This is a genomic window from Achromobacter ruhlandii, from assembly GCF_902859695.1.
Taxonomy (GTDB): Bacteria; Pseudomonadota; Gammaproteobacteria; order Burkholderiales; family Burkholderiaceae_B; genus Achromobacter; species Achromobacter ruhlandii.
On record NZ_CADIJL010000003.1, the window covers coordinates 1 to 112,089 of the forward strand.

The following is a 112,089-nucleotide window of genomic DNA, read 5'->3' on the forward strand; positions in this document are numbered from 1 at the left end:
CCGCCTGACAAGTATCGTCTGACTGCCTTGAGTTTGAATTGCTCATCGTACTTCGTCATGAAAAACACCCCAAAGATTGGATTGATGTCCAACTTTTGGGGTGCAGTTCACAAGGCAGCCCCTTTTTCATGCATGCCGCGAAGCCCGGTAGGGCTTGCGGGCAACCCTGCGCGATCAAACGTCGATATTCCCCGCCGACAGCGCATGCGCCTCGATGAAGTTGCGGCGCGGCTCCACGTCGTCGCCCATCAGCGTGGTGAAGACCTCGTCGGCCGCGATGGCGTCCTCGATCTGCACGCGCAGCAGGCGGCGCACCTTCGGGTCCATGGTGGTTTCCCACAACTGATCGGGGTTCATTTCGCCCAGGCCCTTGTAGCGCTGCTTGGAGATGCCGCGTTCGGCTTCGCCGCGCAGCCACTGCATGGCCTCGCGGAAGTCGGAGACGCTTTGCTCCTTGCGCTTGTCGCCTTCGCCCCGGGCGACCAGCGACTGCGGGCCGACCTTGCCGGAGAAACTCTTGGCGGCCTTGGACAGGATGGCGTAATCCGAACCGCCAATGAAGTCGGCGTCGATGATGCTGACGCGCACGTTGCCGTGATGCATGCGCTGGATCGACAGGCGATGGCGTTCGGTGGCCGCATCGAATTCGGGCACGACTTCGACGCCATTGCCGCTGATCGGATCGCGCATGGCATCGGCCAGGCGCTTGGCCGAATCGGCGGCGGCCTCGGCCGTGTCCAGATTGATCTCGACGCCCTCGGCCATGGCCGACAGCGCGGCCACGTCGAACACGCGCGACAGGCGCGCGATGACGCCGTCGGCGGCCACGTACTGGCGCGCCAGTTCGTTGAGCTCATCGCCGCGGATGATGTTGCCGCCCGCGATGATCTCGGCATCCTTCAGGGCCAGCTGCAGCATGAACTGCGCTTCTTCCTGGTCATCCTTCAGGTAGCGCTCTTCGCGGCCGACCTTGACCTTGTAGAGCGGCGGCTGGGCGATGTACACATAGCCGCGCTGCACCAGCTCGGGCATCTGGCGGTACAGCAGCGTCAGCAGCAGCGTGCGGATGTGCGCGCCGTCCACGTCCGCGTCGGTCATGATGATCAGGCGGTGGTAGCGCAGCTTGTCGACGTTGAAGTCCGGGCCGATGCTGGTGCCCAGCGCGGTGATCAGCGTGGCGATCTGCTCGCTGGCGATCAAGCGGTCAAAGCGCGCCTTCTCGACGTTCAGCACCTTGCCGCGCAGCGGCAGGATGGCCTGGAACTTGCGGTCGCGGCCCTGCTTGGCCGAGCCGCCTGCCGAGTCGCCCTCGACGATGTACAGCTCGCACAGCGCCGGATCCTTTTCCTGGCAGTCGGCCAGCTTGCCGGGCAGGCCGGCGCCTTCCAGCACGCTCTTGCGGCGCGTCATTTCGCGCGCCTTGCGGGCCGCTTCGCGCGCGCGGGCGGCTTCGACGATCTTGCCGCACAGGGCCTTGGCGTCGTTCGGATGCTCCAGCAGCCAGGTTTCCAGCGTGCGGGCCACGGCCTCTTCGACCGCCGGACGCACTTCGCTCGAGACCAGCTTGTCCTTGGTCTGGCTGCTGAACTTGGGCTCGGGCACCTTCACCGACAGCACGCAGGCCAGGCCTTCGCGCATGTCGTCGCCGGAGGTCTCGACCTTGGCCTTCTTGGCCAGTTCGTTGTCGGTGATGTACTTGTTGATGATGCGGGTCATCGCCGCGCGCAGGCCGGTCAGGTGCGAGCCGCCGTCGCGCTGCGGGATGTTGTTGGTGAAGCACAGCACGCTTTCGCTGTAGCTGTCGTTCCACTGCATCGCCACTTCCACGCCCACTGGCACGCCGCCCGCCGACGACTCGGTGGTGACCGAGAACACGTTCGGGTGCAGCACCGTCTTGGCGCGGTTGATGTATTCGACAAAGCCCTTCACGCCGCCGGAGAAGGCGAAGTTCTCTTCCTTGCCCTGGCGCTGGTCGATCAGGCGGATCTTGACGCCGTTGTTCAGGAACGAGAGCTCGCGCAGGCGCTTGGAGAGGATCTCGTAGTGGTATTCGACGTTGGTGAAGATGATCGGGTCGGCCAGGAAGCGCACTTCGGTGCCGCGCTTGTCGGTCGTGCCGGTCACGGCCAGGGGCGCGACGCGCTCGCCCTGGCGGAATTCCATCTGGTGCACTTCGCCGTTGCGGCGGATGGTCAGGCGCAGCCACTCGGACAGCGCGTTCACGCACGACACGCCCACGCCGTGCAGGCCGCCGGACACCTTGTACGAGTTCTGGTCGAACTTGCCGCCGGCGTGCAGTTCGGTCATGACGATTTCCGCCGCGCTGCGGTGGAATTCGTCGTCCTTGTGGATATCCGTGGGAATGCCGCGGCCGTTGTCGGTGACCGAGATCGAGTTGTCGGTGTGGATGGTGACGACGATGTCGTCGCAATAGCCAGCCAGCGCTTCGTCAATGGCGTTGTCGACGACTTCGAACACCATGTGGTGCAGACCGGTGCCGTCCGATGTGTCGCCGATGTACATGCCGGGGCGCTTGCGCACGGCCTCCAGCCCCTTGAGCATTTTGATCGAGTCGGCGCCGTAGCCGCCGTTCTCGGGAGTGGTGTTCTGCTGATCTGACATGTCTGTATCGATAACGCTTTAAAGAACGGCCTGGCGGCCGGACCGCCGGCGGACCATCGGGCCCGCGGGCGGCACAAACCCACAGCTGCGCGGACTCAGATCCGCATGGGCATGACGACGTACTTGAACTGGTCGTCTTCGGGCAGGGTGATGAGCGCCGACGCGTTCGCATCGGGCATGACCGACCACTGGATGTTGTCCACCTTGACGTTGGACAGCACGTCGAGCAGATAGCCGACGTTGAAGCCCACGTCCAGCGGCTCGTGGCCGTAGTCGATGTCGATTTCTTCCTGCGCCTCTTCCTGCTCGGCGTTGGAAGAAGAAATCTTCATCTGGTTCTGCGCCAGTTGCAGGCGCACGCCCTTGAACTTGTCGGTGGTCAGGATGGCGGCGCGCTGCAGGCTGCCCTGCAGGGCTTCGCGGTTCACCAGGAAGTGGCGCGTGTAGTTGGTCGGGATGACGCGGGTGAAGTCGGGGAACTTGCCTTCGACCAGCTTGGACACCAGCTCGACGTCGCCGAAGCGGAAACGGATCTGGCCCGGCGCCACGTCGATCGAGACGGGTTCGTCGGAGTCTTCCAGCAGGCGCTGCATTTCCAGCACGGTCTTGCGCGGCACGATCACTTCGTGGCGCTCGCTGATGCCGTCGGCTTCGGTGGAGCAGTGCGCCAGGCGGTGGCCGTCGGTGGCGACCGCGCGCACGCGGCCCGGTTCGAACACCAGCAGCATGCCGTTCAGGTAGTAGCGGATGTCCTGTTGCGCCATGGCGAAGTGCACCATGTTGAACAGGTGGCGCAGCGTGCGTTGCGGCATGGTCAGCGACACGTCCCACTGCTCGGGCTGGGCCACGGTGGGGAATTCGCTGGCGGCCAGCGTCTGCAGCGCGAAGCGGCTCTTGGCCGACTGCACCGACAGCTTGTTGCTGGCCAGCGCCAGGCGCACGTCGCCGGTGTCCGGCAGGGCTTTCAGGATGTCCAGCAGCTTGCGCGCCGCCACCGTGGTGGACTCGTTGTCGTGACCCACGCCGAAGTCGGCGTGCGTGGTGATCTGCACTTCCAGGTCGGTCGCAATGAAGGCAACCTTGTTGCCTTCCTTGCGCATCAGGATGTTCGCCAGGATGGGCAGGGTATGGCGTCTTTCGACGATGCCCGCCACGGTCGACAGCGGTTTCAGCAATGCATCGCGTGTGGTTTGTACGAGTTGCATGGTCATCCTTTTAGAGTTTGTTCCAACACGTGCAGGGTATGGTTGAGCTCCGCTTGCTTGGCGCGGGCGTCGGAAATCTTGCGTACGGCGTGCAGCACGGTGGTGTGGTCACGGCCACCGAACAGATCGCCGATTTCCGGCAGGCTTTTCTGGGTCAGCTCCTTGGCCAGGTACATGGCGACCTGGCGCGGCAAAGCGATATTGGCCGGCCGGCGTTTCGAATACATGTCGGCCACCTTGATCTTGTAGAAATCCGCCACCGTCTTCTGGATGTTCTCGACGGTGATCTGGCCGTTGGACACGGACAGCAGATCCTTCAAGGCTTCCTTGCAGACGTCCACGGTGAGCACGTCGCGGCCGTGGAATCGGGCATAGGCCAGCACCTTGCGCAACGCGCCTTCGAGCTCGCGCACGTTGCTGCGCAGGTGCTTGGCGATGAAGAACGCCACTTCCTCGGGCATGGGCACGCCCTCGGACTCGGCCTTGCGCAGCAGGATCGCCACGCGCATTTCGAGTTCGGGCGGCTCGATCGCGACCGTCAGGCCGGAATCGAAGCGCGAGATCAGGCGGCTGTCGATGCCCGACAGTTCCTTCGGATACGTATCGCTGGTGATGATGATCTGCTTGCGCTGCGCCACCATCGCTTCGAACGCATAGAAGAATTCTTCCTGCGTGCGGTTCTTGCCGGAGAAGAACTGGATATCGTCGATCAGCAGCAGATCGAGCGAATGGTAGTAGCGCTTGAAGTCATCGAATGCCTTGCGCTGGTACGCCTTGACCACGTCGGACACGTACTGGTCGGCATGCACGTAGCGCACGCGCACCCCGGTGCCCGCCGCCACCATGGCGTTGCCGATGGCGTGGATCAGGTGGGTCTTGCCCAGGCCCACGCCGCCGTACAGGAACAGCGGGTTGTACGACGTGCCCGGGTTCTCGGCCACCTGCAGCGCGGCGGCGCGCGCCAGCTGGTTGGCCTTACCCGTCACGAAGTTCTCGAACGTCAGGTCGGTGTTCAGGCGCGAGCGCTCGTACACGATGTTGGCGGCGTCCGCGTTCACGGCCGCGGCCGCCGCGGTGGTCGCGACGGGGGCGGGCGCGGCGGGCTGCGCCGGCATGCCTGGCGGTGGCGCGCCGCCCAGGGGCGCGGCGGCCGAAGGCGCGGTCTGCACGGGCGGCTGCGCGCGCACCGGCGCCACCGGCATGCGCGGGGTGGCGCCTTGCGTGGGCAATTCGAACAGGACCTGTACCGGACGCTCGAACCACTCCGCGGCCAACGCTTCGATCTGGTGGGAGAAGTTCTTGCGCACCCAGTCCAGCTTGAACCGGTTGGGGGCGGCAACGCGCAGCACCGCCTGCGTTTCGTCATACGCAAGCGGGACCAGCGGTCGTATCCACGCGCTGATTTGTTGGGGGGGGAGTTCCTGCTCAAGACGACTGACGCAGGTCTGCCAGAATTCTTTCATGTCGCTCTTATTCAAACCTCGATTCTACCTTGCCTGGGCACGGGTTATCCACAGGGTAGGGCATGGGCTTGCACAATCTGCCCCCTTAACTGTTTGACAAGACAGGGAAAACTTGCTGAAATGGTGGGCTTTTCCGAATTCTGTCTGTCAGAAGGTTTCGCAGAAGGCCCAGGTTCACACGGGTAATAGGGTAATGGTTACACTTACCCCGCCCCCGGAACTGTGCCTTGCTGAATAGGTCGCCCGGGTATTGCCCGGACCAGAGCCCCGTCTACAAGCCTGTCTTTGCCAGCGAATCCGCATGTGCATGTCAATGTCACATACGGATTCGCAGCGAAACGCTTACTAGATACCCGCTACCGGATTTGCGACCAGGAACCCTCCGGGCAGGTCCCTTCTGACTTTTGTTCTTTTTGTGGATCGTCCATGAAACGCACCTACCAACCTTCCGTTACCCGCCGCAAGCGCACCCATGGTTTCCGCGTGCGCATGAAGACCCGCGCTGGCCGCGCCATCCTGAACGCCCGCCGCGCCAAGGGCCGCAAGCGTCTGGCCGTCTAAGTCTCGCTGTCGCGCAGACACTTGACCCACGCCTGACCCGCAGTCCATGCCGCGCGCCACGCTTCCGCCGGAGGCGCGGCTGCATCGCCCCTCCGAGTTCGCCGCCGCCCTCAAAGGCCGGCGTCTGGCCCGAGGGGCGTTTTTCGTTGTGAGCGCCGCTTCCAACGATCTGCCCCCCGGCCAGGCTCCCTGTGCCCGGCTGGGCCTGGTGATCGCCAAGCGCTTCGCCGCCCACGCCACCACGCGCAACGCCCTCAAGCGGGTCATCCGCGAGGCGTTCCGCCACCGGCGGCTGGGGTTGCCGGCGAAAGACTACGTCGTCCGGCTGCACAGCAAGGTAACGCCCGCCACGCTCACCGCGCTGAAACAGGCGGCCCGGGCCGAAGCGGACGCTCACTTCGAGCGGATCGCGCGATGAACGGCCCATCCCCCCGGCAGGCAGGCCGCGCGCAGCGCGGGCGTTCCGTGGGGGCCGCAATCCTCATTGCCCCGATCCGGTTCTACAGGTTTTTCCTGAGTCCCTGGATCGGCCGGCAATGCCGCTTCACCCCGACCTGCTCGGCGTACGCGATCGAGGCGATCGAGCGCCACGGACCCTGGCGCGGCTTCTGGCTGATGCTGCGACGCATTGGCCGCTGCCACCCCTGGTCGCCCGGCGGCTGGGACCCGGTTCCCGCCGACAAGGGAACCAAGCGCGGGGCCTGCTGCTCCCATGGCCACCGCACTGAGCATGATTGACGCTAAACTGGCGGGCTTTGCTGGCCCGTATTCACTTCAGTAGGCACCATGGATATCCGACGAACCGTCCTCTGGATGATTTTCTCCTTCTCGCTGTTGCTCCTTTGGAACAACTGGCAGATCCATAACGGCAAACCGTCGTTGTTCGGGGCGCCCACGCCCACGGCCAGCACGACCGCCAACGGCACGCCGGCCGCCGCGAACAACGCGACGCCCTCGGTGCCCAATGCGCCGCCCGCGACCGCCGCCGCCGCGCCTTCGGCCGTGCCTGGCGCCGCCGCGCCGGTGCCGACGCGCTCGGAAGAAGTGGTCGTCACCACCGACGTGCTGCGCCTGACCTTCGACACGCTGGGCGCCCAACTGGTGCGCGCCGAGCTGCTGAAGTACCCGGCCACCGGCCAGCCCGACAAGCCCACCGTGCTGCTGGACCGCTCCGCGGGCCTGAACTACGTTGCCCAGACCGGCGTGGTCGGCGCCGCCAACGGCCAGAATTTCCCCACCCACCAGACGCCGTTCCGCGTGGTCTCGACCGACCGCCAGCTGACCGGCGACAGCCTGGTGGTGGCGTTCGAAGCCGAATCGGGTGGCGTCAAGGTCACCAAGACCTTCACGCTGCATCGCGGCCGCTATGACATCGACGTGCGCCACGACCTGGCCAACGTCGGCGCCGCCCCCGTGACGCCGGCGCTGTACCTGCAGCTCGAGCGCGACGGCAACGATCCGGCCGATACCTCCAGCTTCTATCACACGTTCACCGGCATTGCCGTCTACTCGGAACAGGACAAGTTCCAGAAGATGACCTTCGCCGACATCGAGAAGAAGAAGGCCAACTACATCAAGCAGGCGGACAACGGCTGGATCGCCGTGGTGCAGCACTACTTCGCCACCGCCTGGGTGCCGCCGCAAGGCAAGCCGCGCAACAACGAAGTGCTGGAAGTGCAGAAGAACCTGTACGCCGCCCGCACCATCGAAGCCGTCGGCGAGATCGCCCCGGGCGCCGCCGCCCGCGTCGATTCGCACCTGTGGGTCGGCCCGCAGGACCAGAAGGCCATGGCGGCGCTCGCCCCCGGCCTGGAACTGGTGGTCGACTACGGCTGGCTGACCATCATCGCCAAGCCGCTGTTCACGCTGATGACCTGGCTGCACTCCATCCTGGGCAACTGGGGCTGGACCATCGTCGCCCTGACCGTGCTGATCAAGGCGCTGTTCTACCCCCTGGCCGCCGCCAGCTACCGCTCCATGGCCCGCATGAAGCAGGTCGCCCCGCGCCTGCAGGCCCTGAAGGAAAAGTACGGCGACGACAAGCAGAAGCTCAACGCGGCCATGATGGAGATGTACCGCACCGAGAAGATCAATCCGCTGGGCGGCTGCCTGCCGATGGTGGTGCAGATCCCGGTGTTCATCTCGCTGTACTGGGTGCTGCTGGCCAGCGTGGAAATGCGCGGCGCGCCGTGGATCCTGTGGGTGCACGACCTGTCGATCCGCGACCCGTACTTCATTCTGCCCGCCATCATGATGGCCACCATGTTCCTGCAGATCAAGCTGAACCCGACGCCCCCGGACCCCGTCCAGGCCAAGGTCATGATGATCATGCCGCTGGTGTTCGGCGGGATGATGTTCTTCTTCCCGGCCGGCCTGGTGCTCTACTGGTGCGTCAACAACACCTTGTCGATCGCGCAGCAGTGGTCCATCACCCGCGCCATGCAGCGCAAGACGGAAGCCGCGGCCAACCGCTGATTCCCGTTCGCGCCATGAAAAGCCGGCCCCCAGGGGCCGGTTTTTTTTCGTCCCCGTTGCAAGGGGTTTGGCGCCGATGCGCCTGAAGTCGCGCGTGTGATAGTTATTTTCAATCAAATTTTATAGATCAATCAACTTCACACTGCAAACATTGACCCCTATGATGTGTCGGAGATATCCCCCGGCCGGCAATGTCCCGGGCGGTATCCGATCACGCTGCGCGGCCCCGGCGCCGCGCATTCCAGGAATTACGTAGGGAGTGTGTCCATGACCGACAAGAAGCATCTGACCACCGCCTCGGGCGCCCCGGTGGCCGACAACACCAACACCCTGACCGCCGGTCCGCGCGGCCCGGCGCTGTTGCAGGACTTCTGGCTGATAGAAAAGCTCGCCCATTTCGACCGTGAACGCATCCCCGAACGCGTGGTGCACGCCAAGGGCTCGGGCGCCTACGGCACCTTCACCGTCACCCACGACATCACCAAGTACACCCGCGCCAGCATCTTCTCCAAGGTCGGCAAGCAGACTCCGTTGTTCCTGCGTTTTTCGACCGTGGCCGGCGAACGCGGCGCCGCCGACGCCGAGCGCGACGTGCGCGGCTTCGCCATCAAGTTCTACACCGACGAAGGCAACTGGGACCTGGTCGGCAACAACACCCCGGTGTTCTTCATCCGCGACCCGCTCAAGTTCCCCGACTTCATCCACACCCAGAAGCGCGATCCCAAGACCAACCTGCGCAGCGCCACGGCGGCCTGGGATTTCTGGTCGCTCAGCCCCGAATCGCTGCACCAGGTCACCATCCTGATGAGCGACCGCGGCATTCCGGCCAACCTGCGCCAGCAGCATGGCTTCGGCTCGCACACCTTCAGCTTCGTCAATGCCGAAGGGGAACGCTTCTACGTGAAATTCCACTTCAAGTCGCAGCAGGGCATCGCCTGTCTGACTGACGAGGAAGCCGCGCAGGTCGTGGCCCACGATCGCGAGAGCTCGCAGCGCGACCTGTTCGACAACATCGAGCAGGGCAACTTCCCGAAGTGGACGCTGAAGGTGCAGATCATGCCCGCGGCCGAAGCCGAGACCTATCACATCAATCCGTTCGATCTGACCAAGGTGTGGCCGCACGGCGATTACCCGCTGATCGAAGTGGGCGTGCTGGAACTGAACAAGAACCCGGAGAACTACTTCGCCGAGGTCGAGCAGGCCGCCTTCACGCCCGCCAACGTGGTGCCCGGCATCGACTTCTCGCCGGACAAGATGCTGCAGGGCCGCCTGTTCTCCTACGGTGACACGCACCGCTACCGCCTGGGCATCAACCATCACCAGATCCCGGTGAACGCCCCGCGCTGCCCGTTCCACAGCTATCACCGCGACGGCGCGGGCCGGGTCGACGGCAATGCCGGCGGCACGCTCAACTACGAACCCAACAGCGCCGGTGAATGGAAGGAAACCCCGTCGGCCGGCGAACCGCCGCTGCCGCTGGACGGCCAGGCCGCCGCGCGCTGGAACCACCGCGTCGATGACGACTACTACTCGCAGCCGGGCGCGCTGTTCCGCCTGATGACGCCGGCGCAGCAGGAACTGCTGTTCGGCAACATCGGCCGCCACATGGCCGGCGTGCCCGAGGAAATCCAGCGCCGCCAGCTGGAACACTTCCGCAAGGCCGATCCGGCCTACGCGGCGGGCGTGGCCAAGGCGCTGGGGCTGAAGCTGTAAGGCGGTAAGGGCCGCGTCCACGCGCGGCCGACACGCCGTGCAATACACATCGGGCGGCCCGCGGGTCGCCCGTTTTCTTTGTCTGTCGAGCGCTTTTCGCCGGCCTTCACGGCTTGTTCCCGTGGCCGCGTCCGCATTCTTCGCCTGCGCTTTGCTCCGGAAACCGCCGCAAGCGACTTTTCCACAGCAGGGCCGAAAAAAGTTATCCCCATTTGTCCACAGCCAATTCACAGGCAATCCACAGGATTTTCACAGGCGCTGTGGATAGTCTTGCCCGGGCATGCTGTGGAAAACCCGCTTGCTAGTATTTCAGGCCCGTATCGCACAGCACCGTGGCCACCGTCGCGTCCGCACGCAGCCGGCCCGAGCGCAACAGCCTGGCGGCCGCGCATACATTGGCGGCGGCGGAATAACCCACGTACAGGCCCTCGCGCACGGCCAGCAGGCGCCGCCATTCCTGCGCCTCGTCGTCGGTGACCGCAATGCTCAGGTCCATCAGGGACGGATCCCAGTGCGGCGGCACCGCGCCATAGCTGGTGCCCTGGATCAAGTGGCGCGCCTTGGTCACCGGCGCGCCGGCCAGCACTTCGCAGCCCAGCGGCTCGACCGCCGCGCAAACGGTGGCGGCGCTGGCCGCCTTGAGCGCGCGCGCCACGCCCATGAAGGTGCAGCCGGTGCCGACGGCCGCGACCCAGCCATCCACGGGCGCGCCAAGCTGTTGCAGGATTTCGCGGCCGGTGCCGCTTTCGTGCGCGGCCATGCATTCGACGGCGTTGAACTGGTCGACGTAGAAGCCGCCGCGTTCGCGCGCCAAAGCCGCCGCCACCTCGGCCGCCGCCTGGACGTCGGCGCCGGTGACCTGCCCGGGGGCGCCATCGACCTGCGGCACCAGCACCACCTCGGCGCCCAGTCCTTCCAGCATGCGGGCGCGGGCCGGGCTGTTGCCCGCCGACATGGTGACCACCAGCGGATGCCCCAGCGCGGCGCAGGCCACGGCCAGGCCCGCCCCCATGTTGCCGCTGGTCATCTCCACCACCGGCATGCCGGGCGCCAGGCGGCCGTCGGCGCGCGCGGCCAGCAGGATGGCCTTGGCGGCGCGATCCTTGACGCTGCCGCCCGGTTGCAGGAATTCGGCCTTGGCCACGATTCGGCCGGGACCGTCGTGCGCCCGGCTCAACGTGATCAGGGGGGTGTTGCCGATGAGTTCAATGGAAGAGGTTGCCAGCATGTCGAGTCCGATAGGCGCAACCGCGCGCATCCGTGGGATGCCGAAGGCGCGGTCGATGCGTACCGGACTATTTTAGGGATGCTGGGATATCCACAGGTCCGCGCGGACGCTGTCGATGGACGGGGCGGCCAGCGCGGGCGTGGGCGAGGCCAGGGCCACCACGGCCAGTGCCAATGCCACGCCCGCCGCCGTGACGGTGCGGATCAATCGTTCGCGCAGTTGAGAAGACAGACGCATGGCGTTCCTTGTGGATAAGTCGCGGGCCGGCCTAGAACGGCACGTCGCCTTCGATGGTCGTGCGGTACAGCTTGCGGCGCAGATGATCCGGCGTACCGCCGGCCAGGTGGATCAGCGAGCGGTTGTCCCAGAACACCAGATCGTGCGGCTGCCAGCGGTGACGGTAGATGTGTTCGGGCCGCACGCTGTGCGCGAACAGTTCGTCCAGCAATTGCCGGCTCTCGTCTTCCGGCAGGCCTTCGATGTGGGTGGTGAAGCCTTCGCTCACGAACAGGGCGCGGCGGCCATTCTCGGGATGGGTGCGCACCACCGGATGCGATACCGCCTGCACCTGCGCCACCTGTTGCGCGCTCAGGTTGGGCCGCCAGTTGCCTTCCTTCTGCAGCTGGCCGTACTTGGCCAGGTACGAATGCACCGCGCGCTTGCCCTCGACGGCGTTGCGCAATGCGGCGGGCAGGGTGTCATAGGCCAGGTGCATGTTGGCGAACAGCGTGTCGCCGCCTTGCGCCGGCAATTCCTGCGCGTGCAGCAGCGAGCCCAGGCTGGGCAGTTCCTTGTACGAGATGTCCGAATGCCAGTACTTGCCCGCATCGCCCAGGCCGACCGGCTGGCCGTTCTCGACGATGTTGGAGACGATCAGGATCTCGGGATGATTGGCCAGGTGGAACTGGTGCAGCACGTGGATCATCAGCGGCCCGAAGCGGCGGCTGAAGTCGATGTGCTGCCGCGGCGTGATGCGCTGGTCGCGGAACACCAGCAGATGGTGGTCCAGGTGCGCCTGGTGCACGCGCTTGAAGTCGGCAGGCGACAGCTCGCGGCCCAGGTCCAGGCCGATCAGTTCGGCGCCCACCGGGCCCGGCAGCGGCCGCAGCTCGAACGCCTGCGCGGCCGGGGGCGGCGGGACAGGGGCGGCCTCTTCGCGCTGCACGGCGTTGCTCTGGGACATCGGTCACTCCGGTTGGCGTGGCGGCGTTGCCGCCGGCGCTGCGGTCCATCCGCGGATGGATCAGGAATGACCGATTATGGAAAGCGCGCCTTGTATCTCAAACGAAGTTATCGGCGTTTGAACAAAGCCTGGCGTCATATAGAAAAACCGCCCGGAGAACCGGGCGGCTTGGGGTGGCATCGCGCATAAGCAAATAACCGCAATGCCTGAAGCGCGGCGGCGCCCTTAATTGTGCTTGGGCAGATAGGCCTCGACCAGCTTGACCCAATACGTCGCCCCCACCGGCAGCAGCGCGTCGTTGAAGTCGTAGTTCGGATTGTGCAGCTGGCACGGCCCCATGCCGTGATAGCTCTCCATGCGATGGTCGCCGTCGCCGTTGCCCAGGAACAGATAGGTGCCGGGCAGGGCTTCCAGGAAGAACGAGAAGTCCTCTGCGCCCATGAAGGGCGGCATGTCGCGCACCACGTTCTCGGCGCCGAAGGTGTCCTCGGCCACCTGCGCGGCAAACGCGGTTTCCTTGTCCCAGTTCACCAGCGGCGGGTAGGCGCGCACGAAGTCCAGCGTGCCGGTGCCGCCATACACCTGCGGCAGCGTGGTGGCGATGCGGCGCATGTCTTCCTCGATCTTGTCGAGCACTTCGACCGAATAGGTGCGCACCGTGCCCCGCAGCACCGCTTCGCCGGGAATCACGTTGTAGGCGTCGCCGGCGTGGATCTGCGTGATCGACAGCACCGCCTGCTCCAGCGGATTCTTGCTGCGCGAGATGACCGTCTGCAGCGCGTGCACCATGTCGGCCGCGACAATGATCGGGTCGACCGACGCATGCGGCTGCGCGGCGTGGCCGCCCACGCCCTTGATGACGATGTCCCAGCGGTTGCTCGACGCCATGGTGGGACCGGCGCGAAAGCCGAACTGGTTGACCGGCATGCCGGGCATGTTGTGAATGCCGAACACCGCGTCACAGGGGAATTTGTCGAACAGGCCGTCCTGCATCATGGCGCGCGCGCCGGCGTTGCCGCCTTCCTCGGCCGGCTGGAAGATGAACACCACGGTGCCGTCGAAATCGCGATGCGTGGACAGGTATTGCGCCGCACCCAGCAGCATCGTGGTGTGGCCATCGTGGCCACAGCCGTGCATGCGGCCGCTGATGGTGGACTTGTGCGCGAAGCGGTTGTGCTCGGGCATGGGCAGCGCGTCCATGTCGGCGCGCAGGCCGATGGTCTTGCCGCCGCTGCCGCCGCGCAGGACGCCGACCACGCCGGTTTTCCCCAGCCCGGTGTGGACTTCCAGCCCCCATTGCCGCAGGCGCTCGGCCACCAGGTTGGAGGTGCGCGTTTCCTGGAAGGCCAGTTCGGGATGGGCGTGGATGTCACGGCGCAGTTCGGTCAGTTCACCGTGGGCGCGTTCGATTTCGGCTAAGGTTTTCATGGCGGTGGATAGGCGGAAGAGAATAGGGCGGAAAGGACAGGACGCAAACGAGAGAAAGGATGTCGTATGACAGCGTATCGGAAAATTCTCGCGCCCGTCGCCGACCGCGTCCAGCGTTGTTACGGATTGGCGTCAGGCCGCGTCGTTCAGGTGACAGGCGCTGAACTGCATCGGCGCCACCTCGCGCAGCAGCGGCCGTTCGGTCTTGCAGCGCGGCATCGCCTGGGGACAACGCGGATGGAAGGCGCAGCCGCCCGGCGGATCCAGCGGCGACGGCAGCTCGCCCTTGATCGGCTGGTAGCTGCGGCGCCCCGGCGTGAGCGTCGGCAACTCCTTGAGCAGCGCCTGCGTGTACGGATGGTTGGCACGCTGGAACACGGTGTCGGTCGGCGCCAGCTCGACCACGCGGCCCAGGTACATGATGGCCACGCGATCCGAGATGTGGCTGACCACGCTCAGGTTGTGGCTGATGAACAGATACGTCAGATCCAGCTCGTCGCGCAGTTGCTCGAACAGGTTCAGCACCTGCGCCTGGATCGACACGTCCAGCGCCGCCACGGCCTCGTCGCACACGATCACCGAGGGTTTCAGCGCCAGGGCCCGCGCGATGCCGATGCGCTGGCGCTGGCCGCCCGAGAACTGGTGCGGATAGCGCTGCGCGAAGGCCGGGTCGAGCCCCACCTGGCGCATCAGGCCGGCGACATACTCGGCCTTGTCGCGCGCGCGGATCAGGCCGTGCGCCACCGGCGCCTCGCCGATGATCTCGCGCACCCGCATGCGCGGATTTAGTGAGGCGTAAGGGTCCTGGAAGATCATCTGCACGCCCAGCTCGTAGGCGCGCCGCTGCGGGCCCGCCATGGCCTTCACCGCCTGGCCCTGGTAGTGCACCTCACCGGAAGAGGGCGGCAGGATGCCCGAGACGATGCGACCCAGCGTCGATTTGCCGCAGCCGGATTCGCCGACAATGCCGATGACCTCGCCCGGCTGCACGTCCAGGTCCACGCCGGCCACGGCGTGCACCACCTGCGTCTTCAAACCCGCGCCCAGCAGGTTGGCGATGCGGCCGGCCAGGTCCACGTGTTGCGTGAAGCGCAGCTCCACGCCGCGCAGCGACAGGATGGGGGCGGCGTTGCGATCGGCGGCGTTCATTGGACCTCCGGCGCGCCGGCATGCCAGCAACGCACCCATTGCGACGGGCGCACTTCCACGGGCTGCGGTTCGGTCAGACAGGCCTCGCTGGCACGCGGGCAACGCCCGCGGAACGCACAGCCCTGCGGCAGGTTCAGCAACGACGGCGTCATGCCGGGAATCGGCACCAGCGGCCGGCCGCGCGATTCCGGCGTCGGAATCGAGGCGATCAGGCCGTGCGTGTAGGGATGCATCGGATGGCTGATGACGTCGCGCGTGCTGCCGGTCTCGACCACGCGGCCGGCGTACATCACCGACACGCGGTCGGCCAGGCCCGCCACCACCGCCAGGTCGTGCGTGATCCACACCAGGCCGGTGCCGGTCTCGCGGCACAGCTTCTGCACTTCGAACAGGATCTGCCCCTGGATGGTCACGTCCAGCGCCGTGGTGGGCTCGTCGGCAATGATGACGCGCGGTGAATTCAGCAGCGCGATCGCGATCGCCACGCGTTGCCGCATGCCGCCGGACAACTGGTGCGGATAGGTGCGCAGGCGTTCCTGCGGCGACGGAATGCCGACCATCGTCAGCGTCTGCAGGGCGCGCTCACGCGCCTGTTCGCGCGATACCTTGTGGTGCGCCTGCACCGCTTCGATCATCTGCGTATCGACGCGCAGCACCGGGTTCAGCGTCATCATCGGGTCCTGGAAGATCATAGCGATCTCCTGGCCCCGCAGTTGCCGCCAGCGCGCCGGCGACGCGCCGCGCAGGTCCTCGCCGTTCAGGCGCAGTTCGCCCTCGACGATGCGGCCGGGCTCGTCCAGCAGGCCCATCAGCGAGAAGCCGGTGATGCTCTTGCCCGACCCGGATTCACCCACCAGCCCCAGGATCTCGCCCTCGGCCAGCGTCAGGTCGACGCCATCGACCGCCTTGACCACGCCGTTACGGGTGAAGAAATGCGTCTTCAGTCCGCGCACATCGAGGACCGGCGACTTTTCCACAGCTTGTATCTGCATCGCGTCCGCCCTCAATTCGCGTGGCGCGGGTTGAGCACATCGCGCAGGTGGTCGCCCACCAGGTTGATGGCGATGATGGCCAGCGCCAGCGCGATGCCGGGGAAGAACGAGATCCAGTACTGGCCCGACAGCAGGTACTCGAAGCCGTTGTAGATCAGCATGCCCAGCGACGGCTCGGTCACCGGCACGCCCACGCCCAGGAACGACAGCGTGGCTTCCAGCGCGATGGCGTGTGCCAGGTCGATGGTGGCGATCACGATCAGCGGCGGCATGCAGTTGGGCAGCACGTGGCGGAACAGTACCCGCCCCCACGACAGCGACATGCAGCGCGCCGCCTCGACGTATTCCTTGCCGCGTTCGACCAATGCGGCGCCGCGCGCGGCGCGGGCGAAATAGGCCCACTGCACCACGATCAGCGCGATGATCACCTTATCCACACCCTTGCCCAGGATCGCCAGCAGCATCAACGCCACCAGGATCGCCGGGAACGACAACTGGATATCCACAATGCGCATCAGCAGCGCGTCGATGCGCCCGCCGAAGTACGCCGCGATCAGCCCCACCGTGGCGCCGATGCCGAAGGCGGCCAGCACCGACACGGTGGCCACCAGCAGGCTGGTGCGCATGCCGTACAGGATCGCCGACAACAGGTCGCGCGCCTGGCCATCGGTGCCCAGCCAGTAATGCATGCTGCCGTCGCCGCTTTCGCTGCCGGGCTTGAGCTTGGAATCCATGATGTCCAGCGTCGCCAGGTCATACGGATTCTGCGGCGCGATCCACGGCGCCAGCAAGGCGGCGCCCACGATCAGCACCAGCATCACCAGGCCCAGCGTGGCCAGCTTGCTGGCGAAGAAATCGCCCACGAAACGGCGCCACGGCGTCTGTTCCCTGGCGGCGGCGGGTACGGCAGCAGTCACGGGGGCGGTCATCGGCGGCTATCCAGGCGTACGCGGGGATCCAGCACCGTATAGATGATGTCCACCACGAGGTTCAGCATCACAAGGAAGAACACGATCAGCAGCAGGTACGCCACCACCACCGGCCGGTCCAGGTTGATGATGGAGTCGATCAGCAGCTTGCCCATGCCGGGCCACGAGAACACCGTCTCGGTCACCACCGCGAAGGCCATCACCTGGCCGAACTCCAGGCCCGCCACGGTGACCACCGGGATCAGGATGTTCTTGAGCAGGTGCACGCCCAGCACGCGCTTTTCCGAAAGCCCCTTGGCGCGCGCGAACTTGATGTAGTCCATCGGCAGCGCCTCGCGCGTGGCGGCGCGCGTCACGCGGATGATCATGGCGCACTTGGCGAAGGCGATGGTGGCGGCCGGCAGCGCCAGGCTCAGCCAGCCATCCAGCGTCAGCACGCTCAGCTGCAGCGAACCGATGCTGACGGTCTGGCCGCGGCCGCCGGCCGGCACCCAGCCCAGCATCACCGCGAACACCATGATGAGCATCAGGCCCACCCAGAAATTGGGCAGCGAGAAGCCCAGCACCGATCCGGTCATGATGGCGCGCGAGCCGGCCGCCTTGGGCTTGAGGCCCGCGATGATGCCCAGCGGCACCCCGATCAGCACCGACAGCAGCATGGCCACACAGGCCAGCTCGACGGTGGCCGGCATGCGCTCCAGGATCAGGCGCATGGCCGGCTCGCCGGTCAGGAAGCTGTTGCCGAAATCGCCGCGCACCGCCTGGCCCATGAAGATCAGGTACTGCCGCCACAGCGGCAGGTCCAGGCCAAGCGAGGCGCGGATGGCGGCGCGCTGCGCCTCGGTGGCCTCCGGACTGGCCAGCATCGATACCGGATCGCCGACCATGTAGATGCCGGCGAAGACCAGCGCCGACATGACCAGCATGACGACGATGGTTTGCAGCAGTCTTCGTACGATTGTCGCTAGCACGTCATACCGCCCGCTGCGCGCATTACTTCTTCAGCGTTGCGAACTGCGCCAGCGTGACCTGGTCGGGACGGCCCTGGTAGCGGATGTCGTTCTTCATCGCCCACACCGACAGCTCGAAGTGCACCGGCAGCATCGCGAAGTCGTCCATGGCGATGTTGCTGGCCTTGGACAGCAGCTCGGCGCGCTTGGCGTCATCCATGGTGGACGAGGCTTCCTTGACCAACTCGTCCATCTTGGGATTCGAGTAGCGGCTGCGGTTGGTGGTGCCCAGGCCGGCTTCCGGATTGCGCGTCACCAGGAGCGAAGTCAGCGCGTTCGACATCTCGCCGCTGGTCACCGACCAGCCGGCCAGATAGGCCGAGAATGCATAGCTGTCGCGGTTCTTGAAGAACACCGGCGGCGCCATGGCGTCGACGCTGGTCTTCACGCCCACGCGGGTCCACATCGAGGCGATCGCCTGCGCCACCTTGGAGTCGTTGACGTAGCGGCCCGAGGGCGAGCCCAGCGTGATCGAGAAACCGTTGGGATAGCCGGCTTCCTTCAGCAGCGCCTTGGCCTTTTCGACATCGGCCTTGGGCGCCTTGGAATGTTCCTTGCTGGAACCGAACATGGGGTAGGGCAGCAGATTGCCGGCGGGCAGCGCCACGCCCCCCATCACGCGCTCGACCAGCGCATCGCGGTTGATCGCCAGCGACAGCGCTTCGCGCACGCGCTTGTCTTTCAACGGATTCTTGTCGGTGCCCTGGATGCCGGGCGAGGGCTCGGCGTACTGGTCCAGCGCCACGTACACCACGCGCACCGACGGCGTCTCTTCGACGTACAGCTTCTTGTCGCCCTTGAGCTTGGGCAGGTCATCGGTCGGGGGATCCTCGATCATGTCGACATCGCCGGCCAGCAGGGCGGCCACACGCGCCGCGGCATTGCTGATCGGGCGATAGATCACCTTGTCCCACACGGGCTTCTTGCCCCAGTAGTTTTCATTGCGCGCCAGCACGAATTCGGCGCCGCGCTTCCACGAGACGAACTTGTAGGGACCGGTGCCGATGAGGCCGTCGCCGCTGTTCAATTCGGTGGTGGTCTTGCCTTCGGCCGCGGGGCCGGAGGCGGCCTTCTTCGACATGATGGGCAGTTGCGCCAGGTTCACCAGCAGGTTCGGCGCCACTTCCTTGGTGGTGATGCGCAGGGTCATCGGATCCACCGCTTCGGCCTTGGCCACCGAACCCAGGTAGAGCGTGAACGGCGACGGGCTGTTCGGCACCTTGGGCACGCGGTCATAGGTGAAGACCACGTCTTCGGCGGTGAACGGCGACCCATCGGAGAATTTGACGCCTGGCCGCAGCTTGAAGGTCCACACCTTGCCGTCGACGGTCCAGGATTCGGCCAGCGCGGGCACCGGCTTGAGCTGCGCGTCGGTGGCCACCAGCGTGTCGAAGATGGTCTGGGATATCTGGGTGTTCGGCGTCAGCGCGTGATACTGCGGATCCATCGACGATGGCTCGGTCTTCAGCCCGATCACCAGATCGCGCGCCAGCGCCGAATTGAGGGTGCCGAAGGCCAATAGAACCGCTACCGAACCACAGGCCAACGCACGCGAAAACCGAGATGCCATCATGATCTCCCAGGGATGTTTCGGGTTTTAAACCTCTGGCGCACCTTAACCAGCAAACAAGGCCCCGCGCAACAGTTATATTCCCCTATTGTCCTTGCCTCGCGTTGTCCCCGATATGTCCGTCCATGCCCCTATTGCCGCCATTGCCACCGCCCCCGGAAGAGGCGGCATCGGCGTCGTGCGCGTTTCTGGTGCGGACCTGTCCGAATTGGTGCGTCGCCTGTTCCAGCGCGAACTCACGCCCCGCCATGCGCACTATCTGCCGTTCAAGGCGGTCGATGGCGAGCTGCTCGACGAAGGCATCGCGCTGTACTTCAAGGGACCGCATTCCTACACCGGCGAAGACGTGCTCGAACTGCAAGGCCACGGCGGCCCCGCGGTGCTGCGACGCGTGCTCGACAGCTGCCTGGCGGCGGGCCGCGACCTCGGGCTGCGGCTGGCCGAGCCGGGTGAGTTCACCCGCCGCGCGTTCCTCAATGACCGCATGGATCTGGCGCAGGCCGAAGCGGTCGCCGACCTGATCGAGGCCTCTTCGGTGGCGGCCGCGCGCGGCGCCATGGCCTCGCTGTCGGGCGACTTCTCGGCGCGCGTCAACGACCTGTCCGACCGCATCATTCACCTGCGCATGCTGGTCGAGGCCACGCTCGATTTTCCCGAAGAGGAAATCGACTTCCTTGAGAAATACCAGGCGCGCCCCACGCTGGAAAAGCTGGCCGGCGACCTCGGTCATCTCATCGCCCAGGCGCGCCAGGGCGTGATCCTGCGCGAAGGTCTGCATGTGGTGCTGGCGGGCCAGCCCAACGTCGGCAAATCCAGCCTGCTGAACGCGCTGGCCGGCGACGACGTCGCCATCGTCACGCCGATCGCCGGCACCACGCGCGACAAAGTGGTGCAGCAGATCCATATCGACGGCGTGCCGCTGCACATCGTCGACACCGCCGGCCTGCGCGAAACCGAAGACACGGTGGAGAGCATCGGCATCGCCCGCAGCTGGCAGGAAATCGAACGCGCCGACGTCATCCTGCACCTGCAAGACGCCACCCAGCCGGGCGACGAACTGGACGCGCAGATCACCGCGCGCCTGCCGCCGCGCACGCCGGTATTGAAGGTTTTCAACAAGGTGGACCTGTTATCCACAGCGTTTGTCGCCGGTCCCGACGAACTGGGCATTTCCGCCAAGCGCGGCGCCGGCCTGGACGCGTTGCGGGCCGAACTGCTGCGCATCGCCGGCTGGAATCCCGGCGCCGAGTCGCCCTGGCTGGCGCGCGAGCGCCATCTGCACGCGCTACAGGAGGCCGCCGACCACCTGGCGCTGGCGGCCGAGCACGCCGAACAGGACGACCGCGTGCTGGACCTGTTCGCCGAGGAACTACGGCTGGCGCATGACAGCCTGTCGAGCATCACCGGAAAGTTCACCAGCGACGATTTGCTGGGCGAGATCTTCTCAAGCTTCTGCATCGGGAAATAGCGCTCATGGCCGCCTCAGCCAGTACGCCTCACCGGATCCGCCCGGCGACGGTCGATGACCTGGCGGCGGTCGAACGCATCGTCCACGACGCCTACCGTCATTACGTGGCGCGCATCGGCGCCACGCCGGGACCGATGCGCGACGATTACCGCATGCGCATCGCGCAGGGTCAGACGCAGGTGCTGGAAGACGAGACCGGCATCCAGGCCGTGCTGGTCCTGGTGCGCGAAGCGGATTGCCTGTTGCTCGACAATGTGGCGGTGTCGCCTGGCGCGCAAGGGCGCGGCTATGGCCGCGCGTTGATGCAATGGGCGGAAATCGCGGCGCGGCAGGCCGGGTATCGCCGCATCCGGCTCTATACCCAGGAAGCGATGAGCGAGAACATCGCCATCTATCAGCGCTATGGCTATGTCGAAACGCATCGCGCCGAAGAGATCGGCCTGAAGCGCGTATTCATGGCCAAGCGCCTGGATTGATCAGCTCGAAATAAATGAGCAATAGCTCACTTATTTAAAAAACCCCACGCCGCTGGCGACTGCAAATCCATCCACGGCCGTTTCGCCACGACAGGTTGACGTCGCTCGTCAAGGCCACCGATTTCGACGTCAATGACGACCGGCAGAACGAAGGAATCCAGCGCCCATCTCCCTCCGCTCTCATTCATCAACATCCATTCCAAAAAATATATGAGCTTTTGCTCACACCTATTTTCATGGGACTTTTCATAAAAAACACGCGAATCAGGCATCACTCGGCTTCTTTCCTGGCAGCACCGGCGCCGCCTTCAAGGTCTCGCGCGCAATGCGATTGCTGGCCAGCGATTTCGCATACACCGAATCCGGCCGGATGCGTTGCGCGATCACGAAGCCGGTGATGCACGCCAGCATCAGCGGCAACATCACCTCATAGCTCAACGTCATCTCGAAGATCATCAAGATCGACATCAGCGGCGCATAGGTCGTGGCCGCCAGCAGCGCCCCCATGCCGACCACCGCGTAGCTCGACACCGCAGACAGGTCGCCAGCGGGAAACAACGCATGCAGGCCGGAGCCGTACAGCGCCCCGACCGCCGCGCCCACGAACAGGGTTGGCGTGAACACGCCGCCGATCGCGCCGGAGCCGACGCTGGCGCCGGTGGCCACGATCTTGAACAGCAGGATCGCCGCCACTGCCTGCCAGGCCCATTCCGTGTGCAACATGCTGTTGACCACGCTGTAGCCGTTGCCCCAGACCTCGGGTTTGAACACCGACAGGGCGCCGACCACCAGTCCGCCCAGCGCCATCTTGGCCCACAACGGCAGGGTCAGGCGGCGAAAAAGCGCCTTCGACCCATCGAGAAACCGCAGGAATTGCGGCGCCACCATCCCGGCGATCAGGCCCAGCCCCAGGTAATTGACGACTTCCCAACCCGACACGAATTCGAACGGCGGCATGTGAAAGACCGCGTCGTAGTGCAGGATCTGGCGCGTCACGATATTGGCGACCACCGATGACACCACCAGGGGCACCAGCGTGGCCGACGAGATGGCGCCGTAGACGATCTCGGAAATGAACAGCGCGCCCGCGATCGGCGCGTTGTAGGCAGCGGTGATCCCGGCGGTGGCGCCGCAGGCCACCAGCAGCCGCAGATGCCGGGGCGGCAAGACCAGGTAGCGGCCCGACAGCGACGAGAACATCGCCGCCAGCTGCACCATCGGCCCTTCACGGCCGATCGACGCCCCCGAACCGATTGAAAACAAAGAAGAAATGCTGCGCGCCACGGTCTGGCGAAAGCCGATCACGCCGCGGCCGATGGCAATGGCTTCCATGTAGTCGGCGGCGCCCCGGGGCGGCAGGCGCCTGGCGGCGGCCTGCAGGATCAGCCCGGCGATCGCGCCTCCGGCCGCCGGCAGCAGGAAACGCTCCCAGGACGCCAGCCCGCGCGCCAGCGACACCATGCCGTGCGGCGAATCGACCCCGCCCAGCAACATCTGTATCCAGCCCAACAGCTCCCGAAAGATCACGGTCGCCAGCGCGCCGGCCAATCCCATCAGCGCGGCCGCGCACAAGGTCGCGGGCAGATTGTCGGCCAGCAAACGGCCTCTCAGCCAGGTCGCCCAGGCCGGTTTCTTGATTCTGAGTTGTCGTGCCATGGGCGGATTCTACGGCGGAAATCTGCTCACTTTTTGTTCAGCCCAACGTCAACCGCGTCGGGACGCCACCCCTCACATAGCCGCTTCCAGCAGCGCCTCCAGGGGCCTTTACGGGCCTGGAAAGGGGCGAAAACCTGGGTAGGCAAGGGGTGTTTTTTCGGGGTAAAAGTGCCGCTTCCCGACCCGGTTCGGCAGAACAGGGCTGTGGATAACTCCTAAGGCGGCGGGTTGTGCACATTGTGTGGAGGCGAGTTGAACAAGCGGGGGTTTTCGGTCGGGTCCGAAATCTTGTCCAACTTCGGCTCTTTTCCCACACAGAGTTCTTGCACAGCCAAAAACGCTCGCAACCTGATGAAAAAAAACAGGTTTCCAAGGTTAAGGTAGTTATCCACAGGCCTTATTAATCATTAGTCTTTATATAAAGAGAAATACAGGGAAAAGACAAACATGCTTTCTCCTACCTCCCAGCCACGCCCCCCCGGACTCCGTCCATGCGCATCCTCCTGATAGAAGACGAAGCCGAACTTGCTCGCTGGCTCTCAAGAAGCCTGGCCCGGCATGCGGGCTTCGTTGTCGAATGGGCTGATGACGGATTGATCGCCGAAAGAAGGTTGGCGGTCGAAGAGTTCGATGCGGTCATCCTCGACCTGGGACTGCCGGGCATGGATGGCCATACCTTGCTGGCGAAGATCCGCGCGCGGGACGACCGTACGCCGGTGCTGGTCCTGACCGCGCGCGATTCACTGGCCGAAAAAATCGGGACACTTCATGAAGGCGCGGACGATTTCCTGCCGAAACCGTTTGTTGTGGAAGAGTTGGAAGCGCGATTGATCGCGCTGGTACGCCGCAGCCGCGGTCGCGAACATCCGCGGCTCGCCCTGGGAAACCTGGTTTTCGAGACTTCCGCGCAAAAATTCTCGGTCTCCGGACAGACTTTGCAGTTATCCCCACGTGAACACGCGGTCCTGCGAGTGCTGATCCAGAAAAGCGGCGAACCGATCAACAAGCAGCAGATCCTGGATCGCATCGTGACCGACGATGCCGACATCAACCTCGAAGCCATCGAGGTGCTGGTGCACCGGCTGCGCAAAAAATTGACGGATACCGGCGTGCAGATCACCACCATGCGGGGCATGGGGTACTGCCTGGAGAACGCTGTTGACAACTAGTTTTCCGGAAAAAACCCCGGTTTCCAGGAAAAAAAGCCGCAATCGCACCTTGAAGACGCAGTTGCTCTGGTGGCTGATTCCGACACTGGTGCTGGTGATGATGGGCGCCCTGTGGCTGTCCAACCACCAGCTGCGCAACCAGGTCGACATCGCCTATGACCGATCGCTCGCCGGCGCGCTGCGCGCGATCGACCACAACATATCCACAGCCAGCGGTGGATTAGCCATGGAGCAGCCGTACCTGATGCTGGAATTCTTCGAGCTGACGGCCAATGGCAGCGTGTTCTACCGCGTGGCCACCGAGGACGGGCTGGCCGAAATCGGCCATCCCGGCCTGCCCATGCCAAGCCAGCCGCTGGTATCCGGCGAACCGCAGTTTTTCTATGCCACCTACCTGGGCGCGCCGGTCCGCGTCGCGGCCCTGGCCCGGGCCATGGACCCGCCGCTGTATGCCAACAAAGGGGGACGGGTTATCGTCCAGGTTGCCGAGGGCCTGGAAAGCCGCCAGGCCTTCCTGCACCAGGTGCTGGTACGCTCGGTCGAACGCGACCTGGCGGTGATCCTGATCAGCGTCCTGGTCATCGTCCTGGGGGTTTTCATGGCCCTGCGCCCCCTGGAGCGCCTGCGCCAGGAAGTGGAAGGGCGTTCCGCGGACGATTTAAGCCCCGTCAGCGCGTCGGAGATGCCAGGTGAGGTCCTACCCCTGGTGGCGGCCGTAAACCTCCACATGGCCCGCTACGCGGCCCAGGCGAGGGTCCAGAGCCAGTTCCTGGACGACGCCTCGCACCAGTTGCGCACGCCTTTGTCGGTTTTGCGCACCCAGACAGCATATGCCTTGCGCGAAACATGCCCCCAGGAGGTCCGTACAGCCCTTCTGGCGATGCAAGAGGGGTTGGACAGGGCCGTACGCACCACCAACCAGATGCTGGCCCTGGCGCGCGCTAAAGACGCCTCGCTGGCCGAAGGCGGCCTGGCGGCCGAGCCGGTCGACCTGGTCGGGCTGGCCCACGGCGTCATCCGGGCCCTGTTGCCGACCGCCCGTGCGCGGCAGATCGACATCGGCCTGGACGCCGGCGACGACCCGGTGCGGGTCCAGGGCGTGGACTGGCTGCTGCGCGAGGCGGTCAGCAACCTGGTCGACAATGCCATCCGCTACACCGCCCCAGGCGGCGTGGTCACGGTGGTGGTGCGCGGCGAGTCGGGCCAGGCCAGCCTGGCCGTGGAAGACAGCGGTCCCGGCATGTCGGCCGAAGACATCGCCCGGGCCGGCATCCGCTTTCGCCGCGGCGCGGCCGGCAAGAACAAGCCCGGCGCCGGCCTCGGACTGGCCATCGTCGACACCATTGCCGGGCTGCTGGGAGCGAGCCTGGTGCTGGAGAACCGGGCGCCCCTGCCAGGCCTGCGCGCCGCTTTGGTGTTTTCCCTCGAAACGGCGTCCGATGTTGCGCCGCATCAGGAAAATGGCGATTTTTGAAAGGTGTTGGAAAGCTTCGATTTTGTACGGTTGCATCCGCTGGAGCCCGACCCGGCGGCAGACCGCCCCGATCGCCAGCCATGCCTAGACCTATAAATTCGGAGACGCAAGAATGCAGACCAGCCTCAAGCTGCGCCTGGCCGCCGTCGCGGCGCTCGGCGCGATCACCCTTTCCCTGGGCGCCGCCCATGCCGCTGACGAGCCGCGCCGCCCCGAGTGCATTGCGCCGGCCCAGCCCGGCGGCGGCTTCGACCTGACCTGCCGCCTGGCCACCGAGGGCCTGAAGCAGAGCGGGGCGCTCAAGAGCGCCATGCGCATCGTGTACATGCCTGGCGGCATCGGCGCCGTGGCCTACAACAACATCGTGGCGCAGCATCCCAACGAGCCCGGCACCATCGTCGCATTCTCGGGCGGTTCGCTGCTGAACCTGGCGCAAGGCAAGTTCGGCAAGTACAACGTCAACGACGTGCGCTGGCTGGCGGCCATCGGCACCGATTACGGCGTGGCCGTGGTGCGCAACGATTCGCCGTACACCGACCTGAAAGGGCTGATGGAAGCCTTCAGGCAGGATCCGACCAAGATCGTGCTGGGCGCGGGCGGCACCGTCGGCAGCCAGGACTGGATGAAAGCCGCGCTGACCGCCAAGGCGGCCGGTGTCGATTTCAAGAAGATGCGCTTCGTGGCCTTTGAAGGCGGCGGCGAGGCCGTGACGGCGCTGCGTGGCGGCCATATCCAGGCCTACATGGGCGATGCCGCCGAGGCCTTCACGATGCTGGAAGGCGGCGCCCCCATCCGCGTGCTCGCGGTGTTCAATGACCAGCGCCTGCCAGGCAAGCTGGGCACGGTGCCGACCGCGAAAGAACAGGGCTACGACATCGTCTGGCCCATCATCCGTGGTTTCTATGTCGGCCCCAAGGTCTCGGATGCCGACTACCAGTTCTGGGTCAATGCCTTCAATCGCGTTGCCGACGCGCCCGAGTTCGCCAAGCTGCGCGAACAGCAGGGCCTGTTCCCCTTCAACAAAACCGGCGCCGACCTCGATGCTTACGTCAAGCAGCAGGTTAAGCAATACGCCGAACTGGCCGATTCCTTCGGCCTGATCAAGAAATAAGCCACAAGGCTTGCCCTCCGACCGCGCGCGGGTGAACGCGCACCTTGTGCCGCCGGCCCGCAACCGGCGGCCGGGGCGGGCTTGCGCCGCGCGGTCCTTCTACTAACGGAAAGCTGATCATGAACGATCGAATACTGGGCATCGCGGCGTTGGCGCTGGCGGCCTTCATGACCTGGGCGGGGTGGGGCATCGAGGCACCGTTCGCCTATGAACCGGTGGGCCCGCGCGCCTTCCCGCTGCTGCTGGCGTTGATCATCGGCCTGTGCGGGTTGCGCCTGGCCTACAAGGGCGGCAACGCGGTCGAGCCCAATCCCGCCGGCGCCAATGGCCGCATCGCGCTGATGGTGGTGTTCGCCGCGGCGTATGCGTTCCTGTTCCAGTGGCTCGGCTTCATCATCGCCACCGCGCTGATGACGGTCTTCGTCGGCCGCCTGTTCGGCGGCGGCTGGGCCAAGTGCGCGATCGGCGGCATCGTCATGAGCGCTTTCTTCTTTGTCCTGTTCGACAAGGTGCTGGACGTGGTCCTGCCCGGCGGACTGCTGGAGAACCTGATATGAGCGGAATCCTCGATCACCTGTCGATCGGCTTTGGCGTGGCGCTGTCGTGGACCAACATCCTGGTGGCCGCGATCGGTTCATTCTTCGGCACCATGGTCGGCGTGCTGCCCGGCCTGGGCCCGATCAACGGCGTGGCGATGCTGATCCCGATCGCGTTCGCCATGAACCTGCCGCCCGAGACCGCGCTGATCCTGCTGGCGGCCGTGTACGTTGGCGCGGAATACGGCGGCCGCATCACCTCGATCCTGCTGAACGTGCCGGGCGAGGCCAGCGCCATCATGACCACGCTCGACGGTTATCCGCTGGCACGCCAGGGGCTGGCCAACGTCGCCCTGTCGCTGTCGGCGTGGTCGGCGTTCTTCGGCGCCATCGTGTCGGTGGTGGGCATCATCCTGCTGGCGCCGCTGTTGGCCAAATGGGCGCTGGCCTTCGGTCCGGCCGAATACTTCGTGCTGATGATCTTCGCCTTCTGCTGCCTGACCAGTCTGCTCGGCAAGCAGCCCATCAAAGGCGTGCTGGCGGCGATGATCGGCTTGTCGATCTCGGTGATTGGCGTGGATGCGAATTCGGGCGTATACCGCTACACCTTCGACTCGGTGCACCTGGCCGACGGCATCGATTTCGTGGTGGTGGTGATCGCGCTGTTCGCGGTCAGCGAGATGCTGGAGATGCTCGAGAAGGTGATGGCGGGGCACAGTGTCGAGGTCAAGCCCAGCGGCCGCAAGCTGTTCAACCTGAAAGAGCTGGCCTTCACCTGGTGGAGCGTGGTGCGCAGCGCCTTCGTCGGCTTCGGCGTGGGCGTGCTGCCGGGCGCGGGCGCCAGCGTGGCCGCCGCCGTGGCCTATTCGCAGGAAAAGCGCATCATCGAAGCCAAGGATCCCGATGCCAAGTTTGGCAAGGGAGACATGCGCGGCCTGGTCGCGCCCGAAGCCGCCGCCACTTCCTCGGCCATCGGTTCTTTCGTGCCGATGCTGACGCTGGGCGTGCCGGGTTCGGGCACCACCGCCGTGATGATGGGCGCGCTGACGCTCTACAACATCACGCCGGGGCCGGTGCTGTTCGATTCCAAGCCGGAATTGGTGTGGGGCCTGATCGCCTCGTTGTTCGTGGCCAACGTGCTGCTGTTCGTCATGAATGTGCCCATGGTGCGCCTGTTCTCGAAGGTGCTGTCGGTGCCGGGCTGGCTGATGGTGCCGGGCATCCTGTGCATCAGCTACATCGGCGTGTACGCGATCAACGCGGGCACGTTCGATCTGCTGCTGGTGGCCGGCATCGGCACGCTGGGCTACTTCCTGCGCAAGTTCGGCGTGCCAATGGCGCCGCTGGTGCTGGGCGTGGTGCTGGGGGACATGATGGAACAGAACCTGCGCCGCGCCCTGTCGATGACCGACGGCAATGTGTCGGTGCTGTTCGCCAGCCCGGTCGCCATCGCGCTGTGGACGGCCGCCATCGCCGTCGTGGTGGTGCCGCAGATACTGCGCCGCGCGCGCCGGGCCAGGAAGGTTGCCGCCGAACCGATGTGACGTGTTCCGCGCCGCGGCCCCGCCGGCACGGGGCCGCGCGACGTCGGAGCCTGTCACGCCGGAAGTCGTTCAGAAGCGCCGCGGCGCTCTTTTTTTCATCGCCGCGTTTTGTGTCGAGACAAAATAAAAGCGCCCGGACAGGGCGCTTTGTCTTGATCCGAGACGTTCTCAGACCTGCGCCAGGCGTTCCAGCGCCGCATCGAGCGTGGCGTCCTTCTTGGCGAAGCAGAAGCGCACGATGCGATGGTTCGATTCGGCCGCGTCGGGCTTCTGGTAGAAGGCGGAAACCGGAATCACCGTAACGCCGTGGCGCACCGTCAGGTCGCGCGCGAAGTCCGCTTCGTTCTGCTTGGAGATTTCGCTGTAGTCCGCCAGCAGGAAGAAGGTGCCGGGGCTGGGCAGCGGCTTGAAGCGTGTCTTGGCCAGGCCTTGCGACAGGCGGTCGCGCTTGGCCTGGTAGAAGGCCGGCAGCGCCAGGTAAGGCTTGGGGTCGCGCATGAATTCAGCCAGTGCGAACTGCATCGGCGACGGGACCGTGAACACCATGAACTGGTGCACCTTGCGCAGCTCGGCGCTGAGCTGGCGCGGCGCGCAGCAATAGCCGATCTTCCAGCCGGTGGTGTGATAGGTCTTGCCGAACGACGAGATCACGAATGCGTGCTCGGCCAGCAACGGGCGGCGCGCCACGCTGGCGTGCGGTTTGCCGTCGAACACGATGTGTTCGTAGACCTCGTCCGACACCAGCAGCACGCCGGTATCGCGCACGATGGCTTCGAGCGCATCCAGGTCGCTATCGTCCAGCACCGCCCCGGTCGGGTTGTGTGGAAAGTTCAGCATCAGCAGGCGGGTCTTCGACGTGATGGCGTCGCGCACACGCTGCCAGTCGATGCGGTAGTAGGGATCGTCCGCGGTCGGCGCGCGCAGCGGCACCGGCACGGCCGTGCCGCCGGCCAGGCGGATGGCGGGCAGGTAGGAGTCGTAGCACGGCTCGATGACCACGACCTCGTCGCCGCTGTTGACCGCGGCCAGCACGGTGGCCATCAGCGCTTCGGTGGCGCCGCTGGTGACGGTGATCTCGGTTTCCGGATCGTAGGCGCGGCCGTACAGGGCCTGCGTCTTGGCGGCGATGGCCTCGCGCAACGGCGCCACGCCGGGCATGTAGGGATACTGGTTGTGGCCGTCGGCCATGGCCTTGCTGACCAGCGCGCATAGCGCGGGATCGGGATCGAAGTCCGGAAAGCCCTGGCCCAGGTTGATGGCCTTGTGCTCGATGGCCAGGCGGCTCATGACGGTGAAGATGGTGGTGCCGACGTCGGGAAGTTTGGATCGGATCATGGTGGACGCGAAAAGGAACGCTGGGTGTGCGCAAGAGTTTTCGTAAGTATCCCACTAACTCATAATTCGGGATTCTCATGAGCTTATGGCGTGGGCGGTATCGTGCTTCGGAACATGTGGTGGAGGGTCGTTGGCGGTTTGGCGATCGCGCTGGCCGGCGCGTTGCTGGCGGTATGGGCGCATCTGCCCTTGCCATGGATGCTGGGCGCGCTGCTGTTGACCGCGGCGGTGCGCATCGCGGGCGGCGGCACGGTGTGTCCACGGCCGGCGCGCAACGCCGGCCAATGGGTCATCGGCACCTCGCTGGGCCTGTATTTCACGCCACAGGTCATCGGTCATATCGGCAGCAATGCCGGCCCCATCATTGCGGGCATGCTGTTCGCACTGGGGTTGGCATTCATCGGCACGGCGCTGCTGCGGCGCTACACCGATGCGGATTTCAAGACCGCCTGGTTTGCATCGGCGATCGGCGGCGCCAGCGAAATGGCGAGCCTGGCCGAGCGCCATGGCGCCCGTATCGATCGCGTGGCGACTGCGCACAGCGTGCGGGTGCTGCTGGTGGTGGTGACGGTGCCGTTCATCTTCCAGTGGTGGGGCGTGGCAGGCCTGGATCCCACCGTGCCGGGGCCGCGTACCGTGCATGGCGCGGGCCTGGCGGAGCTGGTGGCGCTGACCTGTGTCGGCGGCCTGCTTTTCATGAAGTTGCGTTGGCCCAATCCCTGGGTATTGGGGCCGATGCTGGTGGCGATGACGTTGACCGCGTTCGGCATCGAACTGTCGGCGTTGCCGGACTACGTGCCGAAGATCGGCCAACTGCTGATCGGCTGGTCCTTGGGCGATCGGTATCGGCCGGACTTCTTTCGCGCCGCGCCGCGCTTCATCGCGGTGGTGGCGGCGTTCACGGTGGTCGCGCTGGCGCTGGCATTCGGCCTGGGCGCGTTGCTGTCGCTATGGTCTGCGGCGCCGATTCCGACGTTGATCCTGGGCACCACGCCGGGCGGCATCGCCGAGATGGCGATCACGGCCAAGGTGCTGCAGCTGGGCGTGCCGGTGGTTACCGCATTCCACGTGACCCGCATGGTATTCGTCGTGCTCGTCACGGGTCCGATGTATGCGTGGCTGGCGCGGCGGCAGGCAAATTCCGCGTAGCGGTATTGGGTTTCCAGTCAGAAAAATACGACATTGGGGAAAACAACTATATGACTCTGTAATGTGGGGTGAGTATGCTGGTTTCCGCAGTTGATTCAAGCAGCGCGCGGACTTGTCTGCCGCTTTTGCGGCAAGCGAGAACGCAGCAGCAACGCAGGTATCCCTACCGGTCGTTCAGTTCTCACGGCGTCCTTGATTCATTGCATCTCGTTAATTACAGGACGCTAGGAAAATGGCTCAGAAGGGCAAAGTTAAGTGGTTCAACGCTGACAAGGGTTACGGTTTCATCACGCCGGACGCCGGCGGTACCGATGTTTTCGCACACTTTTCCGCCATCCAGGGCCGCGGCTATCGCAGCCTGAACGAAGGCCAGGAAGTCGAATTCGAAGTCAAGGATGGTCCGAAAGGACCTCAAGCGGCCGAAATTCGCCCGCTCTAAATCGGGAAATCCCAATTTCCCGTCCGCCAGGCCAGGCCTGGCTACAACGCCCCAGAACCTCACGGTCTGGGGCGTTGTTTCATTTGGCGTGGGGCGGCTGTGTGGGCGTTCCACAGCGATTGTTAGTGTTCACTAACATATTTTCTACCCTTGGATAAGTTTGTGGATAATTATTTTGGGACATGAGCAATTCGTTGCGCAGTAATGAAGCAACAGCGATTTGCGGATGACGGTTTTGCACATTTTTGTGATGAGTCCGACGCGTTGTCCAGAAGACGTGCAACACGCCCTGCCAATACTGGCGAGCCTATGCGAACCGAGCCAGAAGAGTGCTTTTCCCTATGAAAACCAGGCGCTTACGGCCGATTTTCGGTGTCGGGACGGCCATAGCCGCTGCTCGCCAGAGGGCCCTTTGCCGGGCCGCTAAGCTGATGTTGCACGCTTCCAGCGGTGGTTGTTCACAAAGATATCCCCATGCTGGTTATGCACAGAATGACACCCGGGATAGCCAAAAGAGGGGTGCTCAACCTGTGGATAGAAATGGGGATAGCGGTGCTGGAACAGGGTAAGTCGATTCCCGCGCGGTGCAATTGTCGCGGCGGATTGCCGCTCTGGGACGCGGGGTTATTTCATGTGGAAGAGATTTTGACCCGCGCGACGGCCCGATGACTTTTCCACAGCGCGAGCAATTAAGCTCGGCACCTGTTCGCGGGTCTCAGCCGAAAGGATGATGGCGCGAAGGAGGGGAGAGAGGCAAGATAGTTGTCCCCTCAAGCGTCGCCTGTCCATAGTTATGCACAGCGCGGCGATGGTGGCTCGGCCCGGGGGATCGGCATGTGGAAAACACCAGGAAGAGATCCGGGCGGCGATTGGACCCTTGGCCGATGTTGAAGTTCCCGCGGCGGCCGCCCCGAACTCGCAGCTCATATTCGAGATCCGGAGTCACTGACTGCCGGGCTCAGCCGCGTCCCTCCAGGCTATCTTTATCGAGCCGATAGTCCAGGCTTATCCACATCTTTTTCCACCGGTTTGTGGGCCTTCGTCGACGCCCGGAATTCCTGGTTCATGGCCGCGTCGGTTACGGGTTCTCGGGATGTGAGTCGGGGCGAATTTTCCAACCTCTTTGGGGTTTTGTGTGTTTTCCTGAATCTGGGTATTTGCCGTGACGAGAAGAATACCGTTGCGCCTTTTGCCCAGCGCGGCAGATTCTAGTCCGGGCCGGACGAGTAACTTATCCCCAGAGTTGTTCCACGTGAAACCGGGTCTTGAATGTGACGCCGGGTGTTGATAAGTCGCCGATGGGGTTCGCCAAGGGGTGGGGCCCTCGATCCGGCAGAAATAGCCCATAGCCGACTTGGCTGTGCGCTGCCAAGGGTGGCGTTACTGGCGAATCAATTCTCCGGGGACGCCAAGAATAGACCAACGCCCGTATGGCGGGTTTCCCATACGCTTTGTCGATTCCTGGCGGCGTTTAGGTATTGCCTCTGCGAAGGTGCGACAAGTTTGTCCTAGGGGTGCAATGTTTCACGGGAATGACGGATGATATTCAAAGTGCGCGGGCCAAATAAGCGCATGTGTGTTGAGGATGGGCGCCTCGGTGGTTGATGTCTGGCAGCGCGCTGTTTCACGTGAAACGGCGAAAAATTCGACATTTCAGGGGTGGGGTAGAGGTAGGGGTGGAAAAATCGCTTTTTTCTCGACATTGGTTTCACGTGGAACATCGATATAGCCGTACTCAGGCGCTGAATTTGAAGATGCCCTTTACGTGCCAAACCGGGATGTCACCGATACTGTCTACCGCCTGGTAGGCGTGTCACAGAGGCGCTCAGGCTCTTATCTGTGTTGTTTCACGTGGAACATTGAACAGCAGCGGGAGGATTTGTGAAGATTGATCCGGGGCTGGCTGATCCGGCTACGTGCTTATTGGCGGAAGCACGCAGGGTGTCAGATGCTGACTGGAGGTCAGGGCGATTTGAAACGCTACCCCACCGACGACGCAACCTTACGGTGGAAGAAAGCAATGTTCCACGTGAAACATAAGCACAGTCCGTCGGTGAGGTTAACTGGCGGCAAGAGGTAAGGGCAGCGTAACGTACTTTAAGTCCGGTCACGGCAACCCGAAGTCGGCGATGTTTCACGTGAAACATCGCTGGCCGAGTGCGCGCCCCACTTTTTTTGCGGAACGATGCTTGCGCTCAGCCCCAGGCACTTTCCCCTTTCCCTAGATGATGACCGGTATTGGACAAGCCCAGGCGTAACTACGCAGTCGATGTTTCACGTGAAACATCCCGGCAGAGCATTGTTCCACTTGCTGTTTCACGTGGAACACCCCTGAACACCGGCAATTGCCGACATATTCAAACGCCGTGCGACCCATGCCCCGTTGCCAATTTGCACACGCTCGGCGCATCTCCACCAGCTTTTCCCTGCTTGGCCATGTTTCACGTGAAACATGCCCCCCCTGCCTCTATAATGAGCACCGAACGCTCTCTTATCTCCCCATCATGGATTATCCCCGCGAATTCGATGTCATCGTCGTCGGAGGCGGCCACGCCGGTACCGAAGCGGCGCTGGCTGCGGCACGCACTGGTGCCCAGACGCTGCTGCTGACCCACAACATCGAGACCCTAGGCCAAATGTCCTGCAATCCCTCCATTGGCGGGATCGGCAAGGGCCACCTCGTCAAAGAAGTCGACGCCCTTGGCGGTGCGATGGCGCTGGCGACGGACGAAGCAGGGATTCAATTCCGTATTCTGAACGGTTCAAAGGGCCCGGCCGTGCGCGCCACCCGAGCCCAAGCCGACAGGGTGTTGTACCGCAAGGCCATCCGTGGCCGCCTGGAGAACCAGCCGAACCTCTGGCTGTTCCAGCAAGCGGTGGAAGACCTGATGGTGGAGGGCGACCGAGTGGTGGGCGCCGTGACCCAGGTTGGCCTGAAGTTCCGCGCCAAGACAGTGGTGCTGACCGCCGGCACGTTCCTGAATGGCTTGATCCACGTGGGACTGCAGAACTATTCCGGTGGCCGTGCGGGCGATCCGCCCGCGATCTCACTGGGGCAGCGCCTGAAGGAATTGCAGTTGCCCCAAGGGCGCCTGAAGACGGGCACGCCGCCGCGCATCGATGGCCGCAGCATCAACTACGGCATTCTGGAAGAGCAGCCCGGCGACCTGGATCCGATCCCGGTGTTCTCTTACATGGGCAACGTGGCCATGCACCCGCGGCAACTGCCGTGCTGGATCACGCACACCAACGCCCGTACCCATGACATCATCCGCGGCGGCCTGGACCGCTCGCCGATGTACAGCGGCGTCATCGAAGGCGTTGGCCCGCGTTACTGTCCGTCGATCGAAGACAAGATTCACCGCTTCGCCGACAAGGAATCGCACCAGGTCTTCCTGGAACCCGAAGGGCTGGACACGCATGAGGTCTATCCCAATGGCGTTTCCACCAGCCTGCCGTTCGACGTGCAACTGGCGCTGATCCATTCCCTGCCGGGCCTGGAGAACGCACATATCCTGCGCCCGGGCTACGCCATCGAATACGACTACTTCGATCCACGTGGATTGAAGAGCACACTGGAAACCAAGGCGATCGCCGGCCTGTACTTTGCCGGCCAGATCAACGGCACCACCGGCTATGAAGAAGCCGCGGCCCAGGGCCTGCTGGCCGGCGTCAACGCCGCCCTGTCCGCGCTGGACCGCGAGCAGTGGACGCCGCGCCGCGACGAAGCTTACCTGGGCGTGCTGGTGGACGACCTGGTCACGCGCGGCGTGACCGAACCGTACCGCATGTTCACCTCGCGCGCGGAATATCGCCTCAGCCTGCGCGAAGACAATGCCGATCTGCGCCTGACCGAAATCGGCCGCCAGCTCGGTATCGTCGATGATGCCCGCTGGGATGCCTTCAACCGCAAGCGGGATGCTGTCGCGGCCGAGGTTGAACGCCTGAAGTCGTCGTGGGTCAATCCCCGTGTGCTGCCGCAGGAAGTGGCCGAACCGCTATTGGGCAAGGCGATTGAACGTGAGTACTCACTTGCAGACCTTCTGAAACGGCCCAATGTTTCCTATGAAGCGCTGATGGCCGCCCGCAACGTCGACGGCACGCTGCTGGCCGGTCCGGGCGTGTCCGCCGACGAGGTGCTGGCCGAGCAGGTCGAAATCCAGGTGAAGTACGCGGGCTACATCGCCCGCCAGCAGGACGAAGTCCAGAAGCAGATTGCGCACGAGCAGCAGCCGATTCCGGCGGACGTCGATTACGACGCCGTCACCAGCCTGTCGTTCGAGGTGCGCCAGAAGCTCAAGACCCACCGGCCCGAGACCATCGGCCAGGCCGGCCGCATCTCGGGTGTGACGCCGGCGGCGATCTCGCTGTTGCTCATCCACCTGAAGCGCCTGCACTACGGCTCGCGCAAGCAAGCCGCATGAGCGCCCAGCCCAACCCGGCCGGCGCGGACATGGCCGGCCGCCTCTCGCATGCCTTCGAGCAGCTCGGACTGCAGGCGGACGCCGCGGCGTCCGCCAAGCTGCTCGACTACCTGGCGCAGATGCAGCGCTGGAACCGGACCTACAACCTGACCGCGATTCGCGATCCACGGCAGATGCTGGTGCAGCACCTGTTCGACAGCCTGGCCGCCGTGGGGCCTTTCAGCCAGGCGCTGGGCGCGCCCGGCACGCCGGCGAAGATCTACGACGTTGGATCCGGCGGCGGCCTGCCGGGCGTGGTCCTGGCCGTCATGCGGCCCGAATGGTCGGTGACCTGCATCGACGCCGTTGAAAAGAAAACCGCATTCGTCCGGCAGATGAGCGGCGCGCTGGCATTGCCGAATCTGCAGGCGCGCCATGCGCGCATCGAAACGCTGGAACCGGCCGGTTGCAATATTGTGACGTCGCGGGCATTCGCCTCCTTGGAGGATTTTGCGATGCTCGCAGGCAGACATGTGGGCAACGATGGTACCCTCGTCGCCATGAAGGGCAAGGTCCCGGATGATGAAATCCAGGCGCTGCACGCGCGTGGTGAATGGCAGGTCGACCACATACAGCCGCTCCAGGTGCCGGAGCTGCAAGCGGAACGCTGCCTGATCTGGATGCGCCGCAGTCAAGGAACCCTATGAAGAACTTACCCCCCAGCTCGACCGCCCGCGTTTTCTGCATCGCCAACCAGAAGGGCGGCGTCGGCAAGACGACCACCGCCATCAACCTGGCGGCCGGGCTGGCCACGCACAAGCAACGCGTGCTGCTGGTGGACCTGGATCCGCAGGGCAACGCCACCATGGGCAGCGGCATCGACAAGAATTCGCTCGAGTCGAACCTGTACCAGGTGCTCATCGGTGAAGCCACCATCGAACAGGCGCGCGTGCGCTCGGAGTCGGGTGGCTACGACGTGCTGCCCGCCAACCGCGAACTGTCCGGCGCCGAGATCGACCTGGTGCAGATGGACGAACGCGAGCGTCAGCTCAAGGCCGCCATCGACACCGTCGGCAGCCAGTACGACTTCGTGCTCATCGATTGCCCGCCCACGCTGTCGCTGTTGACGCTGAACGGCCTGGCCGCGGCGCACGGCGTCATCATCCCGATGCAGTGCGAGTACTTCGCGCTCGAAGGCCTGTCCGACCTGGTCAACACCATCAAGCGCGTGCATCGCAACATCAACGACGACCTGCGCGTCATCGGCTTGTTGCGCGTGATGTTCGATCCGCGCATGACCCTGCAACAGCAGGTGTCGGCCCAGCTCGAATCGCACTTCGGCGACAAGGTCTTCAAGACCGTCGTGCCGCGCAACGTGCGCCTGGCGGAAGCGCCCAGCTACGGCATGCCCGGGGTGGTGTACGACCGTGCCTCGCGTGGCGCGCAGGCGTACATCTCTTTTGGCGCCGAGATGATCGAGCGCGTCCGTGAACTCAACAAATAAGCTGTCCGCATCATGTCCGCCGTCATCCGCCTGTCCCCGGACGCCACCCACACGCCGCCTGCCGACGTGCGGGACGGGCTGCGCGTGCGGCTGGAAGAGGCCGCGCTCAACGCCACGGCGGTGCGCGCGCAGGTGCTCTACGATGGCTGGCTGGTTCGTTACGCGCCGTCTTCGGCCAAACGGGTACGCAGCATCAATGTGCTGGGGTTATCCACACGTCCGCTCGATGAGCGGCTGGCGTATTGTTCAACGTTGTACGCGCGCCATGGCTTGCCCATGGTGTTGCGCCTGACCTCCATCGGCCCCGATTTCTCCCTGGACGCCCAACTGGCTTCCCGGGGTTACCTCCTTACCGAAGAGACCCGAGTCATGAGCATGCCGCTCGCCCCCAGGCTGGCCGCCCGGGGCGATCTGCTTTTCAGGACGGTGGACGCCGCCCGCTTTGCGGCGGCGGTCGGACGCATGCGCGAATCCCGCCCCGAGCACATCGCCGAGCACCAGGCGCGCCTGGAAGGCCTGGCTGTGGATATCCTGCCGGTGCTGGCATTCGACGCCGCTGGCGCCTGCGTGGCCGGCGGCATGGCCGTGCGCGACGGTGATCTGGCAGGCCTGTTCGACGTGGTGACGGACCCGGCGCAGCGGCGCAAGGGATACGCCGCGATGCTGGTCGACCATCTGCTGGCGCTGTGCGTCGAAGACGGCGCCAGCACGGCCTACCTGCAGGTGGAGCCGCAAAACACCGCCGCGCGCGCTTTGTATGGCCGCTACGGTTTCAAAGACTGTTACGCGTATTGGTACCGCCTGCCCGCCGAGCAGGCGGCCGCCTGAGCCCCGGCTCGGGATACCAAAAACAGAAGGAAAGAGGATTTAACTATGGCCACCAAGAAACCCAAGGGATTGGGTCGCGGACTCGACGCCTTGCTGGGCGCCGACGCGCCTGCCATCGACAATATCGGCAAGGCCCCGGCCAAGCCCGAGGGTCTGCCGTCCACCTTGCCTGTTTCGAAGATGCGGGCCGGCAAATACCAGCCGCGCACCCGCATGGACGAGGGCGCGTTGGGCGAGCTGGCCGAGTCGATTCGCACACAAGGCATCATGCAACCCATTCTTGTGCGCGCGCTGAGCGATGCGCCCGGCCACTACGAGATCATCGCGGGCGAACGCCGGTTCCGCGCCGCGCAACTGGCCGGCCTGAAGGAAGTGCCGGTGCTGGTGCGCGAAGTCGCCGACGAGAACGCGGCCGTCATGGCGCTGATCGAGAACATCCAGCGCGAAGACCTCAATCCGCTCGAAGAGGCGCATGGCGTGCGCCGCCTGCTGGACGAATTCGGCCTGACCCACGAGCAGGCCGCCCAGGCCATCGGCCGCTCGCGTTCGGCCACCAGCAACCTGCTGCGCCTGTTGAACCTGGCTTCCGCGGTGCAGACCATGCTGCTGGCCGGCGATGTCGACATGGGCCATGCGCGCGCGCTGCTGGCGGTGGACGCGGCCACGCAGATTCAACTGGCCAACCAGATCATCGCGCGTCGCCTGTCGGTGCGCGAAGCCGAAAAGCTGGTCGCCAAGACCGCCAAGGAAGCCGAGAGCGCCGCCTCGCCCAAGAAAAAGGCCAACGGCGTGTCGCGCGACCTGACGCGCCTGGAAGAAGCGCTGTCCGATCACCTGGGCACGCGCGTGGCGCTCAAGGTCGGCGCCAAGGAAAAGGGCCAGATCGTCATCGACTTCCACGGCTGGGAACATCTGAATTCGCTGCTCGAGCGCCAAGGCCTGTCCGGGGTGGTCGATGCCTGAGCAGGCGCTGCCCGTTATCGCGGTGCTGGCCACCGGCGGCACGATCGCCGGCGCCCAGGCCGATGCCACGTCCGCCGGCTACAAGGCCGGTTCGTTCTCGGTGGGCGATCTGCTGGCGGCGGTGCCGCAATTGTCGAACCTGGCCGAGATCCGCGCCGAGCAGGTTGCCAACGTCGGCAGCCAGAACATGACGCACGACGTGTGGCGCGCGCTGGCGCAGCGTGTCGAGGCCTTGTGCGCGGATCCGTCCGTTGCCGGCATCGTCATCACGCACGGCACCGACACGCTCGAGGAAACCGCCTACTTCCTGAGCCTGGTGATTCAGCACGACAAGCCGGTGGTGCTGGTGGGCGCGATGCGTCCGGCCACCGCGCTGGGGGCGGAAGGTCCCGCCAACCTGTACAACGCGGTGGCGCTGGCGCGCCATCCCGACGCTCGCGGCCGCGGTCCGTTGGTCGTCATGAATGAAGACGTGCACTATGCCCGCGAGATCCAGAAGATCGCCAGCGCCGGCATCAACGCTTTCGCGTCGCCCAATCGCGGTCGAGCCGGCGTGATGCATGGCGGCACGCCGTGCTTCTATTCGCGCAACACCACCACCCACACGACACAAAGCGAGTTTTCACTCGCATTACTGGAACAGGCCGGCTGGCCCCGGGTGGACGTCGTCTATGCGCACGCCAATCTGCAGTCGGACGTCATCGACTTCATCGCCCGCCACGCCGACGGTATCGTGCTGGCCGGCGTGGGCGATGGCAACGCCACCGACCTGGCCATCGACGGTCTGACGCGCGCCGCGGCCGCCGGCGTCGCGGTGGCGCGGTCCAGCCGTACCGGCAGCGGCTTCGTCGCGCGGGATGTCGAACTGGACGACGCGGCCCTCGGCTTCATCGCCGCCGGCGATCTCAATCCGCAGAAGGCCAGGATCCTGCTGATGCTGGCACTATGCGTCACGCGCGACACCGCGGCGCTGCAGCGCTGCTTCGATCGTTATTGAGATACGCAGGGCATTCAAGGGGCAGCCTTTGAATGCCCGCGCCGGCGTCATGGACCGACCGGCGCATCCGCGCCATGCGCCAGCCCCAGGCTGGTCCGCAACATGTCATAGACCTGCCGCGTCAGCGGATTGATCAGGTCGCGCCTTATCCACAGGAAGTAGGTCACGTCCGGCAAGGGCGGCAGCCCCTCCTTTTCTCCCAGCACCCGCATTTCCGGCGCCAGCAGCTCGACGCTGCGCGCCGTCACGCCCAAGCCTGCCCGCAGCGCGGCCTTGATGCCGACCAGGTTGGGCGCGACGTAATTGGTGTGCCAGCGTACCTGCGCCTGTTCCAGGGCCGTCAATGCCAGCCGGCGGAAGATACTGGGCTCGTCAGCAAGCACCAGTGGCACGGGCGCGGTCACATCGTGGACATAGTCGGCCGAAGCCAGCCACACCGTGGGCGAAGTGCGCAATGCCACCCCTTCGAAGTCCTGGTCGAAACGCGTCGAGATCGTCAGGTCCAGTTCGCCCGCGCGTAGCGCGTCCATCAGGAACGGGCTGCGGTCGGTGCGGATCTCCAGTTTCACGCGCGGCGCCGAGCGCGCGATATGAGTCAGCAGCGTCGGCAGGATGGTGTCCGCCACATCCAGCGGCGCGCCCAGGCGCAGGTCGCCCTCCAGCGGGCCGTCCTGCAGCGCGCGCAACGCCTCGTCGTTGATGGCAAGCATATGGCGCGCGTATTCCACCAGCCGCCTGCCATGCGAGGACAGGATCTTGTTGCGGCCCTGCTTTTCGAACAAGGGCAGGCCAAGCGTCGCTTCCAGCCGCTGCATCTGCTGCGTCACCGCCGATTGCGTCTTGTGCAGCCGGTTGGCGGCCTCGGAGAACGTTTCGTGGCGCGCGATCGCGGTCAGCGTACGCAGCAGGTCGAGGTCGAGATGGCGCATGGCGGGTGCAGCAAAGGGCAGGGGAAGTATTAGAAACGCTTATGGAATATTAAGGCAATTTAAATTGTTGGACCTCGCTTGCGGCGATACAGTGGCTGAAATAACTCATGGAACACGAGGGAAAATCACTGTGAGCACCACGCACCCCCACCAGCAGGGCATCGACACTGCCATCGGAAATATTAAAAATACTTTAGGAAATAAGGGCCTGAACCGCAACAGCCTGAAGGCCGTGCTGGATGAGCTGATCGGCCTGGCCAGCCACACCGACTGGTGGGGCCAGGACCGCTACCCGGCGCCGGAAGAGGGCGAGCGCCAGGCGCGCTACCTGATCGGCGAAGACGCCGACAAGCGCTACGCGCTCTACCTGAACGTGATGCGCCCCGGCAAGCAGATCGTGCCGCACAACCACACCACCTGGGCCTGTATCGCCGCCGTGGAAGGGGTGGAATACAACTACGTCTACGACCGCACCGACGACGGTTCGGTGCCGGGCGTGGGCCGCCTGGAAAAGACCGGCACCGTGGTGGTGGGACCCGGCACCGGCATCGCGCTGATGCCCGACGACATCCATGCCGTCGAGATCCAGGGCGACAGCGTCATCCGCCACCTGCACATGTATGGCCGCGCCCTGGAGACGCTGACCGAACGACTCGCTTTCGACCTGGCGGCAGGCACCTGCAAGGTCATGCCGATCGGCGTGCAGACGCGTCGCTGAGCATCATGAACAAGCCCCTGCGGCCCGCGACGCGCCTGCTGCGCGCCGGGCGTCCCCATGCCGGCTGGGTCAATACCCCGGTCACGCGCGCCAGCACCTATGTGTTCGACAGCGTCGCGGCCTGGCGTGACACCCGCGCCCGCCGCGAACAGGAACGCCTGCCGTCATACGGCGCGCGCGGCACCGACAGCACGCACGCGCTGGAAGACGCGCTGGTCGAGCTGGAGCAGGGCCATCGCGCCCAGCTGTATCCCACGGGTCAGGCCGCCATCGCCGTCGTGCTGCTGGCCTATCTGCGCGCCGGCGATCACGTGCTGGTGACCGACGCGGTCTATGAACCGGTGCGCCGCTTCTGCGCCGAGCACCTGGCGCGGCTGGGCATCGAATTCACCTTCTATCGGCCGGACGGCGCCGGCCTGGCGCAGCTGCTGCGTCCCAACACGCGCATGATCTATGCCGAGTCGCCCGGCTCGCTGACCTACGAGATGCCGGACCTGCGGCAGCTGGCCGAGTTGGCGCGGCGCCACGATTGCTGGCTGGCTGTGGATAACACCTGGGCGTCGGGATTGCTATGCCAGCCGCTGGCGCTGGGCGCGGATATCTCGATCCTCGCCGCCACCAAATACCTGGGCGGCCATGCCGACGTGATGATGGGCGCGGTGGTGACCAATGCCCGCGCCTGGCGCGCGCTGGAACGCGCCAGCATCGACTTCGGCCAGACCGTCGGCGCCGACGACGCCTTCCTGGTGCTGCGCGGCATGCGTTCGCTGCCGCTGCGCATGGCGCAGCACGCCCGCAGCGCCCTGCGCGTGGCCCAGTGGCTGCAGGGCAGGGCGGAAGTGGCGCGCGTGCTGTGCCCGGCCTTGCCCGACGATCCCGCGCATGCGGTCTGGCGGCGCGAATGCTCCGGCGCGAACGGCCTGCTGACGCTTGAGTTCGCCGCCGGCATCGCCGACGCCGACATGGAACGCGCCATCGACGCGCTGCGCCTGTTCGGCATCGGCGCCTCCTGGGGCGGCTTCGAAAGCCTGGTGATTCCCGTCAATCTGGCCAAGGCGCGTTCCCTGCCCGTCGCCGCGCACGGCGCCATGTTGCGCCTGCATATCGGCCTGGAGGACCCGGACGACCTGATCGCCGACCTCGAACAGGCATTCGGCCAATTGCGGCCGAGCCTGCAGGCCCCGAACTCCCATTCTCCCGATTCCCTGCGGATTTAACGATGCATTCCCATTCCGACCTGAAACTGGCCGATATCGACTCGCACACCCTCAAGGGCTGGCTGCACGACGGCGGCGAGATTGCGCTGCTGGACGTGCGCGAACACGGCCAGTATGGCGAGTCCCATCTGTTCTATGCGGCGCCCGTGCCGTTCAGCCGGCTCGAGGCCGACATCGCGCGCCTGGCGCCGCGCCGCGACGTGCGCATGGTGGTCTATGACGAAGGTGGCGAGGACGACGTCGCCGCGCGTTCGGCGACAGCGTTGCGCGCCCTGGGCTACACGCGGGTCTATCGCCTCGCCGGCGGCATCGCGCAATGGCAGCGCGACGGCTATGCGGCCTTCGCCGGGGTCAACGTGCCGAGCAAGACCTTTGGCGAACTGGCCGAAGAGGTTTTCCACACCCCGCGCATCAGCGCCGCCGAGCTGGCCGAGCGCCAGCGCCGTGGCGACAACCTGGTCGTGCTGGACGGCCGGCCCTACAGCGAGTACCAGAAGATGAGCATTCCCGGCGGCATCTGCTGCCCCAACGGCGAGCTGGCGCTGCGCGCCCACACGCTGGCGCGCGACCCGAACACCACCATCGTGGTCAATTGCGCCGGCCGCACGCGCAGCATCATCGGCGCGCAGACGCTCATCAACCTGGGCGTGCCCAACCCCGTCTATGCGCTGGAGAACGGCACGCAGGGTTGGTATCTGGCGGACTTCAAGCTGGACCACGGCGCCAGCCGCCGCTACGACGACACGGTGGCCGCCGCGGACCTGCCCGACCTGGCGCAGCGCTCGGCCGGCCTGGCGCGTCGTCATGGCGTGCCGGAAGTGAATGCCGCGCAGGTACGCGCATGGCTCGACGACGCCAGCCGCAGCACCTTCCTGTGCGACGTGCGCAGCGCCGAGGAATTCGCGCGCGGCTCGCTGCCAGGCGCCCAGCACACGCCTGGCGGCCAGTTGATCCAGGCCACCGACCAATACCTGGCGGTGCGCGGCGCACGCATCGTGGTGTTCGATGGCGAAGGCGTGCGCGCGCCGGTGGTGGCCAGTTGGCTGCGCCAGATGGGCTGGGACGCGAGCGTGTTGCGGGAAGGCGTGGCCGCCGACCTGCAAGCGCCGCTCGCCCCGGCGGCGGAGCCCGCGTTGACGCTGCTCGACGACGCGGCCCTGGTCGACGCGCAGGCGCAAGGCGCCCAGTTGCTCGACATCCGTCCCAGCATGCGCTATCGCGCGCAGCACATCGATGGGGCGCGCTGGTCGGTGCGGCCGCGTTTTGCCGACCTGGCGCTGGATCCCTCGCGTCCGCTGGTGCTGCTGGCCGAAGAGCGCGCGGTGGCCGCCTGGGCCGCGGCGGACCTGCGCGCGCTCGGCGTGCGCGACGTCAAGGCCAACCTGGGCACGCCCGCGGGCTGGTCGGCTGCCGGCCTGGCGCTGGTGTCCACGCCGGCCGAACCGGCCGACGCCGATTGCATCGACTACCTGTTCTTCGTGCACGACCGCCACGACGGCAACAAGGCCGCCGCGCGCCAGTACCTCGCCTGGGAGACCAACCTGGTCAAGCAGATCGACGCGCGCGAACGCGCCGCCTACCGCTTCCCGGCCGGGTGACCGCCGCGACTGCATGACCCTCGCGGCCGCCATGGCGGCCGCGCGCAACGCTTCATCCGATCAGCACGCCCCGACGCTTTCGACGGCGGGGCGCGGACGGTTCATGGCGAACCGAAATGCAATGGACGGCCGAGCATCCGGCCGCCAACCACAAGGGGAAATACCGATGAACAAGCTCAACCTGCAGCATGCCTGCAAGACCGCCGCGGCCCTGGCCTGCCTGGCCTGGGGGATGAACGCCCACGCCCAGGCGCCGGCGCCATTGGCCGACTATCCCAAGCAGGCGATCACCGTGGTGTCGCCGTTCCCGCCCGGGGGCGGCAATGATGGCGTGGCGCGTCTCATCGCGCAGGAACTGGGCGCCCTTATCGGCCAGAGCGTGGTGGTGGAAAACCGCTCCGGCGCGGGCGGCAACGTTGGCACCTCGCAGGTGTCGCGCGCCAAGCCCGATGGCTACACGCTGGTGATGTCGCAGACCAGCGTCATGGCGGTCAACCCGCGCCTCTACAAGAACGTGGGCTTCGATCCGCTCAAGGATTTCGTGCCGATCTCGCAGATCACCTCGGCACCGCTAGTGCTGGTGGCGCGCAGCGAAAGCGCCTACAAATCGCTGGGCGATTATCTGGACGCCGCGCGCAAGCAGCCGGGCGTCATCACCTACGCCACGCCTGGCAACGGCACCATGAGCCACCTGATGGGGGCGCTGCTGTCGCAGAAGGCCAACGTCAAGCTGGTGCACGTGCCGTACCGTGGCGCCGCGCCCGCCATCACCGACCTGATGGGCGGCACGGTCGACATGCTGATCACCTCGCCGGCCTCGGCCGAGCCGATGGTGGCGGCCGGCAAGCTGCGCATCCTTGCGCTGAGCCATGAGAACGGCATCGGCATCTTCAAGGGCGCGCCGACGCTTGGCCAATCCGGCATGGACGGCATCACGGCCGACGACTGGTACGGCCTGTTCGCGCCGGCCGGCACGCCGCCCGAACGCGTCGCCTACCTGGCGCAGGCGGTGGCGCAGGCCATGAAGTCGCCTAACGTCATCGCCAAGATCCAGGCCGGCGGCAGCCAGCCCGTCGGCAGCGCGCCCGATGCGTTCGGCAAGCGCCTGCAGCAGGACACCGCGTACTGGGCAGACATGGTGAAGGTTGCGGGCGTGTCGGTGGATTGAGGCGGCGCTACACCACCAGCATCTTGCCGACCGCGTTCTTCAGGGCCGCGAAGGCCGGCTGCTTCTGCGCATTGGTGTTGGTGACGAGGTGATCGATGCGGTTCACCTCGCAGTACGACACCCGGCTGCACAGGCCGATCTTGCTGAAGTCGGCCAGCAGGATGCGCTGTTTGGCGTTGGCCGCCATGGCGCGCGCCACCTCGGCTTCGCGCAGGTCGTAGCTGGTGGCGCCGCATTCGGCATCCACGCCCACCGGCGACAGCAACGCCACGTCGGCGCGGTAGCGGTGGATTTCGGCGATGGTGATGTCGCCGGCGGTGGCGCACACTGGCCCGCCCACCGATCCGCCCAGCATGATGAGTTCATTGGCGCCGCTACCGGCGGCGCCGACCTTGAGCGCCACGTCGAACGAATTGGTGATGAGGGTCAGGCCGCTCAGCTTGGCCAGTTCGTCCGCCAGCATGCTGGTGGTGCTGCCGGCGTCCAGGAACAGCGTCTGGCCGCTCGTCACCAGGCCGGCGGCGGCGCGCGCGATGGCGCGCTTGTACTTGACGCGGGTGTGCACGCGCTCGGTGATCGGCGGCTCGCTGTGCACCGGCACCGCGCCGCCATGCACGCGGCGCAATTCGCCCATCGCCTCCAGTTCCAGCAGATCGCGCCGGACGGTCTCCCGCGATACCCCCAATTCGCCGACGATACGGTCGGTCGATACCTGCTGCAGCGAAGACAGCAGGGCGCGGATTCTCTGATACCGCTCTTCTTGCCACATATCGGATGCTTCCTAATCTATTTGCGGCGTCGCGTCGGCAGCGCGATCAACGCGCGCATCGCCAGCAGCGAACCGCCCACGACCAGCATGATAAGCGTCGAATAGGCCGCCGCCTGCGAGACGAACCCCGCTTCGTCCAGCCGCAGTACGGAAACCGGCGCGACGCTGACCGACGGCGTGACCAGGAAGATCACCGCCGACAGCGTCACCATGGAACGCATGAACAGGAAAAAGAACACGCCCAGCACCGTTGGGGCGATCTGCGGCAGCACCGCGTCGCGCAGCACCTGCAGGGTGCCGCCGCCCAGGCAGTTCACCGCCTCCTCCAGCGCCTGCGGCACCGCGCGCATGCCGGTCATCATCGTCAGGAAGCCCTGCGTGTGATAGTGGTAGAAGTTGCACAGCGCGATCAGCGCGGCGCTGCCGTACAGCGCGTAGAGCGGATTGGCGGGCGAGTTGAAGGCGAAGATGTACGACAGCCCCAGCACCAGCCCCGGCACGCCCACCGGCAGCACCGACACCAGGTACACCAGCTTGGCCCAGGCGCGCGGGATGCGGCACACGCCGAAGGTCAGGAAGAACAGCAGCAGCACCCCGCCGGCCGCGGCCGCCAGCGACAGGTATAGCGAGGTCCACAACGGCGCATAACCGCCGCTGACGGTGATGTCGTAGTGCTTCAAAGTCCACTCCATGCGGTAGGGCCACAGCCGCATGAAGCTGGCGAACACCACCGTGCCCACCGTCACCACGATGGCGCTGGCGCACAGCAATACGCCGGCCGTGAACGCCAGGTCGCGGCCGCGCGCCGGCTGCGGCGTGACGCGCAGCCCGCTGGGCGAGGCGGCGCCGAACTGGCGCTGCGACGCCACCCGTTCGATCTGCACCGAGATCAGCGACGGCAGCAGCAGCAGGATGCCGACCACCGAGCCCATGCCGAAATTCATCTGCCCCGACACCTGGCTGTAGATCTCGGTGGCCAGCACACGATAGTTGCCGCCGATCACCGCGGCGTTGCCGAAGTCGGTGATGGTGATGACGAACACGACGAACGCCGCGCTCAGCAGCCCGAACTTGCAGTTGGGCAGCGTGATGTCGAAGAACTGCCGCGCGCTCGACGCGCCCATCACCTCGGCCGCGTCGTAATAACGCGCATCGGTGTTGCGCAGCGCCGCCTGCAGGATCAGCACGGCCTGGGGCAGGGCGTAGAACACGTTCGAGATCAGCAGGCCCCAGAAGCCGTAGATATCGAATTCCCACCCGGTCCAGCGATGCACCAAGCCGTTACGGCCGAGCAGGAAGATCAGCCCCAGCCCCTGCACCAGCGACGGCGCCAGCAGCGGCAGCACCAGCGCCAGTTTCGCCAGCGCCTTGCCGCGCATGCGGCTGCGGTCCAGCCCGAAAGCGATGGCAAAGCCCAGCAGCAGGCTGACGACGGTGGTGGCCGCGCTCATCGTCAGGCTGTTGGCGGTGGCGGTCAGGATGCCGCGGGTGGCGAACACCTCGGCGTAATTGCCCAGGCCGATAGCGCCGTCCTTTTCCACCAGGCTGCGCCAGCCGACCGTGGCCAATGGATACAGGAAGAACAACGCCAGCCCGGCCATCGGAATGCCAACGCAGGTCCAGAGCAACACCCGGTCCAGCGACACGGACGCGCGGCCGGCGCGGGACGACGCGGCGGCGCCGATACGAACCGTATTCATACTCGGACTCCCGCGCGTGCCGGCGTGGCGGACGCAGTCATACGCGAACCCAGGCGCATTGCTCCGGCGCCATGTCCAGCCGCACGGGCGCGCCCTGCGACAAGCCTGCCGCGCCCTGTTGTTCGACCAGCAACTCGCGGCCTCGCCAGTCCACCCGCACGCGCGTCAGGTTGCCCATGAAGGTCATTTCGCGCACCCGGCCCGGCCCGCGCTCGTCGGCGGCGATGCGCAGGCTTTCCGGCCGCAGGCAGGCCTCGAAACGCTCGCTGGCGCCATCGGGCCGGGTCGCCAGCAACGCCGGCATGGCCTCGCGCACCCAGTCGGTCGGCAGCAGGTTGCTCAGGCCGACGAAGTTGGCGACGAAGCGTGTGCTCGGCCGCAGATACAGATCGGAGGGCGTTCCCACCTGCTCGACGCGGCCGTCATTCATGCACACGATCTTGTCGGCCAGCGTCAGCGCTTCCTCCTGGTCGTGCGTCACCATGATGGTCGGTATCCGCAGGCGGCGCTGCACCTCGTGGATCTCGGCGCGCATGTCGGTGCGCACGCGCGCATCCAGCGCCGACAAGGGTTCGTCCAGCAGGATCAGCGCCGGGTCCACCGCCAGCGCGCGCGCCAACGCCACGCGCTGCTGCTGGCCGCCGGACAACTGGTGGGGATAACGCTGTGCATAATCCGGCAGCTTGATCAGCGCCAGCAATTCGCGCACCCGTGCGTCGATGCGCTCGCGCGTCTCGCCGCGGATGCGCAACCCGTAGCCGACGTTCTCGGCCACCGTCATGTTGGGAAACAGTGAATACGACTGGAACACGATGCCAAAGCCGCGCTTGCGCGCCGGCAGCGCCGACAGGTCGCTTCCGCCCAGGGTGATGGTGCCGCTGTCGAACGGCAGCAACCCGGCGACGATGCGCAGCAGGGTCGTCTTGCCGCAGCCGCTGGGTCCCAGCAGGCAGACGAATTCATGTTCGCCCACCGACAGGTCGATGCCTTCCAGCGCCACCGCGCCGTCGAAGGTCTTGCGGATCCCGCGCAATTCCAGGTACATGGCCGCTCCAGGCGGTGGCGTGGCGGCCGGCGGCGCCGGCCGCGCGCGCCGTCAGCGTTTGATGGTGTCCTGCCAGGTCTTGATGGTGGCGTCGCGTTCCGCCGCCGATTTCTGGAAGTCCACCGGATACAGCACGGCGGTCAGGTCCTTGGGCAAGCCCGCGGCTTCGGCCGCCTTGTTGGGGGCGGCGCCGGGAATCGTCACCAGTTCCTTGTACTTGCTGTACAGCCCGCCGGCCTGCGCCGACAGCGTCCAGTCGAGGAAGCGCTTGGCGTCCGCGGGATTCTTCGACGTCTTCATCAGGCCGGAGGCTTCGAGTTCGTAGCCCACCCATTTCGACGGGATCACCATCTTCACCGGAAAGCCTTCCTCGATCGATTGCATCGCCGGGAACGCGAACGACACGCCGATCGCATACTCGCCGGCGCGCGCCATCTTGCAGGGGCGGGAACCCGACGGCGTGTACTGCGCCACGTTCTTGTCCAGGTCCTTGAGCAGCGCCCAGCCTTTCTCGGCGCCCAGGCCCTGCAGCAGCGCCACGATCTGCAGATAACCGGTGCCGGATGCGGCCGGACTGGGGATGACGATCTCGCCCTTGTAGACCGGCTTGGTCAGGTCTTCCCATGAGGTCGGCATCGGCAGGTTCTTGGACTTGAGCCGGTCGGTGTTGACACAGAACGCGGCCACGTAGCCGGTGGCGGCGAACCACTTGTTGTCGGCGGCCTTGTATTGCGCCGGCAGGGCGTCGATGCCCTTGGCCGCATAGGGCTCCAGCAGCTTCTGCAGGCGCGGATCCAGCATGTTGCTGACGGCAAATCCCCAGATCACGTCCTGCTGCGGATTGCCGGCCTCGGCGATCAGGCGCGCGCCCAGGTCGCCGGTGGACAGCCGCAGCACGTTCACCTTCACGTCCGGCAGCGCGGCATTGGCGGCCTTCAGGTAGGCGGCGATCTCGTCTTCCTCCAGCGCGGTGTAGACGGTGATGGCGCCAGCGTGGACGGCCTGGGTCAAACCTAGGGAAATCACTGCAACCACGAGACCAAGCTTCTTCTTACATTGCATGATGGGACTCCGGAAAGGAATACACGGCAACGGCGATGAGCTGCTTTTCTGCGAACGGCGACCTGCGGGGCGGGGCGGTAGGGTTGCGCGAGGAAACGTTGCGTTTCCCGGGTTGCGTTTTTAGGTATATTTGCAAATTTGTGGCAACGTGTCTAGACTGGAAAAACCCGAATCGCATGGGTCTTTCCGCGCCGCGTTACGCCTCGGAGCTCGTCATGCAAACTTCGCCGCTGCCCACCGCGCAGCAATTGGCCGCGTTTTCCTCGTTCGCCCAGACGCTGGCGGACCAGGTCCGGCCCTTGTCGCGCCAGTGGTTCCGCCACCCCCTGATGGTCGAAACCAAAGCGGATGAAAGTCCCGTCACCCGTGCCGACCGCGAGGTCGAGCAGGCGCTGCGCGAAGCCATCGCGCGCCAGTATCCGGATCACGGCATCTTCGGCGAGGAATACGGCGCCAGCCATGCGGAGGCCGAGTGGGTGTGGTCGCTCGATCCCATCGACGGCACCCGCGCCTTCATCTCCGGCAATCCCCTGTGGGGCACGTTGCTGGGCCTGCTGCACCGCGGCCGCCCGGTGCTGGGCCTGATCGACATTCCCATGATGGCCGAACGCTGGCTGGGCGTTGCCGGTTCGCCCGCGCGCTTGAACGGCGAACCCTGCCGCGCGCGCCCCTGCACCGAACTGGACCAGGCGATTCTCTACGCCACCTCGCCCGACATCTTCGAAGGCGCCGACCTGGACGCGTTCGAGGCGCTGGCGCGCTCGGTGCGCATGCGCCGCTATGGCGGCGATTGCTACAGCTATGGCCTGCTGGCCAGCGGCCATGTCGACCTGGTGGTCGAGGCCGGCCTGCAGCCGTATGACTACCTGGCGCTGATGCCCGTGATCGAAGGCGCGGGCGGCGTCATTACCGATTGGTCGGGGCAGCCGTTAGGCCTCGCGTCGCAGGGCCGCGTGATCGCGGCCGCCACGCCGCAACTGCATCGCGAGGCGATGCGGATGCTGGGGGCGGCCGTGACCTGAAACACCGCGCCCCGCGACCCCGCACGTCAACGCAACGCTTCAGCCACGACAAGGTGAACGAGCCATGCATGCACTAGGGGTAGCAACGGTGGAAGACGCGGAGCGGCTGGTCCAGGCCAGCACGCTTTCGCATATCAAGATCGGCCTGTCCGACGTCGATGGCGTCATGCTGGGCAAGTACGTCAGGCGCGACAAATTCCTGGCCGCGCTGCGCGGCGGGCTGGCGTTCTGCGACGTGGTGTTCGGCTGGGACCTGGACGACCAGCTCTACGACAACACCAAGTACACCGGCTGGCACACGGCCTATCCCGATGCCAAGCTGCGCATCGTACCCAGCACCTGCCGCCGGTTGCCGCTGGAGCAGGGGCCCGGCGGCGAGGACATGCTGCTGTTCCTGGCCGAGTTCGAAGGCCCCGCCGCCGACATCTGCCCGCGCCGCCTGCTGCACCGCACGCTGGACCGCGCCGCCGGCATGGGCTTCGAGGTCTACGCCGCGCTCGAATACGAGTTCTTCATGTTCCGCGAGACGCCGCACTCGGTGCGCGCCAAGCACTACCGCGACATGGAGAACTGGACCCCCGGCAACTTCGGCTACTCGGTGCTGCGCAGCACGGTGCAGGGCGATTTCTACCGCAAACTGCTCGACATGTGCGAGCGCATGGACATGCCGATCGAGGGCCTGCATACCGAGACCGGTCCCGGCGTGCTGGAGGCGGCCATCGCGGTCGACCAGGCCGCCGCCGCCGGCGACAAGGCCTTCCTCTTCAAGACCTTCACCAAGGCGCTGGCGCAGCAGAATGGGCTGATGGCCACCTTCATGGCGAAGTGGTCGCACGATCATCCCGGCCAGAGCGGTCACATCCATCTGTCGCTGCGCGACCGCACCAGCGGCCGCTCGGCGTTCCACGACGAGTCGCGCCCGCACGGCATGAGCGCGACACAGGAAGCCTTCATGGCCGGCGTGCAGCGCTACCTGCCCGAATTCATGGCGCTATACGCGCAGACCATCAACAGTTATTCGCGCCTGGTGCCGGGCTACTGGGCCCCGCTGGACGCGACCTGGGGCATGGAGAACCGCACCACCGCGCTGCGTCTCATCCCGGGCAGCGACAAGTCACAGCGTGTCGAAGTGCGTATCGGCTCGGCCGACGCGAATCCGTACCTGGCGCTGTCGGCCGCGCTGGCGTCGGGCCTGCGCGGCATCGAACTGGGCCTGCAACCCGAACCGATGGTGCAGGGCAACGCCTACACGCAGCAGTTTCCCGAGCACCTGCGCCTGCCCACGACGTTGTGGGAAGCGGCGCAGCGCCTGCGCCAATCCGAAGCCGCGCGCGAGCTGTTCGGCGATGCCTTCGTCGAGCATTACGCCGCCACGCGCGAATGGGAAGAACGCCAGTTCCGCCGTCACGTCACGGACTGGGAACTGGCTCGCTATTTCGAGATCATCTGAACGCCGCCGCTTCATCTTTTCTCCACGCATGCACAGGGTCGCCATGACGCAGGAACTCATCACCATCAGTCCCATCGACGGCCGCGAAGTCGTGCGCCGTCCCTACGCCAGCGAGGCGCAGGTCGCGCAGGCGCTGGCCGACGCGCAGGCCGCGCAGGGTGCCTGGCACGCGCTCGGCATCGAGCAGCGCGGCCGCATCCTGTCCGAGGCGGTGACGCGCTTTGTCGCGGGCAAGGCCGAGATCGCGCGGGCCATCACGATCCAGATGGGCCGTCCGCTGCGCTACACGCCGGGTGAGGTCGATGGCTTCGAGGCGCGCGCGCGCCACATGATCGGCATCGCCGCCGAAGCGCTGGCGCCGATCCAGGTGCCCGAGATCGCGGGCTTCACGCGCTTCATCAGCCGCGAGCCGATCGGCGTGGCGTTGACGATCGCGCCGTGGAACTATCCGCTGCTGACGGCCGTGAACAGCATCGTGCCGGCGCTGATGGCCGGCAACACCGTCATCCTCAAGCACTCCGACCAGACCCCGCTGTGCGCCGAGCTCATCGGCCGCGCTTTCAGCGAAGCGGGCGTGCCGCATGGCGTGTTCCAGTACCTGCACGCGAACCACGACATCGCGCAACGCCTGATCCGCGCGCCCGAGATCGGCTACGTGTCCTTCACCGGTTCGGTGCGTGGCGGCCAGAGCGTGGAGCAGGCCGCCGCCGGCCGCTTCATCGGCGTGGGCCTGGAGCTGGGCGGCAACGACCCCGCCTATGTGCGCGCCGACGCCAATCTGGCGCACGCGGTCGAGACGTTGGTCGACGGCGCCTTCTTCAACTCCGGCCAATCGTGCTGTGGCATCCAGCGCATCTACGTGGCGCGCGACCGCTACCAGGATTTCATCGATCGCGCCGCGGCGCTGACCCAGGAGTACGTGCTGGGCGATCCCTTGCAGCCGGACACCACGCTCGGTCCGGTGGTGCGCACGCGCGCTGCCGACGAGGTGCGCGAGGTGATCGCCGAAGCCGAAGCGCGCGGCGCCCGCAATCTGGTCGATGCCACGCGTTTCGACGCCGCGCGCGCCGGCACGCCTTATGTGGCGCCGACGCTGCTGACGCAGGTCGACCACCGCATGCGCGTGATGAACGATGAATGCTTCGGCCCCGTGGTCGGCGTGATGCCGGTTGACAGCGACGAAGAGGCGGTCGCCTTGATGAACGACAGCCCCTATGGCCTGACCGCCGCCATCTTCACGCAGGATGAAGAGGCCGCATTGCACCTCGGTCGCCAGTTGCGCACCGGCACCGTCTTCATGAACCGCTGCGACTACCTCGATCCCGCCCTGGCGTGGACCGGCGTCAAGCAAACCGGCCGCGGCGTTTCGTTGTCGCGCGTCGGCTACGAACAGCTCACCCAAGCCAAATCCTTCCATCTGCGCCGCAACGCCTGAGCGCGCGACCAGGAGCCGATATGACCGTCCCCAGCGTCAACTGGAACTATCCCACCGCCATCAAGGCCGGCCCCGGCCGCATCAAGGAGTTGCCCGACTGGTGCCGCGAACTCGGCATGGCGCGCCCCTTGTTGGTCACCGATCCCGGCCTGGCCGCGCTGCCCATGATCGCCGATGCGGTGCGCGGCTGCCGCCAGGCCGGACTCGAATGCGGCCTGTTCCACGAAGTGAAGGGCAACCCCACCGGCAAGAACGTGGACGATGGCGTGGCGCGCTATCGCGAAGGCCGCCACGACGGCGTCATCGCGTTCGGCGGCGGCTCGGCGCTGGACGCGGCCAAGGCCATCGCGCTGATGGCCGGACAGAAACGTCCGCTGTGGGACTTCGAAGATGTGGGTGACAACTACCTGCGCGTGAACGTGGCCGGCATGGCGCCAGTCGTCGCGGTGCCGACCACCGCGGGCACGGGCTCGGAAGTGGGGCGCGCCTCTGTCATCACCGACGAGGCGGCGCAGGTCAAGCGCATCATCTTCCACGCGCGCATGCTGCCCGCCATCGTCATCCTCGATCCCGAGCTCACCGTCGGCCTGCCGCCGCGCATCACCGCGGCCACCGGCATGGATGCGCTGTCGCACAACCTCGAGGCCTACTGTTCGCCGTTCTTCCATCCGATGGCCGCCGGCATCGCGCTGGAAGGCATGCGCATGATCAAGGAATACCTGCCGCAGGCCGTGGCCGATGGCGCCGACCTGCAGGCGCGCCAGCAGATGCTGGTGGCCTCCAGCATGGGCGCCACCGCATTCCAGCGCGGGCTCGGCGCGATGCACGCGCTGGCGCATCCGCTGGGGGCGTTGTACGACGCCCACCACGGCATGCTCAACGCCATCCTCATGCCTTACGTGCTCAAGGCCAACCAGCACGCGGTCGCGCCGCGGCTGCAGGCGCTGGCGCGCTACCTGGCGTTGCCGGACGACAGTCCCGGCGCCGTGCTCGACTGGGTGCTGGCGTTGCGCGAGACCGTCGGCATCCCGCACACCCTGGCCGATATCGGCATCGACGACGCACAAGCCGAGCGGATAGGGCGCATGGCCAGCGAGGATCCGTCCGGCGGTACCAACCCGGTCACCTACACCCCGGACCAGTACGCCGAACTTTTTCGTGCAGCCGTTCGCGGAATCTTGTAAGCTTCGCCCCCTCTGCGCGGAAACGCGGCAGGCAGAACGAAAGTTTTGAATATTTTTCGTCCCAGGCGTTTGACAGCGGATTTGAAAGTGTTCATAATCTCAAGTTCTCCGCTGGAGGGGTGCCCGAGTGGTTAAAGGGGGCAGACTGTAAATCTGTTGGCCTTGCGCCTACGTTGGTTCGAATCCAACCTCCTCCACCAGAGACCCAAACCTGAATCCAGGCGATGTTTGCCTGGATTTTAAAATGTAGGCCTAGGGAACTGGGCGGCCTTCGCAACGAAGGTGGCTGGTTCTCCAAGGCCTTAGTTTTGAAAGTCTGGGATAGATAGTGAGGTGGTGAAAGGACAGCCGCGGGTGTAGCTCAATGGTAGAGCAGAAGCCTTCCAAGCTTACGACGAGGGTTCGATTCCCTTCACCCGCTCCAAGCAGTACACATGCCCATGTGGCTCAGTGGTAGAGCACTCCCTTGGTAAGGGAGAGGTCGCGCGTTCGATCCGCGCCATGGGCACCACAAATTCCAAAGTCTTTTCTTCAGTCAGCAGCTTCAGTCAAAAGCGCAATCCAGGTCAGGAGTCAGCCATGGCAAAAGGCAAGTTTGAACGTACCAAGCCGCACGTGAACGTGGGTACGATTGGTCACGTTGACCACGGCAAAACGACGTTGACGGCGGCCATCACGACCGTTCTGTCGACCAAGTTCGGTGGCGAAGCCAAGGGCTACGACCAGATCGACGCGGCACCTGAAGAAAAGGCTCGCGGCATCACGATCAACACGGCGCACGTCGAGTACGAAACGGAAACGCGTCACTACGCGCACGTTGACTGCCCGGGCCACGCTGACTACGTCAAGAACATGATCACGGGCGCGGCGCAGATGGACGGCGCGATCCTGGTCGTGTCGGCCGCTGACGGCCCGATGCCGCAAACGCGTGAACACATCCTGCTGAGCCGCCAGGTTGGCGTGCCGTACATCATCGTCTTCCTGAACAAGGCCGACATGGTTGACGACGCCGAGCTGCTCGAGCTGGTGGAAATGGAAGTTCGCGAACTGCTGAGCAAGTACGACTTCCCGGGCGACGACACCCCGATCGTGAAGGGTTCGGCCAAGCTGGCGCTGGAAGGCGACAAGGGCGAACTGGGCGAGCAAGCGATCCTGTCGCTGGCCCAAGCCCTGGACACGTACATCCCGACGCCCGAGCGTGCCGTTGACGGCGCGTTCCTGATGCCGGTCGAAGACGTGTTCTCGATCTCGGGTCGCGGCACCGTGGTGACCGGCCGTATCGAGCGCGGCGTGATCAAGGTCGGCGAAGAAATCGAAATCGTCGGTATCGTCCCGACGGTCAAGACGACCTGCACCGGCGTGGAAATGTTCCGCAAGCTGCTGGACCAAGGTCAAGCTGGCGACAACGTGGGCATCCTGCTGCGCGGCACCAAGCGTGAAGACGTCCAGCGCGGCCAGGTTCTGGCCAAGCCGGGCTCGATCACCCCGCACACGGACTTCACCTCCGAGGTGTACATCCTGTCCAAGGAAGAAGGCGGCCGCCACACCCCGTTCTTCAACGGCTACCGTCCCCAGTTCTACTTCCGCACGACGGACGTGACCGGCACGATCGACCTGCCGGCCGACAAGGAAATGGTCCTGCCGGGCGACAACGTGACGATGACCGTCAAGCTGCTGGCCCCGATCGCCATGGAAGAAGGCCTGCGTTTCGCCATCCGTGAAGGCGGTCGTACCGTCGGCGCCGGCGTCGTCGCCAAGATCCTGAAGTAAGCAATACCCGGATGGGTAGAGTGGACTCTCAAGTCCCTCTATCCATCTTTGCTGTAAAAGTAGTATGATGTTTGGTTCCGCAAGCCGCTACGCGTGGCGGCCTGGCAGGAACGGCGAAAGTGTAGTGCACGTGTAGTGATGTGTGAGTTTTAGGGGCATAGCTCAATTGGCAGAGCGTCGGTCTCCAAAACCGAAGGTTGTAGGTTCGATTCCTACTGCCCCTGCCACCGCCAGGATAAACCCGCGGGAGATCATCGCGAGTTACGCATTCAGGCGGCTCGCGTCGCAATATGTCTAATACCAGCGTAGAAACCGTAACCAGTACCGCCGACCGGGTCAAGCTCGGGCTGGCGGTTCTTGTCGTTATTGCTGGCATCGTCGGGTTTTCCGTGCTCAGCGCACAGCCGATGCCTGCCCGTATCGGCGTCTTTGTCGGCGGCCTCGTGATCGCAGCCGTGATCGCCTGGTTCAGCGAACCCGGCCGTCGCACCCTGAGCTTTGCCAGCGAGTCCTACAACGAAGTCAAGCGTGTGTCGTGGCCGACCCGCAAGGAAACGACCCAGATGACGGGCATCGTTTTCGCGTTCGTGGCGGTCATGGGCATTTTCATGTGGGTGCTCGACAAGGGCATCGAATGGATTCTCTACGGCCTGTTGTTGGGCTGGAAATAAGGACGGCGAATGAGTAAGCGTTGGTATGTCGTCCATGTGTACTCCGGCATGGAAAAAAGCGTACACAAGGCCCTGAACGAGCGCATCGAGCGCGCGGGCCTGCAAACGTCTTTCGGCCGCATTCTTGTGCCCTCCGAGGAAGTCGTCGAGGTCAAGGGTGGCCAGAAGTCGATCACCGAGCGCCGCATTTTCCCCGGTTACGTCCTGGTTGAAATGGACCTGACCGACGAAACGTGGCACCTGGTCAAGAACACTAACCGCGTCACCGGTTTTTTGGGTGGCTCGGGCAATCGTCCGACCCCGATTTCCGAAAAGGAAGTCGAAAAGATCCTCTCCCAGATGGAAGAGGGCGTCGAGAAACCCCGCCCCAAGATCCTGTTCGAAGTGGGCGAGATGGTTCGGGTCAAGGAAGGTCCGTTTGCGGACTTCAACGGCAACGTCGAAGAAGTCAACTACGAAAAGAGCAAGGTTCGCGTGTCTGTCACGATCTTCGGTCGTGCCACCCCCGTCGAACTGGATTTCAGCCAGGTCGAAAAGACCTGATTTCAACCCCCGGGGAGCCCTGGCCGCGCGCTAGGGCGATATAACCCGCAAGGAGCAAAGCATGGCGAAGAAGATCGTCGGCTTTATCAAGCTGCAAGTGCCGGCTGGTAAGGCTAACCCCTCCCCCCCGATTGGCCCGGCCCTGGGTCAGCGTGGCCTGAACATCATGGAATTCTGCAAGGCGTTCAACGCCAAGACCCAAGGCATGGAGCCTGGTCTGCCGATTCCGGTGGTGATCACCGCTTTCGCCGACAAGAGCTTCACCTTCATCATGAAGACCCCGCCCGCGACGGTCCTCATCAAGAAGGCCGCCGGCGTGCAAAAGGGTTCGTCCAAGCCGCATACCGACAAGGTCGGCACGCTGACCCGCGCGCAAGCTGAAGAAATCGCCAAGGCCAAGGGCCCCGATCTGACCGCCGCCGATCTGGACGCCGCCGTCCGTACGATCGCTGGCAGCGCCCGCAGCATGGGCATCACGGTTGAGGGGATCTAATCATGGCAAAACTGAGCAAGCGCGCCGCCGCCATTGCGCAAAAGATCGACCGCACCAAGCTGTACCCGGTCGCCGAAGCCCTGACCCTGGTCAAGGAAACCGCTGTCGCCAAGTTCAACGAATCGATTGACGTGGCCGTGCAGCTGGGCATCGACCCGAAGAAGTCGGACCAACTGGTCCGCGGCTCGGTCGTGCTGCCCGCCGGCACCGGCAAGTCGGTCCGTGTCGCCGTGTTCGCCCAAGGCGACAAGGCCGAGGCCGCCAAGGCCGCTGGCGCCGACATCGTCGGCCTGGACGACCTGGCTGACCAGATCAAGGCCGGTCAAATGGACTTCGACGTGGTCATCGCCTCGCCCGACACGATGCGTGTCGTCGGCGCCCTGGGTCAGATCCTGGGCCCGCGTGGCCTGATGCCGAACCCGAAGGTCGGCACCGTGACCCCCGACGTCGCCACCGCCGTCAAGAACGCCAAGGCCGGTCAGGTTCAGTACCGCACCGACAAGGCCGGCATCATCCACGCCACGATCGGCCGCGCGTCGTTCGGCGTGGAACAGCTGCAAACCAACCTGGCCGCGCTGGTCGACGCCCTGCAAAAGGCTCGTCCCGCCGCTGCCAAGGGCATCTACCTGCGCAAGCTGGCCGTTTCGTCCACGATGGGCGGCGGTGCGCGCGTGGAAATTGCCTCGCTGTCGGCTACCAACTAAGCCAACAGTTGTAAACGTACTTTGGGCCGCATCCGGATTCCTCCGGATGCTGCTGTCAAAGACCGCTGGAGCAGGTCAGCGCGAAGGTTCTCCTTCCGCTGGAAGCAGTACCCTCGCTGCCCCGCTTAATCCCGAAGCTCGCACAGTTCGGATCCAGCGTAGACGGCGTCCCCAGGAAGATTTCTTTACCCGAAGAACTCGACCAGGCGCCGCATTCGGTTGACGCGCAAGGCTCCGGCCCCAGGCGTCTTTTGATGGAGTGTTCAAACCGTGAGTCTCAATCGTCAAGAGAAAGCGGTGGTAATCGAGGAAGTCTCGGCCGAAGTGGCCAAGGCGCAATCGATTGTTATCGCCGAGTACCGTGGTCTGGACGTCGCCTCTGTCACCGTACTGCGCAAAACTGCGCGTGAATCGGGCGTGTATCTGCGTGTTCTGAAGAACTCGCTGGCCCGTCGTGCTGTTGCCGGCACGGCTTTCGAGCCGTTGGCCGAGCAACTGACCGGTCCGCTGATCTATGGCATCAGCGCTGACCCGGTTACGGCGGCCAAGGTCCTCGCAGGTTTCGCGAAAAGCAACGACAAGCTGGTCATCAAGGCGGGCGCTCTGCCCAACAGCCTGTTGAACCAAGAAGGCGTGAAGGCTCTGGCCACCATGCCCTCGCGCGAAGAGTTGCTGTCGAAACTGCTGGGCACCATGCAAGCCCCCATCGCGCAATTCGTGCGTACGCTCAACGAAGTTCCGACCAAGTTCGCCCGTGGCCTCGCCGCCGTGCGCGACCAGAAGGCCGCGGCTTAATCCCCGCCCTTCACGGAAATTCGCTGAACGACCGAGCGACACCCAAACCCTGGCATTACCCAATATTTGGAGTTCTTAAAAATGGCACTTAACAAAGCTGAAATCCTTGACGCCATCGCTGGCATGACCGTGCTCGAACTGTCCGAGCTGATCAAGGAAATGGAAGAGAAGTTCGGCGTGTCGGCTGCTGCCGCCGCTGTGGCCGTGGCCGCTCCGGCCGCCGGTGGCGCTGCCGCCGCTGCTGAAGAGCAGACCGAGTTCACCGTTGTCCTGGCTGAAGCCGGCGCCAACAAGGTTTCCGTCATCAAGGCCGTGCGCGAGCTGACCGGTCTGGGCCTGAAGGAAGCCAAGGACCTGGTCGACGGCGCGCCGAAGCCCGTCAAGGAAGGCGTTGCCAAGGCTGACGCCGAAGCCGCCAAGAAGAAGCTGGAAGAAGCTGGCGCCAAGGTCGAAGTCAAGTAAGACCTGCGTCAATTTGCCCGGGGACAGCGCAATTTGCCGTCCCCGGGCTTTTGCGTTTCCAGGAAACCCCTGCTGGGGTCATGCCCTTTCCAGAGGGGTTTCCTGGAGTCGTATCACCTGGGGCCGTGGTTGACGGCCCATGCAACCTCGAGTCGGAGTGCTCATGCCTTACTCGTACACCGAAAAAAAGCGCATCCGCAAAAGCTTCGCCAAGCGTGAAGACGTTCAAAACGTTCCCTTCCTTTTGGCGACTCAGCTTCAATCCTACCTAACTTTCCTGCAGGCGGATACCGCCCCGTCCGATCGCGTAGCCGACGGTTTGCAGGCGGCGTTTTCGTCGATTTTCCCGATCGTTAGTCACAACGGTATGGCGCGCTTGGAGTTCGTGAGCTATGTGCTCGGCGAACCGGTGTTCGATGTCAAGGAATGTCAGCAACGTGGCCTGACCTATGCCTCGCCCCTGCGAGCCAAGGTCCGCCTGGTGCTGCTTGACCGCGAAGTCAGCAAGCCCACCGTCAAGGAAGTGAAGGAACAGGAAGTCTACATGGGCGAAATTCCGCTCATGACGGGCACCGGTTCGTTCGTCATCAACGGCACCGAGCGTGTCATCGTCTCGCAGCTGCACCGCTCGCCCGGCGTGTTCTTCGAACACGACCGCGGCAAGACGCACAGCTCGGGCAAGCTGCTGTTCTCGGCCCGCGTGATTCCCTACCGCGGCTCGTGGCTGGACTTCGAATTCGACCCCAAGGACATCCTGTTCTTCCGCGTCGACCGTCGCCGCAAGATGCCTGTCACGATCCTGTGCAAGGCCATCGGCATGACGCCGGAATCGATCCTGGCCAACTTCTTCGACTTCGACAACTTCGAGTTGAAGAGCGAAGGCGCCATGATGGAATTCGTGCCCGAGCGCTGGAAGGGCGAAATGGCCCGCTTCGACATCGCGGACCGCTCCGGCAAGGTCATCGTCGAAAAAGACAAGCGTATCAACGCCAAGCATCTGCGCGACCTGGCTGCCGGCGGCATCCAGCGCATCTCCGTGCCGGAAGACTTCCTGTACGGCCGCGTGCTGGCCAAGAACATCGTTGACGCCGATACCGGCGAAGTCATCGCCAACGCCAACGACGAGATCACCGAAAGCGTGCTGGGCGCCCTGCGCGCCGCCAACGTGCACGACATCCAGACGCTCTACACGAACGATCTGGATCGCGGCCCGTACATCTCGCAGACGCTGCGCACCGATGAAACCGCCGACCAGATGGCCGCGCGCGTTGCCATCTACCGCATGATGCGTCCTGGCGAACCGCCCACCGAGGAAGCGGTGGAAGCGCTGTTCCAGCGCCTGTTCTACAGCGAAGAAACGTACGATCTGTCGCGCGTCGGCCGCATGAAGGTCAACAGCCGTCTGGGCCGTGGTGAAGACATCACCGGTCCGATGACGCTGACCAACGAAGACATCCTTGAAACCATCAAGGTGCTGGTCGAGCTGCGTAACGGCCGTGGCCAGATCGACGACATCGATCACCTGGGCAACCGCCGCGTGCGTTGCGTCGGCGAACTGGCCGAGAACCAGTTCCGCGCCGGCCTCGTGCGCGTCGAACGCGCCGTCAAGGAACGTCTGGGCCAGGCCGAGACCGAAAACCTGATGCCGCATGACCTGATCAACTCCAAGCCGATCTCGGCCGCCATCAAGGAGTTCTTCGGTTCGAGCCAGCTGTCGCAGTTCATGGACCAGACCAACCCGCTGTCGGAAATCACGCACAAGCGTCGTGTTTCGGCACTGGGCCCGGGCGGCCTGACCCGCGAGCGCGCCGGCTTCGAAGTCCGTGACGTGCATCCGACCCACTACGGCCGCGTCTGCCCGATCGAAACGCCGGAAGGCCCGAACATCGGCCTGATCAACTCCATGGCGCTGTACGCTCGCCTGAACGAGTACGGCTTCCTGGAAACGCCTTACCGCAAGATCGTCGACGGCCGCGTCAGCGACCAGATCGACTACCTGTCGGCCATCGAAGAAAGCCACTACGTGATCGCGCAGGCCAACGCCGCGCTCGATGACGAAGGCAAGTTCGTGGACGACCTGGTGGCTTGCCGTGAAGCCGGCGAAACCATGCTGACCGCCCCGGCCAACGTGCACTACATGGACGTGGCCCCGTCGCAGATCGTGTCGGTCGCCGCCTCGCTGATTCCGTTCCTGGAGCACGACGACGCGAACCGCGCGCTGATGGGGGCCAACATGCAACGTCAGGCCGTGCCTTGCCTGCGTCCGGAAAAGCCGGTCGTGGGCACGGGTATCGAGCGCACCGTGGCCGTTGACTCGGGCACCACCGTGCAGGCGCTGCGTGGCGGCCTGGTCGACCACGTCGACGCCGAGCGCGTGGTGATCCGCGTGAACGACGAAGAAAACGTCGCCGGCGAAGTCGGTGTCGACATCTACAACCTGATCAAGTACACGCGTTCCAACCAGAACACGAACATCAACCAGCGTCCCATCGTCAAGCGCGGCGACCGTGTCGCCAAGGGTGACGTGCTGGCCGACGGCGCATCGACGGACCTGGGCGAACTCGCCCTGGGCCAGAACATGCTGATCGCGTTCATGCCCTGGAACGGCTACAACTTCGAAGACTCGATCCTGATCTCCGAAAAGGTCGTGGCCGATGACCGCTACACCTCGGTGCACATCGAGGAACTGACGGTCGTGGCCCGTGACACCAAGCTGGGTCCGGAAGAAATCACGCGCGACATCAGCAACCTGGCCGAGACGCAACTGAACCGCCTGGACGATTCCGGCATCACCTACATCGGCGCCGAAGTCAGCGCCGACGACGTGCTGGTCGGCAAGGTCACGCCCAAGGGCGAGACCCAGCTGACGCCGGAAGAAAAGCTGCTGCGCGCCATTTTCGGTGAAAAGGCGTCCGACGTTAAGGACACCTCGCTGCGCGTGCCTTCGGGCATGACCGGCACCGTCATCGACGTGCAGGTGTTCACCCGCGAAGGCATCGTGCGCGACAAGCGCGCCCAGTCCATCATCGACGATGAACTGCGCCGCTATCGCCAGGACCTGAATGACCAGCTGCGCATCGTTGAAAACGACCAGTTCGACCGTATCGAGAAGATGCTGGTCGGCAAGACCGTCAACGGCGGCCCGCGCAAGCTGGCCAAGGGCGCGACGATCACCAAGGCCTACCTGGCCGACCTGGATCGCTGGCAGTGGTTCGACATCCGCCTGGCCGACGAGCCCCACGCCGTCGTGCTGGAGCAGGCCAAGGAATCGCTCGAGCAGAAGCGTCACCAGTTCGACCTGGCCTTCGAAGAGAAGCGCAAGAAGCTGACGCAGGGCGACGAGCTGCCCCCGGGCGTGCTGAAGATGATCAAGGTCTACCTGGCCGTGAAGCGTCGTCTGCAGCCTGGCGACAAGATGGCAGGCCGTCACGGCAACAAGGGCGTGGTCTCGCGCATCACCCCGGTGGAAGACATGCCGCACATGGCTGACGGCACGCCGGCCGACATCGTTCTGAACCCGCTGGGCGTGCCCTCGCGGATGAACGTGGGCCAGGTGCTGGAAGTGCACTTGGGCTGGGCTGCCAAGGGCGTGGGTCACCGCATCGCCGACATGCTGCGCGACGAGCGCACCGCGCAGGTCAAGAACGTCCGTGCGTACCTGGACAAGGTCTACAACACGACCGGCACCGGCGCGCGCATCGACGAGCTGACCGACGAAGAAGTCATGGAAATGGCCCAGAACCTCAAGAACGGCGTGCCGTTCGCGACGCCCGTCTTCGACGGCGCGACCGAAGAGGAAATCACCAAGATGCTGGAACTGGCCTATCCGGACGACGTCGCCAAGCGCATGGCGCTGACGCCCTCGCGCACGCAGGCGTGGCTGTACGACGGCCGCACCGGCGAGAAGTTCGAGCGTCCGGTCACCGTCGGCTACATGCACTACCTGAAGCTGCACCACTTGGTCGACGACAAGATGCACGCGCGTTCGACCGGTCCGTACTCGCTCGTGACCCAGCAGCCGCTGGGCGGCAAGGCGCAGTTCGGTGGCCAGCGTTTCGGGGAAATGGAAGTGTGGGCGCTGGAAGCCTACGGCGCCGCCTACACCCTGCAGGAAATGCTGACGGTGAAGTCCGACGACATCACCGGCCGCACCAAGGTATACGAAAACATCGTCAAGGGCGATCACGTCATCGATGCCGGCATGCCGGAATCGTTCAACGTGCTGGTCAAGGAAATCCGCTCGTTGGCCCTGGACATGGATTTGGAGCGTAACTAATGAAAGCGCTACTCGACCTCTTTAAGCAAGTCTCGCAAGACGAGCAATTCGATGCCATCAAGATCGGCATCGCCTCGCCCGAGAAGATCCGTTCGTGGTCCTACGGCGAAGTTCGCAAGCCCGAGACCATCAACTACCGCACGTTCAAGCCCGAGCGTGACGGTCTGTTCTGCTCCAAGATCTTCGGCCCGATCAAGGACTACGAGTGCCTGTGCGGCAAGTACAAGCGCCTGAAACACCGTGGCGTGATCTGCGAGAAGTGCGGCGTTGAAGTTACCGTTGCCAAGGTTCGCCGTGAACGCATGGGCCACATCGAGCTGGCCAGCCCCGTCGCGCACATCTGGTTCCTGAAGAGCCTGCCGTCGCGTCTGGGCATGGTGCTCGACATGACCCTGCGCGACATCGAACGCGTCCTGTACTTCGAAGCCTGGTGCGTGATCGAACCCGGCATGACGCCGCTCAAGCGCGGCCAGATCATGTCGGACGACGATTTCCTGGCCAAGACCGAGGAATACGGCGACGACTTCCGTGCCCTGATGGGCGCCGAAGCCGTGCGCGAACTGCTGCGCACCATCGACATCGACCGCGAAGTGGAAACGCTGCGCGGCGAACTGAAGGCCACCAGCTCGGAAGCCAAGATCAAGAAGATCTCCAAGCGCCTGAAGGTGCTGGAAGGCTTCCAGAAGTCCGGCATCAAGGCCGAGTGGATGGTCATGGAAGTGCTGCCCGTGCTGCCGCCGGACCTGCGTCCGCTGGTGCCGCTGGACGGCGGCCGCTTCGCGACCTCCGACCTGAACGACCTGTACCGCCGCGTCATCAACCGCAACAATCGTCTGAAGCGCCTGCTGGAGCTGAAGGCCCCTGAAATCATCCTGCGCAACGAAAAGCGCATGCTGCAGGAAGCCGTCGACTCGCTGCTGGACAACGGTCGTCGCGGCAAGGCCATGACCGGCGCCAACAAGCGCCAGCTCAAGTCCCTGGCCGACATGATCAAGGGCAAGAGCGGTCGTTTCCGTCAGAACCTGCTGGGCAAGCGCGTCGACTACTCGGGCCGTTCGGTCATCGTGGTGGGTCCGCAGCTCAAGCTGCACCAGTGCGGCCTGCCCAAGCTGATGGCCCTGGAACTGTTCAAGCCGTTCATCTTCAATCGCCTGGAGATGATGGGCCTGGCCACGACCATCAAGGCCGCCAAGAAGCTGGTGGAAAGCCAGGAACCGGTGGTCTGGGACATCCTGGAAGAAGTCATCCGCGAACACCCGGTCATGCTGAACCGTGCGCCCACGCTGCACCGTTTGGGCATCCAGGCGTTCGAGCCGGTCCTGATCGAAGGCAAGGCCATCCAGCTGCACCCGCTGGTCTGCGCGGCGTTCAACGCCGACTTCGACGGTGACCAGATGGCCGTCCACGTGCCGCTGTCGCTGGAAGCCCAGCTCGAAGCGCGCACGCTGATGCTGGCTTCGAACAACGTGCTGTTCCCGGCCAACGGCGAACCGTCGATCGTGCCGTCCCAGGACATCGTGCTGGGTCTGTACTACACGACGCGCGAGCGCATCAACGGCAAGGGCGAAGGCATTTTCTTCACCGACGTCGCTGAAGTGCAACGCGCCTACGACAACGGCGAAGTGGAGCTGCAAAGCCGCATCACCGTGCGCCTGAAGGAACACGAGCGTGACGAGAATGGCGAATGGCAGCCGGTGATCCGCCGCCACGAAACCACCGTCGGCCGCGCGCTGCTGTCCGAGATCCTGCCCAAGGGCCTGCCCTTCACCGTGCTGAACAAGGCGCTGAAGAAGAAGGAAATCTCGCGCCTGATCAACCAGTCGTTCCGCCGTTGCGGCCTGCGCGACACGGTGATCTTCGCCGACAAGCTGATGCAGTCGGGCTTCCGCCTGGCCACCCGCGGCGGTATCTCGATCGCCATGGGCGACATGCTGATCCCGTCGGCCAAGGAAGGCATCCTGGCCGAAGCCAGCCGTGAAGTGAAGGAAATCGACAAGCAGTACTCGTCGGGTCTGGTCACGTCCCAGGAACGCTACAACAACGTGGTGGACATCTGGGGCAAGGCCGGCGACAAGGTCGGCAAGGCGATGATGGAGCAACTGGCCACCGAACCCGTGATCAACCGTCACGGCGAGGAAGTGCGTCAGGAGTCGTTCAACTCCATCTACATGATGGCTGACTCGGGCGCCCGCGGTTCGGCCGCCCAGATCCGCCAGCTGGCCGGCATGCGCGGCCTGATGGCCAAGCCGGACGGCTCGATCATCGAGACGCCCATTACCGCGAACTTCCGTGAAGGCCTGAACGTGCTTCAGTACTTCATCTCGACTCACGGCGCGCGTAAGGGTCTGGCCGACACGGCACTGAAGACCGCGAACTCGGGTTACCTGACCCGTCGTCTGGTCGACGTGACGCAGGACCTGGTGATCACCGAGGACGATTGCGGCACCTCGCAGGGCTACAACATGAAGGCCCTGGTGGAAGGCGGTGAAGTCATCGAGCCGCTGCGCGACCGCATCCTGGGCCGCGTGGCCGCCATCGACATCGTCAACCCGGACACGCAGGAAACGGCGATCACCGCCGGCACCCTGCTGGACGAAGACATGGTCGACATGATCGACCGCATCGGCGTGGACGAAGTTAAGGTCCGCACGCCGCTGACGTGCGAAACGCGCCATGGCCTGTGCGCGCACTGCTATGGCCGTGACCTCGGCCGCGGCACGCCGGTCAACCAGGGCGAAGCGGTCGGCGTCATCGCCGCCCAGTCCATCGGTGAACCGGGCACGCAGCTGACGATGCGTACGTTCCACATCGGTGGCGCGGCGTCGCGTTCGGCCCTGGCCAGCGCGGTGGAAACCAAGTCCAGCGGCGTGGTCGGCTTTGCCAGCACCATGCGCTACGTCACCAACGCCAAGGGCGAACGCGTCGCGATTTCGCGCTCGGGCGAACTGGCGATCTTCGACGACAACGGCCGCGAACGCGAACGCCACAAGATCCCGTACGGCGCGACCGTGCTGGTGGGCGATGGCGAGGCCGTGAAGGCCGGCGCGCGCCTGGCGACGTGGGATCCGCTGACCCGTCCGATCGTGTCGGAATACGGTGGCGCCGTCCGCTTCGAGAACATCGAGGAAGGCGTGACCGTGGCCAAGCAGGTGGACGAAGTCACCGGCCTGTCGACGCTCGTCGTCATCACGCCCAAGACCCGTGGCGGCAAGATCGTCATGCGTCCGCAGATCAAGCTGGTCAACGAGAACGGCGAAGACGTCAAGATCGCTGGCACCGATCACTCGGTGAACATCTCGTTCCCGGTCGGCGCGCTGATCACGGTGCGTGACGGCCAGCAGGTTGCCGTGGGTGAAGTCCTGGCGCGTATTCCGCAGGAATCGCAAAAGACCCGCGACATTACCGGCGGTCTGCCGCGCGTGGCCGAGCTGTTCGAAGCCCGTTCGCCCAAGGATGCCGGCATGCTCGCCGACGTCACCGGCACGGTCTCGTTCGGCAAGGACACCAAGGGCAAGCAGCGCCTGGTCATCACCGACCTGGAAGGCGTCAGCCACGAGTTCCTGATTCCGAAGGAAAAGCAGGTGCTGGTGCACGACGGCCAGGTGGTGAACAAGGGCGAAATGATCGTGGACGGCCCGGCCGATCCCCACGACATCCTGCGCCTGCAGGGCATCGAGAAGCTGGCGACCTACATCGTCGACGAAGTGCAGGACGTGTACCGTCTGCAGGGCGTGAAGATCAACGACAAGCACATCGAAGTGATTGTTCGTCAGATGCTGCGCCGTGTGAACATCGTCGATGCGGGCGATACCGAGTTCATCCCGGGCGAGCAGGTCGAGCGCTCCGAGCTGTTGAACGAGAACGACCGCGTCAACGCTGAAGACAAGCGTCCGGCCACGTACGAAAACGTGCTGCTGGGTATCACCAAGGCCTCGCTGTCGACCGACTCGTTCATCTCGGCCGCCTCGTTCCAGGAAACCACGCGTGTCCTGACCGAAGCCGCCATCATGGGCAAGCGCGACGACCTGCGTGGCCTGAAGGAAAACGTCATCGTCGGCCGCCTGATCCCGGCCGGTACCGGCCTGGCGTACCACCATGCCCGCAAGGACAAGGAAGCCCTGGAGGCCGCGGAACGCGAAGCCGCCCGCCAGCTGGCCAACCCGTTCGAAGACTCGCCGGTCACGGTGGGCTCGGACGCCGATGTCCCGTCGTCCGACCTGGGCAGCGAGGACGCCGCCGAATAAGGGCGACGTCCGGAGCACCCCCCGCGCAGGTCCGGCGGGGGAGGCCAGAAGCGAAAAGGCCGCTGATGCGAATCAGCGGCCTTTTTTTGCCCGCGCGGGGCGGGGCGGCGCTATTTGGCGGCCTGGCTCTTGGCGCGCTGGAACACCGGGCCCCAGACCGGATGGCCGGCCTCGTTGGGCGCCAGTTCGAAGGCGGGGTCGATCTGCAGAATGCGGCTGAAGCTGTCCTCGCACAATTGCGTGTAGCGGCTGACGCAGTAGCTGAACGCCTGCAGCTTGTAGGCCTCGATGCGCACGGCCTTGCTGGACGCGGCCAGTTCGTCGGAGCGGGCCACGCCGCGGATCACTTCGCCGTACTGGCCGGCGCTGTACTGGTCGCGCACCCGTTGCAGCTGTTCCAGCGCCTCCGGCGTGGGCGGGTGTTCGGGCGCGCTGGCGGGCAGGCCGGCGCAGCCGGCCAATACCATCGATAATCCGAGCGAACTGCAGAGAAGGCGAATTTTCATAGGCTTTCAGTGAATTGAGGGAATTTGGCGATACGCTATCGTGCCACAGCCTGATGCGCTCGGACATTTTCGGCAATGTCCTTGCGTAACGGATTGGATAATATTCCGCCTACCAGCCGCCAACCCGTTTTCGCGTCCGTCGCCCAGCATTTTTGAATATGTCTTCATCCGTCGGCCTGCATACGCCGCGCAGCCCCTTTTCTGGCGCCGCGCCGCTCGCCTTGCGACCCTTGAGCGCCATCGCCGCCAGCGCGGCCGGGGGCGTGCCGGAGTCGCGCATCAAGCGCTTGTTGGCGGATCTGCTGCCAGCGCTGATGGGCCTGCACGCGCAGGGGGAAATATGCGGCGATATTTCCCTGGACACGGTGGGCATGGATGAAGGCGCGCGCGCCCATCTGTTGCCGGAACTGGCGGTGCCGCGTTCGCACCGGGCGGGAGTCACGCCGGTTCCGGGTTTCGCTCCATTTGAGCTTTATACGGATTCCGCGGAATGGCCGCGCGGTCCCTGGACCGACGTCTACGCGCTCTGCGCGGTGATGCACGCGCTGGTCACCGGCCTGCGCCCGCCTCCGGCGCCCGAGCGCCGCGCCGCCGACAGCTACGAACCCCTGGTCTCGCTCGGCCTGACGAAGTACAGCCCGGCTTTCCTGGGCGTGATTGACCGTGGCCTGGCGATGCTGCCGGCCGACCGGCCGCAGACGTTGGCGGAACTGGCGGCCATGCTGGAAATCTCCGCCTACGCCGAGACGCCCCCCGCGGCCCAGAAAACGTCGCAGGCGGAGGCGATATCCGCGCCTCCCGCCCCGGTGGCGGTTGCCGGCAAGCCGCGCGGCGGCGGCCGGCCCCTGTTGGCGTTGTTGCTGGTGTTGGCGTTGATCGGCGCGGGTATCTATGCCTGGGTCCGTTACGGCCTGGGAGGCAGCAATGCCGTGATCACCCGTTCGGAGCTGGTGCAGCCAAATCCGCCCGCGATTGCGCCCGCGCCCGTTGCGCCGGCTGCTCCCGCACCGTCGCCTGAACCTCCCGCACCGTCGCCTGAACCTCCCGCACCGTCGCCTGAACCTCCCGCGCCCTCTGCATCGCAGCCGGCCCCGCCCGAATCCGCCAACCCGGGTACGACGACGTCCGCTCCGGAAGCGGGGGCGCCCGTAACGCCTGGCTCGGCCGCGGTCCCGCCCGTTGCGCCGGTGCCCGTCACGCCCGCCGAACCGGGCATGTCCGCGCCAGCGCCGATCCCGCCGGCGGTCCAGGAGCCAGCCGCGCCCGCGGTCCAGGAAGAGGCGCCCAAGCCCAAGCCCGTGCCGGTCCTGGTGCGGCTGGATATCCGGCCGTGGGGCGAGGTGTGGATCAACGGTGTTGCCCGCGGCATCAGCCCGCCGGTGAAGGAGTTGCGGCTGATTCCCGGCAAGTACCAGGTGGTGCTGCGCAATGCCAACCTGCCGCCTTACCGGGCGACGCTGGAAGTGAAAGCCGGCAAGCCGGCCGTCATCTCGCACGTCTTCGAATAGGGCGCCGGCAAGGCGGACCGTCAGTCCGCGGTTTCCTCGGGCGCCATCGGCAGGCACAGCGTGAACACCGATCCCACGCCCGTTTCGCTCGTCACTTCGACCTCGCCGCCGTGGCGTTGGGCCACGGTGCGCACGAAGGCCAGCCCCAGTCCCGCTCCTCCCACATCGCCGCGCGTGGCCACGCCGACGCGCGAGAAAGGCTCGAACAGGCGCGCCAGGTCCGGCGGCGCGATGCCTTGTCCCTGGTCGCGGATGTGCACGCGCCAATAGCCGGCCGCCTCCTCGATGGCGCAGGTGATGCGGGTGTGGGGCGGACTGTACTTGATGGCGTTGTCGATCAGGTTGCTCAAGGCCCGCATCAGCAGCGTCTGGTCGCCGCGGACGTAGGCTGCCGGCAGCGGCGAGATCACTTCCAGCACGATGCCGCGCTTGTGCGCGGCCGCCCAGAACTCGTCGACGCCATCCTGCAGCAAGCCGCCCAGGTCCAGGTCGACCGCGTTGATGGCCATCGATTCGGCGCGCGTCAGGTGCACGAAGTCGTCGACCAGATGCAGCGTGCGGTTGGCCAGCGCGGCGATGCGGGTGAGCGTATCGTCGCGGCTATCCGCGGGATCTCCGTCCTGCTTCATTTCGACCAATGCCAGGATGGAGCTTTGCGGCGCGCGCATGTCGTGCGAGATGAAGCGCAGCGTCTCTTCGCGCTGGCGCTCGGCCTGGCGGATGCCGGAAATATCGGTCAACGTGGCGACGGTGCCCGCGAAATTGCCTTCGGCCGTGTGGATCGGCGCGCACTTCAGGATCAGGTCGCGGCCGGCATGGTCGCGCACCTCCAGGTCGGCGCTCCACGGCGATTGCTCGGCGACCGGCCCCTGGCCGCTCAGCACCTGCGCCACGCGTTGCCGCGTCGGCTCGTCGCCGATGGTTTTCTCCAGCAGGTGGATGGCTGGGTGGCCGACGCGCGGCGGGCGCATACCCAGCCGCTGGAAGTACATCACGGCGGCCTGGTTGCGGAATTGCATGCGGCCGTCCTGGTCGAACACCAACGTCGCATCGGGCATCCCGTCCAGCCCGTCCGCCAGGAAGCGCCGCAGGTTGCGCACGCGCGCCAGCGCGCGCCGCAATTCGCCGACACGGCTTTCGAGCGAAGCGCTGGGCCCGCCGGACTGCGCCCGAGCCTCGTTCAGCACCGGCGGATATTCGCGTTGCAGCCGTCGTAGCTCGTTGTCCATGTAGCGCAGCGCGGCCTCCTGGCTGCGCCAGCTCCATAGCGGATAGCACAGCGCCACGCCCAGCAGCGCGGCAGTCGGCGCAAACCACCGGTAGCTGTGGCCAAGGAGCAGCAGGCTGGCGAGCAGAATCAGCGCCAGCAGGGCGATGTTGACGAGCAGCGCCCGGTTGGGTGACAGGCGCCACAGCGCCAGACAGGCCAACAGCACCGGCAGCGCGGAGAACAGGGCGTTGAGCCAGGGGGCGGCGGGCTGGAAGGCGATGTCGTCATTGGCGGCCTGCAGCAGGTTGGCGATGATCTCTACGCCCGGCATGCCACTGACGTTGTGCGATACCGGCGTGGTGTAGGCGTCGCCCAGTCCGGTGGCCCAGGCGCCCACCAGGACATATTTTCCGCGCAGCTGTTCGGCCGGCACGTCGCCACGCAATACCGACAGGTACGAGACCGCGCGCGTATGCGCTACCGGTCCCGCGTACGGGATCAGGATGCTGCCGTCCGGGGCGGCGCGCCGCAGCAGCCTGTCGGCCAGCGGCTTCTGTCCGCCTACGTCGAGCATGCTCAACGCGAAATGCTGCCAGCGCTCGCCCCCGTAGCGCGTGGTCAGCACCGCCGATCGCAACACGCCGTCCGCGTCCAGGCTGGCATTGATGAAGCCGCTGCCCGCCGCGGCTTGCGCCAGCAGGGGAATGGGCGTGCTGATGGAGGAAGGGTAGGCCAGACGATCCAGCACGACCGGCAGCACGGTGCGGCCGTTGCGCCGGATGCTGTCGGCGAGGATGGCGTCGTCGCCCGGATGGGTGGTGTCGGGTTCGGCGAAGATAAGGTCCAGGCCGACCGCGCGGGCGTCTCGCAGTCGGTCCAGCAGTGCCGCGTGGACCGCCCGGCGCCAGGGCCAGCGGCCCAACGCGTCGATGCTGGCATCGTCGATCGCGACGATCACGATGTCGGGCGAGATGTCGCGTCCGGTCAGCGCGACGGCGCGGTCATACAGGATCTGGTCGACGCGTCCGAGTCCATTGACCCAGCCGAGCAGCGCCGCCAGCAGCGCCAGCGCCACCGTCAACCACAGGCCTGATCGCGAGGTCCGGTCGATGGGGTCGGCGGCGTCTGCCATGGGCGCCTTTCTAGTATTCGGTCAGCGTCACGAATCCGCCGCTGCCGGTGGCGACGCCCAGCCCGCTGCTGGTCATCAGCTGGCTTATGCCGATGAACGTGGCCATCGCGTCCTCGCCCCCCAGGCCCAGCTCGTCGATGGCGCGCACCGATACATAGAAGGTGCCGGCGCCGGGCGCGCTGAAGCGGATGTCGGGGCTGGGAAAGCGGGTCGAGGAGACCGGCTGGGTTCCCTCGGCATCGCGCGCCACGCGCACCAGGTAGCCCTGCGCGCCGGGCACGGGGGCGAACGTGCTGGTCCAGACCCCGCCGCCGGCGCGCACCGGTTCCGCCAGTTGCGGCGCCGCCAGCAGCGGCCGCACCCCGGCGACATTGCCATCGGCGCCGACGGCCGCGCCATAGCCCTTGGCCACCGCCACCGGCCGTGCCGGCGCCGCGCCGGGCGCGTGCGGCTGCAACCTTACGCTGCCTTCCAGCACTTCGCTGTGCACCCCATGGCTGCCGCTCTGCACCCGAAAACGCGTGCCGCGCACGCCGGTTACGGCAACAGGTGTCCGCACCTCGAAGCGGCCCACGCCCTGGCCCGCGGGGGCGACGCTGGATTCGACACTGCCGCGCTCCACATGGATGACCGAATCGGTCAGGTTGGTGCCTTCGAATTGCCGCAGGCGGGTCAGTTCCACGGAGCCGTCGGCCGGCAGCGTGAGCTTGGAACCGTCGGCCAGTTCCAGCGTCACGAAGCCGTTTGGCGCCGTGACGACCTTGCTGCCTTCGGCCACGTTGGCGCCCGGCTTGAGCGCCTGTCCGTCCAGGTTGGCCTGGCCGCTGACATGCACCACGCGCGCTTGGGCGGCGCGTTCGGGAATCATCGACAGCGGAATGCGCAGCTCCAGCCCGATCGGCAGGCGTTCAGGGGTGGTCACGTTGTTGAGCGTCTGCAGCGGGTTCCAGTTGGCCTGGTTGCGCGTGTAGGTCGAAGCGATGTCGATCAGCGTATCGCCAGGGCGCACGCGGTAGATGAAGTTCTCTCCCAGCGCGCCCGCGGGTTGGCTATGCGAGGTTGTTGCGAGCAGCAGGCCGGAAAGCAGGGCAAGCAAAGAAAGCGCGCGGCAGCGGCTCATGACTTTCAATTCTCCAGGTAAGGCCGTCAGGCGCTAGGGCGCGGAGGGCGGGCTATCTTCCGACGCGCTGATCAATTCCAGCCGGTAGCCGAGCGCGTAGGACGAGCTCAGGCGCACGCCATGCTCCGGACGCAGCTGGAGCTTCTGGCGGATGTTCGACAGATGGGTGTCGAGTGTGCGGGAGGTGGCGGGAATCTCGCGATTCCAGACGCATTCGGCCAGCACGTCGCGAGACATCAGCCGGCCCAGGTTGCGGAAAAACAGCAGCGCAAGTTCGAATTCCTTGGGCGCCAGCGCAACCGCCGCGCCATCGAGCGAGATCGTGCGCGCGGCGGGATCGACGCGGTAGTTGGCGACATCGAATGCTTCATCGGCCGGTTCGGCGATCTGGCTGCGGCGCAGTAGTGCCGCGACGCGCGCCAGCAGTTCCAGCGGCCGCAGGGGCTTGACGATGTAATCGTCGGCGCCGGCGCGCAGGCCTTCGACCAGGTCATCCTCGCTGGAACGGTTGGTCAGGAAGATGACGGGAATGCGCGGGCCGATGTTGGCGCGCAACCAGCGCACCACATCGTCGCCATCGATATCAGGCAGGTGCCAGTCCAGCAGCACCAGGTCAAACGATTCATTGCGCAAAGCGGCAAGCAGGTCGCGGCTTTGCTGATAGCTGGTGCAGGTGTATCCGGCGGCAGTCAGGACTTGCTGGATACGTTTCGCCTGGTCCAGGTCGTCTTCCAGCGACGCGATTTTCATCAGACGTGGTCTCGCGAAGGTTGGCTGCGCAAGCGCGCCCTGTGGCGCCCCAATGCAAGAAGAGGAAAGGATTGTGTAATGGAATGATAACTCGCGTCGCGTCACCGTTGGCTACGTTGTGCCAAGAACTGTCAAACATTGCAAACTTGACGAATCTTGACTGGAGTTGTTGCACAACAACCGGTCAAACTGTCCTCAACCTTCCCGCGAACCGGCGCGGTCTGCCGGCACCGGGGGGGCAGAAGGGATGGAAAGAACCTATGAATCAATTGCGCGTACTGATGATGTCGCCGGACGAGGCTGCACGTAACACCGCTGTGTCCGCACTGCTTCAAGCGGGAATTTCGGCCCGCGGCTGTTCGACTTCTCTGGAATTATTTGGCCTGCTCAGCAATGGCACCTACGACGCCGTCGTGCTCAATGTGGGCACGCTCGGCGAAATCGGCTATGCCCTGGTGGCTCGCCTGCATGGCTCCTCGCCCCTGGGCATCGTGGTGATGGGCACCAACCTGTCCCTGGAAACCCGCCTGCGCTGTCTGCAGAGCGGCGCGGACGCCTGTCTGCCGCCGCCGCACGATCCGCGCGAACTGGCCTGCATCCTGCTGGCGCTGGCCCGACGCCTGCCTGCCGGCCAGGACGCCGCCGCGGTCGAGGAGCCCGTGCCAGGTCAATGGGAACTGCGCGACCAGGGCTGGACCCTGGCGGCGCCCTCCGGCACCACGATCTCGCTGTCCGCCAACGAGCGTTTGATCGTGCGGTCGCTGCTGGAAGTGGCGGGCCGGGCAGTCGGTCGCAACGAGTTGGGAGATGAACTTCGGGTGGAGGGGGGCGGGGCGCGCTCCAGCGGCACGCGCAGCATCGACGTCATCGTCAGCCGTCTGCGCCGCAAGGCCGAGCTGGCCGGGGTGATGTTGCCGATCCGCACCGTCTACGGAAGCGGCTACCTGTTCGCCGACCAATAAACTATCCACGCCCATCGTCACCGGCTACACTGCCGGCTGGCTTGCGGACTCCCGTCCGCCGCCCGGCGCCATGGCGGGCTTGTCGACTCCGGACCCTCCGGATCGCCATCATTGGGTCGGTCGGTAATTTGGCCCCATTTTTATCGACCTGCGTTCGACCTGCGCGTATCTGGCCGTCTTTTGCCGGCAACGCGCCCGCGCGTTTCGCGCACAAAAGTTTTTGACAGTGCGCCAAGTTCTAAGCTATGCTAAAGGGCTTACTGCTTTATTCGCGCGCAAAGTTTGATGCCAGGAATGGCGATCACGTGTGATCAAGGCGCCAGGAAAGACAGGTCCGGCCAGTCGTTTTCCGGTGAAACGTTCGAATGAACTTCGAACGCAATCATCCGGCGGCCCAAGGCCAAAGGGGTGCGTCACGAGCCCCCGTCATCCGACGCTGCCATCTCCGAAGCATCCGGTTTGTGCGTTTGTCATGGTTTGTTGGCAGGCCCGCTCTTTTACGTATTTGAACGTTTGAGGCGGTCTTGCGCGAGCCGCCTTCTCCAAGAGTCATCGCTTGAGGAGACGAGTACGTAAGTACTTACCAGTGGTACGTAAAAGGGATTTCAAAGGTCATGCCTACCATTAGCCAACTCGTGCGCAAGCCGCGCGAAGTCAGCATCATCAAAAGCAAGAGCCCCGCGCTCGAAAACTGCCCGCAACGCCGCGGCGTGTGCACTCGCGTGTACACCACCACCCCCAAGAAGCCGAACTCCGCTCTGCGTAAGGTTGCCAAAGTGCGTCTGACCAACGGTTACGAAGTCATTTCGTACATCGGCGGTGAAGGCCACAACCTGCAAGAGCACTCGGTGGTTCTGGTGCGTGGCGGTCGTGTGAAGGACTTGCCCGGTGTGCGTTATCACATCGTGCGCGGTTCCCTCGACCTGCAAGGCGTCAAGGATCGCAAGCAAGCCCGCTCGAAGTACGGCGCCAAGCGCCCGAAGAAGGCCTAAGGGTTCGCAACGCGAATCAGCAGTACCCCCGCGTGGCGGCCATCCGTCATCAGGGAAGTGCAACCGCGCCGTCCGCAATACAGGAAGGTGCGCGGCACGTAAGGGGTCGTCTTATTGGACGGCCATGGCCGTGTAATGAAACACGGTTCAACTGAACAGACACAAGGAAGCAACAATGCCCCGTCGTCGCGAAGTACCCAAGCGCGAGATTCTGCCCGATCCCAAGTTCGGCAGCGTCGAACTCGCCAAGTTCATGAACGTCGTCATGCTGGACGGCAAGAAGGCCGTCGCCGAGCGCATCGTCTACGGTGCCCTCGAGCAAGTCGCCACCAAGACCGGCAAGGAGCCGATCGAGGTGTTCAGCCTGGCGATCAACAACATCAAGCCGATCGTCGAAGTGAAGAGCCGCCGCGTTGGCGGTGCCAACTACCAAGTGCCGGTTGAAGTGCGCCCCGTGCGCCGCCTGGCCCTGGCTATGCGTTGGCTCCGTGAAGCCGCCAAGAAGCGTGGCGAGAAGTCGATGGATCTGCGTCTTGCTGGCGAACTGATCGACGCCTCCGAAGGTCGTGGCGCCGCGATGAAGAAGCGCGAAGACACGCACAAGATGGCCGAGGCCAACAAGGCCTTCAGCCATTTCCGCTGGTAATTTAAGGACTAACCCACCATGGCCCGCAAAACCCCGATCGAGCGCTATCGCAACATTGGCATCTCTGCGCACATCGATGCAGGGAAAACCACCACGACCGAACGTATCCTGTTCTACACCGGCGTCAATCACAAGATTGGCGAAGTGCATGATGGCGCCGCCACCATGGACTGGATGGAACAAGAGCAAGAGCGTGGCATCACCATTACGTCGGCTGCTACGACGGCGTTTTGGCGTGGCATGGCCGGCAACTACCCCGAGCACCGCATCAACATCATCGACACCCCGGGGCACGTGGACTTCACCATCGAGGTGGAACGTTCCATGCGCGTCCTGGACGGTGCCTGCATGGTCTACTGCGCGGTGGGTGGTGTTCAGCCCCAGTCCGAAACCGTGTGGCGCCAAGCCAACAAGTACGGCGTGCCGCGTCTGGCGTTCGTCAACAAGATGGACCGTACCGGCGCGAACTTCTTCAAGGTCTATGACCAGCTGAAGACGCGTCTGCGCGCGAACCCCGTGCCCATCGTGATCCCCATCGGCGCCGAAGACACGTTCCAAGGCGTGATCGACCTGGTCAAGATGAAGGCGATCATCTGGGACGAAGCCAGCCAAGGCACCAAGTTCGACTACAAGGACATTCCGGCCGAGCTGGAAGGCGCCGCCGCCGAATGGCGCGAAAAGCTGGTTGAAGCCGCCGCCGAATCGTCGGAAGAGCTGATGAACAAGTACCTGGAAACGGGTTCCTTGGACGAAGCCGAAATCAACCTGGCCATCCGTCAACGCACCATCGCTGGCGAAATCCAGCCGATGCTGTGCGGCACCGCCTTCAAGAACAAGGGCGTGCAGCGCATGCTGGACGCGGTCATCGACTACCTGCCTTCGCCCGTGGACATTCCCCCGGTTGACGGCCAGGACGACGATGGCAACGCCATCAACCGCAAGGCTGACGACAACGAGAAGTTCTCGGCGCTGGCGTTCAAGCTGATGAGCGATCCGTTCGTGGGTCAGCTGACCTTCGTGCGCGTCTACTCGGGCGTCCTGAAGTCGGGCGACACGGTCTACAACCCCATCAAGGGCAAGAAGGAACGTATCGGCCGCATCCTGCAGATGCACGCGAACAACCGCGAGGAAATCAAGGAAGTTCTGGCCGGCGACATCGCCGCCGTGGTGGGCCTGAAGGACGTGACGACCGGCGAAACGCTGTGCGACGTCGATTCGCACATCCTGCTGGAGCGCATGGAGTTCCCCGAGCCCGTGATTTCGCAGGCCGTCGAACCCAAGTCGAAGGCTGACCAGGAAAAGATGGGCCTGGCGCTGTCGCGCCTGGCGCAGGAAGATCCGTCGTTCCGCGTGCGCAGCGACGAAGAATCCGGCCAGACCATCATTTCCGGCATGGGCGAGCTGCACCTGGAAATTCTGGTCGACCGCATGAAGCGCGAATTCGGCGTGGAAGCGAACGTCGGCAAGCCCCAGGTGGCCTACCGCGAAACGATCCGCAAGACCTGCGAAGAAGTCGAAGGCAAGTTCGTCAAGCAGTCGGGCGGTCGTGGTCAGTACGGTCACGTGGTCCTGAAGGTCGAGCCGCTCGAGCCGGGCGGTGGCTACGAATTCGTCGACGCCATCAAGGGCGGTGTGGTTCCTCGCGAATTCATCCCCGCGGTGGACAAGGGCATCCAGGAAACGCTGCCTGCCGGCATCCTGGCCGGTTACCCGGTCGTGGACGTCAAGGTCACGCTGTTCTTCGGTTCGTACCACGATGTGGACTCGAACGAAAACGCGTTCAAGATGGCCGGCTCGATGGCGTTCAAGGAAGGCATGCGCAAGGCTAGCCCCGTGCTGCTGGAACCGATGATGGCCGTTGAAGTCGAAACGCCTGAAGACTACGCCGGTACCGTGATGGGCGATCTGTCCTCGCGTCGCGGCATGGTCCAGGGCATGGACGACATGGTCGGTGGTGGCAAGACCATCAAGGCCGAAGTCCCGCTGGCCGAGATGTTCGGTTACGCCACGAACCTGCGTTCGCTGACGCAAGGTCGTGCCACGTACACGATGGAATTCAAGCATTACTCCGAGGCCCCCAAGAACGTCGCTGACGAAGTCATCGCCGCTCGGGCCAAGTAAATAACCCTCGCCGCGACCGCCCACAAGGCGGCGCGGCAAATATCGAAATTTCCTTGAAAGTCAAAGGATAGAGATCATGGCAAAAGGCAAGTTTGAACGCACCAAGCCGCACGTGAACGTCGGCACCATCGGTCACGTCGACCACGGCAAGACCACCCTGACGGCGGCCATCACGACCGTTCTGTCGACCAAGTTCGGTGGCGAAGCCAAGGGCTACGACCAGATCGACGCGGCACCTGAAGAAAAGGCTCGCGGCATCACGATCAACACGGCGCACGTCGAGTACGAAACGGAAACGCGTCACTACGCGCACGTTGACTGCCCGGGCCACGCTGACTACGTCAAGAACATGATCACGGGCGCGGCGCAGATGGACGGCGCGATCCTGGTCGTGTCGGCCGCTGACGGCCCGATGCCGCAAACGCGTGAACACATCCTGCTGAGCCGCCAGGTTGGCGTGCCGTACATCATCGTCTTCCTGAACAAGGCCGACATGGTTGACGACGCCGAGCTGCTCGAGCTGGTGGAAATGGAAGTTCGCGAACTGCTGAGCAAGTACGACTTCCCGGGCGACGACACCCCGATCGTGAAGGGTTCGGCCAAGCTGGCGCTGGAAGGCGACAAGGGCGAACTGGGCGAGCAAGCGATCCTGTCGCTGGCCCAAGCCCTGGACACGTACATCCCGACGCCCGAGCGTGCCGTTGACGGCGCGTTCCTGATGCCGGTCGAAGACGTGTTCTCGATCTCGGGTCGCGGCACCGTGGTGACCGGCCGTATCGAGCGCGGCGTGATCAAGGTCGGCGAAGAAATCGAAATCGTCGGTATCGTCCCGACGGTCAAGACGACCTGCACCGGCGTGGAAATGTTCCGCAAGCTGCTGGACCAAGGTCAAGCTGGCGACAACGTGGGCATCCTGCTGCGCGGCACCAAGCGTGAAGACGTCCAGCGCGGCCAGGTTCTGGCCAAGCCGGGCTCGATCACCCCGCACACGGACTTCACCTCCGAGGTGTACATCCTGTCCAAGGAAGAAGGCGGCCGCCACACCCCGTTCTTCAACGGCTACCGTCCCCAGTTCTACTTCCGCACGACGGACGTGACCGGCACGATCGACCTGCCGGCCGACAAGGAAATGGTCCTGCCGGGCGACAACGTGACGATGACCGTCAAGCTGCTGGCCCCGATCGCCATGGAAGAAGGCCTGCGTTTCGCCATCCGTGAAGGCGGTCGTACCGTCGGCGCCGGCGTCGTCGCCAAGATCCTGAAGTAAGCCGGATCACTTAAGCAGCACACAACCAGCGAGGGCCTATCAAAGCCCTCGCCTCTCGTTCTTTAGGAAACGCCATGAAAAACCAAAAGATCCGTATCCGCTTGAAGGCTTTCGATTACAAGCTGATCGATCAATCGGCCGCTGAAATCGTCGACACCGCCAAGCGCACGGGCGCCGTTGTCCGCGGCCCGGTGCCGCTGCCCACGCGTATCCGTCGTTACGACGTGCTGCGTTCGCCGCACGTCAACAAGACGTCGCGTGACCAGTTCGAAATCCGCACCCATCAGCGCCTGATGGACATCGTTGACCCCACCGACAAGACCGTTGACGCCCTGATGCGTCTGGACCTGCCGGCCGGCGTCGACGTCGAAATCGCGCTGCAATAAGGCGCTCCCGGGTCCGCCACCTTCGCCGGTGGGCTCGTGAAGAATGGCCGCAATCCCTCGGGACTGCGGCCATTTTGTTTTTGCGCCACAACCCTGGCGTGCTGGCAGCGGGCATAGGTCCTTTTACGCTAAGTGCTTGTGCTGCCTGAAAAAAACGTGCTAATATGCCAAGCTTGCCATTTTGTGGCAGGTCTAACTATGGTGAGGCGCGAGCAAGTCCGGGATTTTCCGGGCCGGCAACCCCAAGCCAGGTTGAACATAGTCGTAGGGCAAAGGCCGTTACCTTTTGCCTGATTAGCCCCGACCAATCGCAGTCGGGAATGGAGAAAACGATGTCGAATTCGACACCCACGCCCGCCGCTCACCGGCTGGGGCTGGTGGGTCGCAAGGTCGGCATGACCCGCATTTTTACCGAGGAAGGTGAATCCATCCCGGTGACCGTGCTGGACGTGTCGAACAACCGCGTGACCCAAGTTAAGTCGCTGGAAACCGACGGCTACGCCGCGATCCAGGTGGCTTATGGCGCTCGTCGCGCCTCGCGCGTGCCGCAAGCACAAACGGGCCACTACGCCAAGGCCGGCGTTGAAGCCGGTAGCATCCTCAAAGAATTCCGCCTTGATCCCGCTCGCGCCGCTGAATTTGCGGCCGGTTCCGTGATCGCCGTGGAATCGGTGTTCGAAGCCGGCCAACAGGTCGACGTCACGGGCACCACCATTGGTAAGGGCTTTGCCGGTACCATCAAGCGCCACAACTTCGGCTCGCAACGCGCCTCGCACGGTAACTCCCGTTCGCACCGCGTTCCCGGCTCGATCGGCCAAGCTCAAGATCCGGGCCGCATTTTCCCGGGTAAGCGCATGGCGGGTCACCTGGGTGATGTCACCCGCACCGTTCAAAACCTCGACGTCGTTCGCGTTGACGTGGAGCGCGGCCTGCTGCTGGTCAAGGGCGCTGTCCCCGGCCACGCTGGCGCCGATATCGTCGTGCGTCCGGCCATCAAGGCCCCGGCCAAGAAGGGAGCGTAAGTAAATGGATCTCAAGCTCCTGAACGACCAAGGTCAGGCCGCGACTTTCAGCGCGCCCGACACGATCTTCGGCCGTGACTTCAACGAAGCGCTGATTCATCAGATCGTGGTGGCTTTCCAAGCCAACGCCCGTGCCGGCAACCGCGCTCAGAAGGATCGCTCGGAAGTCAAGCACTCGACCAAGAAGCCCTGGCGCCAGAAGGGTACCGGCCGCGCTCGCGCCGGTATGACCTCGTCGCCGCTGTGGCGTGGCGGTGGTCGGATTTTCCCGAACTCGCCGGAAGAGAACTTCAGCCAGAAGGTCAACAAGAAGATGTACCGCGCCGGGATCCGCTCGATCCTGTCGCAGCTGGCTCGCGAAGACCGCATCGCCGTCGTCGAATCGTTCGATCTGGAATCGCCCAAGACCAAGGCTGCCGCTGCAAAGCTGAAGAGCCTGGGCCTGGACTCGGTCCTGATCATCACCGACAACGTCGATGAAAATGTTTACCTCGCCACCCGCAACCTGCCGCACGTTGCCGTTGTCGAGCCCCGTTATGCCGATCCGTTGTCGCTGGTCCACTACAAGAAAGTGCTGATCACCAAGCCGGCCATCGCTCAACTCGAGGAGATGCTGGGATGAACGCTGAACGCTTGATGCAAGTCATTCTGGCTCCGATCGTGACCGAAAAGGCCACGTTCGTCGCTGAGAAGAATCAGCAAGTCGCTTTCCGTGTCGTGGCTGACGCTACCAAGCCGGAAATCAAGGCTGCCGTCGAACTGCTCTTCAAGGTGCAGGTCGAGTCCGTGCAGGTCCTCAACCGTAAGGGCAAAGTCAAGCGCTTTGGCCGATTCGTTGGCCGTCGTCGCGACGAGCGCAAGGCCTACGTTTCGCTCAAGGACGGCCAGGAAATCGACTTTGCGGAGGTGAAGTAAATGGCCCTCGTAAAAGTTAAGCCGACTTCGGCTGGCCGCCGTGGCATGGTGAAGGTTGTCAGCCCGAACCTGCACAAGGGTGAGCCCTACGCGCCGCTGCTGGAAAAGAAGACCCGTGGTTCGGGCCGTAACAACAACGGTCACATCACGATCCGCCACCGTGGCGGCGGTCACAAGCAACACTACCGTGTCGTCGACTTCCGTCGCGACAAGGACGGCATCCCCGCGAAGGTCGAGCGTCTGGAATACGACCCGAACCGTACGGCGCACATCGCTCTGCTGTGCTACGCCGACGGCGAGCGTCGCTACATCATCGCTCCGCGCGGCCTGGAAGTGGGCGCCACGCTGATCTCGGGCATCGAAGCCCCGATCCGCGCCGGCAACACGCTGCCGATCCGCAACATCCCGGTGGGTACGACGATTCACTGCGTCGAAATGCTGCCTGGCAAGGGTGCCCAGATGGTCCGTTCGGCCGGCGCTTCCGCCGTCCTGCTGGCCCGCGAAGGTACCTACGCTCAAGTGCGTCTGCGCTCGGGTGAAGTTCGCCGTGTGCACATCGAATGCCGTGCCACCATCGGTGAAGTCGGTAACGAAGAACACAGCCTGCGCCAAATCGGCAAGGCCGGTGCAATGCGTTGGCGCGGTGTCCGCCCGACGGTTCGTGGCGTGGCCATGAACCCGGTCGACCACCCGCACGGTGGCGGTGAAGGCCGTACCGGTGAAGCACGCGAACCGGTCAGCCCGTGGGGCACTCCGGCGAAGGGTTACAAGACCCGTCGCAACAAGCGGACGAACAATATGATCGTCCAACGGCGCAAGCGCAAGTAAGAGGCGAACACTATGTCACGTTCGATCAAGAAAGGCCCGTTTGTCGATGCTCACCTGATCAAAAAGGTGGACACGGCCGTCGCGGGCAAAGACAAGAAGCCGATCAAGACCTGGTCGCGTCGCTCGACGATCCTGCCCGAGTTCATCGGTCTGACGATCGCTGTGCACAACGGCAAGCAGCATGTTCCCGTTTACATCAACGAGAACATGGTCGGTCACAAGCTGGGCGAGTTCGCGCTGACCCGTACGTTCAAGGGTCACGCCGCGGACAAGAAGGCGAAGAGGTAAGCGATGGAAACTACTGCCATTATCCGTGGGGTTCACATCTCCGCTCAAAAGACGCGTCTGGTTGCGGATCTGATCCGCGGCCAGAAGGTCGGCCGTGCGCTCGAGATCCTCACCTTCTCGCCGAAGAAGGCCGCCGCCATCCTGAAGAAGGCTGTCGAGTCCGCCATCGCCAACGCCGAGCACAACGACGGCGCCGATATCGACGAACTGAAAGTCACCACGATCTTCGTGGACAAGGCTCAGTCGATGAAGCGCTTCTCCGCTCGCGCCAAGGGCCGCGGCAACCGTATCGAGAAGCAGACCTGCCACATCACGGTCAAGGTCGGAGCTTAAGGAGTCACGATGGGTCAGAAAATTCACCCCACTGGGTTCCGTCTCGCGGTCACCCGTAATTGGTCCTCGCGTTGGTTCGCCGACGACAAGGCCTTCGGCAGCATGCTGGCCGAAGACATCCGCGTCCGCGAGTACCTGAAGAAGAAGCTCAAGAGCGCCTCCGTCGGTCGCGTGATCATCGAGCGTCCCGCCAAGAATGCCCGCATCACCGTCTACTCGGCTCGTCCGGGCGTGGTGATCGGCAAGCGCGGCGAAGACATCGAAAGCCTGAAGGCTGATCTGCAGCGCCTGATGGGCGTGCCCGTGCACGTCAACATCGAAGAAATCCGCAAGCCGGAAACCGATGCTCAACTGATCGCCGACTCGATCTCGCAACAGCTCGAGAAGCGCATCATGTTCCGCCGCGCCATGAAGCGCGCGATGCAGAACGCCATGCGTCTGGGTGCCCAAGGCATCAAGATCATGAGCTCGGGCCGTCTGAACGGTATCGAAATTGCTCGCACCGAGTGGTATCGCGAAGGCCGTGTGCCGCTGCACACCCTCAAGGCCAACATCGACTACGGCACCTCCGAAGCCCACACCACGTACGGCGTGATCGGCATCAAGGTCTGGGTCTACAAGGGCGACATGCTGGCCAACGGCGAACTGCCGCCGGAAACCGCCGCCCCGCGTGAAGAAGAACGTCGTCCGCGCCGCGCTCCGCGTGGTGATCGTCCGGACGGTGCTCGCACCGGTCGTCCGGGTGGTCGTGGCCGTGGTCCCCGCAAGGCGGACGCTGCTCCGGCGCCTGAAGGAGAATAACCATGCTGCAACCCTCTCGCAGAAAGTATCGCAAAGAGCAGAAGGGCCGCAACACCGGTCTGGCGACCCGTGGCACCCACGTGTCGTTCGGCGAATTCGGTCTGAAGGCCACCGGCCGTGGCCGTCTGACCGCTCGCCAGATCGAAGCCGCTCGTCGTGCCATCAACCGTCACATCAAGCGCGGCGGCCGCATCTGGATTCGCATTTTCCCGGATAAGCCCATCTCGCAAAAGCCTGCCGAAGTCCGTATGGGTAACGGTAAGGGCAACCCGGAGTACTGGGTCGCCGAGATTCAGCCCGGCAAGGTGCTCTACGAAATGGAAGGGGTTAGCGAAGAGCTCGCGCGTGAAGCTTTCCGCCTGGCCGCTGCCAAGCTGCCGATTTCGACCACGTTCGTCGCGCGTCATATCGGTGCTTAAGGAGTACTAAGACATGAAAGCCAGCGAACTCCGTTCGAAAGACGCCGCCGAGCTCGGCAAAGAGCTCGAAAGCCTGCTGAAGGCACAATTCGGTCTGCGTATGCAGAAGGCCACGCAGCAGCTTGCCAACACCAGCCAGCTGCGTAACGTGCGCCGCGACATCGCGCGCGTGCGTACCTTGCTGACCGAGAAGGCAGGGAAATAAAGATGAGCGAAACTCAAAACACCCAAGTGGCCAAGCGCCAGCGTACGCTGGTCGGCAAGGTCGTCAGCAACAAGATGGACAAGACTGTCGTCGTTCTGGTTGAGCGCCGCGTCAAGCACCCCATCTTCGGCAAGATCATCATGCGTTCCGCGAAGTACAAGGCGCACGATGAGTCGAACCAGTACAACGAAGGCGATACGGTTGAAATCGCTGAAGGCCGTCCCATCTCGCGCTCGAAGTCGTGGCGTGTGGTGCGTCTGGTTGAAGCCGCGCGTATCATCTAAGTGAAGATTTCGGAACGGTTCGCCGTTCTGAGGTAAAACGGCAAGGGTTCAGGCCCTTGCCGTTTTTTTTCGTCTCGCGGCTTCGTTTTGGAATGGGTTGTCCAAGGACATCATGCGCGGTTTCAGGAAAGCGATTGTGCACGGCGGGTGGGTCGCCATGGGTGCGCTGGCGGCAGGTACGGGTGCCCAGGCCGCGGATGCGGAACGCGGGCCGGCGGCGCCGGTGGCTACCGCCCCCGCCGACGCCCAGGCAAGGCCGCCAGGTGTCGTGACGCCCAGCGCCGATCCCGCCGCGATCGGCCGCAACGCGCTCAATGCGGGCCCGGATCCGCGCGTGCGGCTGGATGGCCTGTCGCTCGATCACGCGGCCATCTTCGGCACGCAGGATGAGGATGAACAGGCGTTGCTGGACAACGAACGCGCGCTACAGGCGCAGCAAGAGCAACTGCGTGTCCTGGAACGGCTGCTGACGCGGAAGCCGGCGGCGGCGGACCCGTTTCCACCGGCCATGATCCCGCTGACCACCGGCACGCCTATGAATATGGCGCCGCTCGCGCCCGCGCCCTCCGGCTCGCAATTGGGCGGTGGCGAGGCGCAACGCAGCGTGGACCAGATGCAAAGGCGGGTCAACGAAATGCGGCGTGGCGGCGAGGCGCTGAGGCAGGGATCGCGCTGAGCGCGGCTGTTTCCTCAGGCAATTCCGGCGGGCAAGGGCACGGACGGCTTAGCGCGGCCGGGCCAGCTCCCGCAGGCGTCCGGCGACCCCGGTGGGAAAGTAATACACGGACAGCACGAACAGGATGCCCAGCCACAGCAGCCAGCGGTCGGGTTCGAACAACAGGGCCAACGGTGCCACGCTGCCTACGGCATCGTGGATGACGTGCAGACCGTCCTGCAGGTAGCTTTGCGCGAACACAAACAGGCTGGCGCCGATCACTGCGCCGTACATCGTGCCCATGCCGCCGATCACCACCATCAGCAGGATGTTGAGCATGATCTCGAACGACAGCGAGGTGTCCGGCCCGTTGTAGCGCAGCCAGAGCGCATACAGCGCGCCGGCCAGCGTGGCGAACGCCGCCGCCAGCAGGTTCGACAGGCTGCGGTACAGCACCGTGCGGTAGCCGATCGCTTCGGCGCGGAACGGATTCTCGCGGATCGCCTGCAGCACGCGGCCGAACGGCGAATTGACGATGCGCAGCAGCATCAGGAACAGCGCCACGCAAACCGCGGCGATCAGATAGTAGGTGATGATGCGGCCATCGATGTTCACGCCGAACAGCGGTTCGGACAGGGGCCGGAAGGCCGGGCGCAGGGCCTGGGGCACCTTGAAGTTCAGTCCGTCCTCGCCGCCGGTCAGGTCGGACAGCTGTGACACCAGGGTCTGGAATGCCGCCGCCACTGCCAGCGTGATCATGGCGTAGAAGATGGCGCGAACACGCAGGCTGGCCAGGCCGATGATGAGGGCGAACACCAGCGACAAGGCCAGGCCCGCGGCCGTGCCCGTCAGCACCGCCAGCCAACCGGCCTCCATGCGGACGCTGGCGATTGCCACGCCGTAGGCGCCGATGCCGAAGAACATGGTGTGGGCGAAGCTGACGATGCCGGTATAACCCAGCAGCAGATCGTAGCTGGCGACCAGGATCACAAATACCAGGATCTTGGCCGCCACGGCCAGCGACTTGGGGCCGGGAAACAGGAAGGGCGCCGCGGCCAGCGCGACGACGATGACGATCAGCATGACCGCCAGCAGCGTGCTGCGCGGAGGATCGCCGGATAGCAGGCGGAAGGACATGGGGCGATTCCTAGCGATTCGTGACCGGGTACACGCCTTGCGGGCGCCACAGCAGGATGGCGACCATCAGCGCGATGTTCGAGAACAGCGCGGCCTTGGGCATCAGGAAGCCGGTGTAGTTGGCCATCAAGCCGACCAGCAGCGCGCCGATCAGGCAGCCCACGGTCGAGCCCAGCCCGCCGATCATGATGACGATGAAGATCAGCACGTTCACCTGCGCGCCCAGCTGCGGCACGATAGATTGCTGGTACAGGCCCCACAGCACGCCGCCCAGGCCGGCGAGCATCGAGCCGGCCACGAATACGCCGACGAACAGATGGCGTATGCGGTAGCCCAGGCTCTCGACCATCTCGCGGTCCTCGACCCCGGCGCGGATCAGCAGGCCGAGCTTGGTGCGGTTGAGCAGCCACAGCATGCCGCCCAGCACCGCCAGGCCCACCACCAGGGCGACGATGCGGAATTTCTCGATGGCGGCGTCGCCGACCAGCAGCGCGCCGCGCAACGCCTCGGGCAAGGGCAGCGACAGCGTCTGCGGACCCCACAGCATCTTGATGATCTCTTCGCCGATGATCATGCCGCCCATGGTGATGAGGATCTGCTTGAGGTGCTGGCCATAGACCGGCCGCACGATCACGCGCTCGAACGCCACGCCCACCGCGCCTGCCACCAGCATGCCGACGATCATGGCGGGCAGCACCGCGGCCAGGTTCAGCCACAGGCTGCCGGTCTGGGTCCAGTCGGACATCGCGCCAAGCACCGTGGCCGCCATGTAGGCGCCGATCGCAATGAACAGGCCATGGCCGAAGTTCAGCACATCCATCAGGCCGAACACCAGCGTCATGCCGGAGGCCACGATGAAGATGATCATGCCCATCGCCAGGCCGGCGAAGGTCAGCGTCACCCAGGTCGAGAACGAGCCGACCAGCGGCAGCGCGATGGCGGCCAGCGCCAGCACCAGCAGCACCGGGCGCAGGTCCGCGCGGGTTTGCGGCAGCGGCGTATCGATATCGGCGGCGCTCATTGGTGCGCTCCCAGCGACAGGCCCAGCAGGCGGGTCTGCAGCGCGTCGTCTTGCGCCAGCTCGGCCATGCCGCCGGCGTGCACCACCCGGCCGTTGTCCATGACCGCGACGTGGTCGCCCACCTGGCGCGCGAAATTGAAGTTCTGCTCCACCAGCAGGATGGTGGTGGAGGCCTGCTTGAGTTCGATGAAGGCGTCGATCATGTTCTGGATGATGGCGGGCGCCAGGCCCTTGCTGGGCTCGTCGACCAGCAGCAGGCGGCGTGGCTCGATGATGGCGCGCGCGACCGCCAGCATCTGCTTCTGGCCGCCCGACAGCTTGCCGGCGGGGTACAGCCAGAATTTGCGCAGCGCGGGGAAGAAGCCGAAGATCCATTCCAGCCGCGCGGTGTCCAGCTGCGCGGCGCTTCGCGCCTGGCGCGCGGCCAGCAGGATGTTCTCTTTCACCGACAGGTCGGCGAAGATGCCCATGTTCTCCGGCACGTAGGCGATGCCCTGGCGCGCCATGTCGGGCGGCGAGGTGCGCACGCCCGGGCCGCCGACCGCGGCGCCGTCAAAGCCGATGTGGCCCTGTGTCGCCTTCCACAGGCCCATGATGGTGCGCAGCGTGGTGGTCTTGCCCGCGCCATTGCGGCCCAGCAGCATGGTGACGCCCGCGGCGGGAACCGCCAGGTCCACGCCGTGCAGGATGTGATACGCGCCGATGTGCGTGTGCACGTCCTTCAGTTCCAGCAAGGTGGCCGCGCTCATGTCGTCTTCTCCGGCAGGGCGGCGCCCAGGTAGGCCTGCTGCACGATCGGCGAGGCGATCACCTCGGCGGGCTCGCCGTCGGCCATCAATTCGCCGTTGTGCAGCACCACGATGCGGTCCGCCAGTTCGCGCACCACGTCCATCTTGTGTTCCACCAGCAGGATCGTCTTGGACGCGTCGGCCTTGATCTCGCGGATCAGGTCCAGCACCACGGGCACGTCGTCCACGCTCATGCCAGCGGTGGGTTCGTCGAACATGAACACCTGCGGCTCCAGCGCGATCAGCATGGCGATCTCGAGCTTGCGCTGGTCGCCGTGCGGCAGGTCGGCCGCGGCCTGGTCGCGGCGGGCCGTCAGGCGGGTGCGTTCGAGCAGCGCGTCGGCGCGCGCCAGCAGCGCCCGGTCATCGTCCCAGGTGCGCCAGAAGCGGATCTGGCGCCAGCCCAGGCCCTGCTGGCGCGATTGCAGCGCCAGCCGCACGTTCTCGCGCACCGACAGGCGCGGGAACAGCTGCGTCAGCTGGAAGGCGCGCCCCAGGCCGGCATGCATGCGCGCCGGCGCCGACAGCCCGGTCAGGTCGCGGCCGTTCAGGTGCACCGAACCGGCGCTGGCGCGCAGTTGCCCCGAGATCAGGTTGAAATAGGTGGTCTTGCCCGCGCCGTTGGGCCCGACGATGGCCGTCAGGCTGCCCGGCGCGAAGCGGCAGCTCACCGCGTTGACGGCCACGTGGCCGCCGAAGCGGATCGTGAGCGATTGGGTTTCCAGCATGAAGGGCAGGGCTCAGCGTTTGTTCTGGATCGGCACCGCCATCTGGTCGGGCGTGATTTCCTTGACCAGATCCTGCACCGCCCACGGCACCGAGGCGTCGTTCTTGATGCGGAAGTGGTACATCGACTGCATGGCCTGGTGGTCTTCCGGGCGGAAGGTCATCTTGCCCTTGGGCGTGTCGAAGCTCATGCCTTCCATCGTCTTGATGAGCGTGTCGGTGTCGCTCTTGCCGGCGCTCTTGTTCAGCGCCGTCACAATGGCGATGGCGGCCGACATGCCGCCGGCGGTGAAGAAGTCCGGCGGCTGGCCGTAGCGCTTCTGGTGCTCGGCCACCAGCCAGTCGTTGATCGGGTTCTTGGGGATGCCGTAGTAGTAATAGGTCGCGCCTTCCATGCCGGCCAGCGATTTGAGCGGCGTCATCGCGGCCAACGTGTTGCCGCCGGTGGCGATCTCGATGCCGAAGCGCTTGGGGTCGAGATCGGCGATCTTGAACGGATTGCCGGCGCCGGCCCACAGGATGAAGATGATCTTGCGGCCCGGCTTGTCCTTGAGCGCGTCGAACAGGCGTTGCGCGCCGGCGGTGAAGTCGGTGGCGTTGGCCGGCAGGTATTCCTCGTGCACGATCCTGGCCTGCTTGAGCGCGCCCTTGAAGGCCTTGACGCCGTCGCGGCCGAACGCGTAGTCCTGCGCCAGCATGGCGATGGACGTATCCGGCTGGTCGAAGGCGACAGCGTTGGCGATGGCGTCCTGCGACGAATTGCGGCCGGTGCGGAAGATGTACTTGTTCCACTTGTCGCCGGTGATCGAGTCGGCCACCGCGGGTTCCACCAGCAGGATCTTCTCGTATTCCTCGGCGATCGGCAGCATGGCCAGCGCCACGCCCGACGAGGTCGGGCCCACCGCGATGTCGGCGTTGTCATCGGCGTAGGCCGAGGCGAGCTGGGCGCGAGCAACGTCGGGCTTGCCCTGGTTGTCCTTCTCGATCACGCGGATCTTGCGCCCGGCCACCGTCATGGTGCCTTGCGTGGCGTATTCCAGGCCCAGCATCAGGCCGTTGTGGGTCTGCTTGGCGTAGGCCTCCAGCGGCCCGGTCTTGTCGTAGACGTGTGCCACCACGAAGTCCTTGGCCATGGCGGCCGAACTCAGGCACAGGCCGGCCAGCGCGGCGAGCAGGATGCGTTTCATGGGAGTCTCCTTGGTTCTAGTAGGCGCCGGCGGCTGCGGCGGCGGCCGGCGTGGCGAGAAATTGGCGGACGGCCTCGATCTGCGGCTCGACGTTCAAGGCCGGCGCATGACCGCAGTCAGGGAAGTCGATGCGCCGGGCGCGCGGGCCGCGGCGGGTCATGGCCTCGGCGACCTCGGGCAGCAGCAGGTCGGAATCGGCGCCGCGCAGCAGCAACAGCGGCACGCGCAGGCTGTCGTATTCGGCCCAGCGTTCATAGTCCGCCGGGTGGTGGTGGAACTGGCCGACGATGGCCGGATCGTAATGCGCCGTGACGCGGCCGTCGGGCAGGCGGCGCACCGAGGTCTCGGCCATGCGGCGCCATTGCTCGTCGCTCTGCCAGCCATAGGGCTTGTAGGCGGCGCGCAGCCAGGTTTCCAGCTCGGTGACGGTGTCGAAGGCCGGCGGGTTGCCGGCATAGGCCAGAATGCGGTCGATGGCCGGCTGCGGCAGCGACGGCCCGATGTCGTTGACCACCAGGTGCGAAATGCGGTCCTTGAGCGTGGTGGCGGCGGCGTACATGCCGGTGGCGCCGCCCATCGAGGTGCCGACCCAGCGCACCCGGTCCAGCCCCAGGCCGTCGAGCAGGGCGCGCGCCAGCCGGGCGTAGAAGTCCAGCCGGTACTCGGCCACCGGATCGGGGCTCCATTGCGACAGTCCGCGCCCGATCGTGTCGGGGCAGAGGATGCGGTAGTCGCCGGCCAGCGCCTGCGCCAGCTCGTCGAAGTCGCGGCCGGTCCGGGCCAGGCCGTGCCACATGATGAGCGCGGGGGCGTCCGGGCGGCCCCATTCGGTGTAATGCAGCTCGCGGCCTTCGCAGCGCAGATAGCGCGAAGCCGGCGTGTGGCGAGCGGCCTGTGCGGGCGCGTTGGCCATGCGTCTCCTCCCGGGTTGTCCAGGTTGTATGCTTGTGGCGCTGACTATAGACTTGCGCCAGGCGCGGCCACAATGCGCCGGACCACCCGCGGCAGGGTGAGTCAAGAATATGTAGACGCAGGGTCACGAGCCCCCGCCGACCCTCGCGAACCAGGAGACCGCGCCATGCCCGACACGGAATTCGCCACTTCGGCCATCGCTGGCGTCGAGCGGTACGAGCAATGGCGCGCGGCCCTGTCGGATGCCTTCGGGCCGTTCGAGGTGCACCACGGCCAGGCCGGCCAGTTCGCCGGCCACGTGCGCTATGTGCGGCGCGCCAGCCTGCAGTTCAACGACCTGCACTATCAGGGACAGAAGATCGAGCGCACCGCCGGCAATGCCTCGCGGCTGGACCAGGAGTTCTACACCTTCGGCCTGCCGCTGGCCGGGCCGCTGGCCGTGGTGCAGCAGGGCCGCGAGTTCCAGGTCGAGCCCGGCTGCGTCTACCTGATGAACCAGAGCCTGCCTTACCAGGCCACCGCGCTCGGCGCCGACGGCTACCGCAGCCTGAGCGTGTCGTTCCCGCGCAGCGCGCTGTCGCAGCGCGATTCGCGCATCGGCCCCTTCTACAAGCTGCGCGTCGATGACGGGTCGCCGCGCGGCGCGATGCTGGCCAGCTACATGGACCACCTTTTCAAGGGGCTGGACGGCTGGTCGCCGGCGGAGGCGGCCGAACTGGGCGAACGGCTGATCGACCTGATCGTGCTGTTCCTGGTGCAGCCGGGGCAGGGCCACGCCTCGGAAGCCGACAGCAGCGTGACCATGGCGCATCGCCAGCGCGCCATGGCCTACATCCGCCAGCACCTGGCTGACCCGGCGCTGTCGCCGCAGCGGGTGGCGCAGGGCTGCGGCCTGTCGGTGGCCTACCTGCACCGCATCTTCCAGGCGGGCGACCTGTCGGTGGAAAGCTTCGTCTTCGACCAGCGCCTGGAGCGCTGCCGCGAATTGCTGCTGAACCCGGCGCAACGCCACCGCGGCATCGCCGAGCTGGCGTACCAGGCCGGCTTCGCCCATCCCTCGCATTTCAGTCGGCTGTTCAAGCGCCGCTTCGGCGTGTCGCCGCGCGAATGGCGCGCACGCGGCTAGGTTCGCGCCGCGCAATGAAAAGGCCCGCTCGCGCGGGCCTTGTCGCATCGGGCTAGCGCCCCGTGTTCGATCAGAACGGTGACGGCGTGGCCGACAGGTTGACCAGGCTGTTGGTCTTCAGGTCCAGGCGGATGTGCTCGGACGGCAGGCCATCGGCCAGCTTCAGCATGATCGCCATCAGCGGCTTGAAGCGCGCCTTGAACATGTCGGCCGGGGTGTTGGCGTCGCTGACCCGGTCGCCGTTCATCTGCATGCTGGCGTTGGTCTGGCTCAGGGCCTGGGCCAGCAGCTTGTACTGGCTGGCGCGCTGCGCCGGGATGTCGGCGTAGGCCAGGTCGCCGGCGTTGGCCAGGCGCACGAAGTCGCCCGCCATGTCCAGCGCCTTCCACTTGGCGAAGTCGGCCAGCTGCATGCCGTTGGCCTGCGCCAGCGCCTGGGCGCGGGTGGTGGCGTCGGCCATGTCGCCGGCGAAGGCCGGGTTGCTGGCGGTCGGGCCGCCCGCGACGTACAGGCAGTTGAAGAACTCGGGCGTCAGCTGGGCGCGGTCGCCGGTGTTCTGCAGTTCGCCCAGCGTCACCGAAGTGCGCAGCTGCGACAGCACCAGCAGGTCGGCGCCGGTCAAAGGGCTCTTGACCAGCTCGCGCATTTCGCAGCGCCAGTCATCGTTCAGCAGGCGCAGGCGCACCAGTTCGCTCATGTAGCGGTAGTTGAAGTCGCCGTAGTCCTTGGCATCCAGGATCGACACGTCCCAGCGCGGCGGCACGGTGTAGGCGTGCTCGGCGCGGTAAAGGTCGAACAGTTCGTCAAAGCGCGGCACCTTGTCCAGGCGGATGGTCTGCAGCTCGATCTGGTCGGGGCCTTGCATCGTCATTAGCTTATAGGCCGGCACGTAGGCCGCCATCGACGGTGCCTGGATGTTGAACAGCGCCTTGTCGCCGCCGTAGTTGCGCGACGCGGTGTCGTTGAAGTGCATGTGGCCGCCCACGTGCACCTTCAGGCCGGTGTCGGCCAGCGCGCGCGTGGTGTTCTCGGCCGGGCGGCGCACCATCTGCATCTTGTTGGCGCCCAGCAGCGCCTCGATATCGTCCGAGGCGCCGTTGAAGAACTCGGTCATCGGGAAATGGCTGAACGCCACTACCTGCTTGCCCTGCGCCTTGCCGCGCGCCACCACGTCGGCCAGCCACTTGATGACGTGCGCCTTGTGCGTGAGCATCTTGTTGTAGCCCTGGTCGCCCGAGCCGGTGAAATCGTTGGCGCCGTTGCCGGTCGGCACGTAGACGTTCGCGTCGATGCCGACCAGCCACACGCCCTTGACCGGCTCGACCACGTACGAGGTGTCCGGCACCATCTTGCAGAAGGTGTAGTTGGCCGGCTTGTTCGGGCCGCCGGTGCCTTGCGCGCAGATCTCGTACTGGCGGTTGATCCAGCTGGCCTGCGACAACGCGGTGTTGTAGTTGTAGTCCTCGTACTTGTAGCTGCTGTACGGGGTCTCGTAGTACAGGTATTCGGGCTTGGGCATGAAGCCGTGCTGGGTCAGGGCCTCGGTGATGCCCGCGTAGCCCATGTGCAGCACCTCCTCGGTGCAGTAGGTATCGCCCACGCGCGCCCAGTCGCCGGCATAGGGCGTGCTGCAGGCGGCGTTGCCGCCGCGGCTGTAGATCGGCTGCGAGAAGCCGATCGCGCCCGTCGTCGGATCGAGGCCCAGGTAGTCGCTTTTGCCGTTGGCCTGGTTGAACGGCCGCACCGGGTCATGGTTGCCGGGGGCGGCGAAGAACTGGATGCCATGCTTGCGCGTGTAATCGTCCATGATCTTGACCAGGCCGCGCATGTGCACCGGCTGGCCGTCGTCGGAGAAGTCGCCGGGAAGGGCGATGTACTTCACGCCGCGCGCCACCGCGTCGTCCAGCGCGGCCAGGAAGGCGAAGTAGTTCTCGTTGAACAGGCGCGTCGAGGTCAGCTGCGCGTACATCGTGCGGATGGTGGCGTTGTCGCCGCGCTTGGGGTTCGGGATGCCCGGGAACGAGCCGTCCTTGAAGTCCGCGTAGACATCGTGGAAATGGATGTCCGGCATGAAGGCGACCTGCACCGCGGCGGGTTGCGCCACCGGCGGCGTCTCGGCAACCGGGGAGGTGTCGTTGTCGTCGTCCTTGTCGCCGCCACAGGCGGCCACCAGGCTGATGAGCGCGGCCGCGCCCAGCGCGCGCGCGCTTTGCTGATATCGGTGCATTGTGCTTCTCGGGTTGGAACAAGTTTTTCTTCAGGCGTGGCTTCCCTGTTCCTGGGAGATGCCGCCCGCGAGTGAGGCGCAATCCTCGCCGGCCAGGGTTACAGCAACATGAAAGAATGGCGCCAAAATGAATGGGGTTGCTTGCGCGCGGGCGAAAAAAAAGCCCCGTAAGGGGCTTTTCTGGGGGCGAAGCGCCGAGGTCAGATGTGCGTGATGTACTTCGTGACCAGGTAGCCGTCGAACGTTTCCAGGCCGCCTTCGCTGCCGATGCCGCTGTCCTTGATGCCGCCGAACGGCGTCTCGGCCAGCGCGCTGCCGAAATGGTTGATGTTGACCATGCCGGCTTCCAGGCCGTTGGAGACCTTGGTGGCGGTCTGCAACGAGTTGGTGAAGACGTAGGAAGACAGGCCGAACGGCAGGCTGTTGGCGCGCGCCAGCACTTCATCGGTGTCCGTGAAGCGAACCACCGGCGCGACCGGACCGAAGGGTTCCTCGGTCATCAGCATGGAGTTGTCGGGCAGGTCGGTCACGACCGTGGGGGCGAAGAAGAAGCCCTTGCGGTCCAGCGGGCCGCCGCCGACCACTACCTTGCCGCCATGCTTCTTGGCGTCGTCGATGAAGGCGCTCATGGCGGGCACGCGGCGCTCGTGCGCCAGCGGGCCCATGTCGGTGCCGGCTTCCAGGCCGTCGCCAACCTTGACGTTCTTGAGCACGTCGGAGAAGCGCGCCAGGAATTGCTCGTAGGCGCCGTTCTGGACGTAGAAACGGGTCGGCGAGACACACACCTGGCCGGCGTTGCGGATCTTGAACTTGGCCAGCATGGTGGCGGCGCGGTCGATGTCGGCGTCGTCGAACACCAGCACCGGCGAGTGGCCGCCCAGTTCCATCGTGACGCGCTTCATGTGCGCGCCGGCCAGCGCGGCCAGCTGCTTGCCCACCGGCACGGAACCGGTGAACGACACTTTGCGCACGATCGGCGAACGGATCAGGTAGTCGGAAATCTTGGCCGGCTCGCCCCAGACGATGTTCAGGCAGCCCTTGGGAAGCCCGGCGTCATGGAACATGCGCGCGATCGCCATGACGGCGCTGGGCGAATCTTCCGGGCCCTTGAGCACGACCGTGCAGCCGGCGCCGAGCGCGGCGGCGATCTTGCGGATGGCCTGGTTGTAAGGGAAGTTCCAGGGCGTGAAGGCGGCGCAGACGCCGATCGGCTCGCGCACCACGATCTGGCGCACGTCGGGGTTGCGCGGCGGGATCACGCGGCCGTAGATGCGGCGGCATTCCTCGGCGTGCCAGTCGGCGTGTTCGGCGCAGGAGGTGACTTCGCCGATGGCCTCGGCCAGCGGCTTGCCCTGGTCCAGCGTCATGTTGCGGCCGATTTCCTTGGCGCGCTCGCGCGACAGGGTGGCGACCTTGCGCAGGATGGCCGAACGATCCATGGGAGACGATTTCTTCCAGGATTCGAACGCGCGCTGGGCGGCGGCTAGCGCACGGTCCAGATCCGCTTCGGTGGCGTGAGGCAGCTGGCCGAGCACTTCCAGCGTGGCCGGGTTGATGACGTCCTGGGTGCGCCTGCCCTCGCCGGCGACGAATTCGCCGTCGATATACAGCGCCAACTGTTCATACATGCCTGTCTTTCCTTGCGAAATAGGAGTGGGTAGCGATCGCAATCGCCCATGCCAGTCTAAACCAGCTTGTCCGCCGCGGGGAGGGCCAATCCCTGTCGCCGCCTTGGAGCCAATGGACGCCTCTTGCGTCGCGGGGGCGGCATGGACAAAATGGTGCATCTTTGGCTGTCTATACAGATACTTATTGTGCAACCTGTCGATACGCGTCCGCCCAGCCAGCCCAGTGCCTATTCCCGTGTCTTTTTCCGTTTCATCGATTGGCTGCGCCACCGTATCGCGCAGGCGTCCCTGGTGGGCGACCGCCCGATCTTCCACAACAGTCAGTTCCCCTGGGTCGCGCGCCTGGAGGCCCAGGCGCCCGCCATCCGCGCCGAGTTGATGGCGTTGCTGGCCGAGCGCGAGCGGCTGCCGTCTTTCCATGAACTGTCCCCGGATGTCGGCATGATCACCTCCGATGATCAGTGGAAGACCTTCGTCTTCATGGGCTATGGCCTGCGTTCCGACCGCAACCTGGCCCGCTGCCCGGCCACGGCGCAGGCGCTGCGCGAAATCCCCGGCCTGCGCACGGCCTTCTATTCGATCCTCGAACCCGGCAAACGCATTCCCCTGCATACCGGTCCCTATAACGGGGTGCTGCGCCTGCACCTGGGACTGCTGGTGCCCGAGCCGGCGGAGCGCTGCTGGATCGAGGTGGGGGGCGAGCGCTACCACTGGAAGGAGGGCGAGGCCGTGGTGTTCGACGACCTGTATCCGCACCAGGTGCACAACGACACGGACGGCACCCGCGCCGTGTTGTTCGTCGACTTCGAGCGTCCCTGTCGTGCCCCGATCCGTTGGCTGAACCGGCTGGTGCTGATGGCGGCGCCCTTCACCGACGAGATCCGGCGTGGCAAGGCCAACCACGACGCCTGGGAGCGGAACTACTATCGAAATAAAACGGGGGCGGATTAAAGCGGCATCCTCGGCGGGGGCAACGCGACAGTTGTCCACAGGCACTGTCGTGTATTTGCTCTCTCTTTCACAAAGGGCTTGCGCTCAAAATCTAACCAGGCTAGAATGGTCAGCTTTCCCAGATTGTCGATTGGCCTGGAACTAGCCGGGCCAACGTGTTGGGGGAATACCCGCAGGATTTCAACCCAGGGTCGTTGCGTTGCCACCAGCTGATGGTTTCAGGGCGAAAGCTCAAGACCAGCCAGCAACAAAGCAGGGCGGCTGACCTGACGGGACCAAAACTGGCAGGAATTGCAGTGTTCCCTTTTTTGGGGAAAACCGTATTTCCAGTTAAGTTGGAACAGGAAAAATCATGATCCAAATGCAGACCACGCTGGACGTGGCCGATAACACTGGTGCGCGTCATGTCATGTGCATTAAGGTGCTCGGTGGCTCCAAGCGCCGTTATGCCGGTATCGGCGACATCATCAAGGTGAGCGTCAAAGATGCGGCTCCGCGCGGACGCGTCAAGAAAGGCGAAATTTACAATGCCGTGGTGGTTCGTACCGCCAAGGGCGTGCGCCGTAAGGACGGTTCGCTGATTCGTTTCGGTGGCAATGCCGCCGTGTTGCTCAATGCCAAGCTGGAGCCCATCGGCACCCGCATCTTCGGACCCGTTACGCGTGAACTGCGTACCGAGAAGTTCATGAAGATCGTGTCGCTGGCCCCGGAAGTGCTGTAAGGAGCCCTACGATGAACAACATTCGTAAAGGCGACGAAGTCATCGTCCTGACCGGCCGCGACAAGAAGCGTCGCGGTACCGTGCTGGCGCGCGTCGATGCCGACCACGTCCTGGTCGAAGGCGTCAACGTCGTCAAGAAGCACGTGAAAGCCAACCCGATGGCCAACAACCCGGGTGGCATCGTCGAAAAGACCATGCCGATCCACATCTCGAATGTGGCGCTCTTCAACCCCGCCACCGGTCGTGGCGACCGCGTCGGCGTGCAAGAAGTCGAAGGCCGCAAGGTTCGCGTGTTCCGTTCCAATGGTGCCGTTGTCGGCGCCAAGGCGTAAGGGGCGATAGACATGTCTCGTTTGCAAGATTTCTACAAGAGCAAGGTCGCTGGCGACCTGCAGGCCAAGTTCGGCTACAAGAGCGCCATGGAAGTGCCGCGCATCACCAAGATCACCCTGAACATGGGTGTCTCGGAAGCCGTCGCCGACAAGAAGGTCATCGAGCACGCTGTCTCGGACCTGACCAAGATCGCTGGCCAAAAGCCTGTCGTGACCAAGACCAAGAAGGCTATCGCCGGTTTCAAGATCCGCGAAAACTACCCGATCGGTTGCATGGTCACGCTGCGTGGTCAACGCATGTACGAATTCCTGGATCGCCTGGTGGCGGTTGCGCTGCCTCGCGTGCGCGACTTCCGCGGCATCTCGGGTCGTGCTTTCGACGGCCGTGGCAACTACAACATCGGGGTGAAAGAGCAGATCATTTTCCCCGAAATCGAGTACGACAAGATCGACGCGCTGCGTGGGCTGAACATCAGCATCACCACCACCGCGAAGACCGACGAAGAAGCCAAGGCGCTGTTGACGGCCTTCAGCTTCCCGTTCCGTAACTAAGGGGCTGATGACGTGGCTAAACTTTCCCTCATCAATCGCGACATCAAGCGCGCCAAGCTGGCTGACAAGTTCGCCGCCAAGCGCGCTGAGTTGAAGTCGATCATCGACGACCAGTCGAAGACCGACGAAGAACGTTACCAAGCTCGGCTCAAGCTGCAACAGCTGCCGCGCAATGCCAACCCGACGCGTCAACGTAACCGTTGCGTGGTCACCGGTCGTCCGCGCGGTGTGTTCCGCAAGTTCGGCCTGACGCGCCACAAACTGCGTGAAATGGCGATGAAGGGTGAAATCCCCGGCATCACCAAGGCCAGCTGGTAGGAGAAAGAATATGAGCATGAGCGATCCCATCGCCGATATGCTGACCCGCATTCGCAATGCGCAGCAAGTGGACAAAGTTACGGTGAGCATGCCCTCCTCGAAGCTGAAGGCGGCCATTGCCGCCGTGCTGAAGGACGAAGGCTACATCGACAGCTTTGAAATCAAGGGCACCCAGGCCAAGCCTGAGCTCGAGATCACCCTGAAGTACTACGCTGGCCGTCCGGTCATCGAGCGCATCGAACGCGTTTCGCGCCCTGGTCTGCGTATCTACAAGGGCCGTACCAGCATTCCTCAGGTCATGAACGGCCTGGGCGTGGCTATCGTGTCGACCTCGCGCGGCGTCATGACCGACCGTAAGGCTCGCGCCAACGGCGTCGGCGGCGAAGTGCTGTGCTACGTGGCCTAAGGAGAAATTCGAATGTCACGTATCGCTAAGTATCCGGTCGACCTGCCCAAGGGTGTCGAAGCCGACATCAAGCAGGATCAGATCACCGTCAAGGGCCCGCTGGGTTCCCTGACCCAAGCCCTGACTGGCGACGTTACGGTTCAGTTGGACAACGGCAAGCTGACGTTTGTCGCCGCCAACGAAACCCGTCACGCCAACGCCATGTCGGGTACCGTGCGCGCGCTGGTGGCCAACATGGTCAACGGCGTGAGCAAGGGATTCGAGCGCAAGCTGAATCTGGTTGGCGTGGGTTACCGCGCCTCGATTCAAGGCGACGCCGTTAAGCTGCAGCTCGGTTTCTCGCACGACGTTTTGCACAAGTTGCCGGCCGGTATCAAGGCCGAATGCCCCACCCAGACGGAAATCGTCATCAAGGGCTCCAACAAGCAAGTCGTCGGTCAGGTGGCCGCTGAAATCCGCGCGTACCGCGAACCCGAACCCTACAAGGGCAAGGGCGTGCGTTACTCGGACGAACGCGTCGTCATCAAAGAAACCAAGAAGAAATAACGGCGCACGCAAGGACGAATCATGGACAAAAAAGTTTCCCGTTTGCGTCGTGCGGTTCCGACCCGCCGGAAGATCAACGAGCTGCGCGTTCATCGCCTCTCGGTTTTCCGCTCGAACCAGCACATCTACGCCAATATCATTTCGCCGGAAGGCGATCGCGTTCTGGTCAGCGCCTCGACGGTGGAAGCCGAAGTGCGCGCCCAGCTGGCTGGCCAGACCGGCCAAGGTGGCAACAAGGCCGCCGCTTCGCTGGTTGGCAAGCGCGTGGCTGAAAAGGCCAAGGCTGCCGGTATCGAACTGGTCGCTTTCGATCGCTCGGGCTTTCGTTACCATGGCCGCGTGAAAGCGCTGGCCGATGCCGCGCGTGAAGCCGGCCTGAAGTTCTAAGCGAGGATCTGTCAAATGGCTAAAGTACAAGGCAAGAACGCCGCGGAAAAAGAGAACGATGACGGCCTCCGCGAAAAGATGATCGCGGTCAACCGCGTGAGCAAAGTGGTCAAGGGTGGTCGCACCATGAGCTTTGCCGCGCTGACCGTGGTTGGCGATGGCGATGGCCGCGTCGGCATGGGCAAGGGCAAGGCGCGTGAAGTGCCGGTGTCGGTTCAGAAGGCTATGGAACAGGCCCGTCGCGGCATGTTCAAGGTGGCCCTGAAGAACGGCACGCTGCACCACACCGTGGTCGGCAAGCATGGCGCCGCCACCGTGCTGATTTCGCCCGCTGCTGAAGGTACCGGTGTCATCGCCGGCGGCCCGATGCGCGCTATTTTCGAAGTGATGGGTGTGCGTAACGTGGTTGCCAAGAGCCTGGGCTCGAGCAACCCCTACAACATGGTTCGCGCCACGTTGAATGGCCTGCGCGCTTCCCTGACCCCGGCGGATGTTGCTGCCAAGCGCGGCAAGACCGTCGAAGAGATCCTGGGGTAAATCATGGCTCAGAAGCAGATCAAAGTGACCCTCGTGCGCTCCGTGATCGGTACCAAGCAATCGCACCGTGACACGGTTCGCGGTCTGGGCTTGGGCCGTATCAACAGCAGCCGCGTGCTGGTCGATACGCCCGAGGTGCGTGGGATGATCCGTAAGGTGGATTATCTCGTTTCCGTCTCGGAAGCCTAAGGAATCACCATGTCGGATATGCAACTTAATACGCTGAAGCCCGCCGAGGGCAGCAAGCACGCCAAGCGCCGCGTCGGCCGTGGCATCGGTTCGGGTCTGGGTAAGACCGCCGGCCGTGGTCACAAGGGTCAGAAGTCGCGCTCGGGCGGTTTCCATAAGGTTGGCTTCGAAGGCGGTCAAATGCCGCTGCAGCGTCGCCTGCCCAAGCGTGGTTTCACCCCGCTGGGTCAGCACCTGTACGCCGAAGTCCGTCTGTCGGACCTGCAAGCCGTGCCCGTCGACGAAATCGACGTGCAAGTGCTGAAGGCGGCTGGCGTGATTGGCCAGGCGGTTCGTTACGCCAAGGTCATCAAGTCGGGTGAACTCTCGCGCAAGGTCGTGCTCAAGGGCATTACCGCGACGGCTGGCGCTCGCGCCGCCATCGAAGCCGCGGGCGGCTCGCTTGCTTGATCACGAGGTGACGAGTGGCTAACGCGCAGGCATTGGGTAAAACCGGAACGCGGTACGGCGACCTCAAGCGCCGCCTCGTGTTCCTGGTGCTCGCCCTGGTGGTTTACCGTTTGGGTACACACATCCCCGTTCCGGGTATCAACCCGGACGCGCTGGCGGACTTGTTCCGTCAGAACCAGGGCGGGATCCTGGGCCTGTTCAACATGTTCTCGGGCGGGGCGCTCTCGCGCTTCTCGATTTTTGCCCTGGGGATCATGCCGTACATTTCGGCATCCATCATCATGCAGTTGATGTCGGTGGTGGTGCCGTCGCTGGAAGCGCTCAAGAAAGAGGGCGAGGCCGGCCGTCGGAAGATTACCCAATACACCCGCTACGGCACGGTCGTGCTGGCGCTGGTGCAGGCAGTGGGCATTTCGGTTGCGCTTGAGTCCCAGCAGGGACTTGTGATCGATCCGGGCATGCTGTTTCGCTTCACGACCGTCGTGACCCTGGTCACCGGCACCATGTTCGTCATGTGGCTGGGTGAGCAGATCACGGAACGCGGTCTCGGCAACGGGATTTCCATCCTGATCTTCGCAGGTATCGTTGCGGGCCTGCCCGCGGCGCTGGCTGCACTGTTGGACCTGGTCCGCACCAACGCGATGTCCGTGCTGTCGGCACTGTTCATCGTGGCCCTGGTGGTGCTGGTTACCGCTTTTGTGGTGTTCGTGGAACGCGGACAGCGCAAGATCACGGTGAACTACGCCAAGCGTCAGGTCGGCAACAAGGTCTACGGTGGTCAAAGCTCGCACCTGCCGCTGAAGCTGAACATGGCCGGGGTGATTCCGCCGATCTTCGCGTCGTCGATCATCCTGTTCCCGGCCACGATCACGAGCTGGTTCTCCAGCAGTGAGAACATGCGCTGGCTTAGCGACCTGGCTGCGGCCCTGTCGCCTCGTCAACCGCTCTACATCACGCTGTATTCGGTCGCGATTATTTTCTTCTGCTTTTTCTACACGGCTCTGGTGTTCAACAGCCGCGAAACGGCGGACAACCTGAAGAAGAGTGGTGCGTTTGTTCCGGGCATCCGTCCGGGCGAACAGACGGCCCGCTACATCGACAAGATCCTGATGCGTCTGACGCTCGCAGGTGCCATCTACATCACGTTGGTGTGCCTGTTGCCGGAATTCCTGGTGATGCGGTGGAACGTCCCCTTCTACTTCGGTGGTACGTCTCTGTTGATTATTGTGGTGGTGACGATGGATTTCATGGCGCAGGTCCAGGCCTACATGATGTCTCACCAGTACGACTCGTTGCTCAAGAAGGCTAACTTCAAGGGCGCGGGTTTGCCGATGCGGTAAGCAAAAGATGTCCAAGGACGACGTCATTCAGATGCAAGGCGAGGTTCTTGAGAACCTCCCGAACGCGACATTTCGCGTCAAGCTCGAAAACGGCCACGTGGTGTTGGGCCATATTTCCGGCAAGATGCGTATGCATTACATCCGGATCCTGCCGGGTGACAAGGTCACAGTGGAGCTCACGCCCTATGACCTGACGCGAGCCAGGATTGTTTTCCGCTCCAAGTGAGCGAAACCGGATTACGGAAAATTAGGAGTCAACCATGAAAGTAATGGCATCGGTTAAGCGGATCTGCCGCAACTGCAAAGTTATCAAACGTCACGGCGTGGTGCGCGTTATCTGCACCGACCCGCGTCACAAGCAGCGTCAAGGCTAACTCGGGTTAGCGACTACGCAACGGATTTATTCAAGGAACAGTCATGGCCCGTATTGCTGGCATTAACATTCCGCCGCATCAGCACGCCGAGATCGGCCTGACCGCCATTTTTGGCATCGGTCGTACGCGCGCTCGCAAGATCTGCGAAGCGGCTAACGTCCCGTTTGACAAAAAGGTCAAGGATCTGAGCGACGCTGAACTGGAACGCGTCCGCGAACACGTTGGTGTGTTCACGGTCGAAGGTGACCTGCGTCGTGAAGTGCAGCTCTCGATCAAGCGTTTGATCGACCTGGGAACCTACCGCGGCATGCGCCACAAGCGCGGCCTGCCCGTGCGCGGCCAGCGCACTCGCACCAACGCCCGCACCCGCAAGGGCCCGCGTCGTGCTGCTGCGTCCCTGAAGAAATAATCGAGGAACTGGATTATGGCGAAAGCTTCCACCAGCGGCGCTTCGCGCGTGCGCAAAAAGGTCAAGAAGAACGTCTCGGACGGCATCGCGCACGTTCACGCTTCGTTCAACAACACCATCATCACCATCACCGACCGTCAGGGCAACGCTTTGTCGTGGGCCACGTCGGGCGGTGCTGGCTTCAAGGGTTCGCGTAAGTCGACCCCGTTCGCCGCGCAGGTCGCCGCTGAAACGGCCGGCCGTGTCGCGCTGGAATACGGCATCAAGACGCTGGAAGTGCGTATCAAGGGCCCCGGCCCCGGCCGTGAATCGTCGGTCCGCGCCCTGAACGCGCTGGGCATCAAGATCTCGTCCATCGCCGACATCACGCCCGTTCCGCACAACGGCTGCCGTCCGCCGAAGCGTCGTCGTATCTAAAGGGAATCCACATGGCACGTTATATTGGACCCAAATGCAAGCTCTCGCGCCGCGAGGGTACTGACCTGTTCCTGAAGAGCGCCCGCCGCTCGCTGGATTCCAAGTGCAAGCTGGATTCCAAGCCTGGCCAACACGGCCGCACTTCGGGTGCCCGCACTTCCGACTACGGCCTGCAGCTGCGCGAAAAGCAAAAGCTCAAGCGCATGTACGGCGTGCTGGAAAAGCAATTCCGCAAGTACTTCGCTGAAGCCGAGCGTCGCCGTGGCAACACCGGCGAAACGCTGATCCAGCTGCTGGAATCGCGCCTGGACAACGTCGTCTACCGCATGGGCTTCGGCTCGACCCGCGCCGAAGCTCGCCAGCTGGTGAGCCACCGCGCCATCGAACTGAACGGCCACACCGCCGACATCGCTTCGATGCTGGTCAAGGCTGGCGACGTCATCTCGATCCGCGAAAAGGCCAAGAAGCAAGGCCGTATCAAGGAATCGCTCGACCTGGCCACCAGCATCGGCATCCCCCAATGGGTGGAAGTCGACACGACCAAGCTGACCGGCACGTTCAAGTCGGCTCCCGATCGCGCTGACGTCGCTCGCGACATCAACGAATCGATGGTCGTCGAACTGTACTCGCGTTAATCACGCCTGCCGGCGCCTCCTTCGCAAGGTGCTGGCACGCTGGTTTCGCGACCGGTTTGCAAGTCTCGCAGCAGCCCGCTTTCCGCCTTTTGGCGGGGCGGGCTTTGCGGTAAGTATCGGGCGGCTTTTTGCGCTGCCCGCGTTTCACGTTTCAACCTGTCCATCAGCCTTATCGGTGTAACGAGCCGAGGGTATTGAAAAGGAACACAGTACATGTCCACTCAAGGTTTCCTGAAGCCGCGCTCCATTGAAGTCGAACCGGTCGGCACTCACCATGCCAAGATCGTGATGGAGCCGTTCGAGCGCGGCTACGGCCATACGCTGGGCAACGCCCTGCGCCGCATCCTGCTGTCTTCGATGACCGGCTACGCGCCGACCGAAGTCCAGATGACGGGCGTGGTGCACGAATACTCGACCATCCCGGGCGTTCGCGAAGATGTCGTCGACATCCTGCTGAACCTGAAGGGCGTGGTCTTCAAGCTGCACAACCGTGACGAAGTCACCCTGGTCCTGCGCAAGACCGGCGCCGGCACCGTGCTGGCCAGCGACATCGAGCTGCCGCACGACGTCGAGATCATCAACCCCGGCCACGCCATCTGCAACCTGACGGACGCGGGCAAGCTGGAAATGCAGATCAAGGTCGAGAAGGGCCGCGGCTACGTGCCGGGCAACGTGCGCGCGCTGTCGGAAGACCGCACCCACACCATCGGCCGCATCGTCCTGGACGCCTCGTTCAGCCCGGTCCGCCGCGTCAGCTACGCGGTTGAAAGCGCCCGTGTGGAACAGCGCACCGACCTGGACAAGCTGGTCCTGGACATCGAAACCAACGGCGTCATCTCGCCCGAGGAAGCGGTGCGCCAGTCGGCTCGCATCCTGATGGACCAGATCTCGGTCTTCGCCGCCCTGGAAGGCGCCGGCGATTCGTACGAAGCCCCGGTCCGCGGCACGCCGCAGATCGCCCCGGTGCTGCTGCGTCCGGTCGACGACCTGGAGCTGACGGTGCGTTCGGCCAACTGCCTGAAGGCCGAAAACATCTACTACATCGGCGACCTGATCCAGCGCACCGAGAACGAACTGCTCAAGACCCCGAACCTGGGTCGCAAGTCGCTCAACGAGATCAAGGAAGTCCTGGCCGCACGCGGCCTGACGCTGGGCATGAAGCTCGAAAACTGGCCCCCGCTGGGCCTGGAGCGTCCGTAAGTCTTGCAGGGTGGCGCCCCTCTCGCGGGGGCGTTTCCCGCGGCGCCCGGCCTCACCGCCGGGCGGTTTGCGAAACCGTCGTAAAATGCACCGTTTTCCACCGGACCGCGGCCTGATCGCAGGTTGATAGAAGAGCCGGATAACCCGATGGCGGAAACGCCTTCATTAGATTCAAAGGATACTTATCATGCGTCACGGTAATGGCTTGCGTAAGCTCAACCGCACCAGCAGTCACCGTCTTGCCATGTTCCGCAACATGGCCGTTTCGTTGATCACCCACGAAGCCATCAAGACCACGCTGCCCAAGGCGAAAGAACTGCGCCGCGTCATCGAACCCCTGATCACGCTGGGTAAAGAACCCACCCTCGCGAACAAGCGTCTGGCTTTTGCCCGTCTGCGCGATCGCGACGCCGTGGTGAAGCTGTTTGCCGAAATCGGCCCGCGCTACGCGGCCCGCAACGGCGGCTACACCCGCGTGCTGAAGATGGGTTTCCGTCAAGGCGACAACGCGCCCATGGCTTTCATGGAGCTGGTCGACCGTCCGGAAGTCGATGAGGCCGCTGAGGACAGCGCCGAATAAGTTTCGGTGTCTAGATAAGCGACAAGGGCGGGTCTTCGGACCCGCCCTTGTTTTTTTGCGCGGCGCTTGCGGGCCGTCCAGGCGGCGCAGGCGCGCCGCACGCTATGAGGCGTACAGTTCCCCTCGCAATTGCGCGGCGGTGGCCGCCAGGGCCTCCTGGGGCGCCTGCGGCGGCATGCGGAAGGTCAGGTCCTGCTGCTCGATGTACTGGGTCGAGGTGACGTCCTGTGGATGATGCATCGGGATCACGTGCGCATGGGTATGCGCGACGTGGATGCCGGTGAAGGCGAAGCCGACGCGGTCCACGCCGTACAGCCGCTTCATGTGGCGGCCGAGCTTCTGCCCCAGGTTGACGATGTGGCCGGCCAGGTCGGCGGGCATGTCCTCGTAGTAGGGATAGTGCTGCTTGGGGATGATGAGCGTGTGCCCGGGGCGCACCGGCTGGATGTCCAGGAAGGCCATCAGGCGGTCGTCTTCGTGGATGATGTGGGCCGGGATCTCGTGGCGGGCGATGCGGCAGAACAGGCAGTTATCGGACATGCTTGCCTCGGAGGGGATGGGTGCGCGGTGGCCGCGGGTCTGATTGTCGGCGGACGCGGGCGGCGATACCGATAAAATACCCCGAGTTACATCCCACACGGGTATTCCCAGGAGGCTCCATGTTGCGCGATGACGACGTCGTGCTGGTCATCAGCAATGCGCCGGACCTGTTGCTGGCCAAGCGCATCGCCCACGTGCTGGTCGAGGATGGACTGGCCGCCTGCGTGAACCTTGGGGCGCCGGGCCTGTCCATCTACCAGTGGCAAGGCGAGGTGGAAGGGGCCGAGGAAATCCCCATCCACATCAAGACCACCTACGCGCGCCACCCGGCCGTGGTCCAGGCCCTGGCGCAGATGCATCCCTACGACGTGCCCGAAATCATCGTGCTGCCGGTCATCGGCGGCGCGGCGCCCTATCTTGACTGGGTGCGCCAGCAGACGGCCATCGAGCAGAACAAGAGAGACTGATGTTGCAACCCGCGGTCCGAACCGGCGCACCGATGCGTGCCTTTTTCCCCAAGCTGCTGGCGCTGCTGGCCATGGCCATGCTGTGGCTGGCCTGGCACGCGCCGGCGCGCGCCGAGGCCGAGTTCCTCGAGCCCGAAAAGGCCTTCGTCTTCAGCGCGGCGATGGCCACGCCGGATACCGTCGAGTTGCGCTTCCGGGTGGCGCCGGGCTATTACATGTACCGCGAGCGCTTCGGCATCAGCATCAGTCCGCTGGGCGCGGCCACGCTGGGCGAGCCGGTCTACCCCAAGGGCGACGTCAAATACGACCCGACCTTCGAGAAGGACATGGAGGTCTATCACCAGGACGTGCTGATCCGCGTGCCGGTGACGCCCGGCGGCCAACCGTTCACGCTGACGCTGACCGGGCAGGGCTGCGCCGATGCCGGCCTGTGCTATCCGCCGATGGACAGCAGCGTGAAGCTGACGCCGTTGGCGGGCGGCTACGCGCTGGCGGGCAGCGGCGGCGCCTCGGCCGCGCCGGTGGCTTCGGGCGGTGGCCTGAGCGCGCTGGTGAACGCGGGCGACACCGGCCTGGCCGATGCCCTGGGCGGACTGGGCTGGATCAAGACGGCCGGCGTGTTCCTGGTGCTGGGCCTGCTGCTGGCGTTCACGCCCTGCGTGCTGCCCATGATTCCCATCCTGTCCTCGATCGTGCTGGGCGGCGCCAGCCAGGAACGTCCGACGCGCGGCCGCGGCCTGGCGCTGGCGGCGACCTACGTGCTGGGCATGTCGGTGGTCTATACCGCGCTGGGCGTGGCCGCCGGCTTGAGCGGCGCGGGCCTGGCCGCGTGGCTGCAGACGCCGTGGATCCTGACGCTGTTCGCGATCCTGCTGGCGGTGCTGGCGCTGGCGATGTTCGATGCCTTCACCTTCCAGATGCCGTCCGGCATTCAGGCGCGGCTGGCCGAGCGCTCGTCGCGCATTCCTGGCGGCCGTTACACCGGCGCGTTGCTGATGGGCGCGTTGTCGGCGCTGATCGTCGGGCCTTGCGTGGCCGCGCCGCTGGCCGGCGCGCTGCTGTACATCTCGCAGACCGGCGACGTGGTGCTGGGCGGCGCGGCCCTGTTCGCGATGGCGTGGGGCATGGGCGTGCCGCTGCTGATCGTCGGCGCCTCGTCGGGCGCGCTGCTGCCCAAGGCCGGGCCGTGGATGGACGGTGTCAAGCGGCTGTTCGGCATGCTGCTGCTGGCGACGGCTTGGTGGATGCTGATTCCGGTGGTGCCGACCTGGGTGCAGATGACGGGCTGGGCCTTCCTGGCGATCGTCGGCGCGGTGATGCTGCGCGCGTTCGACGCGTTGCCGGCGGGCGCCGGCTCGGCGCGCATGTTCGGCAAGGGCATCGGCCTGCTGCTGGCCCTGGCCGCCGCCGCGTGGCTGATTGGCGCGGCCAGCGGCGGCCGCGACGTGCTGCAGCCGCTGTCGCATTTTGCCTCCGGCGGCCCGGCGGCCTCGGGCGCCGCCGCGCATGCTGGCGAGCTGCAGTTCAAGCGCGTGCGCAATAACGCCGAGCTGGACGCGCTGCTGGCCGCGAGCACGCAGCCGGTGATGCTGGACTTCTACGCCGACTGGTGCGTGTCGTGCCGCGAGATGGAGCGCTTCACCTTCACCGATCCGGGCGTGGCGCAACGCATGGCCGGCATGTTGCTGGTGCAGGCCGACGTGACCGCCAACAATGCCGACGATCGGGCGTTGCTCAAGCGTTTCCGCCTGTTCGGCCCGCCGGGGATCATGTTCTTCGAACCCGGCGGCAAGGAATTGCC

At 64.8% G+C, this 112,089-nt stretch carries 110 protein-coding genes and 4 tRNA genes (1 of these 114 only partly in view); 81 read left to right on the forward strand and 33 right to left on the reverse strand.

What is annotated here, in order from left to right:
* Positions 1-174: 174 nt before the first annotated feature.
* The 3 genes from gyrB to dnaA all read right to left on the reverse strand — a co-directional run bounded on the left by gyrB (position 175) and on the right by dnaA (position 5,290).
* On the reverse strand, positions 175-2,622 hold the full coding sequence (gene gyrB / locus HV742_RS04355) for a DNA topoisomerase (ATP-hydrolyzing) subunit B (protein WP_068950216.1): 2,448 nt from the start codon (positions 2,620-2,622) through the stop codon (positions 175-177).
* A 95-nt stretch (positions 2,623-2,717) separates the two neighbouring features.
* Positions 2,718-3,827, reverse strand: coding sequence for a DNA polymerase III subunit beta (dnaN, locus tag HV742_RS04360; RefSeq protein ID WP_049077351.1), 1,110 nt, complete (start codon positions 3,825-3,827; stop codon positions 2,718-2,720).
* Positions 3,828-3,829: 2 nt separating this feature from the next.
* A complete protein-coding gene (dnaA, locus tag HV742_RS04365; RefSeq protein WP_049070320.1) occupies positions 3,830-5,290 on the reverse strand; it encodes a chromosomal replication initiator protein DnaA in 1,461 nt (486 codons plus the stop codon).
* A gap of 426 nt (positions 5,291-5,716) precedes the next feature.
* Between dnaA and rpmH the strand changes: the two genes are divergently transcribed.
* The 5 genes from rpmH to HV742_RS04390 all read left to right on the forward strand — a co-directional run bounded on the left by rpmH (position 5,717) and on the right by HV742_RS04390 (position 10,039).
* On the forward strand, positions 5,717-5,851 hold the full coding sequence (gene rpmH, locus HV742_RS04370; protein WP_003816025.1) for a 50S ribosomal protein L34: 135 nt from the start codon (positions 5,717-5,719) through the stop codon (positions 5,849-5,851).
* Between the two features lie 46 nt (positions 5,852-5,897).
* Positions 5,898-6,269, forward strand: coding sequence for a ribonuclease P protein component (locus tag HV742_RS04375; protein WP_026382422.1), 372 nt, complete (start codon positions 5,898-5,900; stop codon positions 6,267-6,269).
* Positions 6,266-6,589: a membrane protein insertion efficiency factor YidD gene (gene yidD / locus HV742_RS04380; RefSeq protein ID WP_049077350.1), complete on the forward strand. Its 324-nt coding sequence runs from the start codon at positions 6,266-6,268 to the stop codon at positions 6,587-6,589. The genes HV742_RS04375 and yidD overlap by 4 nt, the downstream gene beginning before the upstream one ends.
* Before the next feature lie 48 nt (positions 6,590-6,637).
* Positions 6,638-8,326 (forward strand): membrane protein insertase YidC, encoded by a 1,689-nt coding sequence (gene yidC, locus HV742_RS04385; RefSeq protein WP_175144580.1) that lies wholly within the window; start codon positions 6,638-6,640, stop codon positions 8,324-8,326.
* A 267-nt stretch (positions 8,327-8,593) separates the two neighbouring features.
* Positions 8,594-10,039 (forward strand): catalase, encoded by a 1,446-nt coding sequence (locus HV742_RS04390; RefSeq protein WP_059268722.1) that lies wholly within the window; start codon positions 8,594-8,596, stop codon positions 10,037-10,039.
* Positions 10,040-10,340: 301 nt separating this feature from the next.
* Here HV742_RS04390 and HV742_RS04395 read toward each other — a convergent pair whose 3' ends face one another.
* The 9 genes from HV742_RS04395 to HV742_RS04435 all read right to left on the reverse strand — a co-directional run bounded on the left by HV742_RS04395 (position 10,341) and on the right by HV742_RS04435 (position 19,528).
* The gene (locus HV742_RS04395; RefSeq protein WP_049077340.1) at positions 10,341-11,267 is read right to left on the reverse strand and encodes a PLP-dependent cysteine synthase family protein; all 927 of its coding nucleotides are present in this window, start codon (positions 11,265-11,267) and stop codon (positions 10,341-10,343) included.
* Between the two features lie 72 nt (positions 11,268-11,339).
* Positions 11,340-11,504: a hypothetical protein gene (locus HV742_RS04400; RefSeq protein WP_175144581.1), complete on the reverse strand. Its 165-nt coding sequence runs from the start codon at positions 11,502-11,504 to the stop codon at positions 11,340-11,342.
* A 31-nt stretch (positions 11,505-11,535) separates the two neighbouring features.
* A complete protein-coding gene (locus HV742_RS04405) occupies positions 11,536-12,450 on the reverse strand; it encodes a TauD/TfdA dioxygenase family protein (protein ID WP_175144582.1) in 915 nt (304 codons plus the stop codon).
* 225 nt (positions 12,451-12,675) lie between these two features.
* Positions 12,676-13,878, reverse strand: coding sequence for a M20 aminoacylase family protein (locus HV742_RS04410; RefSeq protein WP_175144583.1), 1,203 nt, complete (start codon positions 13,876-13,878; stop codon positions 12,676-12,678).
* A 132-nt stretch (positions 13,879-14,010) separates the two neighbouring features.
* Complete coding sequence (locus tag HV742_RS04415) at positions 14,011-15,027, reverse strand: ABC transporter ATP-binding protein (RefSeq protein WP_175144584.1); 1,017 nt, start codon at positions 15,025-15,027, stop codon at positions 14,011-14,013.
* A complete protein-coding gene (locus HV742_RS04420; protein ID WP_054504527.1) occupies positions 15,024-16,019 on the reverse strand; it encodes an ABC transporter ATP-binding protein in 996 nt (331 codons plus the stop codon). The genes HV742_RS04415 and HV742_RS04420 overlap by 4 nt, the downstream gene beginning before the upstream one ends.
* Before the next feature lie 11 nt (positions 16,020-16,030).
* Entirely contained in the window at positions 16,031-16,948 is a 918-nt protein-coding gene (locus HV742_RS04425; protein ID WP_049052305.1) for an ABC transporter permease, read from the reverse strand.
* A complete protein-coding gene (locus tag HV742_RS04430) occupies positions 16,945-17,919 on the reverse strand; it encodes an ABC transporter permease (protein WP_006389548.1) in 975 nt (324 codons plus the stop codon). Before HV742_RS04430 ends, HV742_RS04425 begins: the two co-directional genes overlap by 4 nt.
* A 22-nt stretch (positions 17,920-17,941) precedes the next feature.
* Positions 17,942-19,528, reverse strand: a complete 1,587-nt coding sequence (locus tag HV742_RS04435) for an ABC transporter substrate-binding protein (protein WP_175144585.1) — start codon at positions 19,526-19,528, stop codon at positions 17,942-17,944.
* A gap of 115 nt (positions 19,529-19,643) precedes the next feature.
* On the opposite strand from HV742_RS04435, the gene mnmE reads away from it, so the two are divergent.
* Positions 19,644-20,996, forward strand: coding sequence for a tRNA uridine-5-carboxymethylaminomethyl(34) synthesis GTPase MnmE (gene mnmE, locus HV742_RS04440; RefSeq protein WP_175144586.1), 1,353 nt, complete (start codon positions 19,644-19,646; stop codon positions 20,994-20,996).
* A gap of 5 nt (positions 20,997-21,001) precedes the next feature.
* The gene (locus tag HV742_RS04445; RefSeq protein WP_059268709.1) at positions 21,002-21,472 is read left to right on the forward strand and encodes a GNAT family N-acetyltransferase; all 471 of its coding nucleotides are present in this window, start codon (positions 21,002-21,004) and stop codon (positions 21,470-21,472) included.
* Between the two features lie 26 nt (positions 21,473-21,498).
* On the opposite strand, the gene HV742_RS04450 is transcribed toward HV742_RS04445, so the two are convergent.
* Together HV742_RS04450 and HV742_RS04455 are read right to left on the reverse strand one after the other, a co-directional pair.
* Positions 21,499-21,744, reverse strand: a complete 246-nt coding sequence (locus tag HV742_RS04450; RefSeq protein WP_175144587.1) for a hypothetical protein — start codon at positions 21,742-21,744, stop codon at positions 21,499-21,501.
* Positions 21,737-23,128, reverse strand: a complete 1,392-nt coding sequence (locus HV742_RS04455) for a ClcB-like voltage-gated chloride channel protein (protein ID WP_059268707.1) — start codon at positions 23,126-23,128, stop codon at positions 21,737-21,739. Before HV742_RS04455 ends, HV742_RS04450 begins: the two co-directional genes overlap by 8 nt.
* A gap of 491 nt (positions 23,129-23,619) precedes the next feature.
* On the opposite strand from HV742_RS04455, the gene HV742_RS04460 reads away from it, so the two are divergent.
* The 5 genes from HV742_RS04460 (at position 23,620) to HV742_RS04480 (ending at position 28,962) form a co-directional block, all read left to right on the forward strand.
* Positions 23,620-24,297 carry a response regulator gene (locus HV742_RS04460; RefSeq protein ID WP_049077324.1) on the forward strand — a complete coding sequence of 226 codons (678 nt, stop codon included), beginning with the start codon at positions 23,620-23,622 and terminating at the stop codon, positions 24,295-24,297.
* A 97-nt stretch (positions 24,298-24,394) separates the two neighbouring features.
* On the forward strand, positions 24,395-25,771 hold the full coding sequence (locus tag HV742_RS04465) for a sensor histidine kinase (protein WP_059272874.1): 1,377 nt from the start codon (positions 24,395-24,397) through the stop codon (positions 25,769-25,771).
* 112 nt (positions 25,772-25,883) lie between these two features.
* The gene (locus tag HV742_RS04470) at positions 25,884-26,882 is read left to right on the forward strand and encodes a Bug family tripartite tricarboxylate transporter substrate binding protein (protein ID WP_049077321.1); all 999 of its coding nucleotides are present in this window, start codon (positions 25,884-25,886) and stop codon (positions 26,880-26,882) included.
* Positions 26,883-27,001: 119 nt separating this feature from the next.
* Complete coding sequence (locus HV742_RS04475) at positions 27,002-27,439, forward strand: tripartite tricarboxylate transporter TctB family protein (protein WP_049077319.1); 438 nt, start codon at positions 27,002-27,004, stop codon at positions 27,437-27,439.
* Positions 27,436-28,962: a tripartite tricarboxylate transporter permease gene (locus HV742_RS04480; protein ID WP_175144588.1), complete on the forward strand. Its 1,527-nt coding sequence runs from the start codon at positions 27,436-27,438 to the stop codon at positions 28,960-28,962. The genes HV742_RS04475 and HV742_RS04480 overlap by 4 nt, the downstream gene beginning before the upstream one ends.
* Positions 28,963-29,130: 168 nt before the next feature.
* Here the strand turns inward: HV742_RS04480 and HV742_RS04485 are convergent, their stop codons facing one another.
* Positions 29,131-30,297: a pyridoxal phosphate-dependent aminotransferase gene (locus HV742_RS04485; protein WP_059268703.1), complete on the reverse strand. Its 1,167-nt coding sequence runs from the start codon at positions 30,295-30,297 to the stop codon at positions 29,131-29,133.
* Positions 30,298-30,411: 114 nt separating this feature from the next.
* Here HV742_RS04485 and HV742_RS04490 point away from each other — a divergent pair, with 114 nt between their 5' ends.
* From HV742_RS04490 to HV742_RS04525, 8 genes are all read left to right on the forward strand, one after another.
* The gene (locus tag HV742_RS04490; protein WP_054418877.1) at positions 30,412-31,446 is read left to right on the forward strand and encodes an AbrB family transcriptional regulator; all 1,035 of its coding nucleotides are present in this window, start codon (positions 30,412-30,414) and stop codon (positions 31,444-31,446) included.
* 232 nt (positions 31,447-31,678) lie between these two features.
* Positions 31,679-31,885, forward strand: coding sequence for a cold-shock protein (locus tag HV742_RS04495; protein WP_006389561.1), 207 nt, complete (start codon positions 31,679-31,681; stop codon positions 31,883-31,885).
* A 2,504-nt stretch (positions 31,886-34,389) separates the two neighbouring features.
* Positions 34,390-36,309, forward strand: coding sequence for a tRNA uridine-5-carboxymethylaminomethyl(34) synthesis enzyme MnmG (gene mnmG / locus HV742_RS04500; protein ID WP_059268701.1), 1,920 nt, complete (start codon positions 34,390-34,392; stop codon positions 36,307-36,309).
* On the forward strand, positions 36,306-36,995 hold the full coding sequence (rsmG, locus tag HV742_RS04505; protein WP_059268698.1) for a 16S rRNA (guanine(527)-N(7))-methyltransferase RsmG: 690 nt from the start codon (positions 36,306-36,308) through the stop codon (positions 36,993-36,995). The genes mnmG and rsmG overlap by 4 nt, the downstream gene beginning before the upstream one ends.
* Complete coding sequence (locus HV742_RS04510; protein WP_049077304.1) at positions 36,992-37,792, forward strand: ParA family protein; 801 nt, start codon at positions 36,992-36,994, stop codon at positions 37,790-37,792. Before rsmG ends, HV742_RS04510 begins: the two co-directional genes overlap by 4 nt.
* Before the next feature lie 12 nt (positions 37,793-37,804).
* Complete coding sequence (locus HV742_RS04515) at positions 37,805-38,620, forward strand: GNAT family N-acetyltransferase (RefSeq protein WP_059268696.1); 816 nt, start codon at positions 37,805-37,807, stop codon at positions 38,618-38,620.
* A 45-nt stretch (positions 38,621-38,665) separates the two neighbouring features.
* The gene (locus tag HV742_RS04520; RefSeq protein WP_026382435.1) at positions 38,666-39,583 is read left to right on the forward strand and encodes a ParB/RepB/Spo0J family partition protein; all 918 of its coding nucleotides are present in this window, start codon (positions 38,666-38,668) and stop codon (positions 39,581-39,583) included.
* Positions 39,576-40,580: an asparaginase gene (locus tag HV742_RS04525; RefSeq protein ID WP_049077298.1), complete on the forward strand. Its 1,005-nt coding sequence runs from the start codon at positions 39,576-39,578 to the stop codon at positions 40,578-40,580. Before HV742_RS04520 ends, HV742_RS04525 begins: the two co-directional genes overlap by 8 nt.
* A gap of 47 nt (positions 40,581-40,627) precedes the next feature.
* Here HV742_RS04525 and HV742_RS04530 read toward each other — a convergent pair whose 3' ends face one another.
* Positions 40,628-41,509, reverse strand: coding sequence for a LysR substrate-binding domain-containing protein (locus HV742_RS04530; RefSeq protein WP_049077297.1), 882 nt, complete (start codon positions 41,507-41,509; stop codon positions 40,628-40,630).
* A 130-nt stretch (positions 41,510-41,639) separates the two neighbouring features.
* Between HV742_RS04530 and HV742_RS04535 the strand changes: the two genes are divergently transcribed.
* The 4 genes from HV742_RS04535 to HV742_RS04550 all read left to right on the forward strand — a co-directional run bounded on the left by HV742_RS04535 (position 41,640) and on the right by HV742_RS04550 (position 46,210).
* The gene (locus HV742_RS04535; RefSeq protein ID WP_054418885.1) at positions 41,640-42,227 is read left to right on the forward strand and encodes a cysteine dioxygenase family protein; all 588 of its coding nucleotides are present in this window, start codon (positions 41,640-41,642) and stop codon (positions 42,225-42,227) included.
* 5 nt (positions 42,228-42,232) lie between these two features.
* Entirely contained in the window at positions 42,233-43,444 is a 1,212-nt protein-coding gene (metC, locus tag HV742_RS04540) for a cystathionine beta-lyase (protein WP_175144589.1), read from the forward strand.
* Between the two features lie 2 nt (positions 43,445-43,446).
* The gene (locus HV742_RS04545) at positions 43,447-45,042 is read left to right on the forward strand and encodes a rhodanese-like domain-containing protein (RefSeq protein WP_175144590.1); all 1,596 of its coding nucleotides are present in this window, start codon (positions 43,447-43,449) and stop codon (positions 45,040-45,042) included.
* A 166-nt stretch (positions 45,043-45,208) separates the two neighbouring features.
* Positions 45,209-46,210, forward strand: coding sequence for a Bug family tripartite tricarboxylate transporter substrate binding protein (locus tag HV742_RS04550; RefSeq protein WP_054430969.1), 1,002 nt, complete (start codon positions 45,209-45,211; stop codon positions 46,208-46,210).
* Between the two features lie 7 nt (positions 46,211-46,217).
* Here HV742_RS04550 and HV742_RS04555 read toward each other — a convergent pair whose 3' ends face one another.
* From HV742_RS04555 to HV742_RS04570, 4 genes are read right to left on the reverse strand one after another with little or no spacing between them, the layout of a single operon-like run.
* Entirely contained in the window at positions 46,218-46,979 is a 762-nt protein-coding gene (locus HV742_RS04555) for a DeoR/GlpR family DNA-binding transcription regulator (RefSeq protein ID WP_059268689.1), read from the reverse strand.
* Between the two features lie 17 nt (positions 46,980-46,996).
* Positions 46,997-48,679 carry an ABC transporter permease subunit gene (locus HV742_RS04560; protein WP_175144591.1) on the reverse strand — a complete coding sequence of 561 codons (1,683 nt, stop codon included), beginning with the start codon at positions 48,677-48,679 and terminating at the stop codon, positions 46,997-46,999.
* Positions 48,680-48,716: 37 nt separating this feature from the next.
* Positions 48,717-49,724, reverse strand: a complete 1,008-nt coding sequence (locus tag HV742_RS04565; protein ID WP_175144592.1) for an ABC transporter ATP-binding protein — start codon at positions 49,722-49,724, stop codon at positions 48,717-48,719.
* 51 nt (positions 49,725-49,775) lie between these two features.
* Positions 49,776-50,786, reverse strand: a complete 1,011-nt coding sequence (locus HV742_RS04570) for an ABC transporter substrate-binding protein (RefSeq protein WP_053086031.1) — start codon at positions 50,784-50,786, stop codon at positions 49,776-49,778.
* A gap of 215 nt (positions 50,787-51,001) precedes the next feature.
* On the opposite strand from HV742_RS04570, the gene hisN reads away from it, so the two are divergent.
* The 17 genes from hisN (at position 51,002) to rpoC (ending at position 69,835) form a co-directional block, all read left to right on the forward strand.
* Complete coding sequence (gene hisN / locus HV742_RS04575) at positions 51,002-51,808, forward strand: histidinol-phosphatase (protein ID WP_175144593.1); 807 nt, start codon at positions 51,002-51,004, stop codon at positions 51,806-51,808.
* A 64-nt stretch (positions 51,809-51,872) separates the two neighbouring features.
* The gene (locus HV742_RS04580; RefSeq protein WP_175144594.1) at positions 51,873-53,258 is read left to right on the forward strand and encodes a glutamine synthetase family protein; all 1,386 of its coding nucleotides are present in this window, start codon (positions 51,873-51,875) and stop codon (positions 53,256-53,258) included.
* Between the two features lie 43 nt (positions 53,259-53,301).
* Positions 53,302-54,693, forward strand: coding sequence for an aldehyde dehydrogenase family protein (locus HV742_RS04585; protein ID WP_059268680.1), 1,392 nt, complete (start codon positions 53,302-53,304; stop codon positions 54,691-54,693).
* Between the two features lie 20 nt (positions 54,694-54,713).
* Positions 54,714-55,877, forward strand: coding sequence for an iron-containing alcohol dehydrogenase (locus HV742_RS04590; RefSeq protein ID WP_175144595.1), 1,164 nt, complete (start codon positions 54,714-54,716; stop codon positions 55,875-55,877).
* 113 nt (positions 55,878-55,990) lie between these two features.
* Positions 55,991-56,077, forward strand: a tRNA-Tyr gene (locus tag HV742_RS04595).
* A gap of 150 nt (positions 56,078-56,227) precedes the next feature.
* A tRNA-Gly gene (locus HV742_RS04600) sits at positions 56,228-56,301 on the forward strand.
* Positions 56,302-56,313: 12 nt separating this feature from the next.
* A tRNA-Thr gene (locus tag HV742_RS04605) sits at positions 56,314-56,388 on the forward strand.
* Positions 56,389-56,456: 68 nt separating this feature from the next.
* Entirely contained in the window at positions 56,457-57,647 is a 1,191-nt protein-coding gene (gene tuf, locus HV742_RS04610) for an elongation factor Tu (protein WP_054495833.1), read from the forward strand.
* A 151-nt stretch (positions 57,648-57,798) separates the two neighbouring features.
* Positions 57,799-57,874, forward strand: a tRNA-Trp gene (locus tag HV742_RS04615).
* A 63-nt stretch (positions 57,875-57,937) separates the two neighbouring features.
* A complete protein-coding gene (gene secE, locus HV742_RS04620) occupies positions 57,938-58,318 on the forward strand; it encodes a preprotein translocase subunit SecE (RefSeq protein ID WP_006389585.1) in 381 nt (126 codons plus the stop codon).
* A gap of 9 nt (positions 58,319-58,327) precedes the next feature.
* Entirely contained in the window at positions 58,328-58,861 is a 534-nt protein-coding gene (gene nusG / locus HV742_RS04625; RefSeq protein WP_006389586.1) for a transcription termination/antitermination protein NusG, read from the forward strand.
* Positions 58,862-58,922: 61 nt separating this feature from the next.
* Positions 58,923-59,354 carry a 50S ribosomal protein L11 gene (gene rplK, locus HV742_RS04630; protein ID WP_006389587.1) on the forward strand — a complete coding sequence of 144 codons (432 nt, stop codon included), beginning with the start codon at positions 58,923-58,925 and terminating at the stop codon, positions 59,352-59,354.
* A gap of 2 nt (positions 59,355-59,356) precedes the next feature.
* Complete coding sequence (gene rplA / locus HV742_RS04635; protein ID WP_006389588.1) at positions 59,357-60,058, forward strand: 50S ribosomal protein L1; 702 nt, start codon at positions 59,357-59,359, stop codon at positions 60,056-60,058.
* Between the two features lie 270 nt (positions 60,059-60,328).
* Positions 60,329-60,853, forward strand: coding sequence for a 50S ribosomal protein L10 (rplJ, locus tag HV742_RS04640; RefSeq protein WP_006389589.1), 525 nt, complete (start codon positions 60,329-60,331; stop codon positions 60,851-60,853).
* 81 nt (positions 60,854-60,934) lie between these two features.
* Positions 60,935-61,315: a 50S ribosomal protein L7/L12 gene (gene rplL, locus HV742_RS04645; protein WP_006389590.1), complete on the forward strand. Its 381-nt coding sequence runs from the start codon at positions 60,935-60,937 to the stop codon at positions 61,313-61,315.
* A gap of 163 nt (positions 61,316-61,478) precedes the next feature.
* Positions 61,479-65,591, forward strand: coding sequence for a DNA-directed RNA polymerase subunit beta (gene rpoB, locus HV742_RS04650; RefSeq protein WP_020925808.1), 4,113 nt, complete (start codon positions 61,479-61,481; stop codon positions 65,589-65,591).
* Positions 65,591-69,835: a DNA-directed RNA polymerase subunit beta' gene (gene rpoC / locus HV742_RS04655; RefSeq protein WP_049077268.1), complete on the forward strand. Its 4,245-nt coding sequence runs from the start codon at positions 65,591-65,593 to the stop codon at positions 69,833-69,835. Before rpoB ends, rpoC begins: the two co-directional genes overlap by 1 nt.
* A gap of 110 nt (positions 69,836-69,945) precedes the next feature.
* Here rpoC and HV742_RS04660 read toward each other — a convergent pair whose 3' ends face one another.
* Entirely contained in the window at positions 69,946-70,341 is a 396-nt protein-coding gene (locus tag HV742_RS04660) for a TssQ family T6SS-associated lipoprotein (protein WP_054419877.1), read from the reverse strand.
* A gap of 158 nt (positions 70,342-70,499) precedes the next feature.
* Here HV742_RS04660 and HV742_RS04665 point away from each other — a divergent pair, with 158 nt between their 5' ends.
* On the forward strand, positions 70,500-71,849 hold the full coding sequence (locus HV742_RS04665) for a serine/threonine-protein kinase (protein WP_175144596.1): 1,350 nt from the start codon (positions 70,500-70,502) through the stop codon (positions 71,847-71,849).
* 20 nt (positions 71,850-71,869) lie between these two features.
* Here the strand turns inward: HV742_RS04665 and HV742_RS04670 are convergent, their stop codons facing one another.
* Genes HV742_RS04670 through HV742_RS04680 form a run of 3 tightly spaced genes read right to left on the reverse strand, consistent with a single transcriptional unit; the run spans position 71,870 to position 76,061 of the window.
* A complete protein-coding gene (locus HV742_RS04670; protein ID WP_175144597.1) occupies positions 71,870-74,191 on the reverse strand; it encodes a CHASE2 domain-containing protein in 2,322 nt (773 codons plus the stop codon).
* 10 nt (positions 74,192-74,201) lie between these two features.
* Positions 74,202-75,311, reverse strand: coding sequence for a FecR domain-containing protein (locus HV742_RS04675; RefSeq protein WP_175144598.1), 1,110 nt, complete (start codon positions 75,309-75,311; stop codon positions 74,202-74,204).
* Positions 75,312-75,344: 33 nt separating this feature from the next.
* Positions 75,345-76,061, reverse strand: a complete 717-nt coding sequence (locus HV742_RS04680) for a response regulator transcription factor (protein WP_049077259.1) — start codon at positions 76,059-76,061, stop codon at positions 75,345-75,347.
* A gap of 260 nt (positions 76,062-76,321) precedes the next feature.
* Here HV742_RS04680 and HV742_RS04685 point away from each other — a divergent pair, with 260 nt between their 5' ends.
* The 17 genes from HV742_RS04685 (at position 76,322) to HV742_RS04765 (ending at position 88,206) form a co-directional block, all read left to right on the forward strand.
* Positions 76,322-77,023: a response regulator transcription factor gene (locus HV742_RS04685; protein ID WP_049077257.1), complete on the forward strand. Its 702-nt coding sequence runs from the start codon at positions 76,322-76,324 to the stop codon at positions 77,021-77,023.
* Positions 77,024-77,637: 614 nt separating this feature from the next.
* Positions 77,638-78,015, forward strand: a complete 378-nt coding sequence (rpsL, locus tag HV742_RS04690; protein WP_005017264.1) for a 30S ribosomal protein S12 — start codon at positions 77,638-77,640, stop codon at positions 78,013-78,015.
* Positions 78,016-78,190: 175 nt separating this feature from the next.
* Positions 78,191-78,661 (forward strand): 30S ribosomal protein S7, encoded by a 471-nt coding sequence (gene rpsG, locus HV742_RS04695; protein WP_006389600.1) that lies wholly within the window; start codon positions 78,191-78,193, stop codon positions 78,659-78,661.
* Between the two features lie 18 nt (positions 78,662-78,679).
* Positions 78,680-80,782, forward strand: coding sequence for an elongation factor G (gene fusA, locus HV742_RS04700; RefSeq protein ID WP_049077256.1), 2,103 nt, complete (start codon positions 78,680-78,682; stop codon positions 80,780-80,782).
* Positions 80,783-80,858: 76 nt separating this feature from the next.
* Positions 80,859-82,049, forward strand: coding sequence for an elongation factor Tu (gene tuf, locus HV742_RS04705; protein WP_054495833.1), 1,191 nt, complete (start codon positions 80,859-80,861; stop codon positions 82,047-82,049).
* Positions 82,050-82,123: 74 nt separating this feature from the next.
* Positions 82,124-82,435, forward strand: a complete 312-nt coding sequence (gene rpsJ / locus HV742_RS04710) for a 30S ribosomal protein S10 (RefSeq protein ID WP_003806903.1) — start codon at positions 82,124-82,126, stop codon at positions 82,433-82,435.
* A gap of 332 nt (positions 82,436-82,767) precedes the next feature.
* The gene (gene rplC / locus HV742_RS04715) at positions 82,768-83,457 is read left to right on the forward strand and encodes a 50S ribosomal protein L3 (protein ID WP_006392074.1); all 690 of its coding nucleotides are present in this window, start codon (positions 82,768-82,770) and stop codon (positions 83,455-83,457) included.
* Between the two features lie 4 nt (positions 83,458-83,461).
* Entirely contained in the window at positions 83,462-84,079 is a 618-nt protein-coding gene (gene rplD / locus HV742_RS04720; RefSeq protein WP_006389605.1) for a 50S ribosomal protein L4, read from the forward strand.
* The gene (rplW, locus tag HV742_RS04725; RefSeq protein ID WP_006389606.1) at positions 84,076-84,372 is read left to right on the forward strand and encodes a 50S ribosomal protein L23; all 297 of its coding nucleotides are present in this window, start codon (positions 84,076-84,078) and stop codon (positions 84,370-84,372) included. Before rplD ends, rplW begins: the two co-directional genes overlap by 4 nt.
* Positions 84,373-85,200, forward strand: coding sequence for a 50S ribosomal protein L2 (gene rplB, locus HV742_RS04730; protein WP_006389607.1), 828 nt, complete (start codon positions 84,373-84,375; stop codon positions 85,198-85,200). It begins immediately after the preceding gene.
* Positions 85,201-85,212: 12 nt separating this feature from the next.
* Positions 85,213-85,488 carry a 30S ribosomal protein S19 gene (gene rpsS, locus HV742_RS04735; RefSeq protein WP_006216555.1) on the forward strand — a complete coding sequence of 92 codons (276 nt, stop codon included), beginning with the start codon at positions 85,213-85,215 and terminating at the stop codon, positions 85,486-85,488.
* A gap of 3 nt (positions 85,489-85,491) precedes the next feature.
* Positions 85,492-85,821 carry a 50S ribosomal protein L22 gene (gene rplV, locus HV742_RS04740; RefSeq protein ID WP_006389608.1) on the forward strand — a complete coding sequence of 110 codons (330 nt, stop codon included), beginning with the start codon at positions 85,492-85,494 and terminating at the stop codon, positions 85,819-85,821.
* A 9-nt stretch (positions 85,822-85,830) separates the two neighbouring features.
* Positions 85,831-86,622: a 30S ribosomal protein S3 gene (rpsC, locus tag HV742_RS04745; protein WP_006389609.1), complete on the forward strand. Its 792-nt coding sequence runs from the start codon at positions 85,831-85,833 to the stop codon at positions 86,620-86,622.
* Positions 86,623-86,624: 2 nt separating this feature from the next.
* Positions 86,625-87,041 carry a 50S ribosomal protein L16 gene (gene rplP, locus HV742_RS04750; RefSeq protein WP_006389610.1) on the forward strand — a complete coding sequence of 139 codons (417 nt, stop codon included), beginning with the start codon at positions 86,625-86,627 and terminating at the stop codon, positions 87,039-87,041.
* Between the two features lie 13 nt (positions 87,042-87,054).
* Positions 87,055-87,246, forward strand: coding sequence for a 50S ribosomal protein L29 (gene rpmC, locus HV742_RS04755; protein WP_003806912.1), 192 nt, complete (start codon positions 87,055-87,057; stop codon positions 87,244-87,246).
* Between the two features lie 2 nt (positions 87,247-87,248).
* Positions 87,249-87,530, forward strand: coding sequence for a 30S ribosomal protein S17 (rpsQ, locus tag HV742_RS04760; protein WP_006216549.1), 282 nt, complete (start codon positions 87,249-87,251; stop codon positions 87,528-87,530).
* Positions 87,531-87,627: 97 nt separating this feature from the next.
* A complete protein-coding gene (locus HV742_RS04765; protein WP_254600969.1) occupies positions 87,628-88,206 on the forward strand; it encodes a hypothetical protein in 579 nt (192 codons plus the stop codon).
* A 48-nt stretch (positions 88,207-88,254) separates the two neighbouring features.
* Here the strand turns inward: HV742_RS04765 and HV742_RS04770 are convergent, their stop codons facing one another.
* From HV742_RS04770 to HV742_RS04795, 6 genes are read right to left on the reverse strand one after another with little or no spacing between them, the layout of a single operon-like run.
* Positions 88,255-89,322: a branched-chain amino acid ABC transporter permease gene (locus HV742_RS04770; RefSeq protein WP_175144599.1), complete on the reverse strand. Its 1,068-nt coding sequence runs from the start codon at positions 89,320-89,322 to the stop codon at positions 88,255-88,257.
* A gap of 10 nt (positions 89,323-89,332) precedes the next feature.
* On the reverse strand, positions 89,333-90,343 hold the full coding sequence (locus HV742_RS04775) for a branched-chain amino acid ABC transporter permease (RefSeq protein ID WP_049077251.1): 1,011 nt from the start codon (positions 90,341-90,343) through the stop codon (positions 89,333-89,335).
* Positions 90,340-91,092, reverse strand: coding sequence for an ABC transporter ATP-binding protein (locus tag HV742_RS04780; protein WP_175144600.1), 753 nt, complete (start codon positions 91,090-91,092; stop codon positions 90,340-90,342). The genes HV742_RS04775 and HV742_RS04780 overlap by 4 nt, the downstream gene beginning before the upstream one ends.
* Entirely contained in the window at positions 91,089-91,859 is a 771-nt protein-coding gene (locus tag HV742_RS04785) for an ABC transporter ATP-binding protein (protein WP_049077248.1), read from the reverse strand. The genes HV742_RS04780 and HV742_RS04785 overlap by 4 nt, the downstream gene beginning before the upstream one ends.
* 12 nt (positions 91,860-91,871) lie before the next feature.
* On the reverse strand, positions 91,872-93,044 hold the full coding sequence (locus tag HV742_RS04790) for a substrate-binding domain-containing protein (RefSeq protein WP_049077246.1): 1,173 nt from the start codon (positions 93,042-93,044) through the stop codon (positions 91,872-91,874).
* 16 nt (positions 93,045-93,060) lie between these two features.
* Entirely contained in the window at positions 93,061-93,957 is an 897-nt protein-coding gene (locus tag HV742_RS04795) for an alpha/beta fold hydrolase (RefSeq protein ID WP_175144601.1), read from the reverse strand.
* A 165-nt stretch (positions 93,958-94,122) separates the two neighbouring features.
* Here HV742_RS04795 and HV742_RS04800 point away from each other — a divergent pair, with 165 nt between their 5' ends.
* Entirely contained in the window at positions 94,123-95,082 is a 960-nt protein-coding gene (locus HV742_RS04800; RefSeq protein ID WP_054419978.1) for an AraC-like ligand-binding domain-containing protein, read from the forward strand.
* A gap of 70 nt (positions 95,083-95,152) precedes the next feature.
* Here the strand turns inward: HV742_RS04800 and HV742_RS04805 are convergent, their stop codons facing one another.
* Positions 95,153-97,309, reverse strand: coding sequence for a metallophosphoesterase (locus HV742_RS04805; protein WP_175144602.1), 2,157 nt, complete (start codon positions 97,307-97,309; stop codon positions 95,153-95,155).
* Between the two features lie 200 nt (positions 97,310-97,509).
* On the reverse strand, positions 97,510-98,937 hold the full coding sequence (locus tag HV742_RS04810; protein ID WP_049077238.1) for an NAD-dependent succinate-semialdehyde dehydrogenase: 1,428 nt from the start codon (positions 98,935-98,937) through the stop codon (positions 97,510-97,512).
* A gap of 186 nt (positions 98,938-99,123) precedes the next feature.
* On the opposite strand from HV742_RS04810, the gene HV742_RS04815 reads away from it, so the two are divergent.
* From HV742_RS04815 to rplQ, 19 genes are all read left to right on the forward strand, one after another.
* A complete protein-coding gene (locus HV742_RS04815) occupies positions 99,124-99,888 on the forward strand; it encodes an aspartyl/asparaginyl beta-hydroxylase domain-containing protein (RefSeq protein ID WP_080977536.1) in 765 nt (254 codons plus the stop codon).
* A gap of 352 nt (positions 99,889-100,240) precedes the next feature.
* Positions 100,241-100,609, forward strand: coding sequence for a 50S ribosomal protein L14 (gene rplN / locus HV742_RS04820; RefSeq protein ID WP_006216531.1), 369 nt, complete (start codon positions 100,241-100,243; stop codon positions 100,607-100,609).
* A gap of 11 nt (positions 100,610-100,620) precedes the next feature.
* Complete coding sequence (rplX, locus tag HV742_RS04825; protein WP_006389623.1) at positions 100,621-100,941, forward strand: 50S ribosomal protein L24; 321 nt, start codon at positions 100,621-100,623, stop codon at positions 100,939-100,941.
* A gap of 12 nt (positions 100,942-100,953) precedes the next feature.
* Positions 100,954-101,493 carry a 50S ribosomal protein L5 gene (gene rplE, locus HV742_RS04830; RefSeq protein ID WP_006389624.1) on the forward strand — a complete coding sequence of 180 codons (540 nt, stop codon included), beginning with the start codon at positions 100,954-100,956 and terminating at the stop codon, positions 101,491-101,493.
* Between the two features lie 12 nt (positions 101,494-101,505).
* On the forward strand, positions 101,506-101,811 hold the full coding sequence (gene rpsN, locus HV742_RS04835) for a 30S ribosomal protein S14 (RefSeq protein WP_006227037.1): 306 nt from the start codon (positions 101,506-101,508) through the stop codon (positions 101,809-101,811).
* Between the two features lie 10 nt (positions 101,812-101,821).
* Positions 101,822-102,217 carry a 30S ribosomal protein S8 gene (rpsH, locus tag HV742_RS04840; RefSeq protein WP_006216525.1) on the forward strand — a complete coding sequence of 132 codons (396 nt, stop codon included), beginning with the start codon at positions 101,822-101,824 and terminating at the stop codon, positions 102,215-102,217.
* 12 nt (positions 102,218-102,229) lie between these two features.
* Positions 102,230-102,763 carry a 50S ribosomal protein L6 gene (rplF, locus tag HV742_RS04845; protein WP_049077235.1) on the forward strand — a complete coding sequence of 178 codons (534 nt, stop codon included), beginning with the start codon at positions 102,230-102,232 and terminating at the stop codon, positions 102,761-102,763.
* Between the two features lie 21 nt (positions 102,764-102,784).
* Positions 102,785-103,150 carry a 50S ribosomal protein L18 gene (rplR, locus tag HV742_RS04850; protein WP_006389627.1) on the forward strand — a complete coding sequence of 122 codons (366 nt, stop codon included), beginning with the start codon at positions 102,785-102,787 and terminating at the stop codon, positions 103,148-103,150.
* Positions 103,151-103,165: 15 nt separating this feature from the next.
* On the forward strand, positions 103,166-103,687 hold the full coding sequence (gene rpsE, locus HV742_RS04855) for a 30S ribosomal protein S5 (protein ID WP_006389628.1): 522 nt from the start codon (positions 103,166-103,168) through the stop codon (positions 103,685-103,687).
* A 3-nt stretch (positions 103,688-103,690) separates the two neighbouring features.
* Positions 103,691-103,876, forward strand: coding sequence for a 50S ribosomal protein L30 (rpmD, locus tag HV742_RS04860; protein WP_006216520.1), 186 nt, complete (start codon positions 103,691-103,693; stop codon positions 103,874-103,876).
* 9 nt (positions 103,877-103,885) lie between these two features.
* Complete coding sequence (rplO, locus tag HV742_RS04865; protein WP_020925824.1) at positions 103,886-104,326, forward strand: 50S ribosomal protein L15; 441 nt, start codon at positions 103,886-103,888, stop codon at positions 104,324-104,326.
* Between the two features lie 14 nt (positions 104,327-104,340).
* Positions 104,341-105,666, forward strand: coding sequence for a preprotein translocase subunit SecY (secY, locus tag HV742_RS04870; RefSeq protein ID WP_006389630.1), 1,326 nt, complete (start codon positions 104,341-104,343; stop codon positions 105,664-105,666).
* A 7-nt stretch (positions 105,667-105,673) separates the two neighbouring features.
* Positions 105,674-105,892, forward strand: a complete 219-nt coding sequence (gene infA, locus HV742_RS04875; protein ID WP_003806927.1) for a translation initiation factor IF-1 — start codon at positions 105,674-105,676, stop codon at positions 105,890-105,892.
* 34 nt (positions 105,893-105,926) lie between these two features.
* Positions 105,927-106,040, forward strand: a complete 114-nt coding sequence (rpmJ, locus tag HV742_RS04880) for a 50S ribosomal protein L36 (protein ID WP_003806928.1) — start codon at positions 105,927-105,929, stop codon at positions 106,038-106,040.
* Positions 106,041-106,083: 43 nt separating this feature from the next.
* Positions 106,084-106,449, forward strand: coding sequence for a 30S ribosomal protein S13 (gene rpsM / locus HV742_RS04885; protein ID WP_006389632.1), 366 nt, complete (start codon positions 106,084-106,086; stop codon positions 106,447-106,449).
* A gap of 15 nt (positions 106,450-106,464) precedes the next feature.
* The gene (gene rpsK / locus HV742_RS04890) at positions 106,465-106,866 is read left to right on the forward strand and encodes a 30S ribosomal protein S11 (protein WP_006216516.1); all 402 of its coding nucleotides are present in this window, start codon (positions 106,465-106,467) and stop codon (positions 106,864-106,866) included.
* Positions 106,867-106,877: 11 nt separating this feature from the next.
* Positions 106,878-107,501: a 30S ribosomal protein S4 gene (gene rpsD, locus HV742_RS04895; RefSeq protein WP_006389633.1), complete on the forward strand. Its 624-nt coding sequence runs from the start codon at positions 106,878-106,880 to the stop codon at positions 107,499-107,501.
* A gap of 213 nt (positions 107,502-107,714) precedes the next feature.
* A complete protein-coding gene (locus HV742_RS04900) occupies positions 107,715-108,701 on the forward strand; it encodes a DNA-directed RNA polymerase subunit alpha (protein WP_175144603.1) in 987 nt (328 codons plus the stop codon).
* A gap of 187 nt (positions 108,702-108,888) precedes the next feature.
* Positions 108,889-109,281 carry a 50S ribosomal protein L17 gene (rplQ, locus tag HV742_RS04905; RefSeq protein WP_006389635.1) on the forward strand — a complete coding sequence of 131 codons (393 nt, stop codon included), beginning with the start codon at positions 108,889-108,891 and terminating at the stop codon, positions 109,279-109,281.
* Between the two features lie 102 nt (positions 109,282-109,383).
* Here rplQ and HV742_RS04910 read toward each other — a convergent pair whose 3' ends face one another.
* Complete coding sequence (locus HV742_RS04910; protein ID WP_049077232.1) at positions 109,384-109,821, reverse strand: HIT family protein; 438 nt, start codon at positions 109,819-109,821, stop codon at positions 109,384-109,386.
* Between the two features lie 119 nt (positions 109,822-109,940).
* Between HV742_RS04910 and cutA the strand changes: the two genes are divergently transcribed.
* Together cutA and dsbD are read left to right on the forward strand one after the other, a co-directional pair.
* Complete coding sequence (cutA, locus tag HV742_RS04915; protein WP_049077230.1) at positions 109,941-110,288, forward strand: divalent-cation tolerance protein CutA; 348 nt, start codon at positions 109,941-109,943, stop codon at positions 110,286-110,288.
* A 32-nt stretch (positions 110,289-110,320) separates the two neighbouring features.
* On the forward strand, positions 110,321-112,089 hold the 5' portion of the coding sequence (dsbD, locus tag HV742_RS04920) for a protein-disulfide reductase DsbD (protein ID WP_437340582.1). Its footprint extends 73 nt past the window's final position; 1,769 of the gene's 1,842 nt are visible here — the first part of the coding sequence; it begins with the start codon at positions 110,321-110,323; the stop codon falls past the right edge of the window.

Coding starts and splice junctions, on each gene's coding strand:
- gyrB (WP_068950216.1), bottom strand. CDS start 2,622: ATGTCAGATCAGCAGAACACCACTCCCGAGAACGGCGGCTACGGCGCC.
- dnaN (WP_049077351.1), bottom strand. CDS start 3,827: ATGCAACTCGTACAAACCACACGCGATGCATTGCTGAAACCGCTGTCG.
- dnaA (WP_049070320.1), bottom strand. CDS start 5,290: ATGAAAGAATTCTGGCAGACCTGCGTCAGTCGTCTTGAGCAGGAACTC.
- rpmH (WP_003816025.1), top strand. CDS start 5,717: ATGAAACGCACCTACCAACCTTCCGTTACCCGCCGCAAGCGCACCCAT.
- HV742_RS04375 (WP_026382422.1), top strand. CDS start 5,898: ATGCCGCGCGCCACGCTTCCGCCGGAGGCGCGGCTGCATCGCCCCTCC.
- yidD (WP_049077350.1), top strand. CDS start 6,266: ATGAACGGCCCATCCCCCCGGCAGGCAGGCCGCGCGCAGCGCGGGCGT.
- yidC (WP_175144580.1), top strand. CDS start 6,638: ATGGATATCCGACGAACCGTCCTCTGGATGATTTTCTCCTTCTCGCTG.
- HV742_RS04390 (WP_059268722.1), top strand. CDS start 8,594: ATGACCGACAAGAAGCATCTGACCACCGCCTCGGGCGCCCCGGTGGCC.
- HV742_RS04395 (WP_049077340.1), bottom strand. CDS start 11,267: ATGCTGGCAACCTCTTCCATTGAACTCATCGGCAACACCCCCCTGATC.
- HV742_RS04400 (WP_175144581.1), bottom strand. CDS start 11,504: ATGCGTCTGTCTTCTCAACTGCGCGAACGATTGATCCGCACCGTCACG.
- HV742_RS04405 (WP_175144582.1), bottom strand. CDS start 12,450: ATGTCCCAGAGCAACGCCGTGCAGCGCGAAGAGGCCGCCCCTGTCCCG.
- HV742_RS04410 (WP_175144583.1), bottom strand. CDS start 13,878: ATGAAAACCTTAGCCGAAATCGAACGCGCCCACGGTGAACTGACCGAA.
- HV742_RS04415 (WP_175144584.1), bottom strand. CDS start 15,027: ATGAACGCCGCCGATCGCAACGCCGCCCCCATCCTGTCGCTGCGCGGC.
- HV742_RS04420 (WP_054504527.1), bottom strand. CDS start 16,019: ATGCAGATACAAGCTGTGGAAAAGTCGCCGGTCCTCGATGTGCGCGGA.
- HV742_RS04425 (WP_049052305.1), bottom strand. CDS start 16,948: ATGACCGCCCCCGTGACTGCTGCCGTACCCGCCGCCGCCAGGGAACAG.
- HV742_RS04435 (WP_175144585.1), bottom strand. CDS start 19,528: ATGGCATCTCGGTTTTCGCGTGCGTTGGCCTGTGGTTCGGTAGCGGTT.
- mnmE (WP_175144586.1), top strand. CDS start 19,644: ATGTCCGTCCATGCCCCTATTGCCGCCATTGCCACCGCCCCCGGAAGA.
- HV742_RS04445 (WP_059268709.1), top strand. CDS start 21,002: ATGGCCGCCTCAGCCAGTACGCCTCACCGGATCCGCCCGGCGACGGTC.
- HV742_RS04450 (WP_175144587.1), bottom strand. CDS start 21,744: ATGCCTGATTCGCGTGTTTTTTATGAAAAGTCCCATGAAAATAGGTGT.
- HV742_RS04455 (WP_059268707.1), bottom strand. CDS start 23,128: ATGGCACGACAACTCAGAATCAAGAAACCGGCCTGGGCGACCTGGCTG.
- HV742_RS04460 (WP_049077324.1), top strand. CDS start 23,620: ATGCGCATCCTCCTGATAGAAGACGAAGCCGAACTTGCTCGCTGGCTC.
- HV742_RS04465 (WP_059272874.1), top strand. CDS start 24,395: ATGATGGGCGCCCTGTGGCTGTCCAACCACCAGCTGCGCAACCAGGTC.
- HV742_RS04470 (WP_049077321.1), top strand. CDS start 25,884: ATGCAGACCAGCCTCAAGCTGCGCCTGGCCGCCGTCGCGGCGCTCGGC.
- HV742_RS04475 (WP_049077319.1), top strand. CDS start 27,002: ATGAACGATCGAATACTGGGCATCGCGGCGTTGGCGCTGGCGGCCTTC.
- HV742_RS04480 (WP_175144588.1), top strand. CDS start 27,436: ATGAGCGGAATCCTCGATCACCTGTCGATCGGCTTTGGCGTGGCGCTG.
- HV742_RS04485 (WP_059268703.1), bottom strand. CDS start 30,297: ATGATCCGATCCAAACTTCCCGACGTCGGCACCACCATCTTCACCGTC.
- HV742_RS04490 (WP_054418877.1), top strand. CDS start 30,412: ATGTGGTGGAGGGTCGTTGGCGGTTTGGCGATCGCGCTGGCCGGCGCG.
- HV742_RS04495 (WP_006389561.1), top strand. CDS start 31,679: ATGGCTCAGAAGGGCAAAGTTAAGTGGTTCAACGCTGACAAGGGTTAC.
- mnmG (WP_059268701.1), top strand. CDS start 34,390: ATGGATTATCCCCGCGAATTCGATGTCATCGTCGTCGGAGGCGGCCAC.
- rsmG (WP_059268698.1), top strand. CDS start 36,306: ATGAGCGCCCAGCCCAACCCGGCCGGCGCGGACATGGCCGGCCGCCTC.
- HV742_RS04510 (WP_049077304.1), top strand. CDS start 36,992: ATGAAGAACTTACCCCCCAGCTCGACCGCCCGCGTTTTCTGCATCGCC.
- HV742_RS04515 (WP_059268696.1), top strand. CDS start 37,805: ATGTCCGCCGTCATCCGCCTGTCCCCGGACGCCACCCACACGCCGCCT.
- HV742_RS04520 (WP_026382435.1), top strand. CDS start 38,666: ATGGCCACCAAGAAACCCAAGGGATTGGGTCGCGGACTCGACGCCTTG.
- HV742_RS04525 (WP_049077298.1), top strand. CDS start 39,576: ATGCCTGAGCAGGCGCTGCCCGTTATCGCGGTGCTGGCCACCGGCGGC.
- HV742_RS04530 (WP_049077297.1), bottom strand. CDS start 41,509: ATGCGCCATCTCGACCTCGACCTGCTGCGTACGCTGACCGCGATCGCG.
- metC (WP_175144589.1), top strand. CDS start 42,233: ATGAACAAGCCCCTGCGGCCCGCGACGCGCCTGCTGCGCGCCGGGCGT.
- HV742_RS04545 (WP_175144590.1), top strand. CDS start 43,447: ATGCATTCCCATTCCGACCTGAAACTGGCCGATATCGACTCGCACACC.
- HV742_RS04550 (WP_054430969.1), top strand. CDS start 45,209: ATGAACAAGCTCAACCTGCAGCATGCCTGCAAGACCGCCGCGGCCCTG.
- HV742_RS04555 (WP_059268689.1), bottom strand. CDS start 46,979: ATGTGGCAAGAAGAGCGGTATCAGAGAATCCGCGCCCTGCTGTCTTCG.
- HV742_RS04560 (WP_175144591.1), bottom strand. CDS start 48,679: ATGAATACGGTTCGTATCGGCGCCGCCGCGTCGTCCCGCGCCGGCCGC.
- HV742_RS04565 (WP_175144592.1), bottom strand. CDS start 49,724: ATGTACCTGGAATTGCGCGGGATCCGCAAGACCTTCGACGGCGCGGTG.
- HV742_RS04570 (WP_053086031.1), bottom strand. CDS start 50,786: ATGCAATGTAAGAAGAAGCTTGGTCTCGTGGTTGCAGTGATTTCCCTA.
- hisN (WP_175144593.1), top strand. CDS start 51,002: ATGCAAACTTCGCCGCTGCCCACCGCGCAGCAATTGGCCGCGTTTTCC.
- HV742_RS04580 (WP_175144594.1), top strand. CDS start 51,873: ATGCATGCACTAGGGGTAGCAACGGTGGAAGACGCGGAGCGGCTGGTC.
- HV742_RS04585 (WP_059268680.1), top strand. CDS start 53,302: ATGACGCAGGAACTCATCACCATCAGTCCCATCGACGGCCGCGAAGTC.
- HV742_RS04590 (WP_175144595.1), top strand. CDS start 54,714: ATGACCGTCCCCAGCGTCAACTGGAACTATCCCACCGCCATCAAGGCC.
- tuf (WP_054495833.1), top strand. CDS start 56,457: ATGGCAAAAGGCAAGTTTGAACGTACCAAGCCGCACGTGAACGTGGGT.
- secE (WP_006389585.1), top strand. CDS start 57,938: ATGTCTAATACCAGCGTAGAAACCGTAACCAGTACCGCCGACCGGGTC.
- nusG (WP_006389586.1), top strand. CDS start 58,328: ATGAGTAAGCGTTGGTATGTCGTCCATGTGTACTCCGGCATGGAAAAA.
- rplK (WP_006389587.1), top strand. CDS start 58,923: ATGGCGAAGAAGATCGTCGGCTTTATCAAGCTGCAAGTGCCGGCTGGT.
- rplA (WP_006389588.1), top strand. CDS start 59,357: ATGGCAAAACTGAGCAAGCGCGCCGCCGCCATTGCGCAAAAGATCGAC.
- rplL (WP_006389590.1), top strand. CDS start 60,935: ATGGCACTTAACAAAGCTGAAATCCTTGACGCCATCGCTGGCATGACC.
- rpoB (WP_020925808.1), top strand. CDS start 61,479: ATGCCTTACTCGTACACCGAAAAAAAGCGCATCCGCAAAAGCTTCGCC.
- rpoC (WP_049077268.1), top strand. CDS start 65,591: ATGAAAGCGCTACTCGACCTCTTTAAGCAAGTCTCGCAAGACGAGCAA.
- HV742_RS04660 (WP_054419877.1), bottom strand. CDS start 70,341: ATGAAAATTCGCCTTCTCTGCAGTTCGCTCGGATTATCGATGGTATTG.
- HV742_RS04665 (WP_175144596.1), top strand. CDS start 70,500: ATGTCTTCATCCGTCGGCCTGCATACGCCGCGCAGCCCCTTTTCTGGC.
- HV742_RS04670 (WP_175144597.1), bottom strand. CDS start 74,191: ATGGCAGACGCCGCCGACCCCATCGACCGGACCTCGCGATCAGGCCTG.
- HV742_RS04675 (WP_175144598.1), bottom strand. CDS start 75,311: ATGAGCCGCTGCCGCGCGCTTTCTTTGCTTGCCCTGCTTTCCGGCCTG.
- HV742_RS04680 (WP_049077259.1), bottom strand. CDS start 76,061: ATGAAAATCGCGTCGCTGGAAGACGACCTGGACCAGGCGAAACGTATC.
- HV742_RS04685 (WP_049077257.1), top strand. CDS start 76,322: ATGAATCAATTGCGCGTACTGATGATGTCGCCGGACGAGGCTGCACGT.
- rpsL (WP_005017264.1), top strand. CDS start 77,638: ATGCCTACCATTAGCCAACTCGTGCGCAAGCCGCGCGAAGTCAGCATC.
- rpsG (WP_006389600.1), top strand. CDS start 78,191: ATGCCCCGTCGTCGCGAAGTACCCAAGCGCGAGATTCTGCCCGATCCC.
- fusA (WP_049077256.1), top strand. CDS start 78,680: ATGGCCCGCAAAACCCCGATCGAGCGCTATCGCAACATTGGCATCTCT.
- tuf (WP_054495833.1), top strand. CDS start 80,859: ATGGCAAAAGGCAAGTTTGAACGCACCAAGCCGCACGTGAACGTCGGC.
- rpsJ (WP_003806903.1), top strand. CDS start 82,124: ATGAAAAACCAAAAGATCCGTATCCGCTTGAAGGCTTTCGATTACAAG.
- rplC (WP_006392074.1), top strand. CDS start 82,768: ATGTCGAATTCGACACCCACGCCCGCCGCTCACCGGCTGGGGCTGGTG.
- rplD (WP_006389605.1), top strand. CDS start 83,462: ATGGATCTCAAGCTCCTGAACGACCAAGGTCAGGCCGCGACTTTCAGC.
- rplW (WP_006389606.1), top strand. CDS start 84,076: ATGAACGCTGAACGCTTGATGCAAGTCATTCTGGCTCCGATCGTGACC.
- rplB (WP_006389607.1), top strand. CDS start 84,373: ATGGCCCTCGTAAAAGTTAAGCCGACTTCGGCTGGCCGCCGTGGCATG.
- rpsS (WP_006216555.1), top strand. CDS start 85,213: ATGTCACGTTCGATCAAGAAAGGCCCGTTTGTCGATGCTCACCTGATC.
- rplV (WP_006389608.1), top strand. CDS start 85,492: ATGGAAACTACTGCCATTATCCGTGGGGTTCACATCTCCGCTCAAAAG.
- rpsC (WP_006389609.1), top strand. CDS start 85,831: ATGGGTCAGAAAATTCACCCCACTGGGTTCCGTCTCGCGGTCACCCGT.
- rplP (WP_006389610.1), top strand. CDS start 86,625: ATGCTGCAACCCTCTCGCAGAAAGTATCGCAAAGAGCAGAAGGGCCGC.
- rpmC (WP_003806912.1), top strand. CDS start 87,055: ATGAAAGCCAGCGAACTCCGTTCGAAAGACGCCGCCGAGCTCGGCAAA.
- rpsQ (WP_006216549.1), top strand. CDS start 87,249: ATGAGCGAAACTCAAAACACCCAAGTGGCCAAGCGCCAGCGTACGCTG.
- HV742_RS04770 (WP_175144599.1), bottom strand. CDS start 89,322: ATGTCCTTCCGCCTGCTATCCGGCGATCCTCCGCGCAGCACGCTGCTG.
- HV742_RS04775 (WP_049077251.1), bottom strand. CDS start 90,343: ATGAGCGCCGCCGATATCGATACGCCGCTGCCGCAAACCCGCGCGGAC.
- HV742_RS04780 (WP_175144600.1), bottom strand. CDS start 91,092: ATGAGCGCGGCCACCTTGCTGGAACTGAAGGACGTGCACACGCACATC.
- HV742_RS04785 (WP_049077248.1), bottom strand. CDS start 91,859: ATGCTGGAAACCCAATCGCTCACGATCCGCTTCGGCGGCCACGTGGCC.
- HV742_RS04790 (WP_049077246.1), bottom strand. CDS start 93,044: ATGAAACGCATCCTGCTCGCCGCGCTGGCCGGCCTGTGCCTGAGTTCG.
- HV742_RS04795 (WP_175144601.1), bottom strand. CDS start 93,957: ATGGCCAACGCGCCCGCACAGGCCGCTCGCCACACGCCGGCTTCGCGC.
- HV742_RS04800 (WP_054419978.1), top strand. CDS start 94,123: ATGCCCGACACGGAATTCGCCACTTCGGCCATCGCTGGCGTCGAGCGG.
- HV742_RS04805 (WP_175144602.1), bottom strand. CDS start 97,309: ATGCACCGATATCAGCAAAGCGCGCGCGCGCTGGGCGCGGCCGCGCTC.
- HV742_RS04810 (WP_049077238.1), bottom strand. CDS start 98,937: ATGTATGAACAGTTGGCGCTGTATATCGACGGCGAATTCGTCGCCGGC.
- rplN (WP_006216531.1), top strand. CDS start 100,241: ATGATCCAAATGCAGACCACGCTGGACGTGGCCGATAACACTGGTGCG.
- rplX (WP_006389623.1), top strand. CDS start 100,621: ATGAACAACATTCGTAAAGGCGACGAAGTCATCGTCCTGACCGGCCGC.
- rplE (WP_006389624.1), top strand. CDS start 100,954: ATGTCTCGTTTGCAAGATTTCTACAAGAGCAAGGTCGCTGGCGACCTG.
- rpsH (WP_006216525.1), top strand. CDS start 101,822: ATGAGCATGAGCGATCCCATCGCCGATATGCTGACCCGCATTCGCAAT.
- rplF (WP_049077235.1), top strand. CDS start 102,230: ATGTCACGTATCGCTAAGTATCCGGTCGACCTGCCCAAGGGTGTCGAA.
- rplR (WP_006389627.1), top strand. CDS start 102,785: ATGGACAAAAAAGTTTCCCGTTTGCGTCGTGCGGTTCCGACCCGCCGG.
- rpsE (WP_006389628.1), top strand. CDS start 103,166: ATGGCTAAAGTACAAGGCAAGAACGCCGCGGAAAAAGAGAACGATGAC.
- rpmD (WP_006216520.1), top strand. CDS start 103,691: ATGGCTCAGAAGCAGATCAAAGTGACCCTCGTGCGCTCCGTGATCGGT.
- rplO (WP_020925824.1), top strand. CDS start 103,886: ATGTCGGATATGCAACTTAATACGCTGAAGCCCGCCGAGGGCAGCAAG.
- infA (WP_003806927.1), top strand. CDS start 105,674: ATGTCCAAGGACGACGTCATTCAGATGCAAGGCGAGGTTCTTGAGAAC.
- rpmJ (WP_003806928.1), top strand. CDS start 105,927: ATGAAAGTAATGGCATCGGTTAAGCGGATCTGCCGCAACTGCAAAGTT.
- rpsM (WP_006389632.1), top strand. CDS start 106,084: ATGGCCCGTATTGCTGGCATTAACATTCCGCCGCATCAGCACGCCGAG.
- rpsK (WP_006216516.1), top strand. CDS start 106,465: ATGGCGAAAGCTTCCACCAGCGGCGCTTCGCGCGTGCGCAAAAAGGTC.
- rpsD (WP_006389633.1), top strand. CDS start 106,878: ATGGCACGTTATATTGGACCCAAATGCAAGCTCTCGCGCCGCGAGGGT.
- HV742_RS04900 (WP_175144603.1), top strand. CDS start 107,715: ATGTCCACTCAAGGTTTCCTGAAGCCGCGCTCCATTGAAGTCGAACCG.
- rplQ (WP_006389635.1), top strand. CDS start 108,889: ATGCGTCACGGTAATGGCTTGCGTAAGCTCAACCGCACCAGCAGTCAC.
- HV742_RS04910 (WP_049077232.1), bottom strand. CDS start 109,821: ATGTCCGATAACTGCCTGTTCTGCCGCATCGCCCGCCACGAGATCCCG.
- cutA (WP_049077230.1), top strand. CDS start 109,941: ATGTTGCGCGATGACGACGTCGTGCTGGTCATCAGCAATGCGCCGGAC.